This window comes from Streptomyces griseoloalbus, from assembly GCA_014650015.1.
GTDB lineage: Bacteria > Actinomycetota > Actinomycetes > Streptomycetales > Streptomycetaceae > Streptomyces > Streptomyces griseoloalbus.
Window position 1 is genome coordinate 170,633 of record BMUD01000010.1, and the last position, 115,343, is coordinate 285,975.

Genomic DNA, 115,343 nt, shown 5'->3' on the forward strand with positions numbered 1-115,343 from the left:
ACAGCATCTGCAGACCCGGGCGGGCCAGTTCCACCCGGATCGCCATCGCCAGTGCTCCGCCGATCAGGAAGAACGTGAACGACGTGATCAAGTAGAGATGCCCGATCCTCTTGTGGTCCGTCGTGCTCAGCCAGGAAATGATCGCGCGACCCCTGCCGCGGGGCTCGGCCGCCGGAACAGGGGCAATCGGCTCGGTGTGGGTCGCCATCGGTTTCCTCAATCCCCGGCCCGGGGCACAGTTCGACATGGCGGGGGTGCTGCCCTTCGGGCGCCGCAGCGCCTCGCTCGGACAGCGCCTGACCAATTCAACGGCAAGGGGGGCCAACCACCCCGTTGTGCGGGCCGTATGTCGTCCGCCTGGTCGAATGAACCATCCGTTGGGGTAGAGGTGATGCTTTCGCGACCGGCTCGTGCGGTGGCGGCGCCGGGGTACCCGCGGTGCGCGGGAGACCGCCGTGGCCGCTCGTGGCCGCTGCCGGTCGCCGCACCCCGGGGGCAGGAGGCGGGTTGGCACCCGGGTCAGTCGACGGGCCAGGTGTGGACCGGGGCGTTGAGGTGCATGAAGTCGATGTACTGCTGCGTCATGCGCCGCAGCGCCTCGTGGCGCCCGCAGTGGGCGGCGGCGTCGATGTGATGGAACATCTCCTTCTGCCACACCGCTCCGTTGCGGCCGGTGACGCAGCGCTGCTCGATGATGCCGAGCAGCGGCTCGCGCCAGGCCTCGTCCATGCCCGAGCGCTCCAGCCCGCGGTGGGCCAGCGGCAGCAGCCGCCGCAGGACGAGTTCGGCCACGGGCACCTCGCCCATCCCGGGCCAGTACAGCCGGGCGTCGATGCCGTACCGCGCCGCCGTCCGCAGGTTGTCCTCGGCGGCCGAGAAGGACATCCGGGACCACACCGGCCGGTCCTCCTCCACCAGGGCGCGGGTGAGCCCGTAGTAGAAGGCACCGTTCGCGAGCGTGTCGGCGACGGTCGGGCCGGCGGGCAGTACCCGGTTCTCCACCCGCACGTGCGGTTTGTCGTGGGCGACGGCGTAGACCGGGCGGTTCCAGCGGTAGATGGTGCCGTTGTGCAGGGTGAGTTCGGCGAGTTCGGGGACGTCACCGCGCGTCAGCGTCTCCGCGGGGTCCTGCTCGTCGCAGAGGGGGAGCAGGGCCGGGAAGTAGCGCAGGTTCTCCTCGAAGAGATCGAAGACGCTGGTGATCCAGCGTTCGCCGAACCACACCCGGGGCCGTACCCCCTGCGCCTTGATCTCCTGCGGGCGGGTGTCGGTGGCCTGCTCGAACAGTGGGACGCGGGTCTCGTGCCACAGTTCCTTGCCGAACAGGAAGGGCGAATTGGCCGCGAGCGCGACCTGGACCCCGGCGATCGCCTGGGCGGCGTTCCAGTAGTCGGCGAACTGCTCCGGGGACACCTGGAGGTGGAACTGCGTGCTGGTGCACGCGGCTTCCGGGGTGATGGTGTCCGCGTAGGTCCGCAGCCGGTCGATGCCGGTCACCTCGATGTGCAGGTCCTCACCGCGCGCCGCGAAGATCTGGTCGTTGAGCAGCCGGTAGCGCGGGTTCTCCGACAGGGCTCCCTCGCCCACGTCCTCCTGCCGCAGGGTGGGGAGGACGCCCGTCATGATCAGATGGGTGCCGATCGACCGGGCGCGCTGCTCCGCGTGGTTCAGCGCGGCGCGGATCTCGGACTCCCAGGCGTCGGGGCCGCCCGCGGTGAGACGGCGGGGCGGGATGTTGATCTCGAGGTTGAACCGGCCCAGTTCCGTGGACCAGGCCGGGTCCGCGATCGCCTCCAGGACGTCGGAGTTGCGCATGGCGGGCTCGGCCCGGTCGTCGACCAGGTTCAGCTCGATCTCCAGACCCACCTGGGGCCGCTCGGCGTCGAAGCGTGACTCGCGCAGCATCTGGGCGAACGCATCGAGGCACTCCTGCATCTTGATCCGGTAGCGGCGGCGGTCCTCGCGGGTGAAGGTGAGCGCCGGGACGTCCCGTCCCATCGGTCTCCCTCCAAGGGCTCTGGGCCTGGAACCTTTCCACCCCAGCGTCGCACCGGCGGGCGACTCCGACCACGCGAGCCCGTCCGGTCCGTCAGTCCGTCGTGCCTTCGGCCAGGAAGGCGGTCAGATTGTCGAGCAGCATGGTGCTGCCCTGTTCGGCCATGTCGCGTTCCTCCGTCGTGTCGCACATCTGGCGGATCACGATCCGCGTCCGCGGGCCGTCCCCGTCGAGTTCCACGGTCATCGCCGAGGGCTCGGGCTTCCCGGGGACGTCCATCCCCACCACCAGCAGGCGGTCCTCGTCGACCTGGAGGTAGGACCCGGTCAGCGGGAACCGGCCGCCGTCCGGCGTGACCATGGTGGCCTTCCAGGCGCCGCCCGGCCGTACGTCCATCTCGACGGAGCCGGGAGCGGCGTACGCCCACCGGGCGTACTGGTCGGGGGTGGTCCACGCCTGCCACACCGTGCCCGTGGGGGCGTCCAGTGTGCGGGTCAGGGTGTAGGAGAAGTCGTCGGTGGCGCTCATGGTGTCGTCCCTTGTGTCGTGTCCGGTGTCCCGTTGCGGGCCTGCCGCACGGGTAGACGTGCGGGGGCGCGAGAAGTCATCGGTCCTTCCGTGGGTTTATGTTGTTGACAACAAGACGTTCATTGTCGATGCTCGTCCCATGTCCGCGATTCCCGAAGAGCCCACCGACCCCTTCACCCCGCCGAGTTCCGACGCGGCCCGCGTGCATCGGGTGCATGCGTCCCTGTTCCGCATCGCCGAGCGGCACGCGGCCACGGACGGGCAACGCCGGCGGCAGACCCATCCCGGCGTGATCAGCCCGCACGAGGCGGTCAGGCTGGTGGCGTTCCTGCTCAGCGGTGCCGCGCTGCTCGAGGACGGCGAACCCGAGGTGGACCGCGCGGACATCACCGCCGCGCTGAGCCTCGTACCGCGCGCCCGCGCCGAGATGGACGAACTGGAGGTGGGCCTCCTGCAGATGGCACGGGGACGCGGCATGACCTGGCCGGAGATCGCCTTCGGCCTAGGCCTGCGCAGCCCGCAGGCCGCCAGACAACGCTACGAGCGCCTGGCCGACCGCACCGACGCCGACCTCGACAACGGCGGCCGGTAGCGTCCCGGGAGTGCCGAAGCGGACGCAGCGCTGTCGGCGGGCGCAGTACCGGGCGGTGCGCCTGTCGCCCGGTCAGTCGTCGAGGGCCGGCTCGCCCACGGCCCGGGCCGCCCGCCGCCACGCGGCGGTGACCGCACGGTGGGCCGTCGCCGTGCCCTCCGGTATCCCGGGCGGCAGGTGTACGGGACGGCCGATGTGGACGTGGAGACGCGGTCGGCGCAACGGGGCGGTGAGAACACCGGCCAGCTGCTTCACGGCCGCCCCGGAGGCAAGGCGCCGGGCACCCGCCTGGCCCACGGGGACGACCGCGGCACCGGTGGTCGCCGAGAGCCGTGCGAGCCCGGTACGGAAGGGACGGGGCGCGGCACAGGCCGCGTCCGTGCGCAGGGGCAGTCCGCCCTCCGCGTAGAGGAGCACATGGCGTCCCGACCGCACCACCTCCGCCGCGGCCTCGAGCGCGTCCGCGGCGCGGGCGGATCTCCGGTGCACGGGGATGTGACCGCCCTTCGACAGCGCGCGCCGCAGCACGGGCACGCGCCACAGCCCGGCCGTCGCCAGGACGACCGGCGTCACCCCCACGCTGCGCAGGGCGGCCAGCACGAGGGCGGGATCGGCCACCGCGTCATGGTTGGCGACGAAGACACTGCCCGGCGCGAACGGCCCCGCGGCCTCGCGCGTGACGGTGAGCCGTCCGAACAACGGCAGCAGAACAGCGGCGGCACGGCTGAGCAAGAGACGTCCTCTCCGGCAGACGGGAACCCTGCTCGTCAGCTTCAGGGGCGGCCGGCGCCCGCGCCTGAGTACGCGTACTCGGATCGGGGGCTTCGCCTACTCGGTCCGCGTACGCGCAGGTGCTCCGAAGGCTTCGTCCGCTCGACGCGCGGCCGGGCACCGCGGCGGCGCATCACTCCCCGACGCCGTGGGTACCCGCCGGGTCCGCGCGCGGATTCGCCGCGCCGCTCCGACACGGGAGGCTGCCATGGCCGACCTCAGCCCGATCGACCTGCAGAAGGCTCTCAAGGGCGCCGACTACCCCGCCAGCCGTGACGATCTCGTCTCGGTGGCGAAGAGCAACGGCGCCGACGACACCCTCGTCGAGAAGCTGACGCAGTCCGGCAGCAAGCGGTTCGACGGCCCCAACGAGGTGCAGAAGGCGGTGTTCGGCAACGAATAGCACCCCCTGTCCGGGGCTGCCCGTGCGGCGCCGACCGGTGCCGAAGGCGCGAGGCGGCCCCGGCCCGCGAGGCGCCCGTCCGCCGCGCGACCCGAACCGAAGGACGGTATCGCGATGACCGAATACGAGCGTTCACGCACGATGCCCGCACAGCCCGAGCACGTCTTCGACCAGGCGGCGAACGTCGGCCAGATGGGTGACTGGCTGCCCGAGGCCCTGCACGTGCACGCCGAGGAGCTGCCCGCCGTCACCGTGCACGAGGACCGCTCCGACGAGGACACCTCCGCGCTGTTCCGGGCCCGGCGGGACCAGATGCGGCTCGAATGGGGCACGCGTGACCAGGGTGCCTACGCCGGCTGGCTCCAGGTCGCCGGCATCGGCAGCGGAGCCAGCGAGGTCACGGTGCACCTGTCCTTCTTCGACGACAGCCACGACCCGGGCGAGGACTCCGTGAGCGACGCCCTGGACACGAGCCTGCGGCGCCTGGAGGAACAGGTACGGCTGCGCGTCGACAACGCCGCCGGCTGACCGCCCGCCGCGCACACCCGCTCGCGGCGCCGACCCGGCCTACCAGTGAGCGGGGCGGCTGAGCGCCGGGGGCAGCCGGGTGGCCGCGTCGCCCTTGGCCGCGTTCAGCTGGGCCTGGGTGAGGAACAGGGCCCCGGTGAGGTCGGCGCCGCTCAGGTCGGCGTCGCGCAGGTCGGCCCCGATCACGTCGGCGTCGCGCAGGTCGGCACCGCCGAGATCGGCGGCGACGAGCAGGGCGCCGCGCAGGCTCGCCCCCCTGAGGTCGGCCCCGGACAGCTTCGCGCCGATCAGGTCGGCTCCGCGGTGGTTCCTCTTGCGCCCCGGAACCCGCGCCCGGGCGAGTTCGCTCGCCCGCAGCAGGAGCGTGTTGACCTCGCCGCGCAGCGCGTTCATGTCGAGCTCGGTGATCGACTCGGCGGTGCCGCGGGTCAGGCCGTCGAGGTGGGTCAGGGCCCGCCGCAGTTCCTTGTGGACGGGGCGGGCCGGTGCGAGGTCGAGGGCCTCGGTCACGTACCAGAGCAGCTCGTGCAGTTGCCGCATGACGGGGAAGACCGCGGACATGGAGCGCGACGTCTCCGGCGCCCGGCGCCAGTCCGTGCCACCGAAGGTCATTTGGGACACCTTCTGCCCGGCGCCGAAGCAGTCGAAGACGGTGCAGCCGGGGAAGCCCTTGTCGCGCAGCTGTGCGTGGATGCCGCAGCGGAAGTCCGGCCGGAGGTTCGAGCAGGGCTGCCCGGCGACCTTGTCGACCGCGAAGTCGGCGGAGCGGGCGAAGGGCAGGGCCACGCAGCACAGGCCGAAGCAGCTGGCGCAGTCGGCCCGCAGATCCTCGCGGTCCAGCAGGGCGCGGCCACTTCGGGACGGTTCGCGGTCATCCCGGTCCCCACCGTTCCGGCCCTCGCGGCGTCGGCCGCCCTGCCGGTCCGTCCCCTTGTCCCGGTCCTTGCGCTCCTGGCCGAGTGCGGTGCGCTGTTGGCCTCGGCCGGTGTCGGCGGTCCGCTTTTGCCCCTGGCCCGTGTCCGTGGCGCGCTCCCGGCCCCGGTCCGCGTCCGCGGCACGGGGGCTGTTCTGTGCCGCGGACGGCCGCCGACGCCCGCCCCCCTGGGCCGGGCGGCCCCGTCCACCGGCGGCGGAGGACCGGTCGCGCCCGCCGGCGGGGGAGGGCTGCTCGCGGCCCCCGGAGGACGAGGGGGCTTCGTGCTGTGGCGACACCGTGCGTGCTCCTGCCGGCCGATGAGTACCGCTTGCCGCGGCGCTCCGAGATCGGCGTTCATTCTCTCAGACGCCGCGCGCGGACCCGAGGCCGTCACTCGTTCCGCGGCGGCCCCGGGACCTCCGTCGCGCGATCATGGGACAACCGGCCTATGATCGAACCCATTAAAGTTGAAAGTGAAACTTTCATGGGTGGTGGAGGGACAAGCGCATGAGCAACACGGAAACGCACCCGACCGAGTCCATCTGCGGCGCGGAGGCCGACGGACCGTCCCCGCCGGGCATCGAGGTCATCACCCCGAGGGACGTACCCCTCGGCGGGCCCCGGGCCATGCGGGTGCGCCGCACCCTGCCCCAGCGGGCCCGCACGCTCATCGGAGCCTGGTGCTTCGCCGACCACTACGGGCCCGACGACGTCACCGAGTCCGGCGGCATGCGCGTACCGCCGCACCCGCACACCGGGCTGCAGACGGTCAGCTGGCTGTTCAGCGGTGAGATCGAGCACCGCGACAGCCACGGCGTCCACGCCTTCGTACGGCCCGGCGAACTGAACCTGATGACGGGCGGCCTCGGCATCAGCCACTCCGAGGTCTCCACCGACCGCACCACGACCCTGCACGGGGTGCAGCTGTGGGTCGCGCTGCCCGAGCGACACCGCGACGCGGACCGGGACTTCCAGCACCACGCACCCACAGCCCTCGCGCTCGACGGCGGCGGCGAGGCCCGCGTCTTCCTCGGCACCCTCGCCGGCGACACCTCACCGGTGCGCACCTTCACCCCGCTGCTCGGCGCGGAAATCACCCTCGACCCGGCCGCCACCGTGACCCTCGACGTCGACCCCGGCTTCGAACACGGCGTCCTCGTCGACAGTGGCGACGTCCTGCTCGCCGGTACGCCGCTGAAGCCGGCCGAACTCGGCTACGCGGCCCCCGGCCGCACCGCCCTCACCCTGACCAACCGGGCCACGGAACCGGCCCGCCTGGTGCTCCTCGGCGGGCCCCCTTTCCCGGAGGAGATCGTCATGTGGTGGAACTTCATCGGCCGCTCGCACGACGACATCGTGCGGGCCCGCGAGGACTGGATGAAGGGAACCCGCTTCGGTGAGGTGCACGGATACGACGGGGCTCCACTGCCCGCGCCGGAGCTGCCGAACGCACCCCTGAAGCCGCGAGGAAGGGTGCGCTGAACTGCGGAAGCGTCGGTCCTGAACCAAGGGTCCCGCGATCGCTGCTGCGTCTGTCCAGTGGCGTGGACATCCCACGGCGCGGGCGTTCGGCTCCTGCCTCCTTGGCCCCCTGAAGCTGTCCGCGACCCCCTGAAGCTGTCCGCGATTCCCGAGGTATGGGCATCTGCGGGCAGCTTTGGCCGAACCGTTGCTGACCTTTTGCCGACTTTCCTGATGGGGCGTCAGGTAAGGGCGGAGTGCCGTCCTCGCCACCCGCCCCCCTCATGAGGTGCCCTCGGTGCTATAGCGCTTCGCTGATGTCAGCCTCGCACGAGGCAGGGTCGCTTCGCGTCGAACTGCCAGCCGGGGAGCAGGTACTGCATGCCGATGGCGTCGTCCCGCGCCCCCAGGGCCTTCGTCCGGTAGAGCTCGTGGGCGGCGAGGAGGCGGTCCATGTCGAGCTGGACGCCGAGGCCGGGTGCGTCGGGGACGGCGATCTCGCCGCCGACGATGCGGGGCGGTTCCGTGGTGAGCCGTTCCAAGCCCTCCTGCCAGATCCAGTGCGTGTCCAAGGCGTTGTACGCGCCGGGCGCCGCGGCTCCGCAGTGGGTGACCATGGCGAGCGAGATGTCGAAGTGGTTGTTGGAGTGGCAACCCCAGGTCAGTCCCATCGCGTTGCACAACTGCGCCACGCGCACGGAGCCCTGCATGGTCCAGAAGTGCGGGTCGGCCAACGGGATGGAGACCGACTGCAGGGCGAGGGCATGGGTCAGCTGCCGCCAGTCGGTGGCGATCATGTTGGTCGCGGTGGGCAGACCGGTCGCGCGGCGGAACTCGGCGAGGACCTCCCGCCCGGAGTAGTCGCCCTCGGCTCCGCAGGGGTCCTCGGCGTAGGCGAGCGTCCCGACGAGCGGCGCGCAGAGTTCGATGGCCTCGCGCAGCGACCATGCGCCGTTGGGGTCGAGGGTGATCCGGGCCTCGGGGAAGCGGTCCTTCAGCGCGCGGACGGCCCTGACCTCCTCCGCGCCGTCCAGGACGCCGCCTTTCAGTTTGAAATCGCGGAAACCGTACAGCTCATAGGTGGCCTCGGCCTGGCGGACGATCGCCTCGGGGGTCAGGGCCTCCTCGTGCCGGATCCGGTACCAGTCGGTGTCCGCGTCGGGTTCGCGGACGTATTCGAGGTCGGTGTGGTCGGGGTTGCCGACGTAGAAGAGGTAGCCCAGCACCCGTACCGAGTCGCGCTGCTGACCGTCGCCGAGCAGTGCCGCGATCGGTACGTCCAGGTGCTGGCCCAAGAGGTCCAGCAGGGCCGACTCGACGGCGGTGACCGCGTGGACGGTGGTGCGCAGGTCGAAGGTCTGCGCACCGCGCCCGCCGGAGTCGCGGTCGGCGAAGCGGTCCGCGATCTCACGCAGGACGCGCTTGTAGTCGCCGACCTTCGCACCGACCACGAGCTGCTCGGCGTCCCGCAGGGTCTGTGTGATCTTCTCCCCGCCGGGCACTTCCCCCAGTCCGGTGCGTCCCTCGGAGTCGGTCAGGACGACGACGTTGCGGGTGAAGTAGGGGCCGTGGGCGCCGGAGAGGTTCAATTCCATGCAGTCGCGGCCCGCCACGGGGTAGACGGAGAACGCGGTGACGGTCGGCTGGCTCGTGCTCATACTCTCTTCACATTCCTTGCATGACGGGGGAGGAGGGGCAGGACAGACGGTCACAGACTGAGAACGTCGAGTACCTGCTCGGCGGCCAGGACGCCGCCCAGGCCGAGGACGGCGAGCACGGTCGTATAGCTGGTACGGACCTTGATCGCTTCGATGACGGAGAGGTTGAAGTACTCCTTGAAGAGCCAGAAGCCGGGGTCGTTGACGTGGGAGAAGGCGATGGAGCCACAGGCGACGGCGAGGACCATCACCTCCGGGTGGACCCCGCTGCCCGCCAGGAGCGGCAGCACCACGCCGGAGGCCGTGACGACGGCGACGGTCGCCGAGCCGAGGGCTATGCGGAGGATGACGGCGACGAGCCAGGCCAGGATGATCGGCGAGACGGACCAGCCGTCGGTGGCGTCCTTGATGTAGTCGGAGATCCCGCCCTCGACGAGGACGTTCTTGAACGCCCCGCCCGCGCCGATCACCAGCAGGATCATCGCCATCGCCTTGGCCGCCGAGGAGCATGAGGCGCCGACCTCCTCCAGGGTCCGGCCGATCCGCGGCCCGAACGCCCAGATCGCCAGGCACAGCGTCAGCATCAGCGCGATCGGCGCCGAACCGATGAACGCGACGAAGTGCAGGAACCCGGTCTCGGCGGAGGTGGCCATGTCGGTCACGGCGGCCGCCACAATCAGCGCCACGGGGAACAGCGCCACGAACAGCGACCAGCCGAGGCCGGGCATCTCCTCGTCGGTGAACTCGCGTTCGCTGACCAGGCCCTGGGGGATGGAGGGCGTCATGGCCTTGATGAACGGCAGGCGGGGCCAGACCAGGGCGATGAGCACGCCGGCGGGGACGGCGATGAACAGGCCGTAGAACAGGGTCAGTCCGACGGAGGCGTCGAAGGTCGCGGCGACGGCGGTGGGGCCGGGATGCGGCGGCAGGAAGCTGTGCATCGTCGACAGCGTGATGGACATCGGCAGGCCGACCCACAGCAGTGGTGCCCCCGTGACCCTGACCAGGGTGAACGCGATGGGCACGATGATGATGAAGGCGACCTCGTAGAACATGGTCACGCCGATCAGCATCGCGGTGACCACCATCGCCACCTGCACCCAGCGCGGGCCGAAGGCGTCGAGGAGCTTGCCGGCGATGCGCTGGGCCGCGCCGGAGTCACCCATGACCCGGCCGAGCATGGCACCGAGACCGATCGTGAGCATGGTGTCGCCGATCTGCCCCCCGATGCCCTCGGAGAGGACGTCCGGGATCGTCGCGACCGGAATGCCCTGTACCAGCCCGACGCCGACCGCCACGAGCAGCAGTGCCACGAAGCCGTTGAGTTTCAGCCTGGTCATGAAGATCAGCAGGACCAGGACGCTGATCCCGACTACGAGCAGGGGCATGGCAGTTCTCCTTTGAACTGTCGGGCGAGAGGAGGACGCGGGGCGGAGAAGAGGAGGACGCGGGCGAGGAGTCCGGCAGGCACGGCGGGGTGCCCACGGCTGCGGCGGGCGACTCGCCGTGCGGAGGTGTCAGGCGGGTCGCCGTACCGCGCCGACGAGGCTCAGCCCGTGGTCCAGCACCTTCTCCAGATCGGACAGATCGGCCGGGGCGGGGTCGGTGAGCGGGGCGCGCACCGGGCCGACCGGGAGGCCCCGCAGCCGGGCGGCGGCCTTCACCAGCGACACCGCGTATCCGGGGACGCGGTCGCGGAGTTCGACGAACGGGACGTAGAAGTCGCGCAGCAGCGTGTCGACGGTGCCGTGGTCGCCGTCGCGCAGCGCGGTGAAGCAGGCCTCGGCGATCTCGGGGGCGAAGGCGTGGACGGCCGAGGAGTAGGCCGGGACGCCGACGGTGGCGTACGCGCGGGCCTGGATCTCCGCGGTGGCGGCCCCGTTGAAGAAGAGGAAGTCCTCGGGGGCGGCGAGGGTGAGGCGCTGCAGCCGGTCGAGGTCGCTGTGGCCGTCCTTGAGCCCGATGACGCTCGGGATCTCCGCCACACGCCGCAAAGAGGCCGCCGTGAAGGCGACGTGTCCGCGCTGGTAGGCGATGAGCGGTAGCCGGGTGCCCCCGGCGATCCTGCGTAGTTGCTCCACCAGGCCGTCCTGCGGGGCGCTGACCAGGTAGTGGGGCAGTACCAGCGCGGCGTCGGCGCCGGCGTCCTCGGCGATGCGAGCGAAGCGGACGGCCTGGGCCCAGCCGTAGCCGATGCCCGCGATCACCGGGAGGCGCCCGTCGGTGAGCTCGACCGTGGCCTGTACGACCGCCCGGTACTCGTCCTCGTCCAGCGAGAAGAACTCGCCGGTGCCGCAGGCGGGGAAGACGGCGCCGGGGGCGGTGGCGATCCGGTCGGCCAGGTAGGCCCGGTATGCGTCCAGGTCGAGACTGCCGTCATCCCGGAAGCTGGTGAGGGGGAAGGACAGAACCCCACCCGCCATCCCGTCCCGGAGCCGCTGAGCGACCTGTGCGGCCTCGGCGCTGATCCCTGTCATGAGCCATCCCTATATACAGATGCTGTCTGCGTATGTAGATGGAGGCTAGGTCTGTGAACAGGACGGGTCAATGGGCAGGCCGTCACGAATTCGCGCGGACTTACGATGAGCTCATGCTTGAGAAGACAGGCGTCCGTGGGGTGAAGTCGGCGGCCCGAACCGTCGCACTGCTGGAACTCCTCGCGGAGCGGGGCGAGCAGCCCTCACGCCTGGACCAGCTCGCTGAGGATTTGGACGTGCCGCGCAGCAGCATGTACCAACTGCTGCAGACCCTCGTCGACTGCGGCTGGGTCCGCACCGACGCCACCGGCTCCCTCTACGGCATCGGCATCCGCGCACTGCTCACCGGCACCAGTTACCTCGACGGCGACCGCTGCATCAGGGTCGTCCGCCCCTACCTCGATGAGGCGTCGGACGCGCTCGGCGAGACGATCCACATGGCCCGGCTCGACGGACCGGACGTCGTCTACCTCGCCACTCGCGAGTCCCACGAGTACCTGCGCACCATCAGCCGCGTCGGCCGTCGCGTCCCGGCCCATGCCGGCGGGCTCGGCAAGGCCCTCCTCGCCGAGCGCCGCGACGACGACCTTCCTCTTCCGGACGGACCGTTGACCGCCCTCACGGAGAACACGCACACCACCCGTGCTTCCCTCCACGCCGACCTGGCCGGGGTCCGCGAACGCGGATACTCCGTGGACCGCGAGGAGACGGTCATCGGCATCGCCGGCTTCGGCTTCGCTCTTCGCTACACGACCCCGGCCACCGACGCCATCAGCTGCTCGGTCCCGGTGGCCCGTCTGACCCCCGAGCACGAGTCCCGCATCCTCTCCGTGATGCGGGAGACGCGAGCGAAGATCGAATCCCAGATGCCGCCTGCCTCAGGCGTACCCGACTGGCGCCAGTGAGCTCGGGCGGCAATCGTCGACGGCCGGAGGATCATGGGCCTGTCGGCGGGTGCGGTCGCCGAACTCGAGCCTGTCTCATCTGATCCAGTTCTGTCGCATCGTCAATCAGCGTGCGTGAACGTGGCGTGGACCACCAGCAAGGCGCAGGGCTCAGCCGCGATCAGTGCGCGAGTGCAGCCTTGCCGTTTGTGCGTCCATCCCGTTGAATTCTGCCTCACACAACATAACAGCCGCTGTATGTGGGGGATTTGACCATGAGCACTGGACAGCCCGAACCAGGGTCGCCTCCCACGCCCACGACACCGCCCCCGCCCGCATCCCCGCCCTCACCCGTCCCGCAGCCGGGTCGTAGAGCCGAGACGGCTGCCCTGGTGACCGCCCTCACCGGTGTCGCTGGTCTCTTCCTTGGGTTTTTCGGCGTCCCCTCGGTCATCACGCCACCTACTGCCCGGACGGTCACCGCCACGGAGACCGTTACTGCTACCGCGACGGTGACGGTCATGGCCTCCCCCTCTGCGCCTGGGGGGAGCGCCACCGGCGGTCCCTCGCCGAGTTCGAGTGCCCGTGCAGCCAAGGAGATCCCGCTCACCGATGTCGAGCCTCTGGGGGCGGGCTACGTCAACACGGAGCGCAAGGCGGTGACGATGGGCGGCAAACGCTTCGACAACGCCATTGTCGCGGAGGAACTGGGATTCTACGAATCCCTGACCTACAGCATCAACGAGCGGTACAAGAAGCTTACCCTAACCGTGGGGCTGGACGACGACAGCCCCGCGTACCCGGCCACGGTGACCTTCAGGAGCGGTGGCGAGTACGGGAAGACGTTGAAGAGCGCGACTGCAGAGATCAATCGGCCCGTGGAAGTGACCGTGGACGTGACTGGTGTAGCCATCCTGACGATCGAGGCCACGAGCGACGACGGCGGTTGCACTGTAGGCCTGGGTAACCCAGTTCTCCACCGGGACTGATGCATGGCATGGGCCACAGTGGCCATTCCCCCACGCACTTGATGCGGTCGGCGCAGGCTCCACGACCGTCTTGTCGTGCAACGCCGGCCGGCATGAAGGACGCCGACGGCCGTGAACGGCCGATGTGGCGCACCCACTGGTGGGCGCCCGACGGCCGCCACGGCGACCAGCCGCACCCGCTGTCCCGAAGGTGGTCGGGGTGGGTGAGCAGGAGGCGGGCCAATCGTCGCGGGGTGGTGACGGGCCGGTCGTCTTCGGCCCGGCCCTGGGTGATGCAGCGGTAGCGGAGGTTGAAGCTGCCGGTGCACTTTGCTGACCAGCACGCCTGCCGGACGTCGCTGACGTGCGCAAACGCGCTTCGGCCGCTGCCTCCCGGGGCATCCTGAGGCTGTCCGCGATCCGCAAGCACCGCCCGGCCGACGGACCCAGGGGGGACCACCCTTGCTGTCGGCGAGTCGGTTTCGAGTCGGTCCGGCGAGGCCGGAAATCGACGCTTGACGTTTCAACATATTCGCTGTGAACATGCAGGCGACGTCCTCGGAATGGAGCCTTTCATGCGTTTCAGGGCCATCGCCCTCGCAGCGATACCCGCAGCCTTCCTCGGTGTCATGGCCTCCGCGCCCAGCGCGTCGGCGTGGGCGCCCGGGAACTGCCAGGCAGGCACGTTCTGTGTCTGGCCCGAATGGTGGTACGGCGACACGGATGTGCCACCGTCGCTGGCGACCGACCGTGAATGGTCCGGCAGCGTTCCCGGCAACATCTTCTACAACAACACGTCGCGGGACGTCACGATGACGTACGTCGTCGCCGGGGACGAGGGGCAGGGACCTGCCTACACGACGTGCGTCAACAGCCATCAGGGCAGTTACTTCACGATGCCCATGCACGTCACGGACGTCGCTTGGCGCGAGGACGACGGCACCCCCTGCTGGTGACCGCCCCGAAACGCCGTTTCCCCCGGCGCTGAGTGCGTTGAGTGCCCAACGTCTTCGCTGAGCGGGGCCGTTGAGTCGCGGGCGGTGCGCGTACGAAGTGAAGTTCCTGGTGGACGGGTGGGTCCCGAGTCCATGCCGTCCACCAGGTCGCCGGTGCCGCCCGGCGCACGTACAGCTCGCCGGCCCCGTCGCCCGCGAGCGCGTCACCACCGTGCGCGATCAGCTACGACGGTGCCCGCCCCGGCCCCCGCCCGCCCCCACGCCGCGATACCCCGCGCAGGATCCCGGACCGCCCGACGAAGCGACCGCCCGGCCGGCGCGGTGACCGCACCACGGTGACCCCGCCCGGCCGGCGCGTTCGAGGTCCGGCGCGGCGGCGCGGGGCGTTGCCGCTCAGGGCCGTGCCCTGGCTCCATGGGGCGGGGGACGCAGATCGAGCTGGGCCCAGACGACGCGTCCGGGCCTGCCCTGCGTGCGGCTGACCGCCCAGTCGCTGCTGAGCGCGTCCACCAGGAGCAGCCCGCGCCCGTTCTGGTCGTCGGGGCCCGGCCGCCGGAGCAGGGGCAGTTCCCGACCGCGGGCCTGGTCCTCGACCTCGATGCGGATCCGGTGGGCCGTCACGTGCACCCGGCACACGATCCGGTCGCCGGCCGAGTGGGTGAGCGCGTTGGTGACGAGTTCCGAGGTCACGATGACAGCGTTGTCGCACACCTCGTCGCCGACACCCCGCGCGGTGAGTAGTTCGCGCACGCCCTCACGGGCGGTACGCACGGACGCCGGGGCCGCCCACAGGTCGAACGCGCGGGTCTCACGGGGGGCGTGGGCCACGGGGGGCCCGGAGGCGAGACGGCCGAGGCCGTCCGGCTGGGGGAGTGGAGCCGTTCGCTCGCCTCCGGGCGATCTTGGGGAGGGCTCGTTCGTGGCGTGGTGCAGCGGCCTGGGTAAGGGGAGCCGAGCCATCTCCGTGGGCCTTTCGTCTGCCTGCGCACGTGGGGGTACGTCCTGCACGGGCCATGGACAAACCGGCCGGTGCTCAACGGCCCTTCAGTGGGCCGGGGGACGGTGTGGACACTCTGGCACCCGTCAACCACAGCTCGCAACCGGCAAGTTGAAATTTGCAGTCGACTGCGTGCATGCTGCTCGGGACGACAACTGATCGCATCTGTTCGTGTGGAGTGCGCGCATGAGACGGTGAGGGCGGAACACCCGGTGCGAGGGGGCGAGGCGTGAGCGCGGAGACCGACTGGGGCGGTGCCCCTTCCGTCCTGCGCATGATCCTCGGCAGACAGCTCGAGGAGCTGCGCACCCGCGCCGGTCTGACCTACGAGGAGGCCGGGGCGGCCATCGGGGTCAGCCACTCCACGATCCGCCGGATGGAGGCCGCCAAGGTGGCCCGGCTCCGGCTGGCGGACGCCGAGAAACTGCTCCGGGTCTACGGCGTGACGGACGAGCAGGAGATCGACACCTTCCTGAAGTCCGTCCGCGAGGCCAACAAGCGGGGGTGGTGGCACACCTACCGCGACGTGATGCCGGACTGGTTCGCCGCCTATCTGAGCCTGGAACAGGCGGCACTGCAGATCCGCGCCTACGAGAGCCAGTTCGTCCACGGTCTGTTGCAGACGCAGGCCTACGCACGCGCGTTGCTGACCGCGGGCAACCCGCATGCCCCGGCCGAGGCGACCGCGCGCCGGGTGGCGCTGCGGATGCGCCGGCAGGAGTTGCTGAGACGTCGGACGCCACCGCGGGTGTGGGTGGTGATGGACGAGACGGTGCTCCGGTGGCCGGTCGGAGGCGCGGACGTGATGCGCGCCCAGATCGATCACCTCATCGAGGTCCAGCGACTGCCCCACGTGACACTGCAGATCATGCCGTTCGTCAACGGCCCGCACCCGGCCATGAGAGCCGGCGCCTTCCAGCTCTTCCGCTTCCGGGCGCGTGAACTGCCCGACGTCGTCTACCTCGACGGTCTGGTGGGCGCCGTCTACCTCGACAAGGGCGACGACGTCGTGGTGTACCGCGAGGCCCTCGACCGGGTGGGCGCCCAGGCGACGCCCACGACGAGGACCGAGGCCGTTCTCGACCGGATCCGCAAGGACCTCTGAGGCCCCCCGCCCGCCGGGCCCCGACCCGGACAGCCGACATGCGAAGGAGACACCAGGTGCCCGAGAGTGGATGGTCGGCCGACCGCATCGACACCGAGAACGCGCACTCCGCGCGGATCTACGACTACATCCTCGGCGGCAAGGACTACTATCCGGCGGACCAGGAGGCCGGCGACGCCATGGCCCGGGAGTGGCCCGCGCTTCCCGTCCACATGCGCGCCAACCGGGACTGGATGAACCGGGCGGTGCGCTGGCTCGTCGAGGAAGCGGGGATGCGCCAGTTCCTGGACATCGGCACCGGCATCCCCACCTCCCCGAACCTCCACGAGATCGCCCAGTCGGTGGCTCCCGCGTCACGCGTGGTCTACGTCGACAACGACCCCATCGTCCTCACCCTCTCCCAGGGGCTCCTGGCCAGCACGCCCGAGGGAAGGACCTCGTACATCGAGGCCGACTTCCGCGACCCGGCGAGCATCCTGGACGCCCCCGAACTGCGGGAGACCCTCGACCTGGACCGGCCGGTGGCCCTGACGGTCATCGCCATCGTCCACTTCGTCCTCGACGAGGACGACGCCGTCGGCATCGTCCGGCGTCTGCTGGAGCCGCTTCCCTCGGGCAGTTACCTGGCGATGTCCATCGGCACGGCCGAGTTCGCCCCCGAGGAGGTGGGGCGGGTGGCCCGCGAGTACGCGGCGCGCAACATGCCGATGCGGCTGCGCACCATCGACGAGGCCCACGAGTTCTTCGAGGGCCTGGACCTGGTCGAGCCGGGCATCGTCCAGGTGCACAAGTGGCACCCGGACGGCACCGGCGAACAGGGCATCCGCGACGAGGACATCGCGATGTACGGGGCGGTCGCCCGCAAGCCGTAGGACCCGGGGCGGGCGCGGCCCGGGAAGTCGCCCGGCGGGCCGCGCCCGCGCGGCTGTTCTCGCCGTCCACTCCTCGGGCGTCACCCGCCGGACCACGACAACCGTCAGCTCACCACCGTCTCCCAGGTGTCGACGGCGTAATGAACCGTCATCCCGTGGCGGTCGTACAGGCGGGGGGCTCCGGTGGTGTTCTCCGTGTCCACGCCGAGCCCGACGGTGTCCCGCCCCCGCGCGGCGAAGGCCGCGAAAGCGTGCCGCAGCAGGAAGCCGCCCAGGCCCCGTCCCCGGGCCGCGGGCAGGACACCGATGCTGCGGATCCACCCCATGGCCTCGCGGTCGTCGCGCGCGAGCAGGAAGCCGACGTCGCCCAGATCGTCGGTGGCGACGATCCACACCAGGGACCAGTCCAGTCCCTCGGCGTCGATGTCGTGCAGCCACGGGGCGTACGCGCGCGGCTGGAAGTCGAAGTGGTCGGCGAAGGACGCCTGGTACAGCTCGTGGACGCGCGACCGGTCCGCCTCGGCGGCGCAGTCGCGCACGCCGACGCCGGCGGGGACCTCCGGCAGCCGGTCCCGTACCGGATCCAGCGGGCGGCGCAGCACGTGATAGCGGCGCACGACCCGCCAGTCGCGCTCCCGCACCAGCCCGGTGTCGAGGGTGGGCGCCACATTGAGGTGCAGGTGCACCACGGCGCGCGCGGCCCCGTTCTCCCGGGCCTTCTCCAGCGCCCTGGCCTCCATCGTCTCCAGCATCCGGGCGGCGGCCCCCTGGTACTCGGGAAGGATGTACTGATCGATGTCGATGCGCTCACCGTCGGACTCGTCCCACAGCAACCCGTACGCCACCAGACGGTCCCCGTCCAGCACGAGCCACGAGTCGCGCTCCAGATCGGCACCGGGGTGCTGGAGATCGGCCTCGACGGTGTGCAGATCGGTCTCGGGCCGGCCGATCTCGATCTCGTCGACCTCGTTGAGCAGTGCGGTGATGGCGGGTGCGTCGGTGAGCGCGGCGGGACGCAGTGAGTAGGGCATGAGGACCAAGGGTCAGGGGACGGGGCCCGCGGCGCAACGGCTTTTCCCGCCCGTGGGACGCGGGGCGGGCGTCCCGGCCGAGGCCTGGGCGTAACGGCGCGCCAGGAGCGCGAAGGCGTCCCCGAGTTCCGGCGGACCGACGACTTCGATGCCGGCGTCGAACCGCCCGAAGGAGGCGGCCAGGGCAGGCCAGGACCACGAGCCCAGCGTCAGCCGGCAGCGGTCGGTGCCGAGCTCTTCGACGACGCCGTCATGGGTGAAGCGGGACACGGTGGCGGCGGGCAGGTCGAGGATCACCTCACCGCGGCAGGGCCACTCGCCGGTGCCGCCTCCACCCCGGAACCGGTCGGCGACGAAGGCGGCCACGTCACCTCCGGGCAGTTCGCGCGGTGTGAAGCGGGGCCCGGTCGGAATGCGCGGGGTGATCCGGTCCGCGCGGAAGACACGCCAGTCGGCGCGGTCGAGGTCGAAGGCGACCAGGTACCAGCGCCCGCCCCAGGTGACGAGATGGTGCGGCTGGACCCGCCGCGGCGGAAGAGCCGGGGTGCTCCCGGGCCCGGCCTCCGGCGACGAGGGGGGGTAGTCGAAGCGCAGCACTTCGCGGGCGTGCACGGCGGCGCTCAGCGTCGTGAGCAGAGTGCCCTCGACGGTTGGGTGCGGCCGGTCGGCGGGCGGCTCGACGGCGGTGACCTGAAGCATGTCGATGCGGCGCCGCAGCCGCGCGGGCATGACCTGCCGGACGGTGGCCAGCGCGCGGGCGGCGTCGTCCCGGACACCGGCACCGGTGGTCGCGGCGGTCCTGAGCGCGACGGCGAGGGCGACGGCCTGCCCGTCGTCGAAGAGCAGCGGCGGCAGTTGTGTGCCGGCGTCCAGCCGGTACCCGCCGTCGGGCCCTTTGAAGGCCACGACGGGATACCCCAGCTCGCGCAGCCTGTCGACGTCGCGGCGCACGGTCCGAGGACTGACGTCCAGCCGCTCGGCCAGCAGCGCGCCCGGCCAGTCGCGGCGTGCCTGGAGCAGGGAGAGCAGGGACAGCAGTCGCGCTGATGTCTTCGGCATGCCACCGATTCTGCCCCGGGAAGAGGACACGTCCTGACCGCTTCCCCTGCGACGGTTCTCTCGTGTCCGGCAACGACACGTCCGGCAACGGCATGTCCGGCGCAGACACGTCCGGCAACGGCATGTCCGGCAACAACATGCCTGGCGACATGCCCGGCAACGACGACGACCAGAAGGACCAGATCACTGTGAGCGCCACCACCACACCCCGGCCCGCCCTCGACGGGGAGCGGGCCGACCTGCTCGCCGAGCTCGCCACCGCCCGAGCGGCCCTGACCACCACGACGCGCGGCCTGACCGACGAACAGGCGGGTGCGCGTCCCACCGTCAGTGCCCTGTGCCTGGGCGGGCTGATCAAGCACGTCGCGTCCATCGAGGAAGCCTGGATGCGCTTCGTGACCGAGGGCCCGTCGGCGATGCGCCACGATCTGCCCGACGGTGTCACCTGGGCCGACCTCGCGGCCGGCACCGCACGCGAGGTCCCGCAGTGGGCGATCGACCATCAGAACGCCTTCCGGATGCTGCCCGGCGACACCCTGGCCGGGATCCTCGCGCGGTACGAGCAGGTCGCCGCCCGCAGCGAGGAGATCATCGCCTCCGTGCCCGACCTGTCCGCGACCCAGCCGCTGCCCGAGGCGCCGTGGCACGAACCGGGAAGCGTGCGCAGCGTGCGCCGGGTGCTGACGCACGTCATCGCCGAGACCGCGCAGCACGCCGGACACGCCGACATCCTGCGCGAGACGCTCGACGGACAGACGACCACCTGACCGCCGCCGCGCACCGCACACACTGAACCGGGACCGGACGGGCGGAGGCCTCCGGCCGTCCGGTCCTCATCCCGAAGCCGGTACTGGAGACAACCCGATGACCCTGCTCACCGCCCGGGCGCTCAACCGCGCGACGCTGGCCCGGCAGTTGCTTCTCGATCGCGCCGACCTGCCGGTCGCGGACGCCGTGCGCCACCTGTGCGGTCTGCAGGCGCAGGAACCGCAGGAGCCGTTCTTCGGGCTCTGGTCGCGACTGCGCGCGTTCGACCCGGCGGCGCTGGACGACCGGCTCACCGGCCGGCACCTGGTGCGGACCCACCTCATGCGCCGCACCGTCCACCTCGTCACCTCCGCCGACGCCCTGGCCTGGCGCGCCCGCCACGACGCCATGCTGCGCCAACGGGTTCTCGGCGTGTACCGCCGCGACTTCACCGGGGTGGACCTCGACCGACTCGCCGCCGCGGGCCGGGAGGTGATGGCCGACGGCGAGCCCCGCTCGATGAGCGAACTCGTGCGGGCGGTCGCCGAACGCCGGCCGGGGCCGACGGGGCGGGCGCTGGGGGAGATGCTGATCGGCGCGCTCCTGCCGGTGGCGCAGCTGCCGCCGCGGGGGCTGTGGCGGACCAAGGCGGGAGTGCGCAACGCGCTGCTCTCGTCCTGGCTGGGGCGCGAGATCGACCCGCTGTCCCCGGACGCCTCCGACCCCGTCGGCCAGGCGCTGGTGCGGCGCTATCTCGCCGCGTTCGGCCCGGCCGCCTCGGCCGACCTGCGCGCCTGGTGCGGGCTGGCCGGGCTGCCGGCCGCCGTCGCCGCGGTGAGGGAGGAGCTGGTCACCTTCCGCGACGAGCGGGGCCGGGAACTGCTGGACCTCCCCGGCGCGCCGCGCCCCGACCCCGGCACACCCGCCCCGGTCCGGTTCCTGCCGGCCTTCGACAACGCCATCCTCGGCTACCACGACCGCGGCCGGATCATCGACGACGCCCACCGCGGCCTGTCGGTCGCCGGTGAGCGCGTCGTCCTGGTCGACGGCCGGGTCGCCGCGACCTGGAGCGTCGACGCCGGCACCGTGAGCGTCACCCCGCTGCACCGTTTCTCCCGGGCGGACCGGGACGCGGTGGCCGAGGAGGGGCGGGCACTGGCGTCGTTCCTCTCCGACGGCGCCGGCGGGCGTGTGCGGATCGCCGTGTCCCCCCGGTGAGGGGACACCACCGCCGGCGGGTGCGGTCAGTGCGCGGTGCCCCCGTGGTGTTGCTCGGTGAGGACCGCCGCCAGGAGTTCCGGGTCGAGAACCGAGGCGTCGGCGAGGCGGGCGGAGGCGGTGAGGGAGTTCATCAGGGCCTTGGTGACGCGCAGGGCGGAGGCCGGCCGCCGCAGGACGGGCTTGGCCCAGTCCGCGACGGCGGCGTCGAGAGCGTCCTCGGGCACGACCTTCTGCAGGATCGACAGGGTGTGAGCCTCCTCGGCGTCGACGACGCGTCCGGTGAGGACGATGTCGCGTACGCGGGCGGCACCGGCCTCGCTGATGAGACGGGGGAGCAGCCCGCCCCAGGCGGTGGGCAGACCGAGGGCGAGTTCGGGCAGGCGGAAGGTGGCGGTGTCGGCGCCCACGCGCAGGTCGCAGGCGAGGGCGAGGGCGAGCCCCGCGCCGATGGCCCGCCCCTGGACGCGGGCGATGGTGACGGCGGGGTTGGCGGTGAGGGCGTCACATACGCGCCGGGCCATGGCCCCGGAGGCGCGGACGCCGCCGCCGGTGGGGTCGTGGGCGAGGTGCTCGGCGAACTCGCCGCGGTCGCCGCCGAGACAGAAGTCGTCACCGGCGGCGGCCAGCACCAGGACCCGTACCGCGGGGTCCTGGTCGTCGAGGACGGTGAGGAGGTCGCCCAGCATGGCGTCGGTGACGGCGTTGCCCTGCTCGGGGACGTTCAGCTCGACGGTGAGGAGGGGACCCTCCCGCCGGGTGCGCAGGGTCTTGAGTATCCGGTCGGCGGGGAGTCCGGTGATGTCGGCGAGCGGCAGGGCGGTCATGTCGTGACTTTCAGGGAGGTGATGCGGCGGAAGACTACCCGGGAAGTGTCGTACGCGGGGGGCGCGGTGGGCCGCAGCGTGGGGAAGCGCTCCAGCACCTGGGCGAGCAGCTCACGGGCCTCGAGCCGGGCGAGGGCCGCTCCGAGGCAGTAGTGCGCGCCGCCCCCGAAGGTGAGGTGCCCGCCGCCGCGCAGCATGTCGAAGAGATGCGGGTCGGGGTTGCGGCGGGGGTCGTGGGCGGCCGCCCCGTACAGCACGTGGACCGTGGTGTCCTTGGCCACGGGCGTGCCGGCGAGGACGGTGTCGTCGGCGGCGACACGGGAGTTGAGCCACACCGGCGGGTCGTAGCGCAGGGTCTCCTCGACCGCGTCGTCGATGTGCTGCGGGTGCGCGCGCAGCCATGCCGCGCGGGAGGGGTCCTGGGTGAGCAGCCACACGGCGTTGGTGAGCAGGACCGCCGTGGTCTCCAGCGAGGCGATGGTGATGAACATCGTCAGGTCGTAGACCACCTGGTCCGCGGTGGACCGGTCGTCGGGGTACTGGGCGTCCCAGTAGTGGATCCAGCGGGTGAGGACATCGTTGCCAGGGTGGGCCCGACGCTTCCGGATCAGCTCGGTGAAGTAGGCCCGCATCTCCAGCGTGGCCTGCGCGGATACGGCGAGCTGGCTCTTGGTGGGCAGCAGTTCCTGGGCGTAGACCTGCCGGTGGGTGAAGTCCAGGATGTGCGCGAAGTCCCCGGCGGGGATGCCGAGCCACTCACCGACGGTCCGGACGGGGAGCTGCTCGCTGACGGTGGGGACGAAATCGGCCTCTCCGCCGGTGCGCAGCCGTTCGGCGAGGTCGTCCAGCAGGGTGGCGGCCAGGGCGGCGATCCCGGGACGCATGGACTCCAGCGTGGTGCGGTCGAAGGGGTTGCCCAGGGCGCGCCGCTGGCATGCGTGCGTGGGGGCGTTGAGGCGGATGAGGGTGCGGGTCATTTCCCGGGTGGCGGGGGCCTGCCAGCGCTCGGGGTCGGGCTGGCGCTCCTGCCAGGCGAAGTCCGGCACGAGCCAGTTCCTGCCGCGCAGGACCTGGCTGCATGCCTCGAACCCGGTGACGAAATAGCCGCCCCAGGGGGCCCGTACGACGTCCCCCAGGGCGCGCAACTCCTCCCAGACCGGGAGCGGGTTGACGTGGCCTTCTTCGGAACGCAGGCGGCGGAGGAGGGAGATGACGGTTCGGCGGTCGGTGGTGGTGCCGCATATGTTGCCAACGGCGGTCACGCAGAGCTCCTTTGGTGGGGCGCTACCGATCGATACCGCCGGAACCTACCCTTCCCCCCTCCTGTGTCATGCGCCCCTGCGTGTTGCTCCCGTCACATGCCGTGCATCAGACACGGAAAATGTCCAGGAAACTGCTCCAGAATCCCTTCTTCCGTGCCGACTCCTGCCGGACCGGCGCGGACGCGGCCGCCGGGAGGGGCTGCTGCGCACCTCCCATCGCGGCCCGGTCCTGCAGCGCGGCCACCATGCGGGTGGCGGGCGTGGGACTGAACGTCACGGGCAGCGAGACCAGGGCCCGGTGGAACGGTCCGGGCCGCCACTGCAACTCCTCGCCGGGCACGGCCAGGGTGAGGTCGGGCAGCGCGTTGAGGAGCCGTTCGATCGCCGTGGTCGCGATGACCTGCGCCGGGTCCTTGGCGGGGCAGGCGTGCGGGCCGGCCCCCCACGCGAGATGGGCGCCCTTGCTGTGCGTGCGGCGGGCCTCGGCGAGCGCGGGGTCGCTGTTGGCGCCCGCGAAGGAGATCACGACCGGCGTGTTGGCCTCCACCACATAGCCGCCCAGGTCGACGTCCCGCACCGGGTAGTGGGTGGCGTAGTTGGCGATGGGCGTCTGGTTCCACAGCACGTGATCGAGCGCCTCCTCGATCAGCATGCCGCTCTGCCGGCCTCCCGCGCCGGACAGCAGCAGCACCAGGGCGTTGCCGATGAGGTTGCGCTCGGGTTCGACGCCCGCGCCCATCAGCATCACGAGCTGGTCCTTGAGCTCCTCGTCGGTCAGCCCGGCCGGGTGCTGGATCAGCCACGAGGTGACGTCGTCACCGGGCTGGCGCCGCTTGAGCGCGATCAGCTCCATGAGGCAGGCGGTGAGGTCCTCGTTCGCGCGCAGCGCGTCCTTGCCGTCGAAGATCGCCGACATGGCGGTGGTGAGGGTGTCACCGATGTCCGCCGGGCAGCCGAACAGCTTGTTGAACAGCAGCAGCGGCAGCAGCTTGGCGTAGTCGTTGAGGAGGTCGGCGCGGCCCCGCTCGCTGAACTGGTCGAGGAGGTAGTCGGCGATCGGCTCGACGTCACGCCGGATCCGGGTGATGTTGAGCTGGGCCAGACTGTCGACCACGGCCTTGCGCAGCCGCAGATGCACCGCACCGTCGGTGAACAGACAGTTGGGCCGGTACGCCATCATCGGCAGCACCGGATTGTCCATGGCGATGCGGCCCTCGTTGAGGGCCTTCCAGCGACGGGCGTCCCGCGCGAACAACTCGGTGTTCTGCAGCACGCGCAGCGCCGTCTCGTGACCGACGACCAGGGTGGCGTCCGCGCCGGGGGCGAGTTCGACGGGGCCGGCCGGGGCATGGGCACGCAACCGGTCGTAGACCCCCTGGGGGTCGGCGGCGAACGTGGCGTCATGCATGGGGCATCTGCCGACGGTGGCGGCAGATGTGGGTTGTGGATCCATGAAGTCTTCCTTAGTGATCCGGGAACCGCTGTTCCCGGGCCGGGGACGCAGAGCGGTCAGGCCGCGCGTTCGAGCAGATGTCTCACCAGTGCGATGAGCGCCTGGGCCGAGGACTGCTGGTCACGGGCGTCGCAGTAGACGACGGGAGTGTCCGGGAGCAGGTCGAGCGCCTCGCGCACCTCCGCCACGCTGTACGTGGCTGCGGGGTTGAAGCAGTTGACGGCGATGGCGTACTCCAGGCCGTAACGCTCGATGAGGTCGATAACGGGGAAGGTCTCCTCCAGCCGCCCCGGGTCGACCAGGAGCAGCGCCCCGAGCGCGCCGCGCGCCATGTCCTCCCACAGCTGCATGAAGCGCTGCTGGCCCGGGGTACCGAACAGATACAGCACCAGGTCGTCGCTGAGGGTGAGGCGGCCGAAGTCCAGGGCGACCGTGGTGGTGGTCTTGTCCGCCACACCCCTGAGGTCGTCGACATGGACGGACGCCTGGGTCATCTTCTCCTCGGTGCGCAGCGGAGTGATCTCCGACAGCGAGCCGATGAAAGTCGTCTTGCCCACGGCGAAATGCCCGACGACCAGAATCTTGGCGGCATTGGTCACCGCGCTGGAGACGTAGATGGACTTCTGGGCCGTCTCAGCCGATGAGGGATTGGAGTCCATGCAGAACCTTCTCGAGGGTCGCTCTGTCAACGTTCTGGGCCCGGGGCGGCTCGGCTCGGCGCAGCAGGTGCCCCTGTTCCGATAAATCGGTGAGCAGCAGCCGGGCCACCCCGACGGGCAGGCCGAGGTGGCCCGCCACCTCGGCGACCGACAGGTAGCCACCCGCACACAGCTCCCAGATCGCCCTGACTTCGGGACCGGCCCCGAGCGGAAGCGTCCGCTCGGGAGCCAGGGTGACCAGGGTGTGCAGCGCCAGTTCGTCCGCGGACGGCAGGCTCCGCCCGCCCGTGATGACGTACGAGCGGACGAAGTCACTGGTGACGGGTGCTTCTTCGCCGGGCGTGGTCATACGCCGACACCGTTGTCCGAGCGCGGCGCCACACTCATCGCCTTGCTCAGCGCCACCACCGTCTTCTGCATCCGGAACGACATGGCCTCCATGTCGACGTCCAGCGCCGCCGAGACGGCGAGGTAGGCGCCCTGCCCGGCGGCGATCAGGAAGATCCAGCCGCCGTCGTACTCCAGCAGCGTCTGCTTCCAGATGCCGTGCCCCGCCCCGACGAAGCCGGCGACCGCCCGGCTGAGGGACTGCATGGAACTCATCGCGGCGGCGTTCGTCTCTGCGTCGTCGCGTGAGATGTCGTCCGAACGCTGCAGCAGCAGGCCGTCACCCGAGACGAGGACCGCGTGGCGGGCACCACGCACCTCGAGCACGTCGTTCAGCACCCACGACAGGTCGGTGTTCACTGGTGTTCAGGTCCTTCCGTGGTGTTCGTGGTCCGCCCGAGATGAGTGCCGCGCGCGAACGCCCCCAGGCGCGACGCGGTCACCTCACCGGCCGACTCGGACGTCTGCTCGTCGATACCGACCGTGTCCTCCATGGCCGGTACCACCGCGATGGGCCCCTGGCGCCGGCGGCGCTTGGGCAGCCCGCCGGTGGTCGTGCCCACCACATGGGAGGGACCCACCGGGACGGGGGCCAGCCGGTGCGGCGTGGCCTCCTGCTCCTGGGCCGAGGGTTCCAGGACCGGTTCGGCGGGGGCGACGGCATCGGCCGTCAGGAGTTCTTCCGGTACACGGATCACTGCACGCACTCCGCCGTAGGGGGACACCGAACCGACGGACACGGTGAATCCGTACCGCGCGGCGAGCATGCCGCACACCGCGAACCCGAACCGGGGCGGGTCGCCGAGACCGGTGATGTCGACCGGGCCGTCCGCGGACAGCAGGGCCGCGGCCCGGTCCTTGGTCTCCTGGTCCATGCCCAGACCGGCGTCGTCGACGATGAAGCACACACCCGTCGGCACGGCCTGGATGTTGACCTCGACCGGTGTGCCCGGAGCGCTGTACGTGGTCGCGTTGTCCAGCAGCTCGGCCAGTACCACCGCCACCGGCTCGACGGCCTTGCTGGAGACGGCGACGCTGACCTGCGCGTGGATGCCCACCCGGTTGAAGTCCTTGATGCGGCCCTGCGCGCTGCGGGCCACGTCGTAGACGGTGGCCACGCCCTCACGTCGGCCCAGCCACCCGCCGCACAGCACCGAGATGCCCTTGGCCCGGCGGCTGAACTGACTGCCGGTGTGGTCCACCGACATCAGATCGGCCAGCACCTCGGTGTCGTCGCCGTACTTCTTCAACAGCCCGTCCAGCAGCAGCTGCTGCTCCTCGGCGAGCGACTGGAGCGTGCCCATGGCGGACTTCAGTACGGCCTTGGTCGCCGACTCCGCGTCCGCCCGCACATCGGCGAGGTTACCGCGGTGCTGCGTGTCCAGGACGGAGATGTGCCCCTGGAGCTGGTCGATCCTGGCCTGGGCATGACCCAGTCCCGTCTCCAAGTCCTTTTTCGTTCTTCGGAGCGCCAGATTGGTTCTCCGTGCCCGCTGCACTGCGAACACCGCAGCGACGAGCATCACTAGCAAGATCCACAGCAGTGGATCCTCGATCAATGACGTCATGAGACTCTCTTCAAGTCGCATCGCGCCGGGAGTGCGGATGGCCCCCGTGTCCGTGGACGCGTCCGGCCGTCAAGCGGCGCGGACCCTATGGGCGGACCAAGCCTCAACTCCTCAGCGATGGGGCCTTAGAGACTGTCCCCCGTACGCGTTCATGACGCGCCGCCAGCCTACTGAAAGTTCGATGATCTTAACAGCTCAGGAGTGGCAACACGTCTGCCTCAGGAGCCACTTGGCGACCCTCACGAGACCCACACACCCGGGCGTGTTACGGGCCGCCGGGGGCCCGAGCCTGACCGCCTGCGGGCCGGTGAGCGGCGTCCGTGTCGCCGTCGCGACATGTTCCGCACCGTCGAGGAGGACGGGCGTCTGGCGGTCCTTCCGTCCGGCGCGGCCGAACTCGTCACGGCCGGACGCCTGGACCGGCCTGTTCGACGTCGTCTCGCCGGCGCACAGCACCACGACGGAGCAAGGTCGCCGTCCCGGACACCGGTGCCGACGCGAGCACTCCGGTCACCTCGTTCGGAGCTCCTGCAGCATCCGCCGCTGATGGCGGTGACCGATCGTCTCGAAGCCGACCACGGTGACGAACGGGGCGAGCATCACCACGAGCAGACACACCGCGATCCCGGCCCCGGCCGCGGCCAGCAGCGCCGCCACCGCCGGCACCGCGAGCGTGAGGGAGATCAGCACCGGATGGAAGGCGTCCCCGGCGGACAGCAGCAGCGTGTGCAGCAGATGGACCATCAGCAGGTAGAGGCCGACCGGCAGGGCCAGGGACAGCACCACGGCGACCTGGCCGATCTTCGCGTGATGCTCCAGGTACAGGCCCGCCACGTGCAGTCCGGCGCCCGCGCCGGCGATTCCGATGAAGAGCGGGATGTGTCCGTAGCCGAAGAGGTACCCGCGGCGGCGACGACGGATCAGGATGTCGCCGAACGGGGTGGAGAAGTACACCCACCACATGCCGAAGGTCAGTCCCACACCGGCGACGACCGGGATCGTCGGAGGCGGACCGGACCGGACGATCCGGGGAGGGCTGGAGCCAGGTCACCTCCGGTGGCGGCGCAGCGGCCTCCGGATCGTCGGCGGGAGACGGACTCGCGGGCCCGCGAACCAGGACGGCGTGGGCGGCATCAGAGCCGAGCCCCGAAGGCAGCGGCCGGCGCTCGCGGTGCTTCAGGGCGGTGAGGCGGACGTTGGTCCCTCGGCACGTCCGCCCGGACTTGGCGGACCGTCATGTGCTGCAGACCCGCGTTCGCTGCGGCGAGAAATCGCCCGCCGCCGTCATACCTCGGAGGAACCCCGGACGCATCGCCCTCGCAGACCTCCGCCCCGGCCGGAAGAAGTCCGGCCGGGGCGGAGGTGCCCGCCGTGCCCGTGATGTCGGACAACGGCCCGACGGGTCAGTTACGGGCGATCTGCGGGGCGATGTCCTCGGTGAAGGAGGGGGTGGAGGTGGCGGAGGCGGTGCGCTTGGCGGCGGCCGTGCCGGTGCCGCAGAAGGAGGCTTCCAGGGTGGCGCCGAGTGTGGTGTTGACGGTGCCGTTGTTGGAGGTGTTCGCCAGGGACGTCATGCTGCGGGTGCCGTCGCCGGTGGTGAAGGCGTAGGTGTAGTAGCCCTGGACGGTGCCGGTGTGGCCGTAGACCGTGGTGCCGCAGGAGAGCTGCCTGCCCCGCAGGCCCAGACCGTAGGACTGCTTGCCGTCCGCGGTGACCGGGACCATGGTGGTCATGTCCTGCAACTGCCGCTCGGGCAGGAGCCGGCCGGACAGGAGCGCGGAGAAGAAGCGGTTGAGGTCCGCCGCGTTGGAGATGACCGCGCCCGCGGACTGGGCCCAGGAGACGGTCTGTTCGGTGGAGTCGACCAGCGGCAGGCTGGTGTCGTCCTGCCGCAGGTAACCGCGCGCGTAGGAGCCGGAGATGGTCGTCTGCGGGTGGACGTAGGAGGTGTTCCTCAGCCGCAGGGGCGCGAAGATGCGCTGCTGGTAGTGGGTGGCGATGGGGGTGCCGGTGATGTGTTCGATGAGCTGCCCCAGCACGACGAAGTTGGTGTTGGAGTAGCTGTAGGCGGCGCCCGGCGCGTTGTTCAGGGGGCGTGCGGTGGACAGGTCGATCAGCTCCTGATGGCTGAAGACCTTGGTGCGGACCGCCTCGAAGCCCGGGACGGTGTTGTAGAACATGTCGTTGGTGTAGTCGTACAGTCCGCTGCGGTGGCTGAGCAGATGCCGCACCGTGATGCGGTCGTCCGGCAGCGGCTCGGGCAGGTACTGGTTGGCCGGGGCGTCGAGGTCGACACGTCCCTCGGCGGCGAGCTGCAGCAGCACCACCGCGGTGAACGTCTTGCTGACGCTGCCCGCGCGGAACCGGCGGCCGGTGTCCATCGTGGTGTGGGCGCCGGTGTCGGCCTCACCGGTGGCGACGCGGTAGCTGGTGTAGCCCTCGTCGATCCGGGTGAGTGCTCCGGGAGCACCCTGCTCCAGGGCCGTCTTGTGTACGGCGCGCACGGCGGCGGTGTTCGGGGCGGGCAGGGAGGTGCTGTCCGCTAAGGCCGGAGAGGCCGCCAAGGTGACGAGCAGGGTGGAACCGGCGAGCATCATGCTCACTTCTTTGATCCGCATCCGAATCTCTCTCGAGTGGAGAACTGGAAGGCGCCCCGCGGCCCGGGATGCTCGCCCGGCTTCCCTGCGGGCAAGGGAGGTCGAGCCTCGGCTCGTTGCGTCCCGTGCGGTCGCGTGGTCGTGGGATACGGGAAACAGTCACCGGCGGCCGGGCGGCACCGCAGGCATAGTAGTGCACTGGCGGAGCCGACGTGTGATGCTTGACATCACATGTCTCACGGCACGTTTTTGACAACTGATCACACGTTTCGGGCATCATGCGACATGATCCCCGTGAAGGGTGGTCCCAACGGTTCGTTCCGGGCGCAGTCCTGTATTCCCGTCAGGGGCGCCGGGAACCGCCCTCGCTCATCGGGTCGGACAGGTCGCGCATCAGGCTCACCGGCCGATGGCTAGGAGTGCTTGGCCCGGTAGAGGCCCCGGCCGGTCCTCCGGATACGGGACGTGCCGACGAGCCGGTCGAGGGTGCTGCGGACCGCGTTGATGGCTCCACTGTCGGTGTCGCGGCCGAGAGCGGCTGCCACGTCACGGGCGCGCACATCGGCGTCTCCCACCGTGGTGAAGTACTCCAGGATCTGCTCGGTGAGCTTGCCGTACTTCCGTTGACTGCCGGTGCCGGTGTCGACGGCAGGTGTCTTCGCGCCTGGCCGGCTCCCGGACGGGCGCACCGGAGGTGAGGGTTTCGCCGCGACGTCGGCGGACGTGGAGAGCGCGCCGGACGTGGTGGAGGGCGGCTCCGTCCGTGGTGCCGTCACGGACGGAGCCGCCTGCCGTGGTGCGGTGGCATCGGCGGCGGCCGAGGCCGAGCCGGCCGGGTCACCCATCAGGGTGTGGAGGGCACCGAGGGCCCGATGGACGGAGCTCAGATGGGCCACGACGGCGGCCAGTTCCCTCTCCAGCGCCTGTTTCTGCATCTCCAGGCGGACCAGATCCTCCTGAAGGCTTTCAGCGGTGATCTCGACGTCGTGCGCCGCGCGGGTCACGGAGACCATGTGTTCCTCTTATCGTCGACCCCTCCACACGGCACACATCATATCGCCGACCGGATCACCGCCGTCTGCCACGGAGGAACAACGTTGTCGGGACGACACCTCGGCCAGGGGCCCGGGCCAGGAGCCCGGTGAGTGAGGTGTGCTCACTGCCGGCGCTGGTGGGCGGCCATCCAGTCGGCGTAGCGGGTGGGGGCGAGCCGGGCGTCCTCCTTGCCGATGAGGACGTCTCCGCGAATGACACCGAACATTCCGGCGTTGTCGTCCCTGACACCCGTGTGACGGTCGCCGCGGGCCGCCAGGGTGATCCGGCCCAGTTCGTCGAGGGGGAAGACCTCGGGGCCGGCGATGTTGCGGATTCCCCGCAGAGGGGCGCCCGCGGCCACCTCGGCCACCGCGTCGGCCACATCCTGGGCGGCGATGACCTGCACCGGGGTGCCGGGCAGACGGACGGTGTCCCCTTCGGTGGTCCAGGAGAGAATGGCGTCCACGAACTCCATGAACTGTGTGGCACGCACGATGGAGTACGGGATCGGGCAGGCGGCCAGCAGCTCCTCCTGGAGGGCCTTCGCCCGGTAGTAGTCCAGTTCCGGCACCTGGTCCACGCCGACGATGGAGAGGATGACGAAGTGGCGCACCCCGGCCCTCTCGGCGGCGGCCAGCAACTTCTCCATGGACGTGCGGAAGAAGGCCGGTGAGGCCTCGTCGAAGGTGGGGGAGTTGGTCAGGTTGACGAGGACCTCGGCGCCGTCGACGGCCTTCTGGAGTCCTTCACCGGTGAGCACGTCCACCCCGGTCGACTGCGAGTGCGGCACCGCCTGGTGACCGGCGGCGTTGAGCTTCTCGACGACCTTCGACCCGATCAGGCCGGTGCCGCCGGCGACTGCGATCTTCATGACATGCCCTTCCACGAAGGGGGAGCGGTAGCAGGACCACGCCTCATACAGCCACACAAGCACATGCACCGCAACCTTGCGGGTGCGCCGCCATGTCCAGTCCGACGACACCATGTGTCTGCCACTGTTCCGCGGAGCGGGACGGGGCCGCGCGTGTATCGCGAGGAAGGCGGGCAGCCGGACGGCGGCCCGCCTGCCGTTCGGTGTCACTCGCTGAGCCAGAGGTCGGGACCGAACACCTCGTAGCGGATGTCCTTGGGGCTGAGCCCCTGGGTGAGCAGGTCACCGCGGACGCCCTGCATGAAGGCCGGCGGGCCGCACAGGAAGGCGCTGGCGTGCTCGGGCAGGGTCAGGCGCGTGACGTCGGCCCGGCCCCGGCGTACGCGGGGCTGCACCGGCTCCTGAGGGCTCTCGTACCACAGGTGCGGGGTGGCGTGGGGAAGCCTGCCGACGAGGTCGTCCAGCTCCAGACGGTGTGCGTGGTGGGCGGGGGAGCGGTCGGCGTGGACGACGGTGACACGACGGCCGGAGGAGGCGTCGGCCAGGTGGTCCAGTATCGACAGCATGGGGGTGATGCCGATGCCGGCGGAGGCGAGGAGCAGCGGGCTGTCCCCTTCGGGGACCGCGAGGTCACCGAACGGCAGCGACACCTTCACGATGTCGCCCGGGCGGGCGTGGGCGTGCAGCCAGGACGACACCTCCCCCTCGGGGGCCCGGCCGTCGGCGGAACGCTCTCGCTTGACGGTGATCCGCCAGGTCTTGCGGCGGGAGCCTTCTACCGCCGCATGTTCGAAGAGCGCCCGGAGCTGCTGCACACCCTTTTCAACCGTGCGAACCAAGCCAACGGGAATGGGTATCCGGATACCTATTCAAAGGAGTGTGATCTGCACGACGTCGTCCGCCAGTGGCCACCGGGCTCACATGGTGTCAGGAGGACTGGGCCGTATGTCAGATGACCGCGTAGCGACGCACCGCGGCCGCCCCCCGAGGCACCGTTTCCGGCCACAGACAGTCCAGGACGGAGGCGGACGGAGCGAACAGCGCGGCCGGTACCGACGCGCGCGGGAACCACTCCCAGCGCACGATCTTGTCCGGCTCCGTCACCCGGGGCGTGCCGGCCGCTCCCTCGGCGACGGCCGCGGCCGTGACCCGGGTCAGCCCGTGAAGACCGTCGACGAGAACCGCCAGCACGCGTACGGCCGTCGCGGGCACCGACAGTCCCGTCTCCTCCGCCAGTTCCCGCGCGGCAGCCGTCTCGAAGTCCTCCCCGGGATCCACCTTGCCGCCCGGAAGCTCCCACCGGCCGTCGTGGCCGAGGCCGAGCAGGACGCGGCCCGCGGGATCGAGGACGGCGAGACCGACCCCCGTCAGGCTGTGGGAAGCGGGGTGGGTTCGTTCGGTGCGCTCCGCGCCGTGTTCACCAGTGTTCACCGGCCCATTGTGCAGGGGACGGGCACCATGCCCGCGTCGCGTCCACGCGCAGGCGCGCCGACCTCCTCCCACCCCGGGGTGCACCGCCTGATTGTCCCGTCCGTACGGCTTCCTTCCCGGCCCCGTTCACGGTGTGCCCGTCGCTTCGGGTCCGGCGTCACCCGTACGGGCGCGAACGGCCTGACCGCGGTGCCGAGTGCATGGTCAAGCGGTGCGGCACAGGGCGTGGTCGATGAGGTCGCGCAGTGCGTCTTCCTGACGGGCCGTGGTCTGCGGGTCCGCGGAGCGGCTGTGCGCGGAGACGGTGATGGTGCGCCGGCCGTCCGTGGTGGTCGCGGCACGGATGACATATCCGAAACCGCTGCCTCCGTGCCCCAGGTAACCGCCCCCGCACGACAGAGGTGTGAAGAACAGGCCCAGGCCGTCCCGAGTGCCTTCGGGGTGACCGCTGTCCTGCGGCACCGGGACCGTGGTCCGCATGGCGGCGAGCTCGGCGGGCTTCAGCAGCCGTCCGTCGGCCAGGGCGGTGAGGAAACGATTGAGGTCGCGGGCCGTGCCGGTCATCGAGCCGTCGGCCCCGCTGTCGAAGGGGCGGTAGGGGATGGTGGTGTCGACCATCGGCCCGTCCACGGTGAACTGCTGGTAGTTGGCGGTGTGCGGATGCGGCAGAAGGGGCCAGGTGCCGGGGGTGTCGGTGTCCGTCAGGCCGAGCGGGCGCAGGATTCGGTGGAGCACCTGCTGTTCCCAGGTGCGGCCCGTGACCTTCTCGATGATCATTCCGGCGAGTACGTAGTTCGTGTTGGAGTACGCCCAACGGGTGCCTGCGGGGAAGGCGGGCGCATGGCGCATGGCGAGGCCCACCAACTCCTCGGGTCGGTAGGCACGCCACCGCTGGGCGAAGTAGGTCCGGGCGCTGGGGTCGGGGAAGACGTCGTAGATGTAGTCGGCCAGGCCACTGGTGTGCCGCAGCAGGTCGCGGACGGTGATGGTGCGGCCGTCGTTTCCGGCCCCGGACACGACCCCGGGCAGCAGTTCCTCCACCGTCTGGTCAAGGGAGATCCGCTTCTCGCCCACCAACTGCAGCACGACGGTGGCGACGAAGGTCTTGGTGGTACTGCCCAGACGCAGGTAGCCGTCCCTCGAGACCGGGCGGCGGGTGACCAGATCCCCCACTCCGGAGCGGGCTGTGACCGTCCCGCGCGGTGTTTCCAGACGGACTGCCACCCCGGTGACCCCGGCATCACGCAGAGCGTCGGCGTCACGCTGCACGGACGAACGCATGCCCGGGGGATGCGGCGCGGCCGAAGCGGCAGCGGACGGCAGAGACGACACAGCCAGCGTCAGCGCCACAACCGATAACCGTGAACGACGAGAGATCATGACCTGAGGCTAGGAACCGCAAGGGCCACCAGCCATGCGGGATACGCCCCTTCTCGGACGGGCGCCAGCCGCATGGACAATCGTGCCGGGCACCTGGTACGTCCATCGGCCTCCCGCTGCCAGAACGCGTCCCTGAACAGTGCCGATCGAGCCCGAGGTGAGCGCCGTACCCTGAGACGCCGCCCGGCCCGCCGTCCCGACGCGTCGCCGGGCCTGAGCGGCACCCCCCTCGCCCGCCCGTCCGCCGCTGCCGGCCATCACATGTCACAGATCCACGCGCCACTCGGTCAGCACTGCGAAACCACCCGAGGAAGGTGCCGAACAGTGTCGGACAAGGACTCATCACACATGCACGGAGCCGGCGAGCACGACGAGAGGGCGAGCTGGATGACAGCGGCCAGGATGCTCCAGGACGCCTCGCCGCTCACCATCCCCGAGGGAGCCTCGGCGATGACCATCGAGGTCGAGTGGGAGCCCGGAGATCCCGGAACCCCTCCGCACCGTCATTCGGGCCCGGCGTTCGGCTATGTCGTCGAGGGCGCGGTCCGTTTCGAGCTCGAGGGCGAGCCCGAGCGGGTCGTCGAGGCCGGCGGGACGTTCTGGGAACCGGGCGGCGACGTGATCCACTACCAGGACGGCAACGCGCTGACCGACGCGCGGACCCGGTTCGTGGTGACCATGATGTGCGCGCCGGGCAAGCCCATGCTCGAGCTGGTCGACGAGAAGGAACTGGCGGAGCGCGCCCACCTGCGTGCCCCGCGGCCCACCGACTGACGCGTCCGCTCACCCGTCAGGACGATCGGCCCTCGTCCCGCCCGACCGGTGGACGGGGCGAGGACCGATCGCCGGCCCGGGGCGCTCACAACGCGCCGGACGCAATGCGTCTGAGCGCCCTCGGTGCCGGGGAGCACCGAGGGCGCCAGATGGTGCCCAGCCCGGTGACCGAGGGGGCCATCGGGACATCGCCGGGAGCCGGGGTCACTCCACGAAGTAGGAGTCGTGCTTGTCGAAGAACCGGGCGCGTTCCTCCTCGGAGGCGTGCGCCAGCTGCGACACCTGCTCGAAGTACTCCTCGCGCGGCGCGCCCGGCGTGAACAGCAGCAGCATGTCGGCCGGGGCGTCCGAATCGTTGCGGAAGGCGTGCAGGCCGCCCTGCGGCACGTGCAGGAAGTCACCCTTCTCGGCGTCGATCCACTGCTCGCCGTCGAAAAGACGGACCGTGCCATCGAGGATGTAGAAGGACTCCGAGATGGTCTTGTGGAAGTGGGTTTTGGGACCGCCCGCCTTCGGGCGCATCTCCACCCGGTAGAGGCCGAACTCGCCCCGTGTGGTGGCCGTGGTCGCCAAGTAGTGGATGGCGTCCTTTCCGGTACCGCTCTCACCGATGTCGGGGGCGGTGCCGACCGGGCGGTAACGCGCGCTGACCTCGCCGCTGTCGCCCCAGTAGACCTGCTCCGGGTAGTACGACATGTTCACCATTCCTTTCCTGCGGTGGCCGCGCCACCATGGAGGGACACAGGTTCATGAGCGACCATGCCCTCGCGAAGGGGACCGGTCACCAGCCGGTGCCATCAACCGCCCGGAGCTCGCCAGTGCGCCCGGGTGGCGGACCGCGGTGGTCTCCCGGAGCGTCGTGAAGCGGCCGGCGCCCGGGAGACGGCCGGCGGATGTCCGGCGAAGACGGGGTGTGTCAGCCGAACTGACCGGGCTGGTAGTCCCCGGCGGGCTGCTGGTTGATGACGTTGATGCGGTTGTAGGCGTTGATGACGGCGATCAGCGAGATGAGCGCGGCGAGCTGGTCCTCGTCGTAGTGCTTGGCCGCGTTGGCCCAGGCCTCGTCCGTGACACCACCGGCGGCGTCCGCGATGCGGGTGCCCTGCTCGGCCAGTTCCAGCGCGGCGCGTTCGGCGTCGGTGAAGACCGTGGCCTCTCGCCAGACGGCCACCAGGTTGAGGCGCTGCTGCGTCTCGCCCGCGGCAGCGGCGTCCTTGGTGTGCATGTCGGTGCAGAAGCCGCAGCCGTTGATCTGGCTGGCGCGGATCTTCACCAGTTCCTGGGTGGCGACCGGCAGCGTCGAGTCGTGCACCACCTTGTTCGCCGAGTTGATGTGCTTGAGCACCTTGCCCGCGAAAGCGTTGCCGAAGAGATTGATTCGGGCGTCCATGATGTGAGCCTCCCTGGCCGTATGGCGGTTACACCCCTGATGACCGGAGGACCCGATGAACTGTGACAGCAGGGGAGTGTGACGTACGTCTCGCTGTCGATGTCCGTCGTTGCCATTGACGCGATGGCGAACACTGTTTTTCGACGCCCACCCCGTGGCCGTCGAGATGCCGCGTCCGGTGCTGATCGGATCGGTGAGTGACCTATCGCTTTCGGACACTTGACGTGTCCGCACGTTGAAAATATCTTCCAGTCGTCAGGGCGGTGGTGAAAGAAAATTTCTACCCAGGAGGCGTGCAGCCCGTGCCTGCCGCAGAGGCTGCGCAGGGCCTCGAAGCCGCAGCCGTCTGACGCACCGGTCCCCCCTCACAGCAAGGCATGACCGCACCATGAGCGAAGAGAACAAGCACCACGCCACAGCTGCCGCCATCCTCCCCCTGGTCGGAGGCGCGGCGAACGTGACATCGGTGGCGCACTGCATGACCCGGCTGAGGCTGGGGCTGCGCGACAGAGCACTCGTACGGGACGAGCAACTCAAGGCGCTGCAGGCGGTCCTGGGCGTCGTCGAGGACGACACCTACCAGATCGTGCTCGGGCCGGGGACGGTGGCACGTGTCACCCCGGAGTTCGAGGCCCTGGTCGAAGCGGAGAACGCCAGGTCCGCGCCGGCGTCGCCCGCGCCGGCCGACCCGGACCGCGGGTCCGGAACCGGGACGGCCGAGGCCCTCGCGGCGCAGGGAGCCGCGCTCAAGGCGGAACGGAAGGCGAAGAACTCCACGCCCTTCAAGCTCTTCCTGCGCCGGATCGCCAACATCTTCGTGCCGCTGATCCCCGCGCTCATCGGCTGCGGCATCATCGCGGGTCTGAACGGCCTCCTCGTCAACCTGCACTGGCTGCCCGGAGTCACCCCCGCCCTCGCCGCCATGGCCTCCGGCTTCATGGCGCTGATCGCCGTCTTCGTCGGCTACAACACGGCGAAGGAGTTCGGCGGTACACCGATCCTGGGCGGCGCCGTCGCATCGGTCATCGTCTACGCCGGGGTGGCCGACGTCGAGGCCTTCGGCAGGCACCTCTCACCGGGGCAGGGCGGTGTGCTGGGCGCCCTGGGTGCCGCATGGCTCGGCGTGTACGTGGAGAAGTGGTGCCGCCGCCGGGTCCCCGAGTCCGTCGACGTCCTGGTGACGCCCACCGTCACCGTGCTCGTGGCCGGCCTGGCGACCCTCTTCGGACTCATGTTCCTCGCCGGTGAGGTGTCCACCCTGATCGGTGACGCCGCCGACTGGCTCCTGTCGCACGGCGGCGCGGGCGCCGGGTTCCTCCTCGGAGGCCTCTTCCTGCCGCTGGTCATGCTGGGGCTGCACCAGGCACTGATCCCCATCCACACCACGCTGATCGAGGGCGCGGGCTTCACCGTCCTGCTGCCGATCCTCGCGATGGCGGGTGCGGGACAGGTCGGCGCGGCGATCGCGATCTACTACCGGCTCTCCCGCAACACCTCGATCCGGGCCACCATCAAGTCCGCCCTGTGGCCGGGCTTCCTCGGGGTCGGAGAGCCGCTCATCTACGGTGTCTCCCTCCCCCTGGGACGTCCGTTCATCACGGCCTGCACGGGCGGAGCCTTCGGCGGGGCGTTCGTCGGTCTCTTCAACCAGCTGGGCACGGACGTGGGTTCCACCGCCATCGGCCCCTCGGGCTGGGCGCTCTTCCCGCTGCTCGACGGCAACCACGGCCTGGGCCGGACGGTCGCCGTCTACGCCGCCGGACTGCTGGTCGGTTACGTGGCGGGCTTCCTCGCCACCTACTACTTCGGTTTCACCAGGACCATGCTCACGGAACTCGACGCGGCCCCCGACTCCCCGGCGGACGGGGACGTCGCCCCTGGGGAGCGGGTCGCCGAGAAGGTCTGACAACCGCTCGGGGGACGGCCACGAGGAACGGCCCTCCCGCCCGGGCACGGCGACCACGGACACAGCACTGCCCGCCCCTGACGGAAGGGGCGGGCAGGACGGGGATGGCCCCATGGGCAAGGACAGGGGCCACCCTCCGGAGAGTTCACTTCTGCTGCGCGAGCCAGGCGGAGAAGCGGGTCTCGGTGATGTGCGCGTCGGGGCCGGGAAGGAGGGTGGTCTCCTTCAGCTCGGCGCCCCAGTACCGGGCGCCCGGGTCCGTCACGACCGTGCGGGGGTCGTTCTTGGCGGCCAGACCCTCGCGGATGAGCTCGTCCAACTGGAACGCGTCGGGGCCGGCGACCTCCACCACGCCGTCGACGGGCGCGCCCACGGCCGTACGACCCACGGCGGCGGCCACGTCGTCGGAGTGGATGGGCTGGATCATGACCGGGGCGAGACGCACGGTGTCGCCCTCGGTCGCCGAGTCCGCGATGCCCTTCATGAACTCGAAGAACTGCGTCGCGTGGACGATGGAGTACGCGATGCCGGAAGCCTTGATCAGTTCCTCCTGCGCCTGCTTGGCCCGGAAGTAGCCGCTCTCCAGGAGCCGGTCGGTGCCGACCACGGAGAGCGCGACATGGTGCGTCACACCGGCCTCCGCCTCCGCCTTGAGGAGATTGGTGGTCGAGGTGCGGAAGAACTCCATGACGGCGTCGTCCGCGAACGAGGGCGAGTTCGACACGTCGACGACGACCGAAGCGCCCTGCAGAACCTCGGCCAAGCCCTCACCGGTCAGCGTGTTGACGCCGGTGCTGGGCGCGGCCGGCACCGCCTCGTGACCCTGCGCGCTGAGCTTTTCGACCAGCTTCGAGCCGATGAGCCCGGTACCGCCGATCACTACGACCTTCATGATGGGGATCCTTTCGGAGGATGTCATGGGCGCGGCGGGCGTTTCTCGGGTGATCCGATCGCCGTGCATCGAGTGACGTCTGCACCAGGACTGACCGGATGGTGCCGCATTCTGTGACAGTCCACCGGGATGAGGCTGGAGGTTGTTCTCTCCGGGGCCGCTGAGCCCATCGGAGAATCCCCGCACCACTCCACGAGTTCGCCGTCGGTCGGGACGTCCACCATCATGAAGGCAATCTCCGCCGGGACGGGCGGAATGCTTTCGCGGTGGTCCCTCGCAGGGTCCGAGTCATCCGTCAGACCGTGTGACCGGACATCCCGTGACACGCGCGTTGTCACGACACCGCGGGGGCGTTCAGGAGCTCAGGGTCGCCACGTAGGGCAACAGCTTGTCCGGATTCATGACCCACATGATCCGGTCGATTCCCTCTGCCGACACGTCGACGGACAGCAGGGCCACAGGGCTCTCGCCGACGCGGACGAGCACGGCCGGCCGCCCGTTGGCCTCGACCCACCTCGTCCGTGCCGCCGGCCAGAACCGTGGGGCGAACGCGGCGAGGTACTTGGAGACATGCGGACGTCCGATGACCGGAATCCTCGACGCGCCCCGAATGCCTCCGCCGTCGGAGTAGCTGACGACGTCCGCGGCGAGGACGTCCTCCAGCACCGCCAGATCGCCCTGCTGCGCCGCGGCCAGGAACACCTCCAGCAGACGCCGGTGCTCAGCGGGGCCGACACGCTCCTTGCGCTCGGCGGCCAGGTGCTTGCGGGCACGGCTCACCAGCTGCCGGGTGTTGGCCTCCGTCGTCTCCAGGATCTCGGCGAGCTGCTTGTAGGGGTAGTCGAACGCCTCCTTGAGGACATAGGCCGCCCGCTCCACCGGGTTCAGCTTCTCGAGGAGGAGAAGCACCGCCAGTTCGACCGCCTCGGCCCGCTCGGCGCCGATCTGCGGGTCCTCAGTGGTGTCGACCGGTTCGGGAAGCCACGGTCCGACGTAGGACTCCCGCCGTACCCTGGCGGACTGCGCGTGGTTGATGGCCAGACGCGTGGTGATCGTGGTCAGGAAGGCGACGGGCTCGTGGATGCCGGTGCGGTTCGTGTTCTGCCACCGCAGCCATGTCTCCTGGAGGATGTCCTCGGCCTCCGTGGAACTGCCCAGCACGCGGTACGCGACCCCGAACAGCTGCGGGCGTGCCGCGACGAAATCCCTCGTCGCCCGGTCAAGGGACTCGGTGTCTTCCCCAGCGTGCATGGTCGTCCCTTCGACTGCGGGGCAATCATGTTACAAGCCGCTCCAGCGGCGGGCGCCTGTGCGGCATGACCGTGGCACACCGTACCGATCCGGTCGAATCACAGTGTGACGCGGTGTGTTTCAGGTGTTCCCGCCCGCCCCTGCGGAGCGCCATGGTGAGCACGGACGTCTCGTCCTGTCCGGGCACCGTACCCAGCGCGGCACGGCGTGCCCGGCGAGCTGGAACAGGTGATCGCGTTCCTCCAGGGAGAGACGCAGGCGACGGGCGATCGCGGTGAGCATCTGCTCCTGTCCCCCTCCCTGCCCATCAGCCCGTACTCCGGGCAGAGTTGGTGTCGCCGGAACCCGCGGCCCGTCGCCGGCCGATTCGACGCACTGGGTGACGGCGGGCATGACCGAGGCACTGATCGGCATCCACACGGCGGCCTGGTGCCGGCGTCCGGCAGGCGAACGACCGATGAACGGCCGGACGCTGTCGCCGTGTTCCGCCCGGGGAACGGGAATGCGCGGGTGTCTCGTGGAGCAGAATGCACTGGCGCCGGTCCACATCCACCCGACCTGGAGAAGGCATGAAGCCCAGATTCCGACGTGCTGTCCGCGGTGTCCGTGCAGCCGCCCTGCTCGCCGCCGCCCTGCTGGCCACGGCGGCACCGGCGGCAGCCGCGGGTTCCGCCGTTCCCGGGACGGAGGCCCCCGCGGTCCCGCTGCGGGTGGCGACGTACAACATCCACGCCGGCGCGGGCGAGGACCAGGTCTTCGACCTCGACCGCACCGCCGCGGCCCTACGCGATCTGCACGCCGATGTGATCGGGCTTCAGGAAGTCGACGTGCACTGGGGTGCACGCAGCGATTTCGTCGACGAGGCCCACGCGCTCGCCGAGAAGCTGCACATGCGGGTGTTCTTCGCACCGATCTACGATCTGGACCCGGCCACCCCGGACGGCGAGCGCCGGCAGTACGGCGTCGCCGTGCTGAGCCGCTACCCCGTGCTCCACGCCGAGAACCACGAGATCACCCGGCTCTCCACCCAGACCTCCGATCCGGTGCCGGCCCCGGCGCCCGGCTTCGCCGAAGTGGTGGTCAACGTGCGGGGCGCGCACGCGCACGTCTATGCGACGCACCTGGACTACCGGGCCGACCCGTCGGTCCGCGAGGCCCAGGTGGCGGACATGCTCGACGTGCTGGCCGCCGATCGCGGACCGAAGATCCTCGTCGGCGACTTCAACGCGGAAGCGACGGCTCCCGAGTTGGCGCCGCTGTGGCAGCGGCTGCGGGACACGGCACCCGACGGTGGGGGGACGTATCCGGCGCTCGACCCGGTCAAGCGGATCGACTTCGTCACCGTCTCGCCCGACGTCACCGTGGTGGGCGCCCGAACGGTGGCGAGCGAGGCCTCGGACCACCGTCCCGTGGTCACCGACCTGACGCTGCGTCGCCGCGGCCACTGAACCGCTCGGAACGCGCTGTGACACGCTGCCCGTCCACGCCGGGCGGCGTGTCAGTCCTGCTCGGCGACGCTCATCTCGCCCAGCAGGGACCAGTCGTCCTGCGCAAGCGTCGTGTTCACGATCCGCGGCGTCTCGGCGAGGTGGGGCGGCAGGGTCCGCCGCGCCGCCCCGAAGTGCTCGGACCGCACGTGGGCCGCTCCCGCCTCGTCGTCGCGGAAGGCCTCGACCAGGACGTACTCCGTCGGATCCTCGACACTGCGGGACCAGTCGAACCACAGGCAGCCCGGTTCCTCGCGGGTGGCCGCGGTGAACTCGGCGGTGATCTGCGGCCACTGGTCCGCGTACTCGGGACGGACACGGAACTTGGCGGTGATGAAGATCATCGGACTCCCTCGCTGGTTCTCTGCGCGCGGCCACGCCGCCCGCTCCGGCATCGGACGCGGCTGGGTGAGTCCGGCGAAGCACCGCCCAGCCGCGCGTCGGGTCGGACACGGCGGTGGTGATCGTAACCGACACGGACCGCACGTCGGCGGTGCCCTTCCGGCACACGGATGTCAGACCGGTACCACGCGCAGGCGCACGGGCGCGGTGGCGGCGGGTTCCGGCAGGCGCAGGGCCCGGCCACCGGGCGTGATCGACCCGAGGACGCTGGGGTGCCGGGCGCCGGTGCAGGCCGGAACCGTCCCGGCCAGCCCCTGCACGGTCAGGAAACCAAGGACGGCGAAGGCGTAGGCCTCCTTGGCCGCCGACGGCAGCCCGAGGTCGTCGGAGGTCCGCAACGGCGTGTCGCGCAGCGCGGAGCGGAGCATGGACATCAGCGTCGGGTTGCGGATGCCGCCGCCCGAGGCGATGACCTCGCCGGCGCCGGCCGAACGGACCGCGTCGGCGACCGTACGGGCGGTGAGCCGGGTGACGGTGGCGACCACGTCCTCGGCCGGGAGCCGGTCACCGTCGGTCAGGACGGCCCGCAGGTAGGGCCAGTGGAACAGTTCCTTGCCGGTCGTCTTGGGCGGCGGCTTCGCGTAGTACGGCTCGTCGAGGAGCCGTCGCAGCAGAGCCGCGTCGACGCTGCCCCGGGCGGCCAGTGACCCGTCCCGGTCGTAGTCGAGGCGGCCGTCGGTGAGGGCGTGCACCGCCGCGTCGATGAGGGCGTTGCCGGGGCCGGTGTCGAAGGCGACCGGTTCACCCGCCGCGGGGGCCACCGTGAGATTGGCGATGCCACCGAGGTTCAGGGCGGCCGGCACACCGGGCCGCCCACGCAGCCACATCACGTCGACGATGCTCACCAGGGGTGCGCCCTGGCCGCCGGCGGCGACGTCTCGGGAGCGCAGGTCGGACACCACAGGGCAGCCGGTGGCCTCGGCGATCCAGGCGGGCGAGCCGATCTGCAGCGTGCCGTGCACCCGGCCCTGCTCGACCCAGTGGTAGACGGTCTGGCCGTGCGAGACGACGAGGTCGGCACGCCCGTCGCACAGTTCCCGGACGGCTCGGTCGGCCACCGCGGCGAAGGCCTGACCGATCCGGGTGTCGAGCCGGCACACCTCCCGCATGGTCGTCGACGCCGGCGGCAGCGCTGTGGTCAAGGCGGCCCGCAGCTCCTCGGGGTAGGGGGCGCTCACCATCCCCAGGGGGGTCAGCAGCAGGCTGTCGCCCCGGAGCGCCAGGTCGGCCGCGGCGGCGTCGACCGCGTCGTGGGACGTTCCCGACATCAGCCCGATGATCCGCATCCTCACACCTCGTTTCCGGCCCGGCGGGCCGCCAGCCGGCCCGCCGGGCCCTCGGTTCGCCAGTCGGTCGGTCCGTCAGTCGCGCAACGCGCGACGGTGGTCGTCCCCGCGCAGGGTGATCAGGGCGAACGTGCTGACGGCGCAGGTCGTGACCACGTAGTACGCGGGGATGTCGATGTCGCCGGTCCGCTGGATCGCTTCGGTGATGATCAGGCCCGCACAACCGGAGAAGACCGCGTTGGACAGCGAGTACGCCAGTCCGAGACCGGTGTAGCGGACACGGGTGGGGAACATCTCGGCGAGCATCGCGGGACCGGGCCCCGCCATCAGGCCGACCACCGCGCCGGCGGCGAACACCGCGAGGCCCTTGGCGGCCGTGGAGGCAGCAGTGTCCTGCAACAGGTTCAGCAGAGGGAACGCGAGGGCGGCCACGAGCACCGCGCCGGCCACCATCACCGGGCGCCGGCCGATGCGGTCGCTCAGTGCGCCCGCCGGGACGATGGAGGCGGCGAAGCCCAGGTTGGCCAGGACCGTGGCGATCAGGGCCTGCTGGAACGTCGCGTTGAGCGTGCTCTGCAGATAGGACGGCATGACGACCAGGAAGGTGTAGCCGGCCGCGGACCAGCCCATGAGCCGGCCGGCACCGAGCGCGATCGCCCTGGCCGTCTCCCGGGCGGGGGCAGAGGCCGACGGAACCGGTCGCAAGGAGCCCTTCTCGTCCGGGGTCCGGCTCCGGGCCCGCCGGAAGGAGGGCGTCTCCTCCAGCTTCAGTCGCAGCCACAGGGCGGCGAGCCCCAGGGGCAGTGTCAGCAGGAACGGCAGCCGCCAGCCCCACCCGTTGAGCTCGGACTCGGTCAGCAGGCTCGCCAGCAGTGCCGCCATGCCCGCTCCGGCGAGCAGGCCGAGGGCCACCGTGAAGGACTGCCAGGAACCGTACAGGCCGCGCCGGCCCAGCGGGGCGAACTCCGTCATGATCGACACGGCGCCGCCGAACTCTCCTCCCGCGGAAAGGCCCTGGAGGATGCGCAGGAACGTCAGCAGCCAGGGTGCCGCGGCACCCAGGGTGGCGTACGTCGGCAGCAGGCCGATCAAGGTGGTGGCGCCGGTCATCAGACAGATGACGAGGATCAGCGTGGGGCGCCGTCCCAGCCGGTCGCCCACCCGGCCGAAGACCGCCGCGCCGACCGGGCGGAAGAAGAAGGCGAGTGCGAAGGACGCGTACGTCTTGACGAGCGCCTCGGCGTCGCTCCCGCCGTCGGGGGTGAAGAAGTTGGCGGCGATGATGGTGGCGAAGTATCCGTAGACGCCGAACTCGTACCACTCGATGAAGTTGCCCACCGACCCCGCCACCAAAGCCCTGCGTGATCGCGGCGGTTGCGCGGTGCCCTCGACCGGGTCGTGCACGGGCGTCGTCATAGGGGCCCTCCGTCGTCATGGCTACCATGCGGAGGGAAGCGTTCCCTGGTGGGAAGTTGGTTTCAGCGGATCGCCTGTCACATGTCAATAACTTTCATCGCGGCGTGGGCCCGGCGACCGCTCCGGGACCTGTCGAACGCCGGCGGACCGGACGCACGCCCGGCCGTTCCGGCTCGTCCAGGCCCATGGACCCCGGAGCCCTCGCCCTCTCGACGTCTCACCCCGGACCGAGGCCCGTGCCGCCCTGGAGGCGCTGCAGGTCGGAGGGGCGGACCTGGATGGCCACGACGGCGATCAGCGCGGCGAGCACGGCGAAGATCGCCGCCATGACGAAGGCGGCCGAGACACCGGCCGTGAGGACCTCGTCGGCCCAGGGCGGTGGCAGCTCTCCGGTGTGCTGGAAGCGTGCGCGCTCGGTGGGGGTCGCCTGCTGCAGGAAGCGCGGGATCTGTTTCTCCGCCTCGTTGCCGCTGGCCGTACCGAACATCGTGACCAGGATGGACAGGCCGAGCGATCCGCCCACCTGCTGCGTGGCGTTGAGGAGGCCGGAGGCCGCGCCGGTCTCCCGCACGGGGACGTTGGACAGCGCCATGAGGGTCAGCGATACGAACTCCATGCCCATGCCGAGACTGAAGACGAGCATGGGACCGAGGACGCTGCCCGCGTACGTGGAGTGGACATCGGTCAGGGTCAGCCAGGCCAGGCCCGCCGCCGCCAGGATGCCGCCCCCCACCATGAACGGCTTGGGCCCGTACACGGGCAGGAACCGCGAGGTCAGCCCGGCACCGATCGCGATGACCGCACTGACCGGCAGGAAGGCGAGTCCGGCCTGGAGAGGGCTGAAGTCGAGCACGTTCTGCACGAAGAGCGTCAGGAAGAAGAACATGCCGAACATCGCCGCGGCCAGACACAGCATGATGCCGTACGTGCCCGCGCGGTTGCGGTCCGCGAACATGTGCAGCGGTGTGATCGGCTGCCGGGAGCTTCTCTCGACCAGCACGAACGCCGTGAGGGCGAGGACCGCCGCACCGAACGAGGCCAGGGTGAGGGCGTCCCCCCAGCCGTCCTGCGCGGCCCTGATGAAGCCGTAGACGAGCAGGACCATGCCCACGGTGGAGAGGAGCGCGCCGGTGATGTCGAAGCGTCCCGGATGGCGTTCGGACTCCTTGATCCAGCGTGGTGTGGCGAGGGCGATGAGGATGCCGATCGGGATGTTGACGAAGAGCACCCACCGCCAGTTCAGCCACTCGACGAGGATGCCGCCGGCCAGCAGGCCGATCGCACCGCCGCCCGCCGACACCGCGGCGAAGACGCCGAAGGCCCGGTTGCGTTCCGGCCCCTCGCGGAAGGTCGTGCTGATCAGGGCGAGGGACGTCGGGGAGGCGATGGCGCCGCCCACGCCCTGGAGGGCGCGGGCGGCCAGGAGTTGGCCGGAGTTCTGCGCGAGCCCGCCGAGCAGGGAGGCCAGCACGAAGAGCAGCACGCCGAAGATGAAGACGCGCCGTCTGCCGAGGATGTCGCCGGCCCGGCCGCCGAGCAGCAGCAGACCGCCGAAGGTGAGGGTGTAGGCGTTGACCACCCACGACAGGCTGGTGGTGGAGAAGTCCAGGGAGCGCTGGATGTGCGGCAGCGCGATGTTCACGATGGTGATGTCCAGTACCACCATGAGCTGACATGCCGCGATGACCAGCAGGGCCATGGCACTTCCGTCACCGCCGGTCTTCCGGGCGGCGTTGTGGGAGGCGGGCGCCGATCGCGGACCGCTGGTCATACCGGGTCGCCCTTTCGGGAAGTCCACCGTTCGACCGTACGCTCGTGCCCCAGTGGTCACCACTCGATCGCAGGAGCGGAGTAGTGCAACCCTCGGGTTGCGTCTGAGGGGGGTACGTGCAACCGAGGAGTCGCACTCAATGGCGGGTGGAGAAGGCCGAGCCGCCGACGTACCTGGCCTACCGCTGGACGTCGGCGAGTCCGCCACCACCGGCTGCGGCCGGTCTGTCCCTCAGGCCGAAGGGCCGGCCCGGCATACCGGTAGCCGCCGGCCACCGCCACCGGGTCGCCGCCCGCTCCGCCAACACCCCGGACTCCTCCTGCGCCAACCTCGGCTTCCGCTGCGCCAACGACGCGGCGGAGGGGACGGGTCGGCCCGGCGTCACCCAACCGCCGACGCCCTCGTCCCGGACCTCGATGTCACCGTCCTCGACCCCGAGCCGGCCATCGCCCCGGTCGTCCCGGCGATCACCGGGACGACCCGGCTCGGCGAACCGAGGTGCTTCGAGGGGTACCGGTCGGGTAGCGTGCGGGCCATGTCGAGCCCCGAGTCGGACGAGGTGGGGGCTTACGGTCACGCCGTCAGCCCCCTGAACCACTGAGTTCGTAGTCCCGCCGTCCCGCCGCAGTCCGCGGCCGGACGCGTGTGCCCCGGGGTGCTGACCGCGGTGACGAGACGCCTCTGCCGTGCCTCTCCTCACCTCGGAGCCACTCGATGCCTCTTCCGCTGTACCTGCTCGCCCTGGCCGTCTTCGCCATGGGCACCTCGGAATTCATGCTCGCCGGCCTCGTCCCGGACATCGCCGCCGACCTCGACGTGACCGTCGGGACGGCGGGCACGCTCACCTCCGCCTTCGCGATCGGAATGATCGTCGGCGCCCCGCTCGTGGCCGCGTCGGCCCGCAACTGGCCGGGGCGGAGCAGTCTTCTGGGTTTCGTCGTCGTGTTCTCGGCGGCTCACGCCGTCGGCGCCACCACCACCACGTTCCCGGTCCTGTTCGTCACCCGGATCGTTGCCGCGCTCGCCAACGCCGGATTCCTCGCCGTTGCCCTGACGACCGCCGCCGCGCTGGTCTCTCCCGACCGGAAGGGACGCGCGCTGGCGGTGCTGCTGTCGGGCACGACGGTGGCGACGATCGCCGGTGTACCGGCCGGATCGGTCCTCGGCACGCTGCTCGGCTGGCGGGCCACGTTCTGGGCCGTCGCCGCTCTCTGCCTGCCCGCGGCGCTCGGCATCCTGCTGGGAATGCCGGCGCGACGCGCGACGGAGGGCACCGGCGCCCGGCCGGCCCTGCGGGCGGAGCTCGCACAGCTCACCAGCGGGCGGTTGGTCCTGGTGATGCTGCTCGGCGCGCTGGTGAACGCGGCGACCTTCGCCGGCTTCACCTTCCTCGCCCCGGTCGTGACGGACACCGCCGGGCTGGACGAACTGTGGATCCCCGTCGCCCTGGTGCTCTTCGGTGCCGGTTCCTTCGCCGGCGTCACCCTCGCCGGACGCGTGTCCGACCGGCGCCCGCGACGGGTCATCGCGATCGGCGGTCCGCTGGCGCTCGCGGGCTGGCCCGCCCTGGCAGTGCTGGCCGACCGGCCGGTCGCTCTGCTCACCCTCGCCTTCGTGCAGGGCGCACTGTCGTTCGCGCTGGGCAGCACCCTCATCACGCGGATCCTCTACGAGGCGGCCGGAGCCCCCACCATGGCCGGCTCGTACGCGACCGCGGCACTCAACGTCGGGGCCGCCGTGGGACCACTCGTCGCCGGGGCCACCCTCGGCACCACGGCCGGAAATCTCGGCCCGCTCTGGGCCAGCGCCCTCCTCGTCCTGGTCGCGCTGTCGATCGCGCTCCCCCTGCGCGGCGCGCTCTCCACCGGGACACCGGCCTGACGCAGCCCGCCGAGGGGCGGCCGGTCCGTCCCTCGGCACGTTGACAGGCGCTTGTCGACATGTTGGCATGGGGCGCTGCCCGGCCGGATGTACGTCGCACCGCTCGGCGCTCGGCCACCGCACGAAGGCCGGTCGACAAGGGCGGCGCCCACGGACCAGGAGCGAGGAACCATGCCACAGCGCGCCGCGACCGTCGTCGGCGGCGGGATCGGCGGCCTCGCGGCGGCCCTCGCCCTGCACCGCAGGGGCTGGCGCGTCGAGGTACTGGAACGAGCCCCGCGATTCACCGAGATCGGTGCCGGCATCTCCTTGTGGCCCAACGCGCTGCACGCGCTCGAGGTGCTCGGCCTGGCCGACGCCGTCCGGGCCCTCGGCGCCGTCGAGACCGCGGGAGGCGTACGCGACCGCCGGGGCCGTCAACTGTCCCGCACGGACAACGCGGAGCTGGAGCGCCGCTTCGGACATCCCCTGCTGGTCCTGCACCGCGCGGACCTGTCGCGGGTGCTCGCCGAGGCGCTGCCCGCCGACAGCCTGCTGCCGGGCAACGAGGTGTCCGCCGTCCGCGACGACGGCGAACGCCCGGTCGTCGGTCATCGCGGGCGCGAGTCCCGGCCCGACCTCCTGGTCGGCGCCGACGGACTGCGCAGCGCGGTCCGCCGCTCCCTGTGGCCCGACGCGCCCGGCCCCCGGTACGCCGGATACACCGCCTGGCGCATGGTCACCGGCCCCCTCGCCGAGCCGCCCTCCGAGGGCGCGGTGACCTGGGGCCGCGGAGAGCGCTTCGGATACACCGCGCTGCCGGGCGGGCGGATGTACTGCTTCGCCACCGCCTCGCTGCCGGCGGGAACGCCCTCCGCCTCGTCCGAATACGCCGAACTGGTGCGCCGGTTCGGGACCTGGCCGGATCCCGTCCCCGCCCTGCTGGCCGCGGTCCCCGAGGACGCGGTGCTCCGGCACGACCTGTACGACCTGCCGCCGCTGCCCTCCTTCGTCCGCGGCCGGGTCGCGCTGCTGGGCGACGCGGCCCATGCCATGACCCCCAATCTCGGCCAGGGCGCGTGCCAGGCGCTGGAGGACGCGGTCACCCTCGCCCACTGTCTCGACGGCACACCGGACGTGACCGCCGCGCTCCGCTCGTACGACCTGCTGCGCCGCCCGCGGACCCGGGCCGTCACGCGCCGCTCCGCCCGGCTCGGCACGATCGGCCAGCTGGCGTGGCCGCCCGCGGTGCTGCTGCGTGACACCGCCGCCCGGCTGACACCGACGCGGGTGACGCTCCGGGCCATGACGCCGGTGCTCGGCTGGACCCAGCCCGGCCACCGGGCCACCGCGACGAACAGCGAGAACCACTGATGCCGGACTGGACCTACCACCCACTGCGGGGCCCGGCCGCCGCCGTACTCGGGGAGCGCCGCTCGCAGCGAACCGCCTTGCGGCTGCTCGCCTCGATCGGGTCCCGTCCCGCCGGCGCGCGGCTCATCGCCCGCGCGTTCGGCCACCGCCATCCGCCGCGGCACCTCGCCGGCGACCTCGCCGGCGCGCCCGTGACCGTACGGCTCGGCATCTCCGTCCCGCCCTCACTCGCCCGTGAAGCGGTGCGCGCCATGCCCCCGCTCGGGGCCGGCGTCGTCGAGGTGGGGCCCGTCTCCGCGGCCGACGTCCGGACCGTACGGGAGGCCGCTGCCGGCCGGTCGATCCCGCTGGTCGTCCGTGCCCGCGACCCGGAGACCGAGGCCGCCCTCGAGCCGCACGTCGACGGATTCACCGGCAGCGACGACCCGCACGTGGTCCGTGTGTCCGACCCGTCGGTGACCGCCGCGGCCGCCGCGCTCGAGGTACCCGGCACCGTCGTCCTCGCCCGGCCCGGGGTGCTCGTCGAGGCCGGACCCGGCTGGTTCGCACGGGTCACCGAGGCGGCCACGCCCACCGAGCCCGCTCCCGCGCTGCGCGACGTCGGCCGTGATCCCCGCCGCTGGCCGGCCTGGTGGTGGGCGCTGCTCGTCGGCCTCGGCATGACGGGCGCCGGACTCGGCGCCGCCGCGATCACGCTCGGGCCGGTGCTGCTCTGGTACGACCGTGACTACCTCGGCCTGACGCTGCACGAACTGCACGCCGCCAACCACCAGTTGGTCCACTTCCTCCAGCACGACCGGATCACCATGGCCGGCACCATGGTGGCGATCGGCGCCCTCTACACCGGCCTCGCCGTGGGCGGGATCAGACGCGGTCGGCCCTGGGCCCGCGAGGCGTATCTGCTGTCGGGGGCGATCGGCTTCCCCACCCTGTTCTACTTCCTGGCCACCGGCTTCGTGGAACCCCTGCACACCGCCACCGCGGTCGTGCTGTTCCCGATGTTCGTGGCCGCGGTCCGCCGGACCCCGCACTCACCCCGCTGGCGCGTGGCCCCCGAAGGGCCGGAGCGGGAGCGTCGTAGGGCACTGGTCGGCCAACTGCTGCTGATCGTCACGGGAGCGGGGCTGTTCGTCGGCGGAGCGGTGATCTCGGTGGTGGGTCTGACCGGCGTCTTCGTACCGACCGACCTGGCCTTCCTCGGCACCGGCACAGGCACGCTGGAGGCCGTCAGTCCCCGCCTTGTGCCGTTCATCGCCCACGACCGCGCGGGATTCGGGGGCGCCCTGATGTCCGCCGCCGTGGCCATTTCGCTGCTCAGCGCCTGGGGCTGGCGGCGGGGCGAGAGCTGGGTGTTCTGGACCCTGGCCGCGGCGGCGGCCGCGGGCTTCCTGCCCGCCGTCGTGGTGCACGGCGCGATCCACTACACGGACTTCGTCCACCTCGCCCCGGTCCACTTCGGCATCGCCACGACCACCACCGGCCTGCTCCTGGCCCGGCCGTACCTCTGCGCCGAGGGGCCGGCGGGACCGCCTGCCCGGCCGGCCCACCCGGCGCGTTGAGTGTTACGCGGTGAAGCGGTGGCTGCCGGAGCCGACCCGGTAGACGGCGCAGCCGTCCTCCGCACGGAGGAACGTCGCGTCGGTGTGGGTGACCGCGCCCGGGGCGTCCGTGGGGATCCAGACCTCGGCGGTGGTGTTGGGCGGCACGGTGCACGACAGGGTGAAGTCGCCGGACCGCCCGCGCCACTGTGTCGTGACGGGACCGTAGGGCGAGGTGAACCTGGCGCGGGCGGAGGTGACGTCGCCGCCCGGGCGTGGGCGGATGACGATCTCGCGGTAGCCGGGCCGGGCCGCCGAGATGCCCGCGATGTTGGTGTACATCCACTCGCCCACCGAGCCGTAGGCGTAGTGGTTGAAGGAGTTCATGTCCGGTGTCTGGAAGCCGCCGTCGGGCCGGACGGAGTCCCAGCGTTCCCACATGGTGGTGGCGCCCTTGTCGATCTGGTAGCCCCAACTGGGGAAGGAACGACGGTGCAGCAGCCGGTACGCGACGTCGGTGTGGCCCGTGTCGGTGAGGACGGGCAGCAGCCGGGGAGTGCCGAGGAAACCCGTCGACAGATGCCAGTCCTTCGCCTCGATCAGGGCGACGAGCCGGTCGGCCGCCGCCTTCCGCAGGGAGTCCGGCAGCAGGTTCATCGACAGGGCGAGGACGTAGGCCGTCTGAGTGTCACCCTTCACCCTGCCGTCGGCGCCGACATAGGCGTTCCGGAACGCCGTGCGGATACGCGTGAAGAGGTCGGTGTAGGGGGCGGGGTCCTGGTCCAGCTCGCGGGCCATCCGGGCCGCGAGGTCGGCGCTGTGCGCGAAGTACGCCGTGGCGATGACGTCCTTCGGCGTCTCGTCGGAGACGTTCAGCCAGTCGCCGTATCCGGCGGCCGGCCGCAGCAGACCGTCGCTGTTCGTCTCCAGGTACCGCAGCCAGGCCCGGACCGACGGCCAGGCGTCCTCCAGCACCCGGAGGTCCCCGTAGGCCCGGTACAGGGCCCAGGGGACCGTGACACCCGCGTCGCCCCAGCCGGCGGCGCCGTTGCCGATGTTGCCCACGATCGGTGCCACGTCCGTGAAGGCGCCCTGCGGGGTCTGGGCGTCGCGCAGGTCCACCAGCCATTTGGTGAGGAAGCGCGCCGACTCCATCGTGTACGCGGCCGTCGGCGCGAAGACGTTGATGTCACCCGTCCACCCCAGCCGCTCGTCGCGGGCGGGCGTGTCCGTCGGCACGGAGAGGAAGTTGCCCCGCTGACCCCATGTGATGTTGCGGTGGAGCGTGTTCAGCATGGGGACGTCGGTCTCGAACTCGAAGGTGAAGGGCGCGTCGGTGTGCATGACCCGGCCCGTCACGGCCCGCGCCGGGGGAGTGCCGGGGAACCCGGTCACCTCGACGTAGCGGAAGCCGTGGAAGGTGAAGCGCGGCTCGTACGTCTCCTCGCCGCCGCCCTTGAGGGTGTACGTGTCGGTCGCCGCGGCGCTGCGCAGGTTCGCGGTGTAGAGGGTGCCGTCCGGGTTGAGCACCTCGGCGTGTCTGAGCCGTACGGTCGTCCCCGCCTCACCCGAGACCCGCAGGCGCACCGAGCCGACCATGTTCTGACCCAGGTCGAAGACGAAGACACCCGGCTCGGGCTCCGTCACCTTCCGGGCCGGGAGTTCCTCGGTCACCCGCACCGGGCCGTCCGACTGCGCGACGATCCGACCGGGAGCGCCCTCGCCCGCTTCGCGGACGCCGAGCCAGGTCCGGTCGTCGAAGCCGGGTGAGGTCCAGCCGGGGGTCTCCTTGCGCGCGTCGTAGGTCTCGCCGCTGAGGAGGTCGGCGGCGACGATCGGCCCCGAGGCGGCCCGCCAGTCGGTGCCCGAGGTGATGCGCTCACTCGTCCCGTCGGCGTACTCGACCTCCAACTGGGCGAGGAACGCCGGTCGTTCACCGTACTGGTGGGGGCCGAACATGCCGACGTTGCCCGCGTACCATCCGGGGGCCACATACGCCCCGATCGCGTTGCCGCCGGGCCGCAGCAACGCGGTGACGTCGTACGTCTGGTACTGCACGCGCTCGCGGTAGTCGGTCCAGCCGGGCGCTAGATGATCGCGGCCCACACGCCGGCCGTTCAGGTGCGCCTCGTACAGGCCGAGGGCCGTGGCGTGGAGCCGCGCGCGGGACACCTCCTTGCGCGGGAGCCGGAACTCGTGCCGCAGCTGGGTGACGGCGAAGGAGGCCGGGACCACCTTTCCCCAGGGGCCGGTTCCCCACGCGGCGGCCTCCTTCGCCGCCGGCCAGCCGCCGTCGTCGAAGCCGGCGTCGCGCCAGCCCTCGGCCGGTTCGCGGTCCGTCGACCTCCAGGACGCGTCGGTGACGATCCGCCGCTCGCCGGACGCCGTGCGGAGCGTGAGGACGGCGACCATACCGGCGGGTCCCTCGGCCGCGTTGGTCGCGGCGACCGCGAGGACGTTCTCACCGGAACGCACCTGCGCGAGGACGTCGATCACGGCCGGGCGGCGCCACCCCTCGTTGTCCGTGGCCAGGTCGGTGCGCGCGACCTCGGTGCCGTTGACGGACACGGTGTACACGTTGTCCGCGGTGATGGCCAGCTTCGCCGCCGTGACTGCGTCGGGAACGTCGAGGGTACGGCGGAACCAGCGGGTCGCCGCCGGGGCGCTGCTCGCCGGATCGCCCTCGGGGAACCAGATCCAGGAGCTGCCCTCCAGCGACGGCGCGTCCGTGAGCTCCGGGGGAGCGGAGACCCATCGCGCGGACCACTGCGAAGCGTCCATGAGACCGGTCTCCCACCACGACGGCGTGCTCCAGGGGGAGACACGGCCGTCGGCGTCCCACACCCGGACGGACCAGAAGTACCGTGTCCGGGGCCGTAGTCGCGGGCCGCCGTACGGGACGAGCACGGACTCGCCCGACGTGACCTTGCCGCTGTCCCAGATGTCGGGGCGTGCGAGGCCCGACGCGCGGGAGGCGACACGTACTTGGTAGGCGCTCTGGCGCACTCCCGGAGTGTCCGAGACCAGGGGCCAGCTGAGCCGGGGGCGTTGCACGTCGAGGCCCAGGGGGTGCCGCACGTACTCGACGGTCGGACGGGTGACGCGCGGGGCGCCGCGCCGCGCGGGTGTTCGGGCGGACGCGTTCACCGGCGCGGCCGTTGCCGACCCGGCGTCGACGGCGGCCGCGGCAACCGTGGCCGCCGCGGCCGCCATGATGCTTCTCCTGCTGACCACTACGACTCCTCACATGGAAATGATGAATCGATTCACGGGGAACGTAGAGAGCCCGTGAGGCGAGGGTCAATGAGCGTGCGGCTCTTTGTTGTGGTGAGGGCGGACGCGCTGGGTGGAGGCCGTGATCGCGCGGCGCCCGCCCGATTGAACGGTTTCAATCGACGCCGGCGGTGGGACGCGAGGCGCCGGTCCCACCATCGGGGTCACGAGGGCGGCCCCGGCAGCAGCCCCACCCCACTGGGGCGGGACTCTGCCGGGGCCGCGTTTCGGGCCGGACGCTCAGCCGCCGCTCGGAGCCGGCGAACGCGTCGAGCTGCGCCTCACGGGTAGTTCACCAGGTTGGCGACATTCGTGGCGGAGTTGGAGGGCCCTCCCCGGTCGTTGATGACGTGCCGGATGGTGCCCGTGCCGCCGAGGGAGACGGTCACCATGTTCTGGAAACGCACGTTCGGGTTGTTGGGGACCTCGAAGGCGTGCTCGGCGGTGACGCCGGGGTTGACGTTGAAGTAGCAGTAGCTGCCGAGCCCGTACGCCTGGTGGCTGGTCACGTGGTCCGCGACCTTGTAGGCCGCGTAGCCCTGTGTGGAGCCGTTCATCCAGGCGGCCTGGTTGGGTGGGTCGTACGGCATCTCGTTCTGGTAGAAGTACGTCCGCCCGCCGTTGCCGTTCCAGATGGTCTGGTGCTTCTGGTAGTGCTCGACGAACAGGCCGTACATCGTCACGTTGTCGCCGTTGACGACGAGACCGGTGTCGGCGGTGTTGGTGTTCCAGCCGATGCCGTCGCCGTGATCGCCGCGCCAGATCCACATGTGGTCACCGATGACGTGGTCGCTGTTGACGACGAGGCTCGTCGTGGCCTTGCCGGCGTGGGCGCCGCCGACACGGAAGTACACGTCGTGCAGCGAGGTGGGGTTCGCCGCATGGCCGGCCGAGGCGCCGGACGGGCCGACCTCCATGAGGGTCCGCGAGTTGGTGGTGCCGGCGTCGAAGAGGACACCCGCGATCTTCACCCCGTCGACGTCGGCGACCGTCATGGCCGTGACGCCGTTGTCCGGGACGAAGGTGGCGAGTCCGAGTCCGAGGACCACGGTGTCGGGCCGGGTCACCCGCAGGGTCTCGTTCAGGTGGTAGACGCCCGGAGTGACCAGCAGGTTCTTCCCCTCGGCCAGCGCGGCGTTGATCTGCGCGGCGCTCGCGCCCGGCTTGACGACGTAGAACCGGTCCATGCCGAGCGAGGTGCCGGCCGCCGTTCCGTTCGCCCACGTGGTCGCCGTGGAGTTGGTCCGCAGCGCCGGGACGAAGACCCTGTAGGCCCCTGCCGCGTCCACGTACAGGAAGGGCTTCTCCCGCACCGTCGGGGTCTGGCCCACCGTGGTGTAGGGCGGGTTGGGGAAGCTGGTGCCGGGCACGCCCTGGCTGCCGACGAAGACCATGTTCCAGTTCGAGCCGGTCCAGCTGCCCAGCTGGGAGTTGCGGGTCAGCCACTGCTGCTGGGTGCCGGAGCGGACCTGGCCGTCGATCTTGCTGTCGGCCATGAAACCGCCGCTGGACCAGCCGCCGTCACTGAGCTCCAGGTTGCCCCGCACGTGCATGCGCCGGTACGCGGACGCCTGCGACACCGCCCATCGGTCCGTGCCGCCGGTCGGGTTCACCGAGAGGTTCTCGGCGCCGCGCCAGAAGTTCTGGGTGGCGTTCTGCGGCGGGAACCAGTCCGCCTCGACGTGCACCGCACCGTTGATCGTGACCGAGTCGGGCGACTGCCCCAGGCCCAGGACCTGGGTGTAGAAACCGACATTGACGTCGTTGCTGTATGTGCCCGGCTTGAACAGGACCGCGTGGCGCTGGGAGCCGAACTGGTTCGTCTCCTGCTGCCGGAAGATCGAGTCCAGTCGGCTCTGGATGGTCGACGACGGCATCGACGGGTCGAAGACCGCCACATTGGGGCCGAGGTCGACGTCCCCGGGCGCGGTGCTCGCGGGCGTGACCTGGAAGCGCTGGGCCGCCGAGCCGTTGCAGGTGTACTGCACCAGCTGTACGCCGTCGGCCGTCGAGGCGGACGGGACGTCGAGGCACTTGCCGCTGTGCCGGTTGACGAAGTGGTAGGCGCCACCGCCCTCGTCGACGGGCAGCCACTGCTGGTTGTTGCCACCCCCGTACGTCCACAGGTGCACGGCCGCGTTGTCGGCGGTGGACACATCGCTGACGTCCACCACCTGCTGGGCGTCGTTGCGGTTGTTGATCCGTACGTAGCCGTCACCGGTCGATGTGAGACTCCACTGCTGCGCCGTGGTGTTGTTGCAGGTGTACTGCTGCACGGCCGTGCCGTTGACCGTGCCGGCCGCCCGGGCGTCCAGACACTTCCCGCTGCCGCTGTTCACCACGGTCGACCACCCCGTGGGCAGCGCGGCGGCCACGGCCGCTGAGCCCGGGGCGGCGTCGGCGGCCCGGGCCGGCTGGAGGGCGGTGAGGGCGGAGGCGGCGGTGGCGGCGGCCACGACCACAGCGGTCCAGGGGCCGCGGACACGGCTGACCGGGATACTGCCGAAGCGGCCACCGAGGCGTGGTCGCGAAGGTCTGTGCATCGTTTCTTCTCCTGTCCGCCGGGGCGGCTCGAGAGGGGCCTCTCCCGTCTCCGACCACCGGCCGATTGGCGTGTCTATGACAGCCGAGTGGAGGCATTGGTGCGGCGTTCGGTGGGGGCTGTGCGACAGGTGGGGGGTGGGGAGGAGGAGCGCTTTCTTCAATTCGTGATTTAAGGAGTGATGGAATTTCCTGTCAAGAGGTCGGTCCAGTCCGAGAGGGCGGCCGGCGCCGAGGCCGGCCGCCCGGGTTCAGGCCATCGCCGGCATGATGTGCTCGCTGATGAGGCGCAGTTGGTCGTCGGCGTCCGCCACTCCGTCCAACTCCAGGCCGGTGAAGGCCCGTACCAGCCGCCGGTCCGTGATGGCGCAGATGACGTGGTTCACGCCGCTGGGCGCGATCTGGGTACGGATCTTCTCCGCGCATTCGTCCGGGGTGCCCGCGATGGACAGTCGCTCGGCGACCTCCGGCGTGGTGAGTTCGATGCCCCTCGCCAGGTCGCCCGCGCCGATCGCTTCGACCACCGGTTTCAGCTCGGCGGGGTCGACACCGTTGCGGCGCAGTTGTTCCTCCGGCATGGAGGAGGCGTAGATGCCCACCATGCTGCGGGCCGCTTCCTTCGCCCGCCGGGAGTCGTGCCCGGTGGCGAACACCACCCAGGCGCCGATGTCGAGGGAGCGCCAGTCCTTGCCCGCCCGCTCCGCGCCCGCCTTGATGTGGCGGACGGCGTATGCGTACGCTTCCGCGGTGTAACTCAGCGCGTGGTGGCATCCGTCGGACAACTCACCGGCCGCCTCGAAGGACTTGGGGCCCCGCATGGCCCCGAGCTTGAGAGGCACGCGCTGCTGGACCGGACGGGCGAAGGTGAACAGCCCGTCGTAGGAGTAGAAATCGCCGCGGTGCGTGATGGCGCCCTCGTCCAGCAGTGTCCGTACCACGTGCAGCGCTTCCTTGACGCGGGACAGAGGCCGGGTACGGGTCCAGTCGATGCCGTACTGCGCCAGGAGGCCGAAGTTGCCGCTGGACAGCACGGCCTCGGCGCGCCCGCCGGAGAGTTCGTCGAGCGTGGCCAGCGCCTGCGCGATCAACGTGGGTTCCCGCAGGGTGACCGGGGAGACGCTGGGACCCAGGCGGATGTTCCGTGTCTGACCGGCGGCCACGGCGAACAGCAGCCACAGATCCTTGTGCCATGTCTCGTCCGCCGCGTAACAGGCGTAGAAGCCCAGTTCGTCGGCGAGTCTGATGGACGCCAGCGAATCCTGCAGCGGATAGTCGGGTAACAGCGCGTAACTGAACCTCATGAGCGTGTCCTCTCCGGCCTCGGCCAAGCGGTCACCGACCCGTCCAGTGTCCAGCGGGGCCCGGCGACTGGCCAGTGCCCGCACCGGAACCGGACACGGCCCGTCCCTGTCCGGTTCCGGTGCGGGGAAGTGCGGGTCGCCGGACCGGCGGCGCGGGTGACGTGCGTCGGTCTCCGAATCCGCTGATGCGCACGAACCGCCTCCGTGGAGGACGGGCCGTGGCTCATCGCTCAGTCTCCACCACGCCGGAAGGCTCGGTCGGGATGGCGTCACGACACCGCGGGCACTGTCCCGGGTCATGACGAAAAGACCGTCACGCCGCCCGGAAGAACGCCTTCCGCACCCTGCCGCCAGGCCTGGGTCGTAAGATCGAGTGATCTCGTGGGGGGTGGTCATGGGCAGGCAGCGTCCCGGCACACCGACGCTGGAGGAGGTGGCCGCGCTCGCCGGTGTGGGGCGGGGCACCGTCTCCCGCGTCATCAACAACGCGGCGGGCGTGAAGGATTCGACGCGTCGTCTCGTGCAGCGCGCCATCGCCGAACTCGGGTACGTGCCCAACCTGGCGGCCCGTTCGCTGGCGGGCCGGCGCGCGGACGCCGTGGCGCTGGTCATGACGGAGCCGGACTGGCGCCAGTTCGGTGAGCCGTTCTTCTCGGAGATCGTCCGCTCCGTCGGCGACGCGCTGACCGACACCAAGGTGCAACTGCTGCTCACCCTGGTCCGTACGAACGCCGAGCGGCAGCGCCTCGTGGAGTACGCGCGCGGCGGCCGGGTCGACGGCGTCATGCTGATGTCCGTGCACGCCGAGGACGCGCTGCCCGACATGCTGGCCGAGGTGGGGCTGCCCACCGTCCTGCTGGGCCGGCGCTCCGGTGACGAGAGCGTGACCTACGTCGACGCGGACAACGTCGGCGGAGCCCGCAGCGCGGTGGCGCACCTGCTGAGCCACGGCCGCCGCGCCGTCGCGACCATCACCGGCCCGCGCGACATGTACGTGGCCCAGTGCCGGTTGCGCGGTTACCGTGAGGCGCTGGAGCGGGCGGGTGCCGAGGGCAGGCCCTCCTGGATCGTCCAGGGCGACTTCTCGGAGGACAGCGGGCGCCGGGCGATGGCCGAACTCCTCGAGCGGGCACCGGAGATGGACGCGGTCTTCGCCGCGTCGGACACCATGGCCGCCGGAGCGCTGACCGCCCTGCGGGCGGCGGGCCGCCGGGTCCCCGACGACGTCGCGGTGATCGGATTCGACGACTTCCCGCTCGCCCAGCGCACGGATCCGAAGCTGACGACGGTCCGACAGCCGCTGGAGGAGATCGGCCGGGCCATGGTGCGGTTGCTCCTGGAGGAAATGGAGGACTCGGCGGTGGCCTGGCGGCACGTCATCCTCCGCACGGAACTGGTGCTCCGCGACTCCGCCTGAGCCGTCCCACCCGCTCGCCCCCTCCACCCGTCCGCATTCGCCCGCCCCCGCCGGTCACGCCGTCCCCGAAAGTTTCGGGAGCGCTCCCGTAGCGGGCCACGTTGTGGATCATCCCCACTGACCTGCGGCTTCGAAATCAATTCGACACGTGCCCGCGCACAGTCTTGTCAGGGACATGTGTAGCTTCTACGCTCCCGTCCGAACCGAGTTATGGGAGCGCTCCCATCGTTGGGGAGAAGGGAGCGCTCCCGATCGGCAGGCCCCCCGCACCCTCTTGGAGAGGTCCCCGCATGCGACGGTTACGGCACCACACCCGCCCCCTGCGCGGCCTGTTCGCGACGCTGCTCACCGCTTTCGCCGTGGTCGCGGCGCTGATGACCGCGACGGCGCCCGCCCAGGCCGACACCACGATCTGCGAACCGTACGGTTCGACCACCATCCAGGGGCGCTACGTCGTCCAGAACAACCGCTGGGGCAGCAGCGCCCCCCAGTGCGTCACCGCCACGGACACCGGCTTCCGTGTCGCACAGGCCGACGGCTCGGTGCCGACCAACGGCGCTCCGAAGTCGTACCCGTCGGTCTTCAACGGCTGCCACTACACCAACTGCTCGCCGGGCACCAACCTCCCGGCGCGGATCAACGGCATCTCCGGCGCGCCCAGCAGCATCTCCTACGGCTATGTCAGCGATGCCGTGTACAACGCCTCGTACGACATCTGGCTGGATCCGACGCCCCGGACCGACGGCGTGAACCGGACCGAGATCATGATCTGGTTCAACAAGGTCGGTCCGATCCAGCCGATCGGCTCCCAGGTCGGCACGGCCACCGTGGGCGGGCGTACCTGGCAGGTGTGGTCGGGCAGCAACGGCTCCAACGACGTGCTGTCCTTCGTCGCACCGTCCGCGATCGGCAGCTGGAGCTTCGACGTCATGGACTTCGTCCGGGAGACCGTCGCGCGCGGCATGGCGCGGGACGACTGGTACCTGACGAGCATCCAGGCCGGTTTCGAACCCTGGCAGAACGGTGCGGGGCTCGCGGTGAACTCCTTCTCCTCGACCGTCAACACCGGCGGCGGCACCCCGGGCGAGCCCGACCCCAGTGGCCCGGCGGCGTGCACGGTGTCGTACGCCACCCATGTCTGGCAGGGCGGCTTCACCGCGAACGTCACCGTGAAGAACGGCGGTTCGTCCGCCGTCGACGGCTGGAAGCTCGCCTTCTCCCTGCCCTCGGGGCAGCGCGTCACCAACGCCTGGAACGCGTCCGTCACTCCCTCCTCGGGAACGGTGACGGCGAGCGGTCTGAACAACAACACGCAGATCGCGTCCGGCGCCAGCCAGACCTTCGGGTTCCAGGGAACCTACAGCGGCACGTTCGCCCAGCCGAACGGCTTCAGCCTGAACGGCACCACCTGTACGACCGCGTGACGCGACCGGCGGGCCCCGCACCCGCCGTGTCCCCTGCCCCGGGGCCCGCTCTTCCTCCCTGCGCCGACAGGGCGGGCCCCGGGGCGACCTCACCGCCGGACCGTCCGGAAAGGCCCGTCCACATGAGCCGCACGCCGTTCTCCCACCGGCCGGCGATCACCGCCGCGCCGAGTGCCGTGGTCCTGTCCCTGACCGGGCTCACCGGCGCCGCCCCGCCCCCGGAGCCGCCCTCGACCGCAGCCGCGCCCGACCAGGACCCGTCGCTGCCGGTGGCGGACCGTGTCGAGGACCTGCTGTCCCGGATGTCCCTGGACGACAAGACCGGCCAGCCGACGCAGATCGAGAAGGACGCGCCGGTACCGCAGTCCGACGTTGGTCTGACCTACGACACGGCACCCGACCCGGATCCGGACCCCGATTCCACGCCCACGGCGTGCACCGCCCGGTTCCGGGTCACCTCCTCCTGGTCGGGCGGACACCAGGCGGAGGTCACCGTCGAGAACACCGGGGCCGAACCGCTCACCGGCTGGTCGGTCGAGCGGCCCCTGGAAGGGACGGCCGTCACCAACTACCGCAACAGCAGCCCGTCGGTGACGCGGGACGGGGCCACCGTCCGCAACACCGCCCACAACGGCACCCTCGCGCCACACGCCACCCCCTCCTGAAGCTCCCCCCGCGCGTCCGGGCGACGTCCTTCCCCGGACGGGCGGGGGGTTCCAACTCTCTGTATGCCCGCCCTGATGAGTTCACGATCGGAACAGGAGATCCCATGGCATTACGCAGCAGATTCGTCTCCCTGGCAGCGGTACTGGCCACCCTGCTCGGAGGGCTGGGCCTCAGTTTCCTCTGGCAGAACGACGCGCAGGCGCACGGCGTGGCGATGATGCCCGGCTCGCGCACCTACCTCTGCCAACTGGACGCCGTCACCGGCACCGGGGGACTGGACCCGACCAACCCGGCCTGCGAGGACGCGCTGAACAAGAGCGGCTCGTCGGCGCTGTACAACTGGTTCGCCGTCCTCGACTCCAAGGCCGCCGGGCGAGGCGCCGGCTATGTGCCGGACGGCACGCTGTGCAGCGCCGGTGACCGGTCCCCGTACGACTTCTCGGCCTACAACGCGGCCCGCGCGGACTGGCCCCGCACACATCTGACGTCCGGGGCGACGATCAAGGTGCAGTACAGCAACTGGGCCGCGCATCCGGGTGACTTCCGGGTCTATGTCACCAAGCCCGGCTGGTCGCCCACGTCCGCACTGGGCTGGAACGACCTGGAGCTCGTCCAGACCGTCACCAACCCGCCCCAGCAGGGCTCGCCCGGCACCAATGGCGGCCACTACCACTGGGACCTGAAGCTGCCCTCCGGCCGCTCCGGCGACGCTCTGATCTTCATGCAGTGGGTGCGTTCGGACAGCCAGGAGAACTTCTTCTCCTGCTCCGACGTCGTCTTCGACGGCGGCAACGGAGAGGTGACCGGCATCCGGAACTCCGGCAGTACGCCGACCCCGACGCCGACTCCGACGGATCCGCCCACGCACACCGGTTCCTGCATGGCCGTCTACAACGTGGTCAACTCCTGGGACGGCGGCTTCCAGGGCTCGGTCGAGGTGATGAACCACGGGACGTCGCCGCTCAACGGCTGGGCCGTGCAGTGGAAGCCCGGCACCGGGACCCGGGTCGGCAGTGCGTGGAACGGCTCCCTGTCCTCCGGGTCCGACGGCACGGTGACGGTCAGAAACGTCGACCACAACCGGGTGATCGATCCCGACGGGAGTGTGACGTTCGGCTTCACGGCCACCTCGTCGGGCAATGACTTCCCGGTGGGCACGATCGGCTGCGTGGCGCCCTGAGGCCGCGGATGCCCATCCCCGCCCCCGCGGCCGTGCGGCGGGGGCGGGGGTCGTCCGCCCGGCGACGACCTCGGTGACCGGTGACTGAGCGGTCACGACCACTGCCGGACGACGGCCGCATGCCGCACAGGGCGGGTCACGCCGGTGACCCACCCTTCTCCCGCGTGCGCGCGCCCGGACGGGCCGGGGCGTGGTGCCGGTGGGCCGGTCCAGCCACTCGGACAGCAGGGAGCGCTCGGCGTCGGTGGGCATCGGCAGGTCCGGTACGGCGGCCCGGAAGGCGACGGCGGCCGCGGTGGTCCTAGCCCGTACCGGCGGCGCTGGGTGGACGCCGGGCGTGTGGCGCCCGCCGGGGCCGGGAGCGCTGCCATCCTCTCCATCCATGGATGTCAGCACCTTCTACGCTCTCTTCTCCACGACCTGCTTCGCCCTGGTCGGCCTGTGGTGGAACGTCGTCCAGAGCCATGCCGACTGGATGCGCGACCCCGCCCTGCGCCGCGTAGTCGGCGGGATCTACCTGTCCTTCCTGCTGCCCGCCTTGATGGGCCTGTTCGCCCAGGTCGGGGGTACCGAGCAGCCGCGGGTATGGCGGACGGCCTTCATCGTCCTCTCCGTGATCGGCTGCGTGTGCACCCTGCGACTGCTGGCCCGGGCCCGCCGCGACCACTTCATCATCTGGCAGCAGGTCGCTGCCGCGCTGCTCTACGCCCTGATCGCCGTCGTCGGCGCCTTCCCCGAACTCGCCCGCCACGTCGAACTGCGCCCCATCCAGACCGAGGCTCTCATGCTGATCGTCCTGATCATCCTGGCTCACGCCCTGGTCTGGCGGTACATGGCGGGAGAGGGTCGCGCCGACGAGGAGGCCTGAATGCCTTACGGCTTCGCACGCCGCTCCGTGGCCACGGAGGAGCCGCACCACGGGTCGTCCGCCATACGGATCACACTCCGCCGACGTGGAACTCCACCCGGGCCGGTTCCCCGGAGGTGGCCCGTGCCGAAGCCTGCGAGAGCGTGTCATCAAGCGCGCGACACCGGACCGTGTAGACACCTTCCACCGGCACCGAGAAGGAGAAGGTGCCCTCACCGCTGGTCAGGGCGGCGATGTCCGGGAAAGGGCCGGGCCCGTCGACGAGGTGGACGGTCGCGCCCCGGACCGGCTTGCCTGCGGTGTCGAGCACGACTCCGGTGATGAGGCAGCGGCGGGTGCCCTGCGGCTGCGTCATCCGCGCCGTCCGGTCAGCCGCCCGAAAAGCCGGTGCGACCTCATGCCGACCAGGCCCTGAGGTTGTCGTACACCGCCCTCGTGATGCGGGTTCCGGAGTTCGTGGTGGGGCCGCCGTAGGCATGGACGGCGATGGCGTACCGGCCGTCGTTGTGCTCGCGGTACACGGCACTGCCGCTCTGCCCGCCGGCGGTGTCGATGTCGTAGTAGACCTTCAGGGCGTTGACGGAGCTGATGACGCGTGCGTCGTACCACTGGGTGCCCACCGGCTGGTCGCCGGGGTAACCGGAGATGTTTCCGCTGGTGCCCAACAGGTCGGCATCGGGCCAGACACCGAGTCCGAACCATCCGGTCGTGGAGCCGAGTTCGGTGGGGATGATGATCGCGCCGTAGTCGTGATTCTCGTCACCGGACTCGGTCCAGCCTTCGACGGAGCGGAAATTGGTGCTCGTGACGGAGCCGTACGGCAGGAACCCCGCATTGCGGCCGGGCATGACCTGGATGCTCTTCACCCAGCCGTCACATCCGGGGACGCCGCTGTTCTTGATGTGCACCACATGTCCGGCGGTGGCCAGAGTGTGCGGGCCGATGAACCAGCCGGTGCCGATCCACTGGGAGTTGTCGGCGGCGGTGATGAGCAGGGAGGAGTGCGCACGCCACGGGTAGTTCGCCGTGTCCGTGATCTGGACCCGGTCGTCGGGCCCGTGGACTGTCTCGATGGTGGCGGCGGCGGTCCCGAACGAGGCCTCACCGATGTCGTGCAGGGGGACGGATGGCGGGATCCACACTTTGGCAGCCACGTTCTCGGCGTGGACGTGGACGTGACCCGGCACTTTCTCCAGTCCGTTCGCGGTCAGGGGGCTTTCCGCGCCCGGCTCTCCCTTCGACGGCTCATGGAAGATCGCCGGCCCCTGAGTGAGATCCTCCCTCTCACCGGGCTGGTTGGAGACAGCCGTATGAGGATTACGAGTCATCAGGACTCCCTGAGGGGACTGGAGAAGATGCGGATCATGGAAACCCGCGGCGCTGCACGTCGCGCGCCGAGCGGCGAACTGCCGTAGCATCATTGCCTTCTCCTTTCCATGGAACAGCGGAACCGGAGTGATCGCCACATGGGCGGGGGGCCCGCACGCGTTCCGGTTGTTCACCGCCTGGTCGAGCCGCACCAGCCGTGGAGCAGGAAGCCACCGCGGCCCCGCCTCGGATCGGCGAGACTCGTCGTATCAGACGATCACCGGCCCCGCTCACCGCCGGTTCGATGGGACACCGCCGGTTCAGGTCGCCATGCGCCATGCGGTGAGCACTACCTCCCTGCCCCCGACCTCAGTCCCGGCGTCTGCGTACTATGGAAGGAGAGCCCATCCGCGATTCTGCGGTGACGGTCATGGTGGACATCGCGGTTCTGACGCCGACGGAGGCCACCGGCCGGACTCGCGGCAATCCGGGGAGAGCCGCGCGAAACTGTCGCCCCACCAGGATGACTCGGTGCGGCCGATGCCGAGACATGTCCGGTACCGCGTCGGCACCGGGTGAATCTCCGGACCGCCTGGAGAAGCGCACCGCGACCATGGGTGGCCGCCTGACGGAGCCCGGCCTCTCTTCGACTTCTCCGTTCCCGCGTGCGCGTGACTGTCCCCTGTGAACACCGGGCGGGACTCGTCGCCGGCGCCACCCGGCGGGCTCGGCGCCGCGCGTGTCCTCGGCAGCCGAAAGGAGAAGGCGATGGCCAGGTACCGCGAGGCCACATGGCTCCCCATACCCGAGAACACTGCCCAACCCCGCATCACCCCGACGCAGCTCATTCTGCACAGCGCCGCCGCGCCGTGGTCGCCGGAGCGCCTACGGGATTTCTGGAACGAGAGGGGTGTCGTCACCGAGAGCCACTTCGGCGTCGGGTACGACGGGGCGGTCGGACAGTTCGTGGACACCAACGTTCGTGCCGATGCCAACGCGTCCGCCAACAGCCGCGCCATCTCGGTCGAGAGCGCGGCCAACACGGAGAACAGTGACCCCTGGACTCCCCACCAGCTCGACACCCTGGTCGGGATCATGGTGTGGGCGCACCGGACCCACGGAATTCCGGCTCGTATCTGCCGTTCCGACACCGATCCCGGATTCGGCATCCACCGCATGTTCAGGACGTGGTCCCTCGGCGGGACGGAATGCCCGGGAAACGCACGCGCCAAGCAGTTCACCGACACGCTGTTCCCCAGGTTCCTGGGAGCAGCACTCGGGAACGTTCCCGCGCCGGCCGGCCCCGCCGTGAAACTGGAACATCTGAGGTACGGAGAAACCAACGGAGACGTCGCCGATCTCCAAAGGTCCCTCATCGAGCACGGCGAGGAGATACCCGCCGGGGTGACCGGCTACTACGGGGACCAGACCAGGGCCGCCGTCGCCTCGTTCCAGAGGAAACAGGGGTGGACCGGCTCGCATGCGGACGGCATTCCGGGGATCGAGACCTGTGAACGCCTTGAACTCAAGGTAGTCATGGCCAATTCATGAGTCGGCAGCGGACGATCGAGCGGTGAACCGGTCCCTCGACCACCCCGGCGGTCGTCGGTCCGGTTGAGGGCAGGTTCGCCCCGGGAGGTCCCGGACCGGTCGGCGAACCGTTCCGTCGGCGGTCCGGGCCGGTCGTCGCGAGGGTCACGACTCACCCGGCGCCCTCGGCGACGTGGTGTCCGGGGCCGCCGGTGGAGTCGGTCGCGGTCTGCCCGGGGGCCTCCCGCGGCAGCGTGAGCAGCGTGATCGCCCACCGCTGTTCAGCCGACGAGGTGACTGCCGATGGACCGGGCGACTTCATCGTGGGCGAGGTACTCCGTGATGCTGTGGGCCCGGTCGCGGGCGTTGACGACGGCGAGGTCCGTCGGGCCGTCCGCCCAGTCGTCGGCCAGCGGGCATCCGATGGCCACCGCGTCGGTCGGGCACCACGCGTTCAGCCAGTCCGCCACCCTCTCCGGGGTTTTCGGCCCGCCGGACAGCAGCCGGCGGTACACGCTGTTCATCCCGAGAGGACTGCCCACCGTGGTCAGGTGGACGACCTCCACACCGGGCGACAGCCGAGTCAGGAGATCCATGCCGACCACCGTGCCCAGACTGTGGCTGACGAGCACCATCTCGCCCTCGTCCGGCACTGTCTCGAGTACGCAGCCCAGGACCTCCTCGCGGATCCGCTGGTCGTCGAGGTAGGCGGCCACGTCGCGGAAGACGAGGGAGATGGTCCATGCGTCGAGTTCGCTTCTGGCCGCCAGCCAGCCCAGACGCCGCCACACGGCGCCGACCGTGGGGTCCATATTCAGTCTCTCGTCGGCCTGCTGCGTCTCGGGCGGTATGTACCACTTGGCGGAGGCCTCGCCGATGATCTCCTCGTACACCGTCCGGGTGGTGGGGGACTCTGGTGTGCCGGCTGTAGGCGCCTCGGTGTCCAAGGCAACGGACTCGTGCATTCCGATGGCCTGCACCAGCCGGTCGCCGTAGAACGGGAACCAGATGTCCGCGGGATCGACTGTCGGCAGCCCGTCCCGGACGAGCCCTTGGTTGAGCCCCGCGGCCCATTGCCGCCGCAACGCGTTGGGGTCCTTGCCCTGCTGGGCGCGACCGTGCAGGAAGACGAGATGCCGCCTGCCGCCGAACGCGCTGTCCCGGGCGCGCAGCCCCGTCGCACGGGGGGCGACCGCCTCGACGGACGACCGCCCGACGGGAGCGGAGAGGGCAGTCGGCCCGGCGACGGCATCAGTGGTCGCGGGGACCGGCCCGGCGACGGCACCGGCGGCTCCGACGGCAGCAAGGGGACCGCCCAGCCCCGACTCCGGCCCCATGCCGGCCAGCAACTCCCGCTGCCCGGGGGTGAGCGGCAGCGACGCGACGTGCTTCAGGACGGAACTGATGCGCACCCCCTCGTTGGACACCCAGTCGATGGTGTCGTCGCCGTCGCCGGGCTGCCAGACCCGGCCGTCGGGGCGCAGGGTACGGCCCTGTTCATCGGTCCTGGGCACGCCGCTGTGGTGAAGGGCGATGACCTCCCACTGGTCGTTGAAGACCGGGGAGCCCGAGTTCCCGGGCTCGGTGTCCGTGCGGTAGTGGATGAAGTCGTCCAGGCGCACTTGCAGGGCGTTGTCACGTACGGCGATCTCCTTCAACCGTCCCATCGGGTGGCCGATGATGTTCACCGGCTCGCCGATCACCAGCTTGCCCATCTGGGTGCTGAGCCGGTGCCAGCCGAAGGCCTCACCCGGTGGCTTCTCGCCGGGGCCGGGGGCGACCGCGACCAGGGCGAAGTCGAGACGCTTGTCCGCCGTGAAGAAGCCGTCCGGGTCGAACTCCAGCCGGGTCGGCGGCTGCGGGGTGTTGTCGACGGTGACCTGGGCGTCGAACTCCACGAAGCAGTGCCGAGCGGCGTCCGCGTCGGGGAGGACATGATGGTTCGTCATCAGGAGGACCGGCGACACCAGGAAGCCGGTGCCGATCGGCAGCTCGCGACCGTTCTCCCGTGCCGAGATCCGGGCGATGCTGCGTGCCGCCCTGGCGCCGCGCGGCAGGAAGCTCCATGCCTGCAGTTCCTTGGACACGCCGAGGATTCGCTCGAACGCGGCGGACGGCGCCAGCGGTTCGGCGCGGACCGCCTCCATCACCATGGCGGCCGGCACGGCCTGCCGGTCGAGCAGGCGGGCCGCCCGCACCGCCAGTGCTTCCGGTGAATCGGGGAAACTGACGCCGGCCTCCTGCTGCCGCTCGACCTCTTGGCGCTGCTCGCTGGTCTCGTCGTACCGGGCGGCGGCGGCCGCCGCCTGGTGCTCCCGCTCATCGCGGGACCTGTTCATGACTTCCATGATCTTCACCGTCCTTGGAGGGGGCGAACGGCACGAGGGGGATCACCGGCCGGCAAGAGCCACCCGGCCCGTCCGACGTTCGCCCGGAGGCAGGACGCCGTGGGGGACGCGAACCGGGCTCGTAGCGGTGTTCCTCCACAAGGCCTTGAGGTGGTTCGGCGGGGCCGGAGAAGTCGTGTCGTCCCCGCGGCCGTCGGGGCGAGCCCGACTCGGTCCGTCGGCCCGCGCCGCGCGTATCGCACGGGCGAAAGGTGGCCGAGGGGCTGCGCCGACGGGCAGGACGACCGGCGAACGCCGGGTCGGCCGGGCCGCATGCCCGCTCCCTTCCATGGTGCGCCTCGTGAGGAAGCACGTCGACCCACGGCGGCCGGCCCTGAATGCCGCAGGCCGACGTGTTCTCCCCCTGCAACTCACCCGGGGGAAGGCCGCCCGCCGGCCCACGAAGCGCCTTGCGGGCTTTCGCGGGCAGGAGGATCGTGGTAAAGGAGCCGACCGAATCATCGGCGAACGCGGCATCGTGCCGCGGCACGGCAGACCCGCCGAATCGCATACCGAGCCCCGCCGTGCAACGGCGCGAGTCCGCGACCGGACAGCGCACAGAGCGGAGAAGGCAATGAACGGGCCGACCGGCGACCCCCGGGCGAACAGCCCGAGCGGGCCGAAGCTCACAGGAAACGCGAAACGGACATACACCGGCCGGTATGTGGTCCTCCTGGACCAGAGGGAGCCGAACCAGGGCCTGGAAACCCTGCGTTCCGCCGCCGGCATCACCACGGTCGAGCGGGTGTCGGGAGCCGCCCCCGACGACTCCACACAGCTCCTCGCCCGCGCCGACGCCTCGGTGCTCTTCGACAACCTCGGCGTAGCGGTGGTCGAGACCGAACCGGACCAGCGGCACGCGCTGGTGACCGCGGCCGAGGCGGACCCCACCATCATCGCGGCGGAGCCGGAACGCTACGTGTACGCCTCGGTCATCACCGAGGCCGAACGGACGACGACGCACTTCTTCCCGGCATACCGGAGCGACGACGAGGAGATCGCCCGGCAGGCCAGGGCCAGAGCTGCCGTGTTCATCGGACCCGCCTGGGACGAAATGAACACCACGTGGGGTATTCAGGCGATCCGGGCCAACTCCTCCACACTGACCGGACACGACGTCAAGATCGCCGTACTGGACACCGGCGTGGACACCGACCACCCGGACCTGACCGGGTGTGTGAAGGAAACGGCCTCGTTCGTCCCGGGCGAGACAGTCGACGACGGCAACGGCCACGGCACGCACTGCATCGGCACCGTGGCAGGCCCGGCCGACCCGGCGAACGCCATTCGTTACGGGGTCGCCGTTGGAGCCGGAGTCCTCGCCGGCAAGGTACTCAGCAATGAGGGCGAGGGAACGGACGGCCAGATCCTGGCAGGCATGTCATGGGCCGTGTCCCGCGGTGCCCGGGTGATCTCCTTGTCGCTCGGCGCGGAGGCCGAACCGGGTGAGCCCTTCCCGCAGACCTACGAGAACGTGGCCCTGCGCGCTCTCCGGCTCGGCACGGTGGTGGTCGCCGCGGCCGGGAACGAGAGCAGGCGGCCGGGCATGGTCAAGCCGGTCGGCAGGCCCGCCAACTGCCCGTCCATTCTCGCCGTCGCGGCGCTGGGCCAGGATCTGGCCACCGCGTACTTCTCGTGCGGCGCCATCAACGGCGAGGGCGGCGAGGTGAACATCGCCGCGCCCGGTGTGGGCGTGCTCTCGGCGGCCCCCGGCGGCACGTACGCGACGATGGCGGGCACCAGTATGGCCACACCCCATGTCGCGGGCGCCCTCGCGCTGTTCGCCGAGGCGCACCCCGACGACTCGGCGGACGAACTGTGCGGACGCCTGCTGTCCAGTGCCCACCCACTGCCGCAGCCTGTCGAGGACATCGGCACCGGACTGCTCCAGGCTCCGTGAGCGGGGCGGACACCTCCCCTCAGGTCGGGGTCATTCTCTCCGTCGACCCCGACCGGTTCACGCGGACGGTGGAGGCCGCCCGCCGGGCAGGGCTGCACGTGACGAGCGAACAGCCGCTGCTCGGCTCCCTGTCGGGGACCGTGGCGGAGAACCGCATCCCCGCCCTGGCCGCCGTCGACGGCGTTCTGTCGGTGGACCGCGACCGCCCGGTCTCCCTGCCGCCCCCCGACACACCGGTCCCATAACCTCGTTCGCCGGCCGGGGCGTGCAACCGAGCGGCGGCGAGGCAGGGGCCATGAACGGCACCGGTCACAGCGGCCGCGGGGGTCCCGCCGAGGACGGACTCCGGATACTCGTCGGGGACGTCGGGGACGTCGGGGACGTCGGGGACGGCTGCGGGACGGCTGCGGGACGGCTGCGGGACGGCCGCGGGGCGGCGGCGACGGCTGCCGTGCCCAAGGGCGCAGCGGCAGCCGTCGACGGGCGGATTGTGTCAACAGTCCGTCGACGGGGGCCTGTTTGGCACCATCAGCCGGAGCCCCGGGCAACGCACTTCCGGTCCAGCGGCTTTCCGCGCCTGGTCAGCGGCCCTTGCGTACCCGGGCCGCCGCGCGGGCTTCCGCGGTCCTGCGGGCCTCGGCGGTCTTGCGGGACTCCTTCGAGGCTCGGCCCGGACGGGTGCCGAGACCGCGGAAGGGGGCGTTGCCGCCGCTGTCTCTCGCTCCGGCCGGCGGGCGCTTCGCGCCGGTGATGGCGGTCAGCTTCTCCTCACCGGAGCGCACCGGGGTGACCGTCGGCCGGATCCCGGCCTCGGACATCATCCGGTTCACGTCGCTCCGCTGCCCGGGAGTGACCAGGGTGACCACGCTCCCGGACCGCCCGGCGCGCGCCGTGCGACCGCCACGGTGCAGGTAGTCCTTGGCGTCGGCCGGCGGATCGACGTTGACGACGAGGTCGAGCGCGTCGACGTGGATGCCCCGTGCCGCGACGTTGGTGGCCACCAGCACGGTGATCTCACCGTCCACGAACCGGCCGAGCGTGTGCGTGCGCTGCGGCTGCGACTTCCCGCTGTGCAGGGCCGCCGCCCGCAGGCCGCTGGCCCGCAGGTGACGGGTGAACTGGTCGACGCCGGCCTTGGTGTCCAGGAACATCAGCACCCGGCCGTCCCGTGCGGCGATCTCGGTCGCGGTGGCGTACTTGTCGGCGGGGTGAATCGTCAGGACGTGGTGTTCCATCGTGGTGACCGAGCCCGCCACCGGGTCGACCGACGCGAGAACCGGCTCACGCAGGTGGCTCCGCACCAACTGGTCGACGTCGCGGTCGAGTGTGGCGGAGAACAGCAGCCGCTGCCCGTCGGAGGGCACCTGGTCCAGGATGTCCGAGACCTGCGGCAGGAACCCCAGGTCACACATCTGGTCCGCCTCGTCCAGCACCGTGATCCGTACGCGATCCAGGTGGCATTCCCGGCGCGACACCAGGTCGGCCAGCCGTCCCGGCGTCGCGATGACCACGTCGACGCCGTTCCGCAGCAGCGCCGTCTGCCGGTTGATCGACAGCCCGCCGACCACCGTCGCCAGCCGCACGTTCAGCGCCTGCGCGTACGGCGCCAGCGCGTCGCTCACCTGCTGCGCGAGTTCTCGCGTCGACACCAGGACCAGTGCGAGCGGCCGCTTCGGCACCGCGCGCAGGCCTGCCGTCCGGACGAGCAGGGCGAGCCCGAAGGCCAGCGTCTTGCCGGAGCCGGTGCGCGCGCGGCCGAGGACGTCGCGCCCGGCCAACGCGTCGGGCAAAGCCGCTGCCTGGATCGGGAACGGCTTCGTCACGCCGAGGCCGGTCATCGTCTTCAACAGCTCCGGCGGCAGCCCGAGCGCGTCGAAGGACACGGCCGGTGGCCGGCCCGGTGATACAGCTTGCGCCGGGAACCCGTCCTGTGGCGCTGTCGCTCGCCGGGACCCGCCGGCCCGGGCGACTCCGGGGACAGACTGCTTCGCGTTGATGGGGAACCTTCCTGATCAGGCGCCCGGAACGCACCGGGCCCGTACCCCTCGGTACGGGCCCCGGTGCTTCGAAGCGTCGTCCCAGCCTACCAGTGGGCACCGGGGCGCCCGCCGGACCGCGCAGGCTGCGGACCGGCGGTCCCGCGGGCACGGATGCCCTGTTCGGCGCCCCGAGGCGGTCGCCGGTGGCGGACTGCTCCGCCCGCCCCGCGTCGGAGCCGGCGTCCCGCCCGGCGGCAGGCGCGGGGCCCGTCAGTTCCGCCCTCGTGCACCGCTGCCCCGCCCCGCCCGTGCCCAGTCCCTGGTCCCTCCGGCGCAGACGCCGGCGAGCCGCGGCCCGCCGCTGCCGCTACAGGAGGAGAACCAGCTCGAATTGGCTGACCGGAGTACTAGGACGACTCGCGCACCACCAGTTCCGTCGGCAGCGTCAGCTGCTGCCGAGGTGCACCGTGCTGGGTGATGTCGGTGAGGATCCGGGCCATCGTCCGGCCCAGTTCCTCCACCGGCTGACGTACCGTCGTCAGAGGCGGACTGGTGTGGCGGGCGAGGACGGAATCCTCGAATCCGACGACGGCGACATCGCCGGGCACCTGTCGTTTCCGACGGCGCAGTTCGGCCAGGGCACCGACCGCCATGAGGTCGGAGGCGGCGAAGACGGCGTCCAGATCGGGGGCGCGTTCAAGAAGCGAACGCATGGCGCGGCTGCCGCCCTCCTCCGTGAAGTCCCCCGTCTCGACCAGGAGTTCGTTCGCCGTCAGACCCGCCTCGTCATGGGCGGTACGCCATCCGGCGAGCCGGCTGCGGCCGACGTCCATGTCCTGGGGGCCGGTGATCGTGGCGATCCTCGTCCTGCCGCTGCGCAGCAGATGCCGGACTGCCTCGGCGGCCCCTCCGGCGTTGTCGGAGTTGACGTAGCTCAGCTGTTCGCCCGCGTCCCGGCGGCCGGCCAGTACGGTGGGCAGGCCCATCTCCTCCAGCATGCCGGGCAGCCGGTCCTCGGAGTGGACGGAGACCAGGAGGACGCCGTCCACGCGGCGCGTGGCCACCGACTCGGTCAGCTGGTCCCGCTCGGCCTGGTCGCGCACGAGCATGAGCTGCAGCTGAGTCCGGCTTTCGGCGAGGGCGCCGCTCACGCCCCGGATCAACGCGGCGAAGAACGGCTCCGAGCCGAGCCGGCTCTCCGATTCCGGGATCACCAGGGCCACGGCGTTGGTGCGGTTGGTGACCAGGCCACGGGCGACCGAGTTGGGAACGTAGTTGAGCTCCTTGATCGCCGCCAGGACTCTGCTGCGGGCGTCGGCGCTGACCAGATCGGAGCCGTTGACAACGCGGGAGACCGTGGTGCGACCGACGCCGGCACGGGCGGCGACCGTTTTGATCGTGGGCCGGCGGTTCCCAGCCATGCACTCCCCTCCCTCGGCGGCCGCGGCGGTGCCGGCCGCGGGGGTGACCAGCGGCAATTGTTGCAGATGCCGCCGTGGACGGAGCACCCCCCAAGTTGTCGAACCGGGTTCCGGGCAGCAGGGCCGGAGGAGGAGTTGGTTTCAAGTTATTGACAGATCGGCTCTCGAGCACGAGTCTTCGATGCGCCGGTGGGAACGTGCCCACCGTTGATTGGGCACGTTCCCATCCGATTGTCAGAGCCGCTGTAGTCATCGCAGAAGTCGTCACTCCGATGTGTCAGCGCCGTCGCTAGGAGGAGATCCATGGGCACTTTCGGTTCGTTGCGCACGAGGGCGGTGGCAACAGTCGCGGCCGCCGGTGCGCTGGCGCTCGTCGTCGGCTGCGGCGGCAGTGACGATTCGGTCACCGGTGGTGGCAAGAAGGACGGCAAGGTCGTCATCACCATGGGCCTGTACGGGGTGATGGGCATCAAGGAAACGGGCCTCCTCGAGCAGTACGAGAAGGAGAACCCCGATGTCGACATCAAGGCCGAGATCGCCGGTGACGAGCAGACGTACTACACCGCGCTGCAGACCAGGCTCGCCGCGGGCAACGGTCTGAAGGACATCCAGGGCATCGAGATCGGCCGGGCCAAGGAGATCACCGAGACCCAGTCGGACAAGTTCGCGGACTTCGCCGGCATGGCGGGTACCGAGCACTTCCTGCCCTGGAAGGAGTCCCAGATCAGCACCGAGGACGGCAAGGTGCTGGGCCTGGGCACCGACATCGGCCCGATGGCCGTCTGCTACCGCAAGGACTACTTCGAGAAGGCGGGCCTGCCCACCGACCGCGAGGAGGTCGCCAAGCTGTGGGAGGGCGACTGGACGAAGTACGTCGAGGTCGGCCGCACCTTCAAGAAGGACTTCAAGGGTAAGGACGTGGCCTACATGGACGCGGCCAGCGGCCTGTTCAACGCCACGGTCTACGGCTACCCCGAGCAGTACTACGACGACAAGGGCGAGCTGATCTACGACAAGAACCCGGCCGTCAAGGAGGCCTGGAACCTCGCCGCCGACGCCGCCGAGGCCGGGCTCACCGCCAAGCTGCGCCAGTTCCAGCCGGGTTGGGACCCCGGGCTCGCCAACGGCACGTTCGCGACCGCGGTGTGCCCGGCCTGGATGCTCAGCCACATCAGTGAGAAGGCCGGTGAGGCGAACAAGGGCAAGTGGGACGTCGCCAGGGCGCCCAAGGGCGCCAACTGGGGCGGCTCCTTCCTCGGCGTGATCGAGAAGAGCCCGGTGAAGGAGGAGGCCAAGAAGCTCGTCGCCTGGCTGACCGCGCCGGAACAGCAGGCCCACATCTTCAAGGAACTGGGCAACATCCCGTCCTCGCAGAAGGCGCTGGACGCCGACGACGTGAAGAACGCGACGTCGGAGTACTTCGACAACGCGCCGATCGGCCAGATCTTCGGCGCCGCCGCCCAGGAGATCCCGGACAAGCAGGTCCTCGGCCGCAAGGACGGCACGATCAAGGACACCTTCTCCCAGGGCCTGGCCCTGGTCGAGCAGGGAACCTCGCGTGACGAGGCGTGGAAGACCACCACGGAGCGCATCGAGAAGGCGGTCGGCTGACCGGTCGCCCCTGCGGCCGCCCGGGCCCGCTCGCAACCTGCCGACGGGCGGGCCCGGGGCCCGGCTCACACATCCGCTCTCAGGAAGGAAGTCCGGTGGCCACCTCCACCACCAAGGCGCCGGCCGGCGAGGAGCCGCCAGGCCCGCCCGGCAAGACGGGCGGCGAGGGAACCGCCCCACGGCGACGCGGCGCGCTGCTGCACCGCCTGGACATCAAGGGCGCTCCGTACGCGTTCGTCGCGCCGTTCTTCGTCGTCTTCGCCGCGTTCAGTTTCTACCCCCTCGTCTACACCTCGTGGATCTCCCTGCACCGGGTCGAACTCGCCACCCTCGACGTCATGGAGTGGGTCGCGTTCGACAACTACGTCGAACTCTGGGGCGATTCACGGTTCTGGAACGCACTGCAGAACACCATCACCATCGGCGTCATCTCCACCGTGCCGCAGCTGCTGATGGCGCTCGGTCTGGCGCACCTGCTCAACTACCGGATGCGGGCCTCGCTGTTCTTCCGCGTCGCCTCGCTGGTCCCGTACGCCACCTCGGTCGCCGCCGCGGCCCTGGTGTTCACCATGATCTTCGAGCGCGACTTCGGCATGATCAACTGGGCGCTCGGCTCGGTCGGCATCGACCCGGTGGACTGGGAGGCCGACAAATGGCCCGCCCAGGTCGCGATCTCCACCATCGTCATCTGGCGCTGGACCGGCTACAACGCACTGCTCTACCTGGCCGCCATGCAGGCCATCCCCGCCGACCGGTACGAGGCGGCCTCCCTCGACGGAGCCTCCCGGTGGCAGCAGTTCACCCACGTCACCGTGCCCGGGATCCGCTCCACCATCGTCTTCACCATCGTGCTCTCCACGATCGGCGCCACCCAGCTGTTCGGTGAACCGCTGATCTTCGGCCAGGGGCCCAACGGTGTCACCGGCGGCGCGGACAACCAGTACCAGACGCTGGGCCTGCTGCTGTACGAGGAGGGCTGGAAGAACTACCAGATGGGCCGCTCGGCGACCGTCGCCTGGGCGATGTTCCTGCTGCTCGTCCTCGTCTTCGTGGTGCAGCGCCTGACCAAGCGCCTGCGCCGTACGTCCTGACCTGGAGTCGTCATGACCACCCACAGCCTCCCGGCCCGGACGGACGCCCCGGCCCGGACCCCCGTCGAGAAACCGCCCGGCCGCGGCGGCCGCCGGCTGCTGCGCCAGCGTGCCGGCCGCCAGCACCACGCGGGCCCGCTCGCCTATGTCCTGCTCGTCATCATGGCGGTGCTGTCGATCTTCCCGCTGTACTGGACGATGGTGGCGGCCTCGACCGACAACACCCGCGTCAGCCAGACGCCGCCGCCGTTCCTGCCCGGCCCGAACCTGTTCAGCAACCTCGCCCGGGCCTGGGACGAGGCGGCACTGGGCAAGGCGATGATGAACAGCCTCGTCGTGGCCGGGGTGATCGCCCTGTCCACGGTGATGTTCGCGACGCTCGCCGGGTTCGCCTTCGCCAAGCTGCGGTTCAAGGGGCGCAACGCCCTGCTCATGCTGGTGATCGGCACCATGATGGTGCCGCCGCAGCTCGGCGTCGTACCGCTGTTCATGATGATGTCCGAGCTGGGCTGGTCGCAGCAGCTGCCCGCCGTCATCTTCCCCACGCTGGTGAGCGCGGTCGGGGTCTTCTTCATGCGGCAGTACCTGTCCGAGGCGCTGCCGGACGAACTCGTCGAGGCCGGACGCGTGGACGGGGCGCACTCGCTGCGGATCTTCTGGAGCATCGTGCTGCCCGTCGCACGGCCCGCCATGGCGGTCCTGTTCATGATCACGTTCGTGCACGCGTGGAACGACTTCTTCTGGCCGTTCGTGGTGCTCGACATGACCAACCCGACCGTCCCCGTCGCACTCACCCAGCTCAGCGCGGGCTATGTCCGCGACCAGTCGCTGATCATGGCGGGCGCGTTGCTCGGCACGCTGCCCCTGCTGGCGATGTTCATCGTCTTCGGCCGCCAGATCGTCAGCGGCATCATGGCGGGCGCCGTCAAGGGCTGACCCGCCGCGCCGGCCCGGCGCGGACCCGCACCCCCCTGGCCTTCGCGCGCCCGCGAACAGCCCCTCTCCAGAAAGGACCTACGTGGTCACCGCAGCACAGCAGACCGCGTCCGCCCCGGACGCCGCCCGTACCTTCCCCAAGGGCTTCCTCTGGGGCTCCGCGACCGCCTCCTACCAGATCGAGGGGGCCGCCGCCGAGGACGGCCGTACACCGTCCATCTGGGACACCTACGCCCGCACCCCCGGCCGGGTCCGCAACGGCGACACCGGTGACATCGCCACCGACCACTACCACCGCTGGCGCGAGGACGTCGCGCTCATGGCCGAACTCGGCCTGGAGGCCTACCGTTTCTCCCTCGCCTGGCCCCGGATCCAGCCCACCGGCCGCGGCCCCGCGGTCCAGAAGGGCCTGGACTTCTACCGGCGCCTCGTCGACGAACTGCTGGACAAGGGCATCCAGCCCGTCGCCACCCTCTACCACTGGGACCTGCCGCAGGAGCTGGAGGACGCCGGAGGCTGGCCCGAGCGCGCCACGGCGGAGCGGTTCGCGGAGTACGCGGCCCTCGCCGCGGACGCCCTCGGTGACCGGGTGAAGACCTGGACCACCCTCAACGAGCCCTGGTGCAGCGCCTTCCTCGGCTACGGCTCCGGCGTGCACGCACCCGGCCGCACCGACCCGGTCGCCGCGCTGCGCGCCGCCCACCACCTCAACCTGGCCCACGGCCTGGCCGTCCAGGCACTGCGCGACCGCGTTCCCGCCGACGCCCAGTGCTCGGTCACGCTCAACATCCACCACGTCCGCCCGCTCACCGGCAGTGACGCCGACGCCGACGCGGTCCGCCGGATCGACGCGCTCGCCAACCGGGTCTTCACCGGCCCGATGCTGCGGGGTGCCTACCCGGAGGACCTGCTCAAGGACACCGCCGCGCTGACCGACTGGTCCTTCGTACGCGACGGGGACCTGGAGCGGATCCGTCAGCCGCTGGACTTCCTCGGCGTCAACTACTACAGCCCCACCCTCGTGTCGGAGGGCGACGGCAGCGGCACCCACAACGCCGACGGACACGGCAGGAGCGAACACAGCCCCTGGCCGGGGTCCGACCGGGTCGCCTTCCACCAGCCGCCCGGCGAGACCACCGCCATGGGCTGGGCCGTCGACCCCACCGGCCTGTACGAGCTGCTGCGCCGACTGTCGTCGGACTTCCCGCGGCTGCCGCTGGTCATCACGGAGAACGGTGCCGCGTTCGACGACTACGCCGACCCCGCCGGCCAGGTCAACGACCCCGCCCGGATCTCCTACCTGCGCGGTCATCTGGCCGCCGTCCACCAGGCCATCGCGGACGGTGCGGATGTGCGCGGCTACTTCCTCTGGTCGCTGCTGGACAACTTCGAGTGGGCACACGGCTACAGCAAGCGCTTCGGTGCCGTCTACGTGGACTACCCGACCGGGACGCGCATCCCGAAGGCCAGCGCCCGCTGGTACTCCGAGGTCGTCCGCACCGGTGTCCTGCCCGGCGCCTGACCGGGTTCGGCAGGGCATCGGACTCCCGCCCCGCACGGTGCCGCACCACGGACGCGCCCCCGCACCTCCGCATGCCGAGGGTGCGGGGGCGGGCCGCGTTCACCGGGATCAGGCCGTGTACTGGTAGGCGGAGTAGGTCAGATAGCCCGCGTCACCGCCCTGGTAGTAGGTGGCCTCGTCCACGGGAGCGATCGGGAGTCCGGTGCGCAGTCGCTCGACCAGATCGGGGTTGGCGATGAACGCGCGACCGAAGCTGATGAGGTCGGCTCCCAGCCCGAGCCAGTGGTCGGCCTCGGTACGGCCGGTCTGCTTGGGACCCATCGGAAGCACCGGATTCATGATGAGAGTGCCCGGCCATGCGCGTCGCAGGCCGATCAGCACCTCTTCCTCGGCGGTGGCCTCGAGATGGACGTAGGCCACTTCGAGGCGGGCCAGCTCGGTCAGGAGCATGGCGTAGAGCTCGGGAACGTCGGTCTCCTCGACTCCCCAGAACGTCCCGCCGGGAGAGAGGCGGATGCCGGTCCGGTCCGCGCCGACGGCCTCGACGGTCGCGGACACCGCCTCGACCGCGAACCGGACTCGGCCCGTCAAGGACCCTCCGTAGCGGTCCGTGCGGAGGTTGGCGTTCGACGAGAGGAACTGCGAGATCAGATAGCCGTTGGCGCCGTGCAGTTCCACGCCGTCGAAACCGGCGTCGACGGCCCGGCGGGCGGCTTGGGCGTACGCCAGGGCGTGCTCGGGTACTTCCGCGGTGTCCAGGGCACGCGGAGTCGGCGCGGGCTGGGGCCCGGTCGGCGTGAACACTTCACCGACGGCAGGGACGGCCGAGGGACCGACGGGCCGCATACCCGTGGTGTCGGGATGCGAGACCCTCCCGCCGTGCATGAGCTGAGCGAAGACGCGGCCGCCGTTGGTGTGCACGGCGTCGGTCACCTGGCGCCACGAGGCGACCTGCTCATCGGTGTGCAGCCCCGGTGTTCCGGGATTCGACTGTCCGACCAGGCTCGGCTGCACCCCCTCGGTCACGATCAGCCCGGCCGTCGCACGCTGGGCGTAGTAGGCCGCCATCGACGGCGTCGCCAGACCACCGGCAGCAGCCCGTACCCGCGTCATCGGGGCCATCACCACACGGTTGGGCAACCTCAGTTCACCGAGCTGATGGCTGTCGAAAAGGCTCGTCATGTCGCACTCCCTTGCGATTCCTGGTGCTTGGTCGAACACGCGACTACGCTAAAACCTCACATTGATGTCAGAGGCAAGAGATGTGCCGCAGATCATACCTAGGAGGCGTATGCGCATCGGGGAGTTCGCGTCGCGAGCGGGCGTAAGCGTCCGGTCCGTGCGCTACTACGAGGAGCAGGGGCTGCTCACCAGCACCCGCAGCGCCAGCGGGCAGCGGCACTACTCGGACGACCAGGTCGAGCGGGTCGCGTTCATCCAGCGGCTGTACGCCGCAGGTTTGTCCAGCCGGACCGTCGCCGACCTGTTGCCCTGCGTCGATGCGCCCAGCGCGGAGCATTCCGACGCCGCGCTGGAGCGGATGGCGCAGGAGCGGGACCGGCTCACCGAGCACATCGCCGCTCTCCTGCACACCCGGGACGCACTGGACGGGCTGGTGGCCACGGCCCGGGCCCACCGGGCGAGCCTGCGCCAGCCGGCGGTGCGTGCCGCGGCCGCGGTCCGCCCACCGCGCGCCGGGGAAGTGATGCCGAGCGCGTGGCGGGACGAAACATCCGGCATTCCGGGGCCGTGCGGCCGTTTGTGAGCGGCTCAGTCGACGGGGGTGAGGAAGTCGTCGACCGACAGGGGCCGCCCGACGATCCGTGTGTCGCCCATCCAGCCGTAGAAGCCCTGCCCGAAGGCTTCGTCGAACTGGGTCCCGCCCAGGACGAAGGGCTTGCCCAGGGTGGCGATGCCGGTCGATGCCTGTGCCGGGTTGCGGGCGATCTTCGAACCGTCCACGTACATCACCGTGCTGCGGGTGTCGTTGACGACGGCGATGTGCATCCAGCGCCCGACCGGCACGGCGTGGCTCCACGACGTGGGGTCGGCGTCCTGCCGGTGCGGGTAGACCACGAACTGCAGGAACCGCTCGGGCGACAGGTTGAGACTGCAGGTCGGTTCCAGCGGCGACCAGCCCGTCGTCTTGCCCGCCTCCGCGTTGCGGCCCTCCCAGCTCAGGATGCCCATCCAGCCGTGGTCGCCCTCGAACGGCTCGGGCAGCCGGACGAAGGTCTCGATGGTGTAGCCGCGGAGGAACTTCTCGCTGTTCAGGGCCGCCCGGGCGGCGGTGGTGAGGACGGCGCCGCGGTCGGGGTTCTTCCCGCCGTCGAAACGGAGGCTGGCGTGCGCGGGCTGCCCGCGGTGATGGTCCGCCGACCAGGTGAGCGCGTCGGCGCCACTGGAGTGGAGCCGGCGCACCGTCAGGTCATTGCCGTTGCCGGTCAGGTCCTTGACGACGGTGCCGTCGGCGACGGCGGCTCCGGGGGTGCCGGCCGCGTCGGTCCCGGAGGCGTCGAAGCGCCAGTAGGCGAGGGTGCCGCGGGGCATCACGGCCCGGGCGGGCCGGGGCTTGGCGGGCGTGACGGGAGCGAAGCCGGCGAACCGCGTGTCGAAGTCGACGGAGAGAGCGAACCGGTCGGTGGGACCGGTGAGTTCGATGGTCTCGGCCGCGAGCGGAGAGCGCTTCTCGGCGTCCCGGGCCAGGAACCAGGGCGAGAACGTCTCGACGTCGATGACGTTGCGCACCAGGTCGAAGCCGTAGGTACGGATCATCCCGGCGCCACCGTAGTAGCGGTCCTGGTAGTTGGTGATGTGGATGTGGACATCGTTGTCGGCGTCGTTGGTCAGTACCGTACGACCGGGCGGCCAGTAGTGCCCGCCCAGGGCCAGGAAGATCTGGTCGTTGCCTTTGATCAGGCGGTCCCAGAGGCGCTGTCCGTTGCCGGACAGCCGGGCCTCGCCGTCGTCGTCGGACCAGGCGATGTCATGCGTCGTCAGCACCGCCGGCGAAGTGGGGTGGGCATCGAGCACGCCCTGCGCCCACGCCAGTCCCCGGTCGGAGACGCGCCAGTCCAGAGCGAGGACGAGCCACTGTCGCCCGCCCGCCCGCAGGACGTGGTAGCTGTTGTAGCCGTCGGGCGAGGCACCGCCGAACGTCGGCATGGACCGGTAGCGGTCGGGCCCGAACGCGGCGAGATAGGCGGAGTCACCGCGCTGGTCGTCGGTGGACGCCTTGATGTCGTGGTTGCCCGCCAGCACGCTGTAGGGAACCCTGCCGTGCAGGACGCGGAAGGTGTCGGCGGCGAGGCCGATCTCGTCCTCGGTACCGTGCTCGGTGACGTCGCCGAGATGCGTCATGAACGCGATGTTGGCCGCCGACCGCTCGTCGGCGAGGTAGCGGAAGGTCGCCCGCAGCGGGGCGGGGTCGGCGCTGTCGGCGTCGAAGAGGTACTGGGTGTCGGGCAGCACGGCCAGAGAGAAACGCGGACTCTCGGCATCGAACCGGCCGCCGACCGTCCCGGCGTCGTCCTCGGACGCCTCGGCCGGGGCGGCGTCCAGACCGGCGGCCATGGCACCGGCGGCCGGTACGACGACCGCGGCGCGCAGCAGCGAGCGTCTGTGCAGGGGGTGGTGGTGACTGGTCTGTCTCTCTGTGCTCATCAGGGCTCCACGGACCGGTAGTGGGGTGGGGATCAGCCCGAATGCTGCTCACCCGCGCTGGCCGTCCGGTTGCGCGGAACTGAACACCGGCTGCATGGACACCGCTGCTACGGCGCGATTCCCGCCCGGACCGCCGGCCGCGTTCACCTGACCGCGGAGGGCCGTTGATCACCGCGTCGGCCCGGGGGGCCCGGTCGGTGAGGGAGCCGTGTTCCGGGGAGCAGTCCACCCAGGAACAAGGGGGGAGCGCTGCCTATCATGCGGTCATGAAGCCTTCTGAGCTCGGCGCCTACCTCAGCGCCCGGCGCGCCCGGATCACCCCGGACGAGGTGGGCCTGCCCCGTACAGGACACCGCCGGGTCCCCGGCCTGCGGCGGGAGGAGGTCGCGTTGCTCGCCGGCGTGAGCGTCGACTACTACACCCGTCTCGAGCAGGGCCGGGAACGGACGCCGTCCGGGCCCGTGATCGATGCCCTCGCGGCAGCCCTGCGCGTGGGTGAGGACGGCCGGGAGCACATGTACCGACTCACCGGACTGAGCCCGGCGGAACGCACCACCGTGGTCGACGGTCGTGTGGCCCCCGGTCTGCTGCAGCTCATGTCGGCGTGGCCGGACAACCCCGCCCTGGTGTACAACCGCGCTTTCGACGTGATCGCCTCCAACGCCATCGCCGACGCACTGTTCGTTCAGTGGCGTCATTCCCGCAACCTCATGCACATGGTGTTCGGTGAACCCGAGGCCAGGAGCTTCTACCGGGATTGGTTCGAGGTCGCGCGGAATGCGGTCGCGGGTTTCCGCCTCAATCACGGCAAGGCGCCGGGCGACCCCCGCACTCAGCAGGTGCTGACCGAACTGCTCCAGCTGAGCCCGGAGTTCAGTCAGTTGTGGGCCTCTCACGACGCGCGGGGAAAGGCCCTCGAGCAGAAGGCCTTCCAGCATCCGGAGGTCGGCCCGCTGACCCTGACCATGCAGACTTTCGACGTCCGCTCGAACCCGGGCCAGGAACTCGTCGTGTACCACGCCGAAGAAGGCTCCCCGAGCAGCGATGCACTGAGACTCCTGGGCTCGCTCGCCGCCACGACCAGGGGAGGGGAACAGCCCGCCTGAGGCCGGGGGAGGGGCACGGGCGCCCGTCGAACCGGCGCGCTCGACGTCACATCGCGCCGGAGGGAGGCCAAAGGCAACTTCCCGAAACGCGCGGCGGCGCCTCCGTGACGTCGGGTGCCCGTGTGCCGACGGTCGCCGCTGCCAAGACCGTGTCCTTGCGTGGTGAGGCGGACAAGTCGTTTGTAGCTGCCGCGTACCCCTTTTCGCAGGTCGCGGCGGTCGTAGGCGTTGTCCGCGTGCAGGCGCCGGGGCATGAAGTGGCGCGGTGGGCGTCGTGTCTCGTTCGGCGCCCCTCGATCATGTGCGTCAGCCCCTCGCTGTCGTGGGTGTTGCCGGCCGGCCGGGGCCGCCGCGCCTCGCCGGGACAGCGACGTGCGGCGGGGAAGGTCGCGATGCTCGTGCCTCGGACGCGTACCGACTCGCCGAGGCGCGGACTGCGCCGCCGGCGGCGGCCGTGTCGCTGCTCGAACGGCACACCACGCGGTGATGTCCCGCGATGCCACCGCTGCAGTGGGCCGTCCCCGCCCCGGCCGTCACGGAAGACGTAACGCTCCCGGGTGGCCGAGCCGGGCGCGGCCGCCCTGACACCCCGACTCAGAACGTGATTTTGCAGGGTCTGCATTTTTGCATACCATGCAACACGTGGAGGAGAAGACGGCGGCCACGGACAGTTGGCGAGAGCGTAAGAAGCGGGCGACGCGGGCTGCTCTGGTCGAAGCGGCGGTACGGATGGCCGTGGAGCGCGGGGTGGAGCACACCACCGTCGACGCGATCAGTGAGGCGGCGGGCGTTTCGCCACGCACCTTCTTCAACTACTTCGACTCCCGCGAAGAGGTCTTCGTCCTGGTCGGTGCGGAGTCGAGTGCCCGGGTCCGCAGTGCCTTGCTCGAGGCGCCACGCGAGCTCTCACCGCTCGAGGCGCTGCGCGACGCGATGGCGGTCGAACTGCAGGAGATCGAGCAACAACAGGAGTTGTGGCGGCTGCACGCCGAAGTGCTGCGCCGGTCTCCCGAACTCCTCGCGCGCAGTATCGGTGCTCATATGGCAGACGAGCTCGACCTGGCCGAAGCCGTTGCCGAGCGGATCGGCGCCGGCTCGCCCCTGTTCTCCGGAAATCGTGCAGGGAATACGGAGGTCGAGGCCGAGCAGCGACGACGGGCGCTGGGGCTGTACCCGCGGCTGGTGGCTGCCGTCGGCGCCTCGGCCGTCCGGATCGCGGTAGAGCACTGGTGTGTCCACCAGGAGGAGGCGGCCGTCGAGGACGTGTTCCTGGAGGTGTTCGACCACCTGGCGGCCGGACTGCCCGAGCCGCCTCCACCGGCCAGGTCAGGGCGGCGTTGACCGGATCCCTATTTCTGTGGAGACCCCTGCGTGTGACGGGGGCTCAGTGTTGACTTTCGAAAGAGACGATGTGACTACAACAGTGGCGCCTCAAGAGGCGCCTTCGACCTCCATGTCCAATCGGCAGATACTTCAGGCCATGTCGGGGCTGATGGCAGGCATGTTCGTCGCCATCCTCGCCGGGACCGTGGTCTCCAACGCGCTGCCGCGGATCATCGCCGACCTCGGAGCCAGCCAGTCCTCCTACACCTGGGTGGTCACCGCCGAACTGCTGGCGATGACGGCCACGGTGCCGCTGTGGGGCAAGCTCTCCGACCTGTACAACCAGAAACTGCTGCTCCAGCTCTCTCTCGTTATGTTCGTGGTCGGCTCGCTCCTCGCGGGCTTCTCCAACGACGTGGGGCTGCTGATCTTCAGCCGCGTCGCCCAGGGCATCGGGGCGGGCGGCCTCACCGCCCTCGCGCAGGTCGTGATGGCGGCCATCATCCCGCCGCGCAGGCTCGGCAGGTACGCGGGCGTCTTCGGTGCCGTCTTCGCCGTCGGCACGGTGGCCGGTCCGCTCATCGGCGGTGTCCTGGTGGACACTTCGTGGCTGGGCTGGCGCTGGTGCTTCTTCATCGGCGTACCGTTCGCGCTGCTCGCCATCGTGCTGCTGCAGCGCACCCTGAAGCTGCCTACCGTCCGCCGCGAGGCGAAGATCGACTTCCTGGGCGCGTTCCTGATCGTGGCGGGCGTCTGCGCGCTGCTCATCTGGGTCTCGCTCGCGGGCAACCAGTTCGACTGGGCGTCCTGGCAGACGGCCGCCCTGGTCTGCGGGGGAGTGGCGTTGCTCGTGGTCGCCGTCTACGTCGAGTCGCGGGTCGCCGAGCCGATCATTCCGCTGCGCATCTTCCGCAACCGCACCGTGTCACTGACCACGCTGGCGAGCCTGCTGGTCGGCCTGGCGATGTTCGGCGGCACTGTCTTCCTCTCGCAGTACTTCCAGGTGTCCCTCGGAAAGTCGCCGACGGTCGCGGGTCTGATGAGTCTGCCGATGATTCTCGGTCTGCTCGTCTCCTCCACGGTCGCAGGCCAGCTCATCAGCGCCACCGGCCGCTGGAAGATCTACCTGGTCATCGGTGGCGTCGCCATGACCGTGGGCCTGGGCCTGCTCTCCACGATCGGCGCGGACACGCACTTCGGTCTGCTCAGCGTCTACATGGCGGTGATGGGCATCGGCGTCGGCATGCTGATGCAGAACCTGGTCCTGGCCGCACAGAACGACGTGCCCGCCGCTGAACTGGGCGCCGCCACCTCGGTATTGTCCTTCTTCCGCAGCTTGGGCGGCACCATCGGCACCAGCGTGCTCGGCGCGATCCTCGCCAACCGTGTCGCCACCGAGATGACGAAGGGGTTGGAGCAGTCGGGTGTCCCGGCCGGTTCCGGCCAGGCCGCCGGTCACGGTGTGCCCGACATGACCACTCTGCCGGCCCCGATGCGGGAGCTCGTGGAGCACGCGTACGGGGTCGCCACGGGAGATCTGTTCCTGGTGGCCACGCCGTTCGCTGCGCTTGCGCTGATCGCGGTCCTGTTCATCAAGGAGACGCCGCTGAAGAACACGAGCGGCATGGAACGCCTCGCCCAGGAGTCCGACGCCGCCTCCGATACGCCGGCGGCGCCGGTCGGTATATAGCGGAACGTGTGCTCAAGGCGTGTGCCCGAGGGGCGACGGTGGACCGTTGCTCCTCGGGCTATGCAGATGTCTGCGGGAGGCGTGCTTTTCCGACTCCGAATGACGATTCCCGGGTCGGGAGTCGTGCACTGTTGGTGAGTTCTATTTTCGGTGGTGCCGGATCGTTGGATCCACGAGCTGAGGATGCGGAGTTTCTCTTCGCTCGGGGAGCCGGGGGCGGGTGACCAGACGGTGAGGTGCTGGTCGGGGTCTCCGCTCCAGTAGAAACTGTCCCAGTCGAAAGTGAGTGCGCCGAGCTCCGGGTGGTGGATGGTGCGAAGGCCAGCGCCGCACCCTTCACACTGCCGCGCCCGCCTCGCCATGCCCCCACGAGGAACACCGCCTCTTCACCGGTAGGGGCCCCCGGCCCCGCGCGTCAGGTCGCTACTGGCCTCACCGTCATCGGCTGGGGCGTCGCCTCCAGCCCTGTCGCGAGCGCGGCCTCGCCCTCCGCGCTCGCGACAGCACTACGGGCGTTGGCGGGCCGGACGGACGACTATCTCGTTGACGTCGACGGTGTCCGGCTGGGTGAGCGCGTACACCACGGCGTCGGCGATGGCTTCCGGCTCGATGGCGTGCGCACGGTAGGTCCGCATGGCTTCCGCGGCGTCGGAGTCGGTGATGGAGTCGGCGAGTTCCGAGGTGACCACCCCCGGTGAGACGGTGGTGACGCGTACGGACGGATCGGCCTCCTGGCGCAGACCCTCGGTGATGGCCCAGGCGGCGTACTTGGTGCCGGAGTAGACGGCACTGGTGGGCACGACCAGGTGGGCGCCGATACTCGCGATGGTGACGAAGTGTCCCCGCCCCTGCCGTTGGAAGTGCGGCAGGGCGGCGGCTATACCGTGCAACAGACCCCGGACGTTCACGTCGATCATCCGGTCCCACTCGTCGACGAGGAGCGCGTCCAGCCGCGACAGCGGCATGAGACCGGCGTTGTTGACGAAGACGTCGACGCGGCCGAAGCGGTCCGTGCCGGCGCGTACGAAGGAGACGACCTGGTCGCGGTCGGTCACGTCCAGGGACAGGGGGGTCAGGCTGCCGCCGGTGCGTTCGGCCGTCCGGGCGGTGCGCTCCGCGAGGGCTTGCAGGCGGGACAGCCGTCGGGCGCCGGCGATGACGTGATGTCCCTCCGCCACCAGCCGAACGGCGACGGCCTCGCCGATGCCGCTGCTGGCACCCGTCACGAGTACCACCTTGCGGCCGGCCTGGAGCGAACCCTTGGCTTGTTCTGTGGTTTCGTTCATGCGACCACCCTGACAAGGCCATCGCGCCGGGGGCAGGGCGCGGTTTTCCTGGGTGCGCCGCACCCAGGGACCGTACGCGCGTGCCGCTTCGACCGGATGGCCCGTCGTCCTGGTCCCGCCCACCGTCTGCGCGGAGCGGGCCGGGACGATCCTGGGAGCGCTCCGGCCTGGCCGGCCGGGCAGCGCCCTCGCAGGATGAGTGCATGCCCGGAACGAAACGAGTCCCTGTGCTCGTATCGCTGATCCTGCCGGTTCTCCTGACGCCTGCTGGCCGGCAGGAGAACGGCGAGTCCGAACGCCCGATCCGGCCGTCGTCGCAGAGCCGGACCCCCTCGACCGAGACAGGAAGCCCCACCATGAGTCACCCCTATGTCGGCATGTGGGTCACGGCCGACCACCACATCAGGCAGGAACTGCTCGCCGACGGCCGCTACGACGAAGCGCGCGGGGACCGGGAGAGTGCCTACACCGGTCGCTACTGGGTGGAGGGAGACCACATCCGGTACGCGGACGACACGGGCTTCACGGCGGACGGGACGTTCGACTCGGATGTGCTGTACCACGGCGGATACGTCTTCTACCGCGAGGGAAGCGCGGCCCACCGCGAAGCCGCCACGAGGCGGAAGTGACCTCGTCGCCGGGCGTCTCCGCCGGACGCCCGGCGTCCGGCGAGCACCGTGGCCTCATACCGCGCCGCCGAAGAAGACCTGCACCTCCCGGATGAGTCCGTCACGGACCCTGATCGCCTCCATGTTGCGGTACCGGCCGCCCGTCGTGAGTTCGTACTCGTAGAGGACGAGGACGAGTTCCTCGTCCGCCGGGGTGACGTGCAGCAACCGCTGCTCGGTCATCCGGTCGGCGGTGGGGAAGCACCGCTCGAAGAACGCCGCCTTGTCGAGGTGATCGTCCCGGGGACTGGTGAACGAGAAATCGTCGGCATAGAGATCGAGCGCCGCCTCGCGGTCCTGCGACCTGTAGTGCTGGAACGCGGCTTCGACCACGTCGGTCGCTTTCTGCGACATCATCGCTCCCCGGCCGGCCGGATCGTCCTCCTGTCACCGTAGGGCCCTTACGAGGAGAACGCGCGCTCCACTGCCCGAGTCACCCGTTCGCCCAGCATCACCGACAGCGTGAGGACAGTGCACAAGGTGAAGCGGCGCGCCGTCCATGAAGTGCCCGGCCCGGTGCACGAGCTACTGGGACCTCGAGGACCGGACCCGGGCCGACGATCCCGCCATGATGCCGGCCGTCGATCAGGTCCGCGTCGTCATCCACCCGGAGACCGTGCACCGCCACGCGTACTGACCCGCCACGCGTACTGACCCGCCGGGCCGCTGACCCGGTGGTGTTCGGCTGCGAGCCCGCCCCGTCGTTCGCCGACCGCGGTCGCTCGGCACGGGCGCGCCCCCGGCCATGGCCGGAGGGGCTCGCATCCGTACTCGCCCCGGCGAGACCTTGTGGTCCCGCCGGGGCGAGGTGGTGGCCCGTCGGGGCGGATGGGTCAGCGGGTGAAGGTGACCCGCTGCTCCTTCAGAGCCCCGCAGTTGGAGCCGTAGACCTGCACGTACACGTTGTCGATGCTGCCGCCCCAGTCGACGCAGTGGCCCTTGCCGTAGACGTAGGTCGGCCCCGCGTACGACGTGTACTGCCCGCCGTCCTGGTCGCCCTTTTCGGTGTCGGGGACGTAGACCCACGCGGACATGTCCATGGCTGTGCCCGGGGTGTTGCGGATCGTCGTGACGCAGTTCCGGCCGTTGGCCGAGTTGTACGTCAGGTAGACGGTGCCCAGCGAGGCGACGGAGGCCGAGTTCACGGTCTTGTAGCCGCTTCCGCATACCTTCTGCGGTGTGGTGTTGGGCGCAGCCGAGGCCGGCGCCGCCAAGGCGGTCATGGCCCCCACCGACAGGGCGGCCAACGTGGAGACGGACAGGACAGAACGACTGAATCTCATATTTCCCCCTTGCGACTCTTGGAGTGGTTGCTCCTGCCTGATGTGACCCGCGGGCCATGCGCATGGTTGTGCTGTGTTCGCCGCCGAATTCCGGCCCCCGACATCCCGGCCGTTCGGGCTGCCCGCTTCACGAGTCGGCGGGTTCGAGCCCCGTCGAGGACCGGGTCGTACCTGACGTGCTGGTGAGGCGCCTGGTGACTTCCCAGGGCAGGTCGTCGTGCCGGCGGCTGCCATGCCGTCGGTAGGCGCCGGGCGCGGCGCCGAGGAGAACGACGGCGGTGAGCCCCCTGCCCCGGGGAGCGTGTGCGAGCACGCGTCACCGCTGGGGAAGTGACCGCGGCGAGTCCCGGCCGTCCGGGAGCCATGGTGCGCGGCGCGGACTCCTCCTCACCGCCGGCGTACGGTGCCGGCGGTGACGAGGAGCCCCACAGCGCGACGACGGGGGCAGGGATCAGAGGCCGGAGACCTTGCTGCTCGCCGAGACCTCATAGACCAGGGTGACGGTCCGTCGGCCACCGGGCGCCAACGGGATGTTCCAGCGGACGATGCCGTCCCCGTCGATCGCGTCCGGCGCGGGAGAACAGGCGTCCTGGCGCAGGCGTACCTCCACTGCCGAGACCTCGGAGACCGGGATGCGTTCCCGCAGGACGATCGTCTCGTCGCCGTGGTCGGCGGGGGCGGAGAACCTGGAGAGGTGCAGCCGGACGGTTCGGGTGAGGACCGTCCGTTGGGTGATCCCGGCGGTGTCACGGGTTTCCTTGGTGTGCCGCAGGACCCGGTGGTCGTCCCGACTGCCGAAGGCGAGGTCCACGGGTGCGCCGGGGGCCGTGAAGTCCAGTGTGCCGCGTCCGCTGAATCCGCTGCCGCGGATGAGGTCGACAGGCCCGGCGAGCAGTGCGTGGCCGGACCGGTTGTCGCACCGCACCACCTGGCTGACCAGGGGAGACAGCTCGGGCGAGCAGGCGAACTCACTCCTCGCGGGCGAGGTGAAGGAGGACAGGGGCACGCGGTGGGCGCGGCCGTCCGCGGGCACGGAGACGGGTGCGGGGCAGTGGAGCACGCGTACCTCGCCGCCGTCGTCGACTCCCGGCAGCCCGAGCACGGGCGCGGGGCCGAGGTCGTTGATCTCCTCCTCGCGCAGGTCGACGCGGACCGTACGGCGCTCCGCGGGGGAGCGGTCCATGAGCGTCAGCCGGTCCTCGCCGAGCCGCGGCGGTGCGGTGGCCAGCGCGGAGCGGGCCGTCGACAAGGTCAGCTGTACGTTCGTCCAGTCCTCGCCGGTGCGTTGCCAGACCATCGCGTCGGTGTCCAGCGTGAGCGAATCCCCGTCGAGCACGGCCCGGTAGGCGGGCCGCCACACTGCGCACGGGGTGAGGTGGCTCAGACGCAAGCCCGCCTGCCCGGCGGCCGAGGCCTGGACGGTCAGCTCGATGTGGCCGACCAGCTCGGCGGGCTCCGTCTCGGAGGAAGCCATGGCCCGCTCGGCCTCGAAGAGCTCGGTGGCGACGGCGGCCAGCCTCGCCTCCACCGTGCGCAGTCGTTCGCCGTGGGAGTCGCGTTCGTTGTCCACCCGGTCCAGTTCCCGGGTCCAGCGGGCCGTGTCGGTCTCTCCCAAGCCGGCGCCCTCGCCGATCTCCCGCAGCAGATCGGCGGCGAGACGGCCGAGCAGATCGAGGCGGGTGTGCAGCCGGTCGCGCTGCTGCTCCAGGGAGGTCCTCTCCTCTTCCAGGGCTGTCACGTGGTGGCGCAGGGCGGAGTCGTCGGCGGTGGGCTGCGGCCCGCGCGGCGTCCAACCGCGGACCATCCGCACGTCGAGCACGCTCGCCGGGTGGTCGGCGGTCAGCTCGGCATGCAGGGTGCGGTCGACGGCCAGCGCGCTGACCGGTCCGAGACGCAGCCGCTGGGTGCCGGCCTCGAGATCGACAACGGTGGTGCGCTCGACGTGAGCGCGGTCCTCCGTACAGGTGACGGCGGTGACGGGGAGGGGGATCGGCTCCGATGACGTGGACATCAACGTGTCAGCTCCTGCGGTTGCCGCCGGTCAGGGCCTTGCCGGCCGGGATCCGGATGTCGTAGCCGCCGTCGAGGGCGGCGGTGCCGCCGGCGGGCAGCTCGAGCCGCCACACACGCGTGCCCGGCACGTGATCGTCCGGGCCCACGCCGCTCCCGGGTGCCGTCCAGTCGGCTCGCTCCTCGATCCGGACGTCCGCGTCGGAGGTGACCGGCACGCGCTCGCGCACCTCGACGGAGACGGGCACCGCAAGCCGGTTGGCGAGCTCCACGTGGACGCGGTGGTCGAGCACGGTGATGTTGTTGCGCAGTCCCGAGGTCGATTCGTGCAGGTTCGTACGGCGGGTCACCGCGATGGCCTCGGCCGGCCCGAGCCCCACCCTGCACACACCGCCCGGGGCGAGCGTGGGCAGCGAGGCGGTCAGCAGGAACGCCTCGTCCACGGTGACGTCCACCGGGCCGGCCAGCAAGGCCTGATCGGTGGCGTTGGAGAGTACGAGCGTCGCGTACACGGTCTGTTCCACGGACGGAACACAGACGTACTCGGTGCGCAGACCGACCGGGACCTCGCCGATGGTGACGGTGTGCCAGGTGCCGTCCGACGGTACGTCGGCGGGGGCGGCGGCATCGAATCGGTGGTCGAAGGAACCCGCCGACTCGCGGGGCCGCACCGCGTGTCCCGGAAGGGGCAGCGCGGTCACCTTTTCCGCGCGGCGGCGGTGCTCGGCGGTCACCGGGTCGACGGCAGAGCCGGGGAACAGCCGGCCTCGGCGGCCGTCCTGTTCGTCCGGACCGCGCAGGACGAGCGCGGTGTAGTCGAGGTCGGCGTCGTTCGGCCGGGGCGGCCCCGCTGCCGGTGCCGTCGGCGCGGACCCCGCGGGGGCCCCGAATGCCGGGGGCGGAGCCGCTGCGGCCCGGCCGTCGACTGCGGGTGCCGGGGCTGCGCCCGGAGCGGCGGGCCCGCCGCCGGTACGTGGCCTGCCGCGGGTCCGCGACCGGGTGGGCGGCACGGGGTCGCCGGTGCCGCTGCCGAACGCCTGGGGGGAGGGGCCCGGAGGGCCGCCGGGTACCGGCAGCGCGGCGGGCGGCCCGCCGTAGCCCGCCGGAGCGGCCGGCGGCGGAAGGGGAACGGACGCAGAACCGGATGACCGGGCCGTCCCGTCCGCGAAGCTGGCCCCGACTGCCACCGGTGCGGTGTCGGTGCCGGGGCGGGGGCTTGCCGCGTCGTAACCGGCGAAGAGATCGGTCAGTCCCGCCGGGTGCGCACGCCAGCCCGAAGGGGTGGGGACGGGCTGACTCCGGCCGATCCGTATCGAGCGGAGCTGTGGCAGGCCGGTGCGACGACGCAAGTCGGCGGTGGCCAGGGCGATACGCACGCCGGTCCAGTCCTCGCCCGTGCGCTGGGCGACCGAGGCGCGCAACAACAGGCTTCCACCGCTGCCTCCCTGACGGTAAGTCAGGTGGTAGGCCGGCACCCAGACGGCGCCGGGCACCCCGTACTCGACCTCCACATCGATGTCCGTGTCACCCGCGCCGTCGAGGGTCAGAGCCGCACTCAACGAGGTCTCCACGCGGGCTGACGGTGAATCGGTGGAGGCACGGGAGAGCCTGTCCACGGCGATGGCGAGCTCGTGCTCGACCCGGCGCAGCTCCTCCTCCAGCTCGCGAAGGCGGCTGTGCAGCCCGGTCAGGCGCTCGTCGGCGAAGTCGGAGAGTCCCAGCCACGCGTCCACCGGGGTGCGGCGGTGCGGGTCGTCCCGCTCGCGGGCCGGTGGCACCGGACGTAGCGCCTTGACCTCCTCGATCAGACCCAGTTGCCGGTCCCGGCGGCCCCGCGCCGCCGCACAGTCGTCGCGCAGCCGTTCCACTTCGCGCCGCAACTCGTCGGACAGGCCCGCACCGGACGGCTCGGCCTCGACCTCCACCCGGGCCTCCGTCACGCGGACCCCGGGAGCGCCCACGACGCGCGCCCGAAGCGAGCCCCGGTCCAGCGAGCGGGGCAGTCCCGTCACCCACACGCGTCCGTCCGTCGGCACACTGCCTCGGGCGAGGCGGTGGCAGAGCGCGCCCTGCGCGTACACCACTACCGAATCGAGTGTCGACGCCCACCGCGGGGCCGTCCCAGCCGTCATGTGTCCCCCACCCCAGCCGTGTCGTGCCGAGGGCAGCCTACGCGTTGGCAGGGGCCGGATCACGCGGGGAGTCGTGCGGGCCGACGACACGGTGCGGCGGCCGGTGGGGCCGCACCCGCCGTTCGTGCACCGAAGGAGTACGACGTCAATGACATCAGTCTCGAGCCCACCACGCAGCATTTCGCCGACGCGAGGTGAAGGCGGGCACCATCACAGCCTGTCGGCAGCACCGGCGTCCTGCCCGTGATCCTTTACGTGCCCGGCGGCCGGATTCTCGCGATGCCGACCCCTACGCACCTCTGGTGCGCGAGCCGGCCGTCGCGGCGAAGGCCGCCCTGGTCGAGTGGCAGGAAGGCCCAAGCGGCCCTAGCTCCGCGTGACGTCCTTGACGAACAAGATGCCGTCGCTGTCCGCCAGGTGGGCCGGGTCGAGCGGGGCGTAGCCGAACCAGGGGGATACCCGGGGTGCGGGACGCGTGCCGCCGAGGGCGGTGGCCAGCCGCCGGGCGTCGATGACCGAGCGGTCCTCCGGGAGCGCGTACAGGAGTCCTTCGACGGTGTCCGGCGGCGGCGTGTCCACTCCCTGGTGCCGGATCGTGCCGAGGGCCGTTGCCACGACGGCGTACTCCTCGCCGAGCCGGGTGCTCACCAGCGCACCGGCGCCCCACCACTCCAGCGGCATCCCGCCCATCCGCATCGTGCTCTTTCGCCTCTGCAGATGGGAGGTGTGGGCGTGGACGAGCGCCGGGCCCCGAGCTGCGAGGGCGAGGAGGTTGTCGGCCATCATCTGGTCCCGCACGCCCGCCAGCCGCGTCAGGCGGGCCGGTGAGGCATCGGCCATCCAGTGGTGGTAGCGCAGCAGCCCGGTCGCGGTGCGCCCGTACAAGCGCGCCCGGTCCCAGTCGTCCCGCGATGTCGCCCTGATCAGGTGCGGCGCCCGCTCCTCGAGCAGTGCCTCCAGGTCGTCGGCGAGCAGCCGCAGTCGACCGGCCTCGGCCGACTGTCCCACCGACCGGGCGGGGTCCCTCATCGCGGCGGGATCGCTCCACCGGTCGTCGGCGCCGAGCAGGCGATCGAGTGTTTCAGCGGTGCAGGGGAGCAGGTCCGCGTCCACCCGGGCCGAGAGGTAGCCGTGGAGCGCGGTGAGGGCCTGCCGGGGGCTCGCGGCGCCGGAGATCTCCAGCGGGCCGTCGAAACCGGCGAAGCGGAGCCGCTCGGACGCGGGCCGGCCGGCGTTGTGGGCGCGCATCCAGCGCACGAGTTCGCGGTTGGCCGCCGAGGTGCCCCAGCCGTGGCTGATGCCGCGCTCCATGACCTCGTCGAGAGTGCCCGTGCCCGAGGTGACGTAGTCGTCCACGACCAGGCCCATCATGCAGTCGCTCTCGATCGCGATCGTCCGGTAGCCCTCCTGCTCGACGAGCTCGCGGAAGAGCTCGTTGCGCAGGTCGAGCAGAGCGTCCTCGCCGTGTGTGGGCTCGCCCAGGGCGAGCAGCCGAGGCCGGACCGGGAGCAGCCGCATGACGGCGGCGGCCTCGACGGCATGGGCGGTGTCTTCAATGCCAGTAGCCATGGCCTCAACGGTATCGTTGAACCTACGGTTGAGACTTGGTTGAGACTTTCTCGCGATATCGTCGGTGTCATGGGAGGAAACCTTCAAAGCGGCGAGCGGCTCAGGCCGGTTGATCTGGCGCGCGGGCACGGTCTGTCCACGCAGGCGATCAGGAACTACGAGGAGGCCGGCATCCTTCCGGCGGCCGGTCGCACACCCCACGGCTACCGCACCTACACCCCGCTGCACGCGCGGGCCCTGCGCGCGTTCCTCGCCCTGGTGCCCGGCCACGGCCACCAGGCGGCGACGTCGATCATGCGGGCCGTGAACCAGGGCGCGGTCGATGAGGCGTTCCGCCTCGTCGACGAGAGCCACGCCCAGCTTCTCGACGACCGGCGGACCCTCCAGGCCGTGGAGAGCGCCCTCCGCGACCTGGAGCCCACCGCGTCGCCCGAGCCCGGTGTGGCTTCCGGGCCTGCCGGGGTGTCCGGACCCGGCCCCACGTTCATCGGGCCGCTGGCAGGGAAGCTCGGAATCCGGCCCGCGACGCTGCGCAAATGGGAGCGCGCCGGGCTGGTCCGCCCGCGCCGCGACCCGCGGACCGGGTACCGCGTCTACGACGAGGCCGACGTCCGGGACGCCCGGCTGGCCCACCAACTCAGGCGCGGCGGCTACCTGCTGGAGCAGATCGCCCCGTTGATCGCCCAGGTGCGGGCGGCCGGCGGACTGGAGCCGCTCGAGGCCGCACTCCGTGACTGGCACGGCCGGCTGTCCGCCCGCGGGCGGGCGATGCTGACCGGGGCCGCAGAGCTGGAGGCGTACCTCAGCGAGCGCGGATGACGCTTCGGTCACCCGGCCGAACGGAAACGGAAGCCCCTTTCATGGAGAGCGGCGTGGCGAGCGCCGAGCCACCGTGAAAGCCGCGCCCAGGGCTCCGCCCGCACCACCACCGGGCGTCGGACCGATGGCCGGCGGCCGTCACTCGGGCGGCTTCGGCCGGGTCGCCGTTCCGGTGTCGCTGCCGACCAGGGAGCTGGGCCACCAGGCCCGCGGCCCGATGTCGATCACCAGTGCGGGCACCAGGAGCGAGCGGACCACGAGGGTGTCGAGCAGAACGCCGAACGCGACGATGAACGCGATCTGCACCAGGAAGGCGAGGGGAATCACCATCAGGGCCGTGAACGTCGCGGCGAGGACGACGCCGGCCGAGGTGATCACGCCTCCGGTCGTGGTCAGCCCGCGCAACATGCCCCGGCGGCTGCCGTGTACGAGCGCTTCCTCCCGGACCCTGGACATCAGGAAGATGTTGTAGTCGACTCCCAGCGCCACGAGGAACACGAAGCCGTAGAGCGGCACCGAGGCGTCGGTCCCGCCGAACCCGAGCAGGTGCTCGAAGACGAGCACCGACACACCGAGTGTCGCCAGGAAGTTGAGTGCGACGGTCGCCACCAGCAGCACCGGTACCAGCAAGGAGCGCAGCAGCAGTACCAGGATCAGCAGGATGATGGCGAGCACGAGCGGCACGATGAGGGTGCGGTCCTGCGCGGCGGTCCGCTGGGTGTCGTATTGCTGCGCCGTGTATCCGCCGACCAGCGCGTCCGCGCCGGACACCGCGTGCACGTTGTCCCGCAGACGCTCGATGGTTTCCTTGGCGGCGTCGCTGTCGGCGGCGGACCGCAACGTGGCGTCGATGCGGACGCGGCCGTCGACGACGAGTGGTTCTCCTGCTCCCGGCCGTCCCGAGGCGGCGAGGGCGCCGGCCGCCGCCACGCCGTCGGTCTCCCGCGCGGCCGTGGTCACCTCGGCCGCGCGACCGGCATCGGCGATGATCACGGCGGGGTTCCCCGATCCGCCGGGGAAGTGCCGGCCGAGAGTCTGCTGCGCCGTCACCGAGGACGCGTCCCCCACGAAGATCTCGTCGAGTGGCACGCCCCTGGCGGTCAGCGACGGCGAGAAGGCCGCGAACGCGGTCAGCACCAGCGCGGTCAGCACCCATGTCCTGCGCGGATGCCGATCCACCGTCGCGGCGACCCGACGCCAGACGCCGTGCCCTTCCACGGAAGCGTCCGACGCCTTCGGCCGGGAGGGCCAGTACGCGGCACGGCCCAGCAGGGCCAGCACGGCCGGCAGGAAGGTGAGCGTGGAGAGCACGGCGCACACGACGCCGATCGCACCGACCGGCCCGAGGGCACGATTGTTCGTGAGGTCGCTGGCCAGCAGGACCAGCAGCCCGAGTGCCACGGTGGCGGCGCTGGCGATGATCGCGCCGAACGAGCGGCGCACCGCGGCGAGCGCCGCCGCGGCCCGGTCTCCGCGAAGGGCGAGTTCCTCGCGGAAGCGGGCTGCCACCAGCAGCGCGTAGTCAGTGGCGGCACCGATCACCAGGATGGAGAGGATCCCCTGCACCTGGCCGTCCACCCGGACGACGTCCCGGTCCGCCAAGGCGTAGACGACGGCGCACGCCAGTCCCAGGGCGAAGACGGAGCCGAGGATGATGAGGAACGGAAGCAGGACGCTGCGGTAGACGAGCAGCAGGATCAGCAGCACCGCTCCGAGCGCCACGCCCAGCAGCAGCCCGTCGATGCCGGAGAACGCGTCGGACAGGTCGGCCTGGCTCGCCGCGGGGCCGGCGATCTGTGCCGTGGCGTCCGGCACGCCGTCTGCCGCACGACGCACCTCACCCAGCACCTCGGGCAGTTCGTCGCCGAGGCCGGGTTCCAGCCGGACGACGGCCTGCAGGGCGAGACGGTCGTCGGAGACCAGCGCGGCCGACGGGCGACCGGCGATGCCCGGGTGTCCCGCGAGGGCGGCGACGGCACGGGTGGCCTCGGCCTGCTGAGCCTTGGTGACCCGGCCACCGTCGGTCGTCCAGACGACGATGGCGGGCAGGGCGTCGGACTGGGCGAACGCCTCACCGGCTTCGAGTGCCCGGGTGGACTCGGCGCTCCGCGGCAGGAACGCCGCCTGATCGTTCGTGGCCACTTCGCCCAACTTGCCCGCATACGGGCCGAGCGTGCCCCCGATGCCCAGCCAGGCGAACAACAGGACGATGGGGATGAGCCACCGGGCCGAGCGCGGTGTGATCTTCACGTGAATCCTCGGATGGTGCCAATGTGTGTCAATCATCGACTATCTCAATGATTGAGTAATCATATAATGGAGGTATGAGCGGCACCGGCAGCCCTTCGCCATCCCTTCCCGTGGACGACCCGACGGGGTTGCAGTCCTTCGCGGTCCTTCTGCGCCGAATGAACGGCGAGTTCAACCGCATCGCCCAGGAGTTCGCCCAGGCGCAGGGTCTGCACCTCACGGACGTGCTCGCCCTGATCGCACTGCTGGACGCCGATCCCGCGGACGGCCCCATGACCCCTGGCCGGCTGCGCAAGCAGCTCCACCTCACCTCCGGCGCGGTGACCGCATGCGTCGACCGGCTGGAGAAGGCGGGCCACATCCGCCGGGTCCGGGCGCTCGACGACCGCCGGGTGGTGCACCTGCACTACGCGGAGGCCGGTCGGAGCGTCGCCCGGGACTACTTCCGGCCGCTGGCCCGTGGCACCGCAGCGGCCCGTGACCGCTTCACCCAGGACGAACTGGCGGTCGTCGCGCGCTTCCTCACCGAGATGAACGAGGAACTGGGCCTCGTGGGCCGCTGAACGAGCCGCTGTCGAACGGTCAACCGCCGAGTGGTGGCGGAACGCCGACCGGGGCGCCGATGGATGGGACGTGTCTGTCGGTGCGGGCCCGGACGGCCGCCGCGTTCGGCGGTTGCGGAGGCGGCCGTGGGGTTGTCTGCGCAGGTCTCCAGGTCTGGACCGTGCCGGCTGTCGTGACGCATTATGACGACGTCATCGAGGGCATCAACTGGACCGGCATCCCCGTCGACGGGTTCGCGCACGGGCGCCCCACCCTGGAGCCCGTACGCCACCTCTCGCACACCCTCGTCGACTCGGGCAAGCTCGTCTACTCCGCCCACTTCTACGGCTACACCGGCCCGAACCACAGCGGCGCCACCGGAATCGGCGAGACCACCGACCCCCGCTACCAGGACCTGCCCCGCGCCGAACTGACCGACGTGCTGTACCGCCAGGCCTTCTTCGTCACCGACGAGCCGGACCGGCACTTCACCGCCCCCGTATGGATCAGCGAGTTCGGTGTCGGCGGTCGTGCGGAGACGGGCGTGGCAGAGCGCGCCTGGTTCGAGAACTTCGTCGACCATCTGATCCGCGCGAACGCCGACTTCGCGTACTGGCCGCTCGTCGGCTGGCACGAGAACCGCCGGGGCAACGGCTGGGCGCTGCTGCACTGGGATGCTGCGGGTCACCGCATGGGTCTGTACGACGGTGACGACTGGCGGGCCGGGGCGTGGACCCGGCTCGGGGAGGCCACCGGCCGCTCCGGACATGTGCTGCCCGGGGCCAACTGGTCGATGCTCAGTCCCGACCACACCGACTTCGTCGCCTCGCGCCGCATGCGCGCTGCCCGACTGGGACTCCGGCGCACGCAAGGCCGCCTGCCCCGCCGGACAGCGCCTCCTGGGCCTGAGCCACACCGGCAACCGGGGGCTGTGTTCCGACGTGATCGCCGGGCCCCTGGGGGACCCCTCCGGTGGACACGAAGTGGTCAGGGGCGAGCGGCATGTCACGCCGGGCGCTGACTGGGCGTCCGGCTACACCGAACTCCAGTGCCCGGACGGCCACTTTCTCAGGGGCTACAGCGTCCGCGGTGGCGCCGTGTCGGCCGCCCTGTGCGTGAGGGCCTCACACGGCGGGACCACCGCGACGAGCGGCCGTACGGTGTGGTTCGACCGGAGCGACAACCGGGGCGCCCTGCCCAAGGGTGGCGATTTCGCACACGGCCACCACAAGGGCCAGTGCGCGGACGACGAGTACGCCGCCGGAATCGCCTACACCGGCCGCATCGGCTCGTCACGGACCCCGGACGCGCTGTACTGCCGCACGCTCGACTGACGTGTCCGGGGCGTCGGTTGCCGTGCGGCCGGCGGACTCCCGAAGGCCGCCGACAGGACAGCCGGACCCTGCACGGGCCGAGGTGGCACCCGGGCCCACGGGGTGGCGCCGGCACTTTGTCTCACCTGAGGAAGAAGATGCGGGACTGCGCGCGAAAGGGGTTACGTGTTCGCGCGAGGCCCGCTAACTTCCTTGAAATGAACCGGTCATGAACCTGCTCGGAGTGACGGGCCGGTGTTCGACGGCGCGACGGCGCGCGCCTGTACTCCTTTCACGGCAGGCCCCCAGGCCTGTCGCCACCCCCCATATCCTGGAGACTTCCGTGCGTACGAGACCGCTCGGACACAGACGTATCCGCATGCTGCTGACGGCCGTGGTGTGTGCCATGGGCCTGGCGCTGCCCGTGGGCCCGGCCGCCGCAGCCCCCACTACCGCCCCGCCCCGACCGGCCGCCGCGGCCGAGGACTTCCAGCAGGTCACCCTTGCCAAGGGCGTGGCCGAAACGGGCGAGCCCATGACGCTCGCCGTCCTGCCGGACCGCTCGGTGCTGCACACCTCGCGCGACGGCACCCTGCGGCTGACCGACGCGGCGGGCACCACCAGCGTGGCGGGCAAGCTGGACGTCTACAGCCACGACGAGGAGGGCCTGCAGGGCGTCGCCGCCGACCCCGGCTTCTCCACCAACCGCTTCGTCTACCTGTACTACGCTCCCAAGCTGAGCACCCCGGCCGGCGACGCCCCCGCCGACGGAACGGCATCCGACTTCACCCCGTTCGACGGCGTCAACCGGCTGTCCCGCTTCGTCCTGCGCCCCGACGGCACCCTGGACGCGGGCAGCGAGAAGAAGATCCTCGACGTACCGGCCTCCCGGGGCCTGTGCTGTCACGTCGGCGGCGACATCGACTTCGACGCGGCGGGCAACCTGTACCTGTCGACGGGCGACGACACCAACCCCTTCGCTTCGGACGGTTACACCCCCATCGACGAGCGCGCCTCGCGCAACCCCGCCTACGACGCCCAGCGTTCCTCGGGCAACACCAACGACCTGCGCGGCAAGGTCCTTCGTATCAAGGTGAACCCGGACGCGACGTACAGCATCCCGGCGGGCAACCTCTTCGCGCCCGGCACCGCCAGGACCCGGCCCGAGATCTACGCGATGGGCTTCCGCAACCCCTTCCGGATGAGCGTCGACAAGACCACGGGCACCGTCTACGTCGGTGACTACGGCCCGGACGCGGGCACCGCCAGTGCCTCCCGCGGCCCCGGAGGGCAGGTCGAGTTCAACCGGATCACCAAGGCCGGCAACTTCGGCTGGCCCTACTGCACGGGCAAGAACAACGCCTATGTCGACTACGACTTCGGCACCGGCGCCTCGGGCGCGGCCTTCAACTGCGCGGCCCCGAAGAACACGTCGCCGCGCAACACGGGCCTGACCGATCTGCCGCCCGCCCAGCCCGCCTGGATCCCCTACGACGGCGCTTCCGTCCCCGAGTTCGGCAACGGATCCGAGTCGCCCATGGGCGGACCCGTCTACCGGTACGACGCGGGCTCCACCTCCGAGGTGAAGTTCCCCGCCGAGTACGACGGCGACTTCTTCGCCGGCGAGTTCGGCCGCCGCTGGATCAAGCGGATCGAGGCCGGCGGTGACGGGACCGTGCAATCCATCAACGCCTTCCCCTGGAGCGGCACCCAGGTGATGGACATGGCCTTCGGACCGGACGGCGCCCTCTACGTCCTCGACTACGGCACCGGCTACTTCAACGGCGACGCCAACTCGGCCCTGTACCGCATCGAGCACGTGACCGGTGGGCGTGCCCCGGTCGCCCAGGCCAAGGCGAACACCACCTCCGGCACAGCACCCCTGACCGTCGCCTTCTCCTCGGCCGGCAGCTCCGACCCAGACGGGGAAACGCTCAGCCACGCCTGGACCTTCGGCGACGGCGCCACCTCCACCGCGGCCGACCCGTCCCACACCTACACCGCCAACGGTCAGTACACCGCGACGCTGAAGGTCACCGACCCCACCGGCAAGTCCGCCACCGCCTCCGTACAGATCACCGTCGGCAACACCGCCCCGACCGTGCGGCTAGACACGCCCGCCGACGGACGGATCTACGACTTCGGCGCCGCCATCCCGTTCAAGGTGACGGTCACCGACCCGGAGGACGGCGCGATCGACTGCGCCAAGGTGAAGGTCACCTTCATCGTCGGCCACGACAGCCACGGACACCCGCAGACCTCGGCCACCGGCTGTACCGGCACCCTGCAGACCCTGGCGGACGGCGAACACGACCCCAACGCCAACATCTTCGGGGTCATCGACGCCGAGTACACCGACAAGGGCGCGGGCGGCCAACCCGCGCTCACCGCGCACGACCAGCACATCACCCAGCCCAGCCACCGGCAGGCCGAGCACTACGGCGACTCCGCCGGCGTCCAGGTCATCAACCACGCACCCGCGCACGGCGGCAAGACGGTCGGCGACATCGAGAACGGCGACTGGATATCCTTCACGCCCTACAGCCTCGACAACGCCACCGGGCTCACCGCCCGTGTCTCCTCGGCGGGCACCGGCGGCACCCTCGAGGTCCGCACCGGTTCGCCGACCGGCCCCCTGCTCGGGACGGCCACCGTGCCGGTCACCGGCGGCTGGGAGACCTTCCAGGACGTCACGGCGCCGCTGAGCGACCAGCCGGCCGGTACCACCACCCTCTACCTCGTCTTCAAGGGCGGCAGCGGAGCGCTGTTCGACGTGGACGAGTTCTCCTTCACCACGTCCACCGGCGGCACCCGCTCGGGTGAGGTGAAGGGGGTGGGTGGCAAGTGTCTGGATGTGGACAACGCGGGCACCGCGGATGGTACGGAGGTGCAGATCTGGACGTGCAACGCGACGGCTGCGCAGCGGTGGACGGTGGCTGGTGACGGTTCGTTGAGGGCGTTGGGCAAGTGTCTGGACGTGTCCGGTGGTGCGAGTGCGGACGGTACGAGGATCCAGTTGTGGACGTGCAACGGGACGGGGGCGCAGAAGTGGGCGGCCCAGTCGGACGGTACGGTCCGCAATCCGCTGTCGGGCAAGTGCCTGGACGCCTCGGGCGGTACGTGGGAGGACGGGACGCCGGTGCATCTGTGGACCTGCCACACCGGACCCAACCAGAAGTGGACCCTGCCGTAGAAAGGAGGCGACCTGCGATGCGTACCCTGCTCAAGACGGCGCTCACCCTGTGTGCCGGCGCCATGCTCTGCCTGACACCCCAGACCGCGGCCCTGCCCGGCTCCGCACCGGCCGCCCACAGCACCGCGCGAAGCGTGCACGCCGCGGACCTCACGGCGACCGCGGCGGCCGACCCGGCGTACAAGATCCTCGTCTTCTCCCGGACGGCGGGCTTCCGCCACTCCTCGATCGACGAGGGCGTCACGGCCCTGCGCGACCTGGGAGCGGCGAACAACTTCACCGTCGACGCCACCGAGGACCCGGGAACCTTCACCACCGCCAATCTCGCCCAGTACCGGGCCGTGGTCTTCCTGTCGACCACGGGCGACGTACTCGGCCCCGCCCAGCAGACCGCCTTCGAGCAGTACCTGGGCACCGGTGGCGGATACGTCGGCATCCACGCCGCCGCCGACACCGAGTACGACTGGCCCTTCTACGAAGGACTCGCCGGCGCCCTCTTCCAGTCCCACCCCGCCATCCAGCCCGCGACCGTCAAGGTCGAGGACCGGGCGCACGACGCCACCGCGCACCTGGGCCCCACCTGGCAGCGCACCGACGAGTGGTACAACTACCGCACCAACCCCCGCACCACCGCCCACGTGCTGGCCTCGCTGGACGAGTCCAGCTACTCCGGCGGCTCCATGTCCGGCGACCATCCGATCGCCTGGTGCAAGGACTACGCCGGTGGCCGGGCCTTCTACACCGGCGGCGGCCACACCGAGCAGTCCTACACGGACCCCGCCTTCCGCCGGCACCTGCTCGGAGGCATTCGCTGGGCCGCCGGGACCACCAAGGCCGACTGCCGCCCGGAGACCGGCTACACGCCCCTGTTCGACGGCACCGGCACGACCGGCTGGAAGCAGGCGGGACCCGGCGGCTTCACCCTGGCCGACGGCACCCTCACCTCGCACGGCGGACTGGGTCTGTTCTGGTACGGCGCCACGGAGTTCACCGGCGACTACTCCCTGAAGCTGGACTGGAAGGCGAGCGGTGACGACAACTCCGGTGTCTTCGTGGGCTTTCCGTCGTCCGACGACCCCTGGTCGGCGGTGAACAACGGCTACGAGATCCAGATCGACGCCACCGACGCGGCCGACCGCACGACGGGAGCCGTGTACGGATTCCAGTCCGCCGACCTTGCCGCGCGCGACGGCGCGCTGAATCCGCCGGGGGAGTGGAACACGTACGAGATCCGCGTCACCGGAGAGCGGCTGGAGCTCTTCCTCAACGGCCGGAAGATCAACGACTTCACTAACACCGACCCGGCGCGCAGCCTGAAGCAGGGCCACATCGGCCTCCAGAACCACGGTGACGGCGACGACGTGGCCTTCCGCAACATCCGGATCAAGCAGACCGCACCCCCGTCCGACACCCGCTCGGGTGAGGTGAAGGGGGTGGGTGGCAAGTGTCTGGATGTGGACAACGCGGGCACCGCGGATGGTACGGAGGTGCAGATCTGGACGTGCAACGCGACGGCTGCGCAGCGGTGGACGGTGGCTGGTGACGGTTCGTTGAGGGCGTTGGGCAAGTGTCTGGACGTGTCCGGTGGTGCGAGTGCGGACGGTACGAGGATCCAGTTGTGGACGTGCAACGGGACGGGGGCGCAGAAGTGGGCGGCCCAGTCGGACGGTACGGTCCGCAATCCGCTGTCGGGCAAGTGCCTGGACGCCTCGGGCGGTACGTGGGAGGACGGGACGCCGGTGCATCTGTGGACCTGCCACACCGGACCCAATCAGAAGTGGACCCTGCCCTGACGGCCGTCACGGGCCGGCTGCCGGGGCGGCGGCCTCCAGATCGGCGATACTGCCCGACATGATCGTCCGCACATGTTCGGTGATGTGCTCCGCGGGCCAGTCCCACCAGGCCACCGCGAGCAGCCGGGCGACGTCCTCGGCGCTGTAGCGGGTGCGGACGAGGCGGGCCGGGTTGCCGCCGACGACGCCGTAGTCGGGCACGTCGGCGGTGACCACGGCGCCGGAGGCGATGATCGCGCGGTGTCCGATCCGTACGCCGGGATCCCCGATCGGGGGAGTGACCGACGTCCTCGGTGCGGATCCCTCCCTGCCGGTGGGCCGGTCGGTACACGCAAGGCGGTGTCGACGGACCGGCCGGTCGAGATCGGTGCGCCCGCGTCGGTCAGGGGTGTCGATCCCGGCTGTCACCGGGCGGCCGGGATGTCGTCGAGGCTGGTGTAGACGGCCTTGCCCCAGGCGCGCGCTCGGGCGTTCTCAGTCGGCTTTTGATCCCTTCTGTGGGGAGGTGTCGCGGCGCCATGGAAGGGCGCATTCCACCGCCTGAGCTCCCTCAATCGTGGCAATGATCATGATGTGGCGATGTGATCATCAGCTGTAGCTTGTGCGTCTATGATCGAAACGCAGCGTCCCCCGCAGCAGCAGGATTTATCGCACGACCTGGCCGCCGCTCTGTTCGGCAGTCGCGCCGCGACATTCCACCACCCCTGGAAGCGATTGTTCAGCTCCGCACCGTTTGCCTACCAAGAGGGGCTCACCCACGAGGAGCGCATCCGGCTGTCGTACGAGCGGCTGCGTCTGGTCAATGACGCCATCGACGACCCGTCGGCCTTCGCCGATCATCCTGCCGCGCTGAGCGCGATGCACGAGTGGGCCGGCGTCGTCGACGCCGGCATGGCGACCTGCGCGAGCATCCACTACAACCTCTTTCTCGGCAGCCTGCTCGATCACGACCATGACGATCGGGATCTCAGCGAATACGTCCACATGTCGCGCATCGGGACGTTCCTGTGCACCGAACTCGCACACGGCAACGACGCCGCCCAGTTGGAAACCACCTGCACCTTCGACCGGGACACCGGCGGATTCATCCTCAACACCCCTACTCGGGGCGCCTGCAAGTGGATGCCCAACACCAGCTCGCTGGGCGGAGCGAAAAGCGCGGTCGTCGCCGCCCGCCTCCTCGTCGACGACCGGGACCTGGGCGTGTTCCTGTTCCTGACACCCCTGAGTGATGCCCACGGCACACCGCTGCCCGGCATAGAGATACGCAGACTTCCCCAGACGGCCAGCAGCCCCGTCGACCACTGCGCGACCAGCTTCCACCACGTACCCCTGCCCTACACCGCACTCCTTCAGGGCGAGCACGGACGCCTCACCCGGGACGGCCGCTTCACCAGCAACCTCGGCAGCCCCCGCAAACGGTTCCTGCGCTCCATCGGCCGCGTCACCATGGGCAAGCTCTGCATGAGCGCCTACAGCCTCGGCACCACCCGCCACGCCCTGACCGTCGCCGTCCGCCACGCCCACAACCGCCACACCTCCGGCATGACCAGCGGACACAAGGTGCCCCTGTTCGCGCACCGCAGCCACCACGCCCCCCTCTTGGAAGCCACGGCCACCGCCTACGCCGCCACTCTCCTGCAGCGCAGCGTGACCCAGCAGTGGGCCGACGCGGCAGGCAGCGACCCGGAGCAGTGCGAGCGGCTCATCGCCGTCACCAAGGGATGGATCACCTGGCAGGCCCGCACCATCATGACCGAATGCCGCGAACGCTGCGGCGCCCAGGGCCTGATCCTGGCCAACGGCATCGCCGGCCAGCTCGCCGCGAACGAAGGCACCATCACCGCCGAAGGCGACAACAAGGTGATCTGGGTCAAGGCCGCCGGCGAGATGCTCCTCGGCGGCTTCACACCTCAACCGGTCAGCGACCTCCCGCCCGGGCAGCGCATGCTCGAGGATCCGCGGTATCTGCAGGATCTGCTGGCGGACATCGAGCGGATATGGCACGAGCGGGCCCGCGCCCGCCTGCGCACCGGCCGCGCCCCCTCGCCCCTGGCGCGATGGAACGCGACCGTCACCCCCGCCCTCCAGCTCGTCGACGCGCACGCCCACCGCCTCGCCGGCCAGGCACTGTCCGACTCGGCCGACCAGGCCGGCACCGCACAGACCCGGCGCCTGCTCACCGACCTGCACCGGCTGTTCGCCCTTCGCCGGATCGCCGCGCACAGCGGTGACCTACTGGCCCAGGGACGGATGACCGCCGACCAGGTCCAGCAGCTGCCCGACGCCGTTGACAACGTAGTCGCGGCGTTGGAACCCCACGCACTGACGCTTGTCGCAGGGTTCGACGTGCCGGAGGAACTGCTGGACAGCCACCCCATGCTGCACGCCGCGCCCGCAGCGGACCTGGTGCCGGCGTAGGGGAGCGAACGCGCACGGGGGACATCGGCTGGACGCAGACCGCACCGCGAGGCTGCGTCCGGTCAACGGCGTCACCGCCGAACGGCCTCCCCAGCCCTCCCAGCCCGTCCCGGATCGGTGACCCGGTGCTCTCCTGAGCGCCGTACGGGCCGGTGCGGACCCGCTGTCCGATCGAGGATCCGGCGCTGTTGCGCGGGGCCCGCCTCCGTCGTGTTGATCACAGGCTCCACGCATCAACCACGACAGGAGAACCGTGCCCATCACGACGCCGCGGATTCCCACCCCCGACGGCCGGGCCGACGCCAGGCTCTGGACGCCGCAGGTGTCGGCTATACCTCCGAGATCCACCCCGGCACCGTCCACGGCTTCACCCTGTCCGACACCGGCGCTTTCAGCGCCTCCGGGCTGAAGCGCCACCGGGCAACTGGCCGGGACGCGCCGCGGCGGGACCGTCCTCCGCGAGAGAACGCGGGCCGGGCAACGCCTCATGGCGCGCGAGTACGGCTGCTCAGGCCCCGGCGGGACGGGCCCTCACGGAGTGTGCAGGGGGTCCTGACCCGCGGACGGTTGATTCAGCAGCCGTTCGGGGCGGTGGGGCGAGATGTCCAGCTTCGCCAGCACCCCGGGGACGGCCATACCGGGCAGGACGAGAGCGAAGAGCTCCGAGACCTCGCCCACCAGGTCCTGCTCCTGCGGCAGGGAACTGCTCACCAGCTGGACGCCGGTCCACGCCCCGACGAACAGCCGGGCGATCGTGGCAGGGTCGGCGTGCGGCTGGAGTTCCCCCCGCTCCTTCGCGGCGACGAGCAGGTCCAGACTCAGCTGGATCCAGTCGGGCCAGCGAGTACTGAACAGCGCCCGGGCCTTGGGATCGATGGAGAGCCGGATCGACGCGCTCAACAGGGGCTCGCGGGGGAGGCGGTAGGCGAGGAGCAGTGCGAGGTCGATCCACTCCTGCACCTTGTAGGTCTGGGGGGTGAATCCCTGTGTGGTCACCGCCTCGTCGAGCACGCCCTGTGCCAGCGCCTCCTTCGACGTGAAGTGGAAGTACAGCGCGCCCCGTGTGAGTTTCGCGCGTTCCAGGATCACGGAGATGGACGCGGCGTCGTAGCCGTACTCGTTGAAGACCTCGGCCGCGGCCTCCAAGAACATCCGGCGTGTCCGGACGGCCCGCTCCTGCATCGCCACGTGGCTCCTTGTTTCCCCAGGGTCTCCTTCGAGCTGAAAGGACCAACGGATCGGTATGTCAAAGGGTTCAGAATAGTGTCGCCCAATAGCCTGTGTGAATTCGGCCATCGCACGCCACACCACGGCACTCGCGCGGTCGGGAGACCCGGTGCAGCGGTGGCCGCCCGGGTAGGCGTCGCGGGCGCCCGCCGGCTTCCGGACGCACGCGTTCGCCGACTCCCGGTCCGCACGCTCGCCGCACACCCGGTCCGGCGAAGCGCTCGCGTCCGGTCACCGCTCCTCGGTACACGTGTCACACCGCGCGACCGCCAGGCGCCCCATCACGCCGCCCTCGGTCCGTACCTGCTCGTCCCAGCGGGCCACGACTTCGGAGCCTGCGGCATCGACCTTGGCCCGCGTCTCCTCCGAGGCGAGGCCGGGCAACACCATCTTCCAGAACCGCGTCACCACGCGCCGGGAGGACAGGGCGGCGTCCTTGCGTCCGAGGGACTCGAGACCCATGACGATCGCCATGATGGTGGCGCAGGCGTCGTCCGGCAGTACCCCGGCGGCCAGGTTGCCCTCGTACTCGGCGATGGTCAGCATTCCCCGTACCCAGCTGCGCCACTTGAGCCAGAGGTCGGCACCGCCGTCCCAGGCCGCGTCGTTGTCGAGGCCGAGCCCGGCGCGCAGCACCACGTTCTCCCCGAACTGGGTCGCCAGGACATGGGTGGCGTCGATCAGGGTCTGCAGGGGCGAGGGCCGTGCTTCGGTGCAGGCCGTCGTGATGTACCGCAGGCTCTCCTCGGCCGCGGCCTGTACGGTCTCGCCCAGCTCCTTCTTGCTGCTGAAGTGAAAGTTGAGTGCGCCTGTACTCACGCCGGCCCCGGTGCTGATGTCCGCGAGTGACGCGGACATGAATCCTCGTCGGTCGAAGACCTCGGCCGCCGAACAGATCAGCTCCTGCCTCGTGCGTACCGCACGGTCCTGCTTGGCCATCCTTGCAGCTCCGGGGTGATGAATGGTGAGCCCGGTGCACGCCTGCGTACACACAGGTCACGCTAACAAACCGAACGTAAGGTTTCTTCTTGGGGCCCCGGTCGACTCGATAACAATCGCGAGACCGGGGCGGGCCGGGTGGGCCGTTGCGCGGTGGATCTCAAAGGGCGGGGAGGATACCATGCCACATGCTCGCTATCCAGTTCGATTGTTTCGGTGGTCCTGAGGTTCTCACCCCCGTCGAGCTCCCTCCTCCGGTGCCGGGGCCGGAGGAGGTTCTTATCGCGGTGGAGGCGGCCGGTGTCAACTTCGCCGACACGCACCAGACCGACGGTTCCTATCCGATTGCCGGCAGTTTGCCGTTCATCCCGGGCAGTGAGGTCGTCGGGCGTACCCCCGACGGAAGACGCGTGCTGGCCCGGGTGACCGGAGGGTACGCCCAGCAAGTGGTCGCCAGACAGTCCGCGGTCGTGGAAATTCCCGAGGAGGTACCGGCGGCCGAGGCGTTGGCGCTGCTGATGCAGGGGCTCACCGCCTGGCATCTGCTGCGGACCGCGGCCCGGCTGCGGGAGGGCGAGACCGTCGTCGTGCACGCCGCGGCGGGCGGTGTCGGCAGCCTTGCCGTCCAGTTGGCCAGGGAGTTCGGCGCGGGCCGGGTCCTCGCCCAGGTGTCGTCCCGGGCCAAGGCGGAGCTGGCTCTGCGGCTCGGCGCGGACGCGGTGGTCGAGTACCCGCTGGAACAGAAGGCGGATGTGGTCCTGGACGCGGGCGGCGGGCCTCTCTTCGGCCCGGCGCTGCACTCGCTCGCCCCCTTCGGCCGGCTCGTCACCTATGGCAACGCCTCTCGTGAGGGGATCCCGCCGGTCGATCCCGCACTGCTCCACCAGCTCGGCGCGTCGGTCGTCGGCTTCCGGCTGCGGCACGCGCTGGCGTCGCCCGGCGCGACGAGCGGTCCACTGAAGGAGCTGTTCGGCCTGGTCGCCGAAGGACGCCTGAAGCCCGTCACGGGTGCCAGTTACCCGCTGACCGAGGCGCGGCGCGCGCACGAGGACCTGCTGGCGCGGCGCACGACGGGCAAGGTGGTTCTCGTTCCCTGAAACGGCGACTGCTTTTCGACACAGTTTCGGGCCGGTGATCGAGTCGGATGACCTCGTTCCGCCAGGGGACCGGCGCCTCGCGCGGACCGGCGATCCGAGCGGAGACACCGGTCCGCGCGAGGCGCCGGTCCTGGGGCGGTTACCCCGCGATGGGCGGGCGGAGCGTTCCGGTGCCTGTGGTCGTCCCATGGCTTCCGCCGTCCACGGGATGGCGGTCGACGCGTTCGGTTCGGTGTCGCCCGACCCGCGAAGGCGCACTGCTGCGTGGCGCGCGGGGCGGTCGTGCGGACACGTCCGGGTGAGCGAAGGACCGGTCGCGGCCCGGCACTCTTCCGAGTGCCGGGCCGCGACCATGAGTCGACGCGACCGGCCGGTGTGCGCGGGCCGGGACCGTGACGCCTGCGTCCCGATCTCGGCGCCGTGCGGGAGCGAGGTCCGCTCCGTCCGTCATGGCGGCGCACGGGTGGCCGTGTTCAGGAGGATACGAAGACAAAGCAGGTCGGTGAATATGTTTTACGTCGGCACCACAGGGACTCGGAGCCGGGGAATCACAGGATGGTGCCGGTGAGTTCACTGCGGAAGGCGGTGAGGCCGGACTGTGTACCGGTGATCCGGACGACCAGCGTGTCCGGGCCCTTGAACAGTGGCTCGGCCTCGACCAGGCACGCCAGGTCGAACTCGACGTAGCGCTCGAACTCGGTGTCGACCGCTGTGGGATGGAAGACGCCCGGTCGGACGGCGGCCTGGGCGGCCTGGACGGCGGCTTCGATCAGACCGAGGCCGGGCACGTGGTCCACGGGGTGGTCCAGCAGATGGGTGTTGGCGATGTCGCTGCGCAGGAGCCAGCGCAGGGGCTCACCGGTCGGGCAGAGCACGACGTCCGAGGCCGCGGCGCGGCCGACGGACACCGGGTCGAGCGGCGCGGGCAGCGGCCAGTTCCCCCAGTCGACGGTGACGCGGTCACCGCGCAGCCGACGGTACGCGGGCGGGGACACCCAGCCGAAGTCCGACTGGGAGCCGGCCACCAGGACTCCCTCGCGGAAGATCCGCATGTCCATCGGTAACGAGCGTGCCGCCCGACCGGTTTTTCCATGCCGCGGCACCGAGACCTCCACCTCGAAGAGAGGGGCCTCGCCCGGTTGCACACGGAAATCCGGGTCCACCGTGTAGTGGAACTCGCGGAGCGTCGTCTGGTGCGTGAGCGGCACCTGGTACTCGGCGTGGGCGACGGTCAGTCCGCTCTGCCGGATGGTCTGGGTGAGGAGGCGGGGGTCGTAGGGCCAGGAGCCGGTGTGGGCGGGCCACTGGGCGCGCAGTGAGAACGTGTCGGCGCCGCTGCGGCCCCAGTCGGTGATCAGTACGCGTTCCGGGTCCCTCAGGTGGACGAGCTCCTTGGGCACCCGCTCCCGTTCATGGTTGTCGGTGCCGGGCGGGGCGTCGGCATGGTGACGCCCCGCTATACGCGGGTGTGCGGTGGTATCGGACACGGAACCCCCAGATGACTCAGTGGTCTGCTTAGCCATCGTCGAACTCGCGCTCGACTCGGATGAACATACCGATCCATCGGTTCTTTTCACAAGGAATGACAAAGGCCGCGTCAAAGGCTGCTTGAGCAAACGGCCAAGAGCGGCCGGTGGCCGGGAAGGTCCAGTGGTGGAGCGGCTGCGACGACACCGAGGGCGAGCCGTCGGCGACACGAGCAAAGAAGGCAAAGGAAGTCCGGATCGGTACCGGCCCCTGTACGGCCGGAAGCGCGCAGGCATGGCACTGGGCCCCGTACCCGGCGTGGAGCAAGCCGGGTACGGGGCCCAGGGGCGGGTCCGATCGAGGACTGATCAGGGGTCGGTCGAGGACTAGAGGTAGGGCGTCCCGGGGTCGAGACCCACCAGGACCCTGCCGTGCACCTCCAGGCTCATGTTCGGGTTCATCAGGCCGTGGAGGGTCAGCGCCTCGATGTCACGGCGGAACCGCCGGAAGTGCCCCTTGCGGGCCAGGGAGGACGCGGAGCTCACCGAGTTGAGGGCCTCGACGGCCTCGTTCACCAGCTGGATGGCGTGGCCGGCCCGGCCGCGCACCGTCGCCTTCTCCGCTTCGGTCAGCGGCTCACCGACGTCGGCGCGCTCCTGCACCAGCGTCAGCTGGCCCTCGAACAGCGCCTCCGCGGCGGCGATCCGGTTCTCGGCGACGGCCACCTGGTGCTGCGTGAGCGGGTGCTCGCGCTGGTCCTCCCAGGTGGTGTAGGCGATGGGCCGGCCCAGACCCTCGACGAACGTCTCGTAGGCGCCCTTCGCGGCGCCGAGGAAGACCGCCACCGACTCGGAGATGACCATGCTCAGCAGTCCGTAGTCGCGGCCGGTGGCACCGGAGTTGGAGCGGCCCTCGGCGGTGCCGGTGAGCGCCTCGCCGACGGTGACCAGCCGGTGCGCGGGCACGAACACGTCACGCGCGGTCGTCGTCGAGCTGCCGGTGCCGATCGTGGCGGACACGTGCCAGTCGTCCGCGATCGACAGCTCCGACATCGGCACGAGGGCGTAGGCCTCGTCGATGGTGCCGTCGGGCAGTTCCACCGCGGCGGCGACCAGGTCCCATTCCGCGCCGCGGCATCCCGTGTTGAACCGCCAGGTGCCGTTGAGGAGGTAGCCGCCCTCGGTGGGAACCAGCGTGCTGCTGCCCGCGGTG

94 protein-coding genes and 5 pseudogenes (2 of these 99 running past the window's edge) are annotated in these 115,343 nt (G+C 70.8%); 42 read left to right on the forward strand and 57 right to left on the reverse strand.

Translation table 11 applies throughout. The annotated features are described in order from the left end of the window. The 3 genes from ctaD to IE178_RS17480 form a co-directional block, all read right to left on the reverse strand. Positions 1-208, reverse strand: partial view of an aa3-type cytochrome oxidase subunit I gene (gene ctaD / locus IE178_RS17470; protein ID WP_193512952.1) — the start only. Its footprint begins 1,505 nt before the window's first position; the window shows 208 of its 1,713 coding nt (coding positions 1-208); its start codon is at positions 206-208; its stop codon lies beyond the left edge, outside the window. Positions 209-519: 311 nt separating this feature from the next. Next, on the reverse strand, positions 520-1,998 hold the full coding sequence (locus IE178_RS17475; protein WP_193512953.1) for a glutamate-cysteine ligase family protein: 1,479 nt from the start codon (positions 1,996-1,998) through the stop codon (positions 520-522). A gap of 91 nt (positions 1,999-2,089) precedes the next feature. Then, positions 2,090-2,524: an SRPBCC family protein gene (locus IE178_RS17480; RefSeq protein WP_193512954.1), complete on the reverse strand. Its 435-nt coding sequence runs from the start codon at positions 2,522-2,524 to the stop codon at positions 2,090-2,092. A 139-nt stretch (positions 2,525-2,663) separates the two neighbouring features. On the opposite strand from IE178_RS17480, the gene IE178_RS17485 reads away from it, so the two are divergent. Continuing rightward, a complete protein-coding gene (locus IE178_RS17485; RefSeq protein ID WP_193512955.1) occupies positions 2,664-3,116 on the forward strand; it encodes a DNA-binding protein in 453 nt (150 codons plus the stop codon). Between the two features lie 72 nt (positions 3,117-3,188). On the opposite strand, the gene IE178_RS17490 is transcribed toward IE178_RS17485, so the two are convergent. After that, entirely contained in the window at positions 3,189-3,848 is a 660-nt protein-coding gene (locus IE178_RS17490) for a lysophospholipid acyltransferase family protein (RefSeq protein ID WP_193512956.1), read from the reverse strand. 247 nt (positions 3,849-4,095) lie between these two features. Between IE178_RS17490 and IE178_RS17495 the strand changes: the two genes are divergently transcribed. Beyond that, positions 4,096-4,290: a DUF2795 domain-containing protein gene (locus IE178_RS17495; RefSeq protein WP_184765230.1), complete on the forward strand. Its 195-nt coding sequence runs from the start codon at positions 4,096-4,098 to the stop codon at positions 4,288-4,290. Positions 4,291-4,404: 114 nt separating this feature from the next. Beyond that, positions 4,405-4,818 (forward strand): SRPBCC family protein, encoded by a 414-nt coding sequence (locus tag IE178_RS17500; RefSeq protein ID WP_184765231.1) that lies wholly within the window; start codon positions 4,405-4,407, stop codon positions 4,816-4,818. A gap of 39 nt (positions 4,819-4,857) precedes the next feature. Here IE178_RS17500 and IE178_RS17505 read toward each other — a convergent pair whose 3' ends face one another. Next, positions 4,858-5,661, reverse strand: coding sequence for a pentapeptide repeat-containing protein (locus IE178_RS17505; protein WP_193513025.1), 804 nt, complete (start codon positions 5,659-5,661; stop codon positions 4,858-4,860). A 580-nt stretch (positions 5,662-6,241) separates the two neighbouring features. Between IE178_RS17505 and IE178_RS17510 the strand changes: the two genes are divergently transcribed. Beyond that, the gene (locus IE178_RS17510) at positions 6,242-7,216 is read left to right on the forward strand and encodes a pirin family protein (RefSeq protein ID WP_193512957.1); all 975 of its coding nucleotides are present in this window, start codon (positions 6,242-6,244) and stop codon (positions 7,214-7,216) included. Between the two features lie 299 nt (positions 7,217-7,515). On the opposite strand, the gene IE178_RS17515 is transcribed toward IE178_RS17510, so the two are convergent. From IE178_RS17515 to IE178_RS17525, 3 genes are all read right to left on the reverse strand, one after another. Next, entirely contained in the window at positions 7,516-8,853 is a 1,338-nt protein-coding gene (locus IE178_RS17515) for an enolase C-terminal domain-like protein (RefSeq protein WP_193512958.1), read from the reverse strand. Between the two features lie 50 nt (positions 8,854-8,903). Continuing rightward, the gene (locus IE178_RS17520; protein ID WP_193512959.1) at positions 8,904-10,241 is read right to left on the reverse strand and encodes a gluconate:H+ symporter; all 1,338 of its coding nucleotides are present in this window, start codon (positions 10,239-10,241) and stop codon (positions 8,904-8,906) included. Positions 10,242-10,370: 129 nt separating this feature from the next. After that, positions 10,371-11,330, reverse strand: coding sequence for a 5-dehydro-4-deoxyglucarate dehydratase (locus tag IE178_RS17525; protein ID WP_193512960.1), 960 nt, complete (start codon positions 11,328-11,330; stop codon positions 10,371-10,373). Between the two features lie 113 nt (positions 11,331-11,443). Between IE178_RS17525 and IE178_RS17530 the strand changes: the two genes are divergently transcribed. From IE178_RS17530 to IE178_RS17540, 3 genes are all read left to right on the forward strand, one after another. Then, the gene (locus IE178_RS17530) at positions 11,444-12,235 is read left to right on the forward strand and encodes an IclR family transcriptional regulator (RefSeq protein WP_184765236.1); all 792 of its coding nucleotides are present in this window, start codon (positions 11,444-11,446) and stop codon (positions 12,233-12,235) included. 371 nt (positions 12,236-12,606) lie between these two features. Continuing rightward, a complete protein-coding gene (locus tag IE178_RS17535) occupies positions 12,607-13,203 on the forward strand; it encodes an NPCBM/NEW2 domain-containing protein (RefSeq protein ID WP_184765237.1) in 597 nt (198 codons plus the stop codon). Positions 13,204-13,757: 554 nt separating this feature from the next. Further along, positions 13,758-14,138: a hypothetical protein gene (locus IE178_RS17540; protein ID WP_184765238.1), complete on the forward strand. Its 381-nt coding sequence runs from the start codon at positions 13,758-13,760 to the stop codon at positions 14,136-14,138. 393 nt (positions 14,139-14,531) lie between these two features. Here the strand turns inward: IE178_RS17540 and IE178_RS17545 are convergent, their stop codons facing one another. Beyond that, positions 14,532-14,966 carry an ATP-binding protein gene (locus tag IE178_RS17545; protein WP_318280102.1) on the reverse strand — a complete coding sequence of 145 codons (435 nt, stop codon included), beginning with the start codon at positions 14,964-14,966 and terminating at the stop codon, positions 14,532-14,534. A 398-nt stretch (positions 14,967-15,364) separates the two neighbouring features. On the opposite strand from IE178_RS17545, the gene IE178_RS17550 reads away from it, so the two are divergent. Together IE178_RS17550 and IE178_RS17555 are read left to right on the forward strand one after the other, a co-directional pair. Then, the gene (locus tag IE178_RS17550; protein ID WP_184765240.1) at positions 15,365-16,240 is read left to right on the forward strand and encodes a Sco1979 family transcriptional regulator; all 876 of its coding nucleotides are present in this window, start codon (positions 15,365-15,367) and stop codon (positions 16,238-16,240) included. A gap of 56 nt (positions 16,241-16,296) precedes the next feature. Further along, entirely contained in the window at positions 16,297-17,112 is an 816-nt protein-coding gene (locus IE178_RS17555) for an SAM-dependent methyltransferase (protein ID WP_193512962.1), read from the forward strand. A gap of 104 nt (positions 17,113-17,216) precedes the next feature. Here IE178_RS17555 and IE178_RS17560 read toward each other — a convergent pair whose 3' ends face one another. Together IE178_RS17560 and IE178_RS17565 are read right to left on the reverse strand one after the other, a co-directional pair. Further along, positions 17,217-18,143: a GNAT family N-acetyltransferase gene (locus IE178_RS17560; RefSeq protein ID WP_193512963.1), complete on the reverse strand. Its 927-nt coding sequence runs from the start codon at positions 18,141-18,143 to the stop codon at positions 17,217-17,219. A gap of 12 nt (positions 18,144-18,155) precedes the next feature. Further along, positions 18,156-19,202: a helix-turn-helix transcriptional regulator gene (locus IE178_RS17565; RefSeq protein ID WP_193512964.1), complete on the reverse strand. Its 1,047-nt coding sequence runs from the start codon at positions 19,200-19,202 to the stop codon at positions 18,156-18,158. Between the two features lie 188 nt (positions 19,203-19,390). Between IE178_RS17565 and IE178_RS17570 the strand changes: the two genes are divergently transcribed. Further along, a complete protein-coding gene (locus tag IE178_RS17570; protein ID WP_373301105.1) occupies positions 19,391-19,969 on the forward strand; it encodes a DinB family protein in 579 nt (192 codons plus the stop codon). A 97-nt stretch (positions 19,970-20,066) separates the two neighbouring features. After that, positions 20,067-21,167 (forward strand): winged helix DNA-binding domain-containing protein, encoded by a 1,101-nt coding sequence (locus IE178_RS17575; protein ID WP_193512965.1) that lies wholly within the window; start codon positions 20,067-20,069, stop codon positions 21,165-21,167. Positions 21,168-21,193: 26 nt separating this feature from the next. Here the strand turns inward: IE178_RS17575 and IE178_RS17580 are convergent, their stop codons facing one another. The 14 genes from IE178_RS17580 to IE178_RS17645 form a co-directional block, all read right to left on the reverse strand. Continuing rightward, positions 21,194-21,994 carry an enoyl-CoA hydratase/isomerase family protein gene (locus IE178_RS17580; RefSeq protein WP_184765245.1) on the reverse strand — a complete coding sequence of 267 codons (801 nt, stop codon included), beginning with the start codon at positions 21,992-21,994 and terminating at the stop codon, positions 21,194-21,196. Beyond that, the gene (locus IE178_RS17585) at positions 21,991-23,256 is read right to left on the reverse strand and encodes a cytochrome P450 (RefSeq protein ID WP_193512966.1); all 1,266 of its coding nucleotides are present in this window, start codon (positions 23,254-23,256) and stop codon (positions 21,991-21,993) included. Before IE178_RS17585 ends, IE178_RS17580 begins: the two co-directional genes overlap by 4 nt. Positions 23,257-23,362: 106 nt before the next feature. Beyond that, entirely contained in the window at positions 23,363-24,664 is a 1,302-nt protein-coding gene (locus IE178_RS17590) for a cytochrome P450 family protein (RefSeq protein ID WP_193512967.1), read from the reverse strand. A gap of 101 nt (positions 24,665-24,765) precedes the next feature. After that, positions 24,766-25,368 (reverse strand): GTP-binding protein, encoded by a 603-nt coding sequence (locus IE178_RS17595; RefSeq protein ID WP_184765248.1) that lies wholly within the window; start codon positions 25,366-25,368, stop codon positions 24,766-24,768. Continuing rightward, the gene (locus tag IE178_RS17600; RefSeq protein ID WP_184765249.1) at positions 25,343-25,717 is read right to left on the reverse strand and encodes a DUF742 domain-containing protein; all 375 of its coding nucleotides are present in this window, start codon (positions 25,715-25,717) and stop codon (positions 25,343-25,345) included. The genes IE178_RS17595 and IE178_RS17600 overlap by 26 nt, the downstream gene beginning before the upstream one ends. After that, on the reverse strand, positions 25,714-26,115 hold the full coding sequence (locus IE178_RS17605) for a roadblock/LC7 domain-containing protein (protein WP_142191326.1): 402 nt from the start codon (positions 26,113-26,115) through the stop codon (positions 25,714-25,716). Before IE178_RS17605 ends, IE178_RS17600 begins: the two co-directional genes overlap by 4 nt. Continuing rightward, complete coding sequence (locus IE178_RS17610) at positions 26,112-27,323, reverse strand: ATP-binding protein (RefSeq protein ID WP_193512968.1); 1,212 nt, start codon at positions 27,321-27,323, stop codon at positions 26,112-26,114. The genes IE178_RS17605 and IE178_RS17610 overlap by 4 nt, the downstream gene beginning before the upstream one ends. Before the next feature lie 510 nt (positions 27,324-27,833). Beyond that, positions 27,834-28,349 (reverse strand): low temperature requirement protein A, encoded by a 516-nt coding sequence (locus IE178_RS17615; RefSeq protein WP_318280110.1) that lies wholly within the window; start codon positions 28,347-28,349, stop codon positions 27,834-27,836. Positions 28,350-28,726: 377 nt separating this feature from the next. Further along, on the reverse strand, positions 28,727-29,941 hold the full coding sequence (locus tag IE178_RS17620) for a serine hydrolase domain-containing protein (protein ID WP_193512969.1): 1,215 nt from the start codon (positions 29,939-29,941) through the stop codon (positions 28,727-28,729). A 392-nt stretch (positions 29,942-30,333) separates the two neighbouring features. After that, the gene (locus IE178_RS17625) at positions 30,334-30,933 is read right to left on the reverse strand and encodes a hypothetical protein (RefSeq protein WP_193512970.1); all 600 of its coding nucleotides are present in this window, start codon (positions 30,931-30,933) and stop codon (positions 30,334-30,336) included. A gap of 143 nt (positions 30,934-31,076) precedes the next feature. Beyond that, complete coding sequence (locus tag IE178_RS17630; RefSeq protein ID WP_193512971.1) at positions 31,077-31,826, reverse strand: SDR family oxidoreductase; 750 nt, start codon at positions 31,824-31,826, stop codon at positions 31,077-31,079. Between the two features lie 206 nt (positions 31,827-32,032). Further along, on the reverse strand, positions 32,033-32,641 hold the full coding sequence (locus IE178_RS17635) for a ferredoxin reductase domain-containing protein (RefSeq protein WP_438874388.1): 609 nt from the start codon (positions 32,639-32,641) through the stop codon (positions 32,033-32,035). A gap of 133 nt (positions 32,642-32,774) precedes the next feature. After that, a complete protein-coding gene (locus IE178_RS17640) occupies positions 32,775-33,257 on the reverse strand; it encodes a nucleotide triphosphate diphosphatase NUDT15 (RefSeq protein ID WP_193512972.1) in 483 nt (160 codons plus the stop codon). 204 nt (positions 33,258-33,461) lie between these two features. Then, positions 33,462-34,538 (reverse strand): serine hydrolase domain-containing protein, encoded by a 1,077-nt coding sequence (locus IE178_RS17645; protein WP_318280103.1) that lies wholly within the window; start codon positions 34,536-34,538, stop codon positions 33,462-33,464. Between the two features lie 447 nt (positions 34,539-34,985). Between IE178_RS17645 and IE178_RS17650 the strand changes: the two genes are divergently transcribed. Further along, positions 34,986-35,411: a cupin domain-containing protein gene (locus tag IE178_RS17650; protein WP_193512974.1), complete on the forward strand. Its 426-nt coding sequence runs from the start codon at positions 34,986-34,988 to the stop codon at positions 35,409-35,411. 204 nt (positions 35,412-35,615) lie between these two features. Here IE178_RS17650 and IE178_RS17655 read toward each other — a convergent pair whose 3' ends face one another. Then, positions 35,616-36,107: a cupin domain-containing protein gene (locus IE178_RS17655; RefSeq protein ID WP_184765257.1), complete on the reverse strand. Its 492-nt coding sequence runs from the start codon at positions 36,105-36,107 to the stop codon at positions 35,616-35,618. Positions 36,108-36,327: 220 nt separating this feature from the next. Further along, positions 36,328-36,801 (reverse strand): carboxymuconolactone decarboxylase family protein, encoded by a 474-nt coding sequence (locus IE178_RS17660; RefSeq protein WP_193512975.1) that lies wholly within the window; start codon positions 36,799-36,801, stop codon positions 36,328-36,330. A gap of 388 nt (positions 36,802-37,189) precedes the next feature. Here IE178_RS17660 and IE178_RS17665 point away from each other — a divergent pair, with 388 nt between their 5' ends. After that, entirely contained in the window at positions 37,190-38,707 is a 1,518-nt protein-coding gene (locus tag IE178_RS17665) for a PTS transporter subunit EIIC (protein ID WP_193512976.1), read from the forward strand. 145 nt (positions 38,708-38,852) lie between these two features. On the opposite strand, the gene IE178_RS17670 is transcribed toward IE178_RS17665, so the two are convergent. Both IE178_RS17670 and IE178_RS17675 read right to left on the reverse strand, forming a co-directional pair. Continuing rightward, positions 38,853-39,599: an NAD(P)H-binding protein gene (locus tag IE178_RS17670; RefSeq protein ID WP_193512977.1), complete on the reverse strand. Its 747-nt coding sequence runs from the start codon at positions 39,597-39,599 to the stop codon at positions 38,853-38,855. Between the two features lie 354 nt (positions 39,600-39,953). Next, the gene (locus tag IE178_RS17675; RefSeq protein ID WP_184765261.1) at positions 39,954-40,850 is read right to left on the reverse strand and encodes an RNA polymerase sigma-70 factor; all 897 of its coding nucleotides are present in this window, start codon (positions 40,848-40,850) and stop codon (positions 39,954-39,956) included. Between the two features lie 569 nt (positions 40,851-41,419). Between IE178_RS17675 and IE178_RS17680 the strand changes: the two genes are divergently transcribed. Beyond that, on the forward strand, positions 41,420-42,298 hold the full coding sequence (locus tag IE178_RS17680) for an endonuclease/exonuclease/phosphatase family protein (protein WP_193512978.1): 879 nt from the start codon (positions 41,420-41,422) through the stop codon (positions 42,296-42,298). Positions 42,299-42,348: 50 nt separating this feature from the next. On the opposite strand, the gene IE178_RS17685 is transcribed toward IE178_RS17680, so the two are convergent. The 4 genes from IE178_RS17685 to IE178_RS17700 form a co-directional block, all read right to left on the reverse strand. Beyond that, entirely contained in the window at positions 42,349-42,681 is a 333-nt protein-coding gene (locus tag IE178_RS17685; RefSeq protein ID WP_184765263.1) for a putative quinol monooxygenase, read from the reverse strand. A gap of 171 nt (positions 42,682-42,852) precedes the next feature. Beyond that, positions 42,853-44,025: an anhydro-N-acetylmuramic acid kinase gene (locus IE178_RS17690; RefSeq protein WP_193512979.1), complete on the reverse strand. Its 1,173-nt coding sequence runs from the start codon at positions 44,023-44,025 to the stop codon at positions 42,853-42,855. 75 nt (positions 44,026-44,100) lie between these two features. Beyond that, positions 44,101-45,441, reverse strand: coding sequence for an MFS transporter (locus IE178_RS17695; RefSeq protein ID WP_193512980.1), 1,341 nt, complete (start codon positions 45,439-45,441; stop codon positions 44,101-44,103). 217 nt (positions 45,442-45,658) lie between these two features. Beyond that, the gene (locus IE178_RS17700; RefSeq protein ID WP_373301098.1) at positions 45,659-47,140 is read right to left on the reverse strand and encodes an MFS transporter; all 1,482 of its coding nucleotides are present in this window, start codon (positions 47,138-47,140) and stop codon (positions 45,659-45,661) included. Between the two features lie 786 nt (positions 47,141-47,926). Between IE178_RS17700 and IE178_RS17705 the strand changes: the two genes are divergently transcribed. The 3 genes from IE178_RS17705 to IE178_RS17715 all read left to right on the forward strand — a co-directional run bounded on the left by IE178_RS17705 (position 47,927) and on the right by IE178_RS17715 (position 52,005). Beyond that, positions 47,927-49,093: a Cmx/CmrA family chloramphenicol efflux MFS transporter gene (locus IE178_RS17705; protein ID WP_193512981.1), complete on the forward strand. Its 1,167-nt coding sequence runs from the start codon at positions 47,927-47,929 to the stop codon at positions 49,091-49,093. Between the two features lie 171 nt (positions 49,094-49,264). Further along, positions 49,265-50,446 carry an FAD-dependent monooxygenase gene (locus IE178_RS17710; RefSeq protein WP_193512982.1) on the forward strand — a complete coding sequence of 394 codons (1,182 nt, stop codon included), beginning with the start codon at positions 49,265-49,267 and terminating at the stop codon, positions 50,444-50,446. Continuing rightward, positions 50,446-52,005: a hypothetical protein gene (locus IE178_RS17715; RefSeq protein WP_193512983.1), complete on the forward strand. Its 1,560-nt coding sequence runs from the start codon at positions 50,446-50,448 to the stop codon at positions 52,003-52,005. The genes IE178_RS17710 and IE178_RS17715 overlap by 1 nt, the downstream gene beginning before the upstream one ends. 3 nt (positions 52,006-52,008) lie before the next feature. On the opposite strand, the gene IE178_RS17720 is transcribed toward IE178_RS17715, so the two are convergent. The 3 genes from IE178_RS17720 to IE178_RS17730 form a co-directional block, all read right to left on the reverse strand. Further along, a complete protein-coding gene (locus IE178_RS17720) occupies positions 52,009-55,218 on the reverse strand; it encodes an alpha-L-rhamnosidase (protein WP_193512984.1) in 3,210 nt (1,069 codons plus the stop codon). A 320-nt stretch (positions 55,219-55,538) separates the two neighbouring features. Continuing rightward, entirely contained in the window at positions 55,539-57,800 is a 2,262-nt protein-coding gene (locus IE178_RS17725) for an RICIN domain-containing protein (protein WP_193512985.1), read from the reverse strand. A 249-nt stretch (positions 57,801-58,049) separates the two neighbouring features. Further along, complete coding sequence (locus IE178_RS17730; protein WP_193512986.1) at positions 58,050-59,099, reverse strand: LLM class flavin-dependent oxidoreductase; 1,050 nt, start codon at positions 59,097-59,099, stop codon at positions 58,050-58,052. A gap of 394 nt (positions 59,100-59,493) precedes the next feature. Here IE178_RS17730 and IE178_RS17735 point away from each other — a divergent pair, with 394 nt between their 5' ends. The 5 genes from IE178_RS17735 (at position 59,494) to IE178_RS17755 (ending at position 64,654) form a co-directional block, all read left to right on the forward strand. Continuing rightward, the gene (locus tag IE178_RS17735) at positions 59,494-60,516 is read left to right on the forward strand and encodes a LacI family DNA-binding transcriptional regulator (protein WP_184765271.1); all 1,023 of its coding nucleotides are present in this window, start codon (positions 59,494-59,496) and stop codon (positions 60,514-60,516) included. A gap of 290 nt (positions 60,517-60,806) precedes the next feature. After that, positions 60,807-61,940 carry a glycoside hydrolase family 12 protein gene (locus IE178_RS17740; RefSeq protein WP_193512987.1) on the forward strand — a complete coding sequence of 378 codons (1,134 nt, stop codon included), beginning with the start codon at positions 60,807-60,809 and terminating at the stop codon, positions 61,938-61,940. 122 nt (positions 61,941-62,062) lie between these two features. Continuing rightward, complete coding sequence (locus IE178_RS17745) at positions 62,063-62,605, forward strand: cellulose binding domain-containing protein (protein WP_193512988.1); 543 nt, start codon at positions 62,063-62,065, stop codon at positions 62,603-62,605. Between the two features lie 104 nt (positions 62,606-62,709). After that, positions 62,710-63,786: a lytic polysaccharide monooxygenase gene (locus IE178_RS17750; protein ID WP_193512989.1), complete on the forward strand. Its 1,077-nt coding sequence runs from the start codon at positions 62,710-62,712 to the stop codon at positions 63,784-63,786. Between the two features lie 382 nt (positions 63,787-64,168). Continuing rightward, positions 64,169-64,654 carry a hypothetical protein gene (locus IE178_RS17755; protein ID WP_184765274.1) on the forward strand — a complete coding sequence of 162 codons (486 nt, stop codon included), beginning with the start codon at positions 64,169-64,171 and terminating at the stop codon, positions 64,652-64,654. Between the two features lie 70 nt (positions 64,655-64,724). Here the strand turns inward: IE178_RS17755 and IE178_RS17760 are convergent, their stop codons facing one another. Further along, a complete protein-coding gene (locus IE178_RS17760) occupies positions 64,725-65,009 on the reverse strand; it encodes a carboxypeptidase-like regulatory domain-containing protein (protein WP_193512990.1) in 285 nt (94 codons plus the stop codon). 40 nt (positions 65,010-65,049) lie between these two features. Continuing rightward, positions 65,050-65,808 carry a trypsin-like serine peptidase gene (locus IE178_RS17765; protein WP_318280104.1) on the reverse strand — a complete coding sequence of 253 codons (759 nt, stop codon included), beginning with the start codon at positions 65,806-65,808 and terminating at the stop codon, positions 65,050-65,052. Between the two features lie 922 nt (positions 65,809-66,730). Here IE178_RS17765 and IE178_RS17770 point away from each other — a divergent pair. Then, positions 66,731-67,513 carry a peptidoglycan recognition protein family protein gene (locus IE178_RS17770; RefSeq protein ID WP_193512991.1) on the forward strand — a complete coding sequence of 261 codons (783 nt, stop codon included), beginning with the start codon at positions 66,731-66,733 and terminating at the stop codon, positions 67,511-67,513. A gap of 260 nt (positions 67,514-67,773) precedes the next feature. Here IE178_RS17770 and IE178_RS17775 read toward each other — a convergent pair whose 3' ends face one another. Then, on the reverse strand, positions 67,774-69,831 hold the full coding sequence (locus IE178_RS17775; RefSeq protein ID WP_318280105.1) for a trypsin-like serine peptidase: 2,058 nt from the start codon (positions 69,829-69,831) through the stop codon (positions 67,774-67,776). Between the two features lie 622 nt (positions 69,832-70,453). Here IE178_RS17775 and IE178_RS17780 point away from each other — a divergent pair. Together IE178_RS17780 and IE178_RS17785 are read left to right on the forward strand one after the other, a co-directional pair. After that, positions 70,454-71,779 carry a S8 family serine peptidase gene (locus tag IE178_RS17780; protein ID WP_184765278.1) on the forward strand — a complete coding sequence of 442 codons (1,326 nt, stop codon included), beginning with the start codon at positions 70,454-70,456 and terminating at the stop codon, positions 71,777-71,779. Beyond that, positions 71,776-72,024, forward strand: coding sequence for a hypothetical protein (locus IE178_RS17785; protein WP_184765279.1), 249 nt, complete (start codon positions 71,776-71,778; stop codon positions 72,022-72,024). Before IE178_RS17780 ends, IE178_RS17785 begins: the two co-directional genes overlap by 4 nt. Before the next feature lie 336 nt (positions 72,025-72,360). Here IE178_RS17785 and IE178_RS17790 read toward each other — a convergent pair whose 3' ends face one another. Together IE178_RS17790 and IE178_RS17795 are read right to left on the reverse strand one after the other, a co-directional pair. Further along, positions 72,361-73,662 (reverse strand): DEAD/DEAH box helicase, encoded by a 1,302-nt coding sequence (locus tag IE178_RS17790; RefSeq protein WP_318280106.1) that lies wholly within the window; start codon positions 73,660-73,662, stop codon positions 72,361-72,363. A gap of 503 nt (positions 73,663-74,165) precedes the next feature. After that, on the reverse strand, positions 74,166-75,179 hold the full coding sequence (locus IE178_RS17795) for a LacI family DNA-binding transcriptional regulator (protein WP_184765280.1): 1,014 nt from the start codon (positions 75,177-75,179) through the stop codon (positions 74,166-74,168). A gap of 303 nt (positions 75,180-75,482) precedes the next feature. Here IE178_RS17795 and IE178_RS17800 point away from each other — a divergent pair, with 303 nt between their 5' ends. The 4 genes from IE178_RS17800 to IE178_RS17815 all read left to right on the forward strand — a co-directional run bounded on the left by IE178_RS17800 (position 75,483) and on the right by IE178_RS17815 (position 80,339). Then, positions 75,483-76,790 carry an ABC transporter substrate-binding protein gene (locus IE178_RS17800; RefSeq protein ID WP_193512993.1) on the forward strand — a complete coding sequence of 436 codons (1,308 nt, stop codon included), beginning with the start codon at positions 75,483-75,485 and terminating at the stop codon, positions 76,788-76,790. 95 nt (positions 76,791-76,885) lie between these two features. Continuing rightward, positions 76,886-77,881 carry a carbohydrate ABC transporter permease gene (locus tag IE178_RS17805; RefSeq protein WP_184765282.1) on the forward strand — a complete coding sequence of 332 codons (996 nt, stop codon included), beginning with the start codon at positions 76,886-76,888 and terminating at the stop codon, positions 77,879-77,881. A gap of 12 nt (positions 77,882-77,893) precedes the next feature. After that, positions 77,894-78,817, forward strand: a complete 924-nt coding sequence (locus IE178_RS17810; protein WP_193512994.1) for a carbohydrate ABC transporter permease — start codon at positions 77,894-77,896, stop codon at positions 78,815-78,817. A gap of 82 nt (positions 78,818-78,899) precedes the next feature. Further along, complete coding sequence (locus IE178_RS17815; RefSeq protein WP_184765284.1) at positions 78,900-80,339, forward strand: GH1 family beta-glucosidase; 1,440 nt, start codon at positions 78,900-78,902, stop codon at positions 80,337-80,339. Between the two features lie 108 nt (positions 80,340-80,447). Here the strand turns inward: IE178_RS17815 and IE178_RS17820 are convergent, their stop codons facing one another. Continuing rightward, on the reverse strand, positions 80,448-81,521 hold the full coding sequence (locus IE178_RS17820) for an alkene reductase (protein ID WP_193512995.1): 1,074 nt from the start codon (positions 81,519-81,521) through the stop codon (positions 80,448-80,450). Between the two features lie 109 nt (positions 81,522-81,630). Here IE178_RS17820 and IE178_RS17825 point away from each other — a divergent pair. Continuing rightward, positions 81,631-81,999: pseudogene (locus tag IE178_RS17825) on the forward strand (MerR family transcriptional regulator); the annotation flags it as partial. A 110-nt stretch (positions 82,000-82,109) separates the two neighbouring features. Here the strand turns inward: IE178_RS17825 and IE178_RS17830 are convergent. Beyond that, positions 82,110-84,002: a LamG-like jellyroll fold domain-containing protein gene (locus IE178_RS17830; RefSeq protein ID WP_193512997.1), complete on the reverse strand. Its 1,893-nt coding sequence runs from the start codon at positions 84,000-84,002 to the stop codon at positions 82,110-82,112. Positions 84,003-84,268: 266 nt separating this feature from the next. Here IE178_RS17830 and IE178_RS17835 point away from each other — a divergent pair, with 266 nt between their 5' ends. Then, entirely contained in the window at positions 84,269-85,108 is an 840-nt protein-coding gene (locus IE178_RS17835; protein ID WP_184765288.1) for a helix-turn-helix transcriptional regulator, read from the forward strand. Between the two features lie 152 nt (positions 85,109-85,260). Here IE178_RS17835 and IE178_RS36955 read toward each other — a convergent pair. Then, positions 85,261-85,445: pseudogene (locus IE178_RS36955) on the reverse strand (IS5/IS1182 family transposase); the annotation flags it as partial. Positions 85,446-85,741: 296 nt separating this feature from the next. Here IE178_RS36955 and IE178_RS17840 point away from each other — a divergent pair. Together IE178_RS17840 and IE178_RS17845 are read left to right on the forward strand one after the other, a co-directional pair. Further along, positions 85,742-86,449, forward strand: a complete 708-nt coding sequence (locus IE178_RS17840; protein ID WP_193512998.1) for a TetR/AcrR family transcriptional regulator — start codon at positions 85,742-85,744, stop codon at positions 86,447-86,449. A gap of 112 nt (positions 86,450-86,561) precedes the next feature. After that, a complete protein-coding gene (locus IE178_RS17845; RefSeq protein ID WP_193512999.1) occupies positions 86,562-88,121 on the forward strand; it encodes an MDR family MFS transporter in 1,560 nt (519 codons plus the stop codon). Between the two features lie 191 nt (positions 88,122-88,312). Here IE178_RS17845 and IE178_RS36615 read toward each other — a convergent pair. Both IE178_RS36615 and IE178_RS17850 read right to left on the reverse strand, forming a co-directional pair. Beyond that, positions 88,313-88,483: pseudogene (locus IE178_RS36615) on the reverse strand (MmyB family transcriptional regulator); the annotation flags it as partial. Between the two features lie 144 nt (positions 88,484-88,627). Further along, positions 88,628-89,407, reverse strand: a complete 780-nt coding sequence (locus IE178_RS17850) for an SDR family oxidoreductase (protein WP_193513000.1) — start codon at positions 89,405-89,407, stop codon at positions 88,628-88,630. Positions 89,408-89,763: 356 nt separating this feature from the next. Here IE178_RS17850 and IE178_RS17855 point away from each other — a divergent pair, with 356 nt between their 5' ends. Beyond that, the gene (locus tag IE178_RS17855; RefSeq protein WP_193513001.1) at positions 89,764-90,036 is read left to right on the forward strand and encodes an Atu4866 domain-containing protein; all 273 of its coding nucleotides are present in this window, start codon (positions 89,764-89,766) and stop codon (positions 90,034-90,036) included. Between the two features lie 54 nt (positions 90,037-90,090). Here IE178_RS17855 and IE178_RS17860 read toward each other — a convergent pair whose 3' ends face one another. Continuing rightward, on the reverse strand, positions 90,091-90,429 hold the full coding sequence (locus tag IE178_RS17860) for a nuclear transport factor 2 family protein (RefSeq protein WP_184765291.1): 339 nt from the start codon (positions 90,427-90,429) through the stop codon (positions 90,091-90,093). A gap of 145 nt (positions 90,430-90,574) precedes the next feature. Between IE178_RS17860 and IE178_RS17865 the strand changes: the two genes are divergently transcribed. Beyond that, a complete protein-coding gene (locus IE178_RS17865) occupies positions 90,575-90,712 on the forward strand; it encodes a hypothetical protein (protein ID WP_193513002.1) in 138 nt (45 codons plus the stop codon). Between the two features lie 196 nt (positions 90,713-90,908). Here IE178_RS17865 and IE178_RS17870 read toward each other — a convergent pair whose 3' ends face one another. The 4 genes from IE178_RS17870 to IE178_RS17885 all read right to left on the reverse strand — a co-directional run bounded on the left by IE178_RS17870 (position 90,909) and on the right by IE178_RS17885 (position 97,069). After that, on the reverse strand, positions 90,909-91,358 hold the full coding sequence (locus IE178_RS17870) for a spore-associated protein (RefSeq protein WP_193513003.1): 450 nt from the start codon (positions 91,356-91,358) through the stop codon (positions 90,909-90,911). A 451-nt stretch (positions 91,359-91,809) separates the two neighbouring features. Next, positions 91,810-93,369, reverse strand: a complete 1,560-nt coding sequence (locus IE178_RS17875) for a mucoidy inhibitor MuiA family protein (protein WP_193513004.1) — start codon at positions 93,367-93,369, stop codon at positions 91,810-91,812. 7 nt (positions 93,370-93,376) lie between these two features. Continuing rightward, the gene (locus tag IE178_RS17880; protein ID WP_193513005.1) at positions 93,377-95,500 is read right to left on the reverse strand and encodes a DUF4139 domain-containing protein; all 2,124 of its coding nucleotides are present in this window, start codon (positions 95,498-95,500) and stop codon (positions 93,377-93,379) included. Between the two features lie 366 nt (positions 95,501-95,866). Beyond that, positions 95,867-97,069: an erythromycin esterase family protein gene (locus IE178_RS17885; protein WP_193513006.1), complete on the reverse strand. Its 1,203-nt coding sequence runs from the start codon at positions 97,067-97,069 to the stop codon at positions 95,867-95,869. Positions 97,070-97,138: 69 nt separating this feature from the next. On the opposite strand from IE178_RS17885, the gene IE178_RS17890 reads away from it, so the two are divergent. Then, positions 97,139-97,888: a TioE family transcriptional regulator gene (locus IE178_RS17890; RefSeq protein ID WP_184765296.1), complete on the forward strand. Its 750-nt coding sequence runs from the start codon at positions 97,139-97,141 to the stop codon at positions 97,886-97,888. A gap of 138 nt (positions 97,889-98,026) precedes the next feature. Here the strand turns inward: IE178_RS17890 and IE178_RS17895 are convergent, their stop codons facing one another. Further along, a complete protein-coding gene (locus IE178_RS17895; RefSeq protein ID WP_438874389.1) occupies positions 98,027-100,138 on the reverse strand; it encodes an MMPL family transporter in 2,112 nt (703 codons plus the stop codon). Positions 100,139-100,212: 74 nt separating this feature from the next. Between IE178_RS17895 and IE178_RS17900 the strand changes: the two genes are divergently transcribed. The 4 genes and pseudogenes from IE178_RS17900 (at position 100,213) to IE178_RS17915 (ending at position 106,980) form a co-directional block, all read left to right on the forward strand. Further along, complete coding sequence (locus tag IE178_RS17900) at positions 100,213-100,701, forward strand: MarR family winged helix-turn-helix transcriptional regulator (protein ID WP_184765298.1); 489 nt, start codon at positions 100,213-100,215, stop codon at positions 100,699-100,701. Between the two features lie 191 nt (positions 100,702-100,892). Next, positions 100,893-102,015: pseudogene (locus IE178_RS17905) on the forward strand (glycoside hydrolase family 5 protein); the annotation flags it as partial. Between the two features lie 358 nt (positions 102,016-102,373). After that, the gene (locus tag IE178_RS17910; protein WP_221492647.1) at positions 102,374-105,187 is read left to right on the forward strand and encodes a lectin; all 2,814 of its coding nucleotides are present in this window, start codon (positions 102,374-102,376) and stop codon (positions 105,185-105,187) included. 17 nt (positions 105,188-105,204) lie between these two features. Continuing rightward, the gene (locus tag IE178_RS17915) at positions 105,205-106,980 is read left to right on the forward strand and encodes a lectin (protein ID WP_193513008.1); all 1,776 of its coding nucleotides are present in this window, start codon (positions 105,205-105,207) and stop codon (positions 106,978-106,980) included. Between the two features lie 6 nt (positions 106,981-106,986). Here IE178_RS17915 and IE178_RS17920 read toward each other — a convergent pair. Then, positions 106,987-107,241 (reverse strand): annotated as a pseudogene (locus tag IE178_RS17920) (LbetaH domain-containing protein); the annotation flags it as partial. A gap of 348 nt (positions 107,242-107,589) precedes the next feature. Between IE178_RS17920 and IE178_RS17925 the strand changes: the two are divergent. Continuing rightward, positions 107,590-109,401, forward strand: a complete 1,812-nt coding sequence (locus IE178_RS17925; protein WP_193513009.1) for an acyl-CoA dehydrogenase family protein — start codon at positions 107,590-107,592, stop codon at positions 109,399-109,401. Between the two features lie 531 nt (positions 109,402-109,932). On the opposite strand, the gene IE178_RS17930 is transcribed toward IE178_RS17925, so the two are convergent. Next, on the reverse strand, positions 109,933-110,589 hold the full coding sequence (locus IE178_RS17930; RefSeq protein ID WP_193513010.1) for a ScbR family autoregulator-binding transcription factor: 657 nt from the start codon (positions 110,587-110,589) through the stop codon (positions 109,933-109,935). Between the two features lie 270 nt (positions 110,590-110,859). After that, positions 110,860-111,567, reverse strand: a complete 708-nt coding sequence (locus IE178_RS17935; RefSeq protein ID WP_184765303.1) for a ScbR family autoregulator-binding transcription factor — start codon at positions 111,565-111,567, stop codon at positions 110,860-110,862. Between the two features lie 188 nt (positions 111,568-111,755). Here IE178_RS17935 and IE178_RS17940 point away from each other — a divergent pair, with 188 nt between their 5' ends. Beyond that, positions 111,756-112,664: a quinone oxidoreductase family protein gene (locus IE178_RS17940; protein WP_193513011.1), complete on the forward strand. Its 909-nt coding sequence runs from the start codon at positions 111,756-111,758 to the stop codon at positions 112,662-112,664. Between the two features lie 548 nt (positions 112,665-113,212). Here the strand turns inward: IE178_RS17940 and IE178_RS17945 are convergent. Both IE178_RS17945 and IE178_RS17950 read right to left on the reverse strand, forming a co-directional pair. Next, entirely contained in the window at positions 113,213-114,151 is a 939-nt protein-coding gene (locus IE178_RS17945) for a ScbA/BarX family gamma-butyrolactone biosynthesis protein (protein ID WP_318280107.1), read from the reverse strand. Positions 114,152-114,517: 366 nt separating this feature from the next. After that, positions 114,518-115,343 carry the 3' portion of an acyl-CoA dehydrogenase family protein gene (locus IE178_RS17950; RefSeq protein ID WP_229876470.1) on the reverse strand. Its footprint extends 353 nt past the window's final position, so the window shows 826 of its 1,179 coding nt (coding positions 354-1,179); its start codon lies off the right edge, out of view — the gene reads right to left on this strand; its stop codon occupies positions 114,518-114,520.

Coding starts and splice junctions, on each gene's coding strand:
- IE178_RS17860 (WP_184765291.1), bottom strand. CDS start 90,429: ATGTCGCAGAAAGCGACCGACGTGGTCGAAGCCGCGTTCCAGCACTAC.
- IE178_RS17835 (WP_184765288.1), top strand. CDS start 84,269: ATGAAGCCTTCTGAGCTCGGCGCCTACCTCAGCGCCCGGCGCGCCCGG.
- IE178_RS17595 (WP_184765248.1), bottom strand. CDS start 25,368: ATGGACTCCAATCCCTCATCGGCTGAGACGGCCCAGAAGTCCATCTAC.
- IE178_RS17940 (WP_193513011.1), top strand. CDS start 111,756: ATGCTCGCTATCCAGTTCGATTGTTTCGGTGGTCCTGAGGTTCTCACC.
- IE178_RS17830 (WP_193512997.1), bottom strand. CDS start 84,002: ATGAGCACAGAGAGACAGACCAGTCACCACCACCCCCTGCACAGACGC.
- IE178_RS17755 (WP_184765274.1), top strand. CDS start 64,169: ATGGATGTCAGCACCTTCTACGCTCTCTTCTCCACGACCTGCTTCGCC.
- IE178_RS17760 (WP_193512990.1), bottom strand. CDS start 65,009: ATGACGCAGCCGCAGGGCACCCGCCGCTGCCTCATCACCGGAGTCGTG.
- IE178_RS17745 (WP_193512988.1), top strand. CDS start 62,063: ATGAGCCGCACGCCGTTCTCCCACCGGCCGGCGATCACCGCCGCGCCG.
- IE178_RS17810 (WP_193512994.1), top strand. CDS start 77,894: ATGACCACCCACAGCCTCCCGGCCCGGACGGACGCCCCGGCCCGGACC.
- IE178_RS17510 (WP_193512957.1), top strand. CDS start 6,242: ATGAGCAACACGGAAACGCACCCGACCGAGTCCATCTGCGGCGCGGAG.
- IE178_RS17750 (WP_193512989.1), top strand. CDS start 62,710: ATGGCATTACGCAGCAGATTCGTCTCCCTGGCAGCGGTACTGGCCACC.
- IE178_RS17610 (WP_193512968.1), bottom strand. CDS start 27,323: ATGACGTCATTGATCGAGGATCCACTGCTGTGGATCTTGCTAGTGATG.
- IE178_RS17650 (WP_193512974.1), top strand. CDS start 34,986: ATGCACGGAGCCGGCGAGCACGACGAGAGGGCGAGCTGGATGACAGCG.
- IE178_RS17725 (WP_193512985.1), bottom strand. CDS start 57,800: ATGCACAGACCTTCGCGACCACGCCTCGGTGGCCGCTTCGGCAGTATC.
- IE178_RS17530 (WP_184765236.1), top strand. CDS start 11,444: ATGCTTGAGAAGACAGGCGTCCGTGGGGTGAAGTCGGCGGCCCGAACC.
- IE178_RS17660 (WP_193512975.1), bottom strand. CDS start 36,801: ATGGACGCCCGAATCAATCTCTTCGGCAACGCTTTCGCGGGCAAGGTG.
- IE178_RS17675 (WP_184765261.1), bottom strand. CDS start 40,850: ATGCACGCTGGGGAAGACACCGAGTCCCTTGACCGGGCGACGAGGGAT.
- IE178_RS17730 (WP_193512986.1), bottom strand. CDS start 59,099: ATGAGGTTCAGTTACGCGCTGTTACCCGACTATCCGCTGCAGGATTCG.
- IE178_RS17845 (WP_193512999.1), top strand. CDS start 86,562: ATGTCCAATCGGCAGATACTTCAGGCCATGTCGGGGCTGATGGCAGGC.
- IE178_RS17685 (WP_184765263.1), bottom strand. CDS start 42,681: ATGATCTTCATCACCGCCAAGTTCCGTGTCCGTCCCGAGTACGCGGAC.
- IE178_RS17840 (WP_193512998.1), top strand. CDS start 85,742: ATGCAACACGTGGAGGAGAAGACGGCGGCCACGGACAGTTGGCGAGAG.
- IE178_RS17880 (WP_193513005.1), bottom strand. CDS start 95,500: ATGACGGCTGGGACGGCCCCGCGGTGGGCGTCGACACTCGATTCGGTA.
- IE178_RS17580 (WP_184765245.1), bottom strand. CDS start 21,994: ATGACCGCCCTGCCGCTCGCCGACATCACCGGACTCCCCGCCGACCGG.
- IE178_RS17925 (WP_193513009.1), top strand. CDS start 107,590: ATGATCGAAACGCAGCGTCCCCCGCAGCAGCAGGATTTATCGCACGAC.
- IE178_RS17540 (WP_184765238.1), top strand. CDS start 13,758: ATGCGTTTCAGGGCCATCGCCCTCGCAGCGATACCCGCAGCCTTCCTC.
- IE178_RS17910 (WP_221492647.1), top strand. CDS start 102,374: ATGCTGCTGACGGCCGTGGTGTGTGCCATGGGCCTGGCGCTGCCCGTG.
- IE178_RS17865 (WP_193513002.1), top strand. CDS start 90,575: ATGAAGTGCCCGGCCCGGTGCACGAGCTACTGGGACCTCGAGGACCGG.
- IE178_RS17715 (WP_193512983.1), top strand. CDS start 50,446: ATGCCGGACTGGACCTACCACCCACTGCGGGGCCCGGCCGCCGCCGTA.
- IE178_RS17485 (WP_193512955.1), top strand. CDS start 2,664: ATGTCCGCGATTCCCGAAGAGCCCACCGACCCCTTCACCCCGCCGAGT.
- IE178_RS17885 (WP_193513006.1), bottom strand. CDS start 97,069: ATGGCTACTGGCATTGAAGACACCGCCCATGCCGTCGAGGCCGCCGCC.
- IE178_RS17795 (WP_184765280.1), bottom strand. CDS start 75,179: ATGGCTGGGAACCGCCGGCCCACGATCAAAACGGTCGCCGCCCGTGCC.
- IE178_RS17890 (WP_184765296.1), top strand. CDS start 97,139: ATGGGAGGAAACCTTCAAAGCGGCGAGCGGCTCAGGCCGGTTGATCTG.
- IE178_RS17520 (WP_193512959.1), bottom strand. CDS start 10,241: ATGCCCCTGCTCGTAGTCGGGATCAGCGTCCTGGTCCTGCTGATCTTC.
- IE178_RS17590 (WP_193512967.1), bottom strand. CDS start 24,664: ATGCATGACGCCACGTTCGCCGCCGACCCCCAGGGGGTCTACGACCGG.
- IE178_RS17850 (WP_193513000.1), bottom strand. CDS start 89,407: ATGAACGAAACCACAGAACAAGCCAAGGGTTCGCTCCAGGCCGGCCGC.
- IE178_RS17630 (WP_193512971.1), bottom strand. CDS start 31,826: ATGAAGATCGCAGTCGCCGGCGGCACCGGCCTGATCGGGTCGAAGGTC.
- IE178_RS17710 (WP_193512982.1), top strand. CDS start 49,265: ATGCCACAGCGCGCCGCGACCGTCGTCGGCGGCGGGATCGGCGGCCTC.
- IE178_RS17475 (WP_193512953.1), bottom strand. CDS start 1,998: ATGGGACGGGACGTCCCGGCGCTCACCTTCACCCGCGAGGACCGCCGC.
- IE178_RS17855 (WP_193513001.1), top strand. CDS start 89,764: ATGAGTCACCCCTATGTCGGCATGTGGGTCACGGCCGACCACCACATC.
- IE178_RS17735 (WP_184765271.1), top strand. CDS start 59,494: ATGGGCAGGCAGCGTCCCGGCACACCGACGCTGGAGGAGGTGGCCGCG.
- IE178_RS17935 (WP_184765303.1), bottom strand. CDS start 111,567: ATGGCCAAGCAGGACCGTGCGGTACGCACGAGGCAGGAGCTGATCTGT.
- IE178_RS17500 (WP_184765231.1), top strand. CDS start 4,405: ATGACCGAATACGAGCGTTCACGCACGATGCCCGCACAGCCCGAGCAC.
- IE178_RS17695 (WP_193512980.1), bottom strand. CDS start 45,441: ATGACGACGCCCGTGCACGACCCGGTCGAGGGCACCGCGCAACCGCCG.
- IE178_RS17625 (WP_193512970.1), bottom strand. CDS start 30,933: ATGGTCTCCGTGACCCGCGCGGCGCACGACGTCGAGATCACCGCTGAA.
- IE178_RS17870 (WP_193513003.1), bottom strand. CDS start 91,358: ATGAGATTCAGTCGTTCTGTCCTGTCCGTCTCCACGTTGGCCGCCCTG.
- IE178_RS17665 (WP_193512976.1), top strand. CDS start 37,190: ATGAGCGAAGAGAACAAGCACCACGCCACAGCTGCCGCCATCCTCCCC.
- IE178_RS17740 (WP_193512987.1), top strand. CDS start 60,807: ATGCGACGGTTACGGCACCACACCCGCCCCCTGCGCGGCCTGTTCGCG.
- IE178_RS17875 (WP_193513004.1), bottom strand. CDS start 93,369: ATGTCCACGTCATCGGAGCCGATCCCCCTCCCCGTCACCGCCGTCACC.
- IE178_RS17780 (WP_184765278.1), top strand. CDS start 70,454: ATGAACGGGCCGACCGGCGACCCCCGGGCGAACAGCCCGAGCGGGCCG.
- IE178_RS17620 (WP_193512969.1), bottom strand. CDS start 29,941: ATGCGGATCAAAGAAGTGAGCATGATGCTCGCCGGTTCCACCCTGCTC.
- IE178_RS17690 (WP_193512979.1), bottom strand. CDS start 44,025: ATGCGGATCATCGGGCTGATGTCGGGAACGTCCCACGACGCGGTCGAC.
- IE178_RS17515 (WP_193512958.1), bottom strand. CDS start 8,853: ATGAGCACGAGCCAGCCGACCGTCACCGCGTTCTCCGTCTACCCCGTG.
- IE178_RS17700 (WP_373301098.1), bottom strand. CDS start 47,140: ATGGCCCTGCTGGTCATCGCGGCATGTCAGCTCATGGTGGTACTGGAC.
- IE178_RS17560 (WP_193512963.1), bottom strand. CDS start 18,143: ATGCCCTACTCACTGCGTCCCGCCGCGCTCACCGACGCACCCGCCATC.
- IE178_RS17680 (WP_193512978.1), top strand. CDS start 41,420: ATGAAGCCCAGATTCCGACGTGCTGTCCGCGGTGTCCGTGCAGCCGCC.
- IE178_RS17645 (WP_318280103.1), bottom strand. CDS start 34,538: ATGCGTTCGTCCGTGCAGCGTGACGCCGACGCTCTGCGTGATGCCGGG.
- IE178_RS17775 (WP_318280105.1), bottom strand. CDS start 69,831: ATGAACAGGTCCCGCGATGAGCGGGAGCACCAGGCGGCGGCCGCCGCC.
- IE178_RS17670 (WP_193512977.1), bottom strand. CDS start 39,599: ATGAAGGTCGTAGTGATCGGCGGTACCGGGCTCATCGGCTCGAAGCTG.
- IE178_RS17565 (WP_193512964.1), bottom strand. CDS start 19,202: ATGCCGAAGACATCAGCGCGACTGCTGTCCCTGCTCTCCCTGCTCCAG.
- IE178_RS17915 (WP_193513008.1), top strand. CDS start 105,205: ATGCGTACCCTGCTCAAGACGGCGCTCACCCTGTGTGCCGGCGCCATG.
- IE178_RS17600 (WP_184765249.1), bottom strand. CDS start 25,717: ATGACCACGCCCGGCGAAGAAGCACCCGTCACCAGTGACTTCGTCCGC.
- IE178_RS17900 (WP_184765298.1), top strand. CDS start 100,213: ATGAGCGGCACCGGCAGCCCTTCGCCATCCCTTCCCGTGGACGACCCG.
- IE178_RS17705 (WP_193512981.1), top strand. CDS start 47,927: ATGCCTCTTCCGCTGTACCTGCTCGCCCTGGCCGTCTTCGCCATGGGC.
- IE178_RS17655 (WP_184765257.1), bottom strand. CDS start 36,107: ATGTCGTACTACCCGGAGCAGGTCTACTGGGGCGACAGCGGCGAGGTC.
- IE178_RS17495 (WP_184765230.1), top strand. CDS start 4,096: ATGGCCGACCTCAGCCCGATCGACCTGCAGAAGGCTCTCAAGGGCGCC.
- IE178_RS17820 (WP_193512995.1), bottom strand. CDS start 81,521: ATGACGAGCCTTTTCGACAGCCATCAGCTCGGTGAACTGAGGTTGCCC.
- IE178_RS17770 (WP_193512991.1), top strand. CDS start 66,731: ATGGCCAGGTACCGCGAGGCCACATGGCTCCCCATACCCGAGAACACT.
- IE178_RS17525 (WP_193512960.1), bottom strand. CDS start 11,330: ATGACAGGGATCAGCGCCGAGGCCGCACAGGTCGCTCAGCGGCTCCGG.
- IE178_RS17800 (WP_193512993.1), top strand. CDS start 75,483: ATGGGCACTTTCGGTTCGTTGCGCACGAGGGCGGTGGCAACAGTCGCG.
- IE178_RS17480 (WP_193512954.1), bottom strand. CDS start 2,524: ATGAGCGCCACCGACGACTTCTCCTACACCCTGACCCGCACACTGGAC.
- IE178_RS17575 (WP_193512965.1), top strand. CDS start 20,067: ATGACCCTGCTCACCGCCCGGGCGCTCAACCGCGCGACGCTGGCCCGG.